This is a genomic window from Peribacillus sp. B65 (assembly GCF_058513295.1).
In genome coordinates this window covers 3,266,015-3,381,357 of the sequence record NZ_CP195840.1, presented here as the reverse complement: position 1 = coordinate 3,381,357, position 115,343 = coordinate 3,266,015, and the positions used below count along the sequence as shown (strand labels likewise).

General features: G+C 41.6%; 106 protein-coding genes, 1 riboswitch and 1 other annotated feature (2 of these 108 running past the window's edge). Of the genes, 80 read left to right on the top strand and 26 right to left on the bottom strand.

Annotation, left to right across the window (positions count from 1 at the left end; translation table 11 throughout):
- On the bottom strand, positions 1 to 627 hold the 5' portion of the coding sequence (locus tag ACSR9O_RS16550) for a TetR/AcrR family transcriptional regulator (RefSeq protein WP_230176606.1). It extends 273 nt beyond the left edge of the window; 627 of the gene's 900 nt are visible here — the first part of the coding sequence; the start codon lies at positions 625 to 627; its stop codon lies beyond the left edge, outside the window.
- Positions 628 to 881: 254 nt separating this feature from the next.
- Between ACSR9O_RS16550 and ACSR9O_RS16545 the strand changes: the two genes are divergently transcribed.
- Positions 882 to 2,330, top strand: a complete 1,449-nt coding sequence (locus tag ACSR9O_RS16545) for a DHA2 family efflux MFS transporter permease subunit (RefSeq protein ID WP_230176839.1) — start codon at positions 882 to 884, stop codon at positions 2,328 to 2,330.
- A gap of 432 nt (positions 2,331 to 2,762) precedes the next feature.
- On the opposite strand, the gene ACSR9O_RS16540 is transcribed toward ACSR9O_RS16545, so the two are convergent.
- Entirely contained in the window at positions 2,763 to 4,766 is a 2,004-nt protein-coding gene (locus tag ACSR9O_RS16540; RefSeq protein WP_491724730.1) for a YhgE/Pip family protein, read from the bottom strand.
- A gap of 120 nt (positions 4,767 to 4,886) precedes the next feature.
- Between ACSR9O_RS16540 and ACSR9O_RS16535 the strand changes: the two genes are divergently transcribed.
- The gene (locus ACSR9O_RS16535; protein WP_260358475.1) at positions 4,887 to 5,789 is read left to right on the top strand and encodes a LysR family transcriptional regulator; all 903 of its coding nucleotides are present in this window, start codon (positions 4,887 to 4,889) and stop codon (positions 5,787 to 5,789) included.
- 156 nt (positions 5,790 to 5,945) lie between these two features.
- On the top strand, positions 5,946 to 6,647 hold the full coding sequence (locus ACSR9O_RS16530) for an alpha/beta fold hydrolase (RefSeq protein ID WP_101223164.1): 702 nt from the start codon (positions 5,946 to 5,948) through the stop codon (positions 6,645 to 6,647).
- Between the two features lie 43 nt (positions 6,648 to 6,690).
- On the opposite strand, the gene ACSR9O_RS16525 is transcribed toward ACSR9O_RS16530, so the two are convergent.
- Positions 6,691 to 7,299, bottom strand: coding sequence for a TetR/AcrR family transcriptional regulator (locus ACSR9O_RS16525; RefSeq protein ID WP_491724729.1), 609 nt, complete (start codon positions 7,297 to 7,299; stop codon positions 6,691 to 6,693).
- A gap of 191 nt (positions 7,300 to 7,490) precedes the next feature.
- Here ACSR9O_RS16525 and ACSR9O_RS16520 point away from each other — a divergent pair, with 191 nt between their 5' ends.
- Entirely contained in the window at positions 7,491 to 8,249 is a 759-nt protein-coding gene (locus tag ACSR9O_RS16520; protein WP_101223162.1) for an SDR family oxidoreductase, read from the top strand.
- A 392-nt stretch (positions 8,250 to 8,641) separates the two neighbouring features.
- On the opposite strand, the gene ACSR9O_RS16515 is transcribed toward ACSR9O_RS16520, so the two are convergent.
- From ACSR9O_RS16515 to ACSR9O_RS16505, 3 genes are all read right to left on the bottom strand, one after another.
- Entirely contained in the window at positions 8,642 to 9,343 is a 702-nt protein-coding gene (locus tag ACSR9O_RS16515; RefSeq protein ID WP_101223161.1) for a FadR/GntR family transcriptional regulator, read from the bottom strand.
- Between the two features lie 161 nt (positions 9,344 to 9,504).
- A complete protein-coding gene (gene gudD / locus ACSR9O_RS16510; RefSeq protein WP_230176611.1) occupies positions 9,505 to 10,863 on the bottom strand; it encodes a glucarate dehydratase in 1,359 nt (452 codons plus the stop codon).
- Positions 10,864 to 10,894: 31 nt separating this feature from the next.
- The gene (locus ACSR9O_RS16505) at positions 10,895 to 12,256 is read right to left on the bottom strand and encodes an MFS transporter (protein ID WP_101223159.1); all 1,362 of its coding nucleotides are present in this window, start codon (positions 12,254 to 12,256) and stop codon (positions 10,895 to 10,897) included.
- A gap of 318 nt (positions 12,257 to 12,574) precedes the next feature.
- Between ACSR9O_RS16505 and kdgD the strand changes: the two genes are divergently transcribed.
- The 9 genes from kdgD to ACSR9O_RS16460 all read left to right on the top strand — a co-directional run bounded on the left by kdgD (position 12,575) and on the right by ACSR9O_RS16460 (position 23,633).
- Positions 12,575 to 13,507: a 5-dehydro-4-deoxyglucarate dehydratase gene (kdgD, locus tag ACSR9O_RS16500; protein ID WP_101223158.1), complete on the top strand. Its 933-nt coding sequence runs from the start codon at positions 12,575 to 12,577 to the stop codon at positions 13,505 to 13,507.
- 18 nt (positions 13,508 to 13,525) lie between these two features.
- The gene (gucD, locus tag ACSR9O_RS16495) at positions 13,526 to 14,989 is read left to right on the top strand and encodes an alpha-ketoglutaric semialdehyde dehydrogenase GucD (RefSeq protein WP_101223157.1); all 1,464 of its coding nucleotides are present in this window, start codon (positions 13,526 to 13,528) and stop codon (positions 14,987 to 14,989) included.
- Between the two features lie 68 nt (positions 14,990 to 15,057).
- Positions 15,058 to 16,593 (top strand): galactarate dehydratase, encoded by a 1,536-nt coding sequence (gene garD / locus ACSR9O_RS16490; RefSeq protein WP_491724728.1) that lies wholly within the window; start codon positions 15,058 to 15,060, stop codon positions 16,591 to 16,593.
- 152 nt (positions 16,594 to 16,745) lie between these two features.
- Positions 16,746 to 17,198, top strand: a complete 453-nt coding sequence (locus ACSR9O_RS16485; RefSeq protein ID WP_101223155.1) for a GNAT family N-acetyltransferase — start codon at positions 16,746 to 16,748, stop codon at positions 17,196 to 17,198.
- Positions 17,199 to 17,319: 121 nt separating this feature from the next.
- Positions 17,320 to 17,640 carry a hypothetical protein gene (locus ACSR9O_RS16480; RefSeq protein WP_101223154.1) on the top strand — a complete coding sequence of 107 codons (321 nt, stop codon included), beginning with the start codon at positions 17,320 to 17,322 and terminating at the stop codon, positions 17,638 to 17,640.
- A gap of 112 nt (positions 17,641 to 17,752) precedes the next feature.
- Positions 17,753 to 18,202, top strand: a complete 450-nt coding sequence (locus tag ACSR9O_RS16475) for an ASCH domain-containing protein (RefSeq protein WP_491724727.1) — start codon at positions 17,753 to 17,755, stop codon at positions 18,200 to 18,202.
- Between the two features lie 90 nt (positions 18,203 to 18,292).
- Positions 18,293 to 18,991 (top strand): polysaccharide deacetylase family protein, encoded by a 699-nt coding sequence (locus ACSR9O_RS16470; protein WP_434167683.1) that lies wholly within the window; start codon positions 18,293 to 18,295, stop codon positions 18,989 to 18,991.
- A 710-nt stretch (positions 18,992 to 19,701) separates the two neighbouring features.
- The gene (locus ACSR9O_RS16465; protein WP_434167682.1) at positions 19,702 to 22,737 is read left to right on the top strand and encodes an efflux RND transporter permease subunit; all 3,036 of its coding nucleotides are present in this window, start codon (positions 19,702 to 19,704) and stop codon (positions 22,735 to 22,737) included.
- Positions 22,738 to 22,979: 242 nt separating this feature from the next.
- Positions 22,980 to 23,633 carry a DsbA family oxidoreductase gene (locus ACSR9O_RS16460; protein WP_491724726.1) on the top strand — a complete coding sequence of 218 codons (654 nt, stop codon included), beginning with the start codon at positions 22,980 to 22,982 and terminating at the stop codon, positions 23,631 to 23,633.
- A gap of 175 nt (positions 23,634 to 23,808) precedes the next feature.
- On the opposite strand, the gene ACSR9O_RS16455 is transcribed toward ACSR9O_RS16460, so the two are convergent.
- Positions 23,809 to 24,444 (bottom strand): hypothetical protein, encoded by a 636-nt coding sequence (locus ACSR9O_RS16455; protein ID WP_491724725.1) that lies wholly within the window; start codon positions 24,442 to 24,444, stop codon positions 23,809 to 23,811.
- A 290-nt stretch (positions 24,445 to 24,734) separates the two neighbouring features.
- On the opposite strand from ACSR9O_RS16455, the gene ACSR9O_RS16450 reads away from it, so the two are divergent.
- The 4 genes from ACSR9O_RS16450 (at position 24,735) to ACSR9O_RS16435 (ending at position 26,301) form a co-directional block, all read left to right on the top strand.
- Positions 24,735 to 25,247 carry a flavodoxin domain-containing protein gene (locus tag ACSR9O_RS16450; RefSeq protein WP_491724724.1) on the top strand — a complete coding sequence of 171 codons (513 nt, stop codon included), beginning with the start codon at positions 24,735 to 24,737 and terminating at the stop codon, positions 25,245 to 25,247.
- Positions 25,248 to 25,259: 12 nt separating this feature from the next.
- Positions 25,260 to 25,427: a Fur-regulated basic protein FbpA gene (locus ACSR9O_RS16445; protein WP_084786080.1), complete on the top strand. Its 168-nt coding sequence runs from the start codon at positions 25,260 to 25,262 to the stop codon at positions 25,425 to 25,427.
- Entirely contained in the window at positions 25,420 to 25,569 is a 150-nt protein-coding gene (locus tag ACSR9O_RS16440; protein WP_098186234.1) for an FbpB family small basic protein, read from the top strand. The genes ACSR9O_RS16445 and ACSR9O_RS16440 overlap by 8 nt, the downstream gene beginning before the upstream one ends.
- A 441-nt stretch (positions 25,570 to 26,010) precedes the next feature.
- Entirely contained in the window at positions 26,011 to 26,301 is a 291-nt protein-coding gene (locus ACSR9O_RS16435) for a hypothetical protein (RefSeq protein WP_491724723.1), read from the top strand.
- 187 nt (positions 26,302 to 26,488) lie between these two features.
- Here the strand turns inward: ACSR9O_RS16435 and ACSR9O_RS16430 are convergent, their stop codons facing one another.
- A complete protein-coding gene (locus tag ACSR9O_RS16430) occupies positions 26,489 to 27,121 on the bottom strand; it encodes a DUF2238 domain-containing protein (protein WP_491724722.1) in 633 nt (210 codons plus the stop codon).
- 50 nt (positions 27,122 to 27,171) lie between these two features.
- On the bottom strand, positions 27,172 to 27,945 hold the full coding sequence (locus ACSR9O_RS16425; protein WP_491724721.1) for an alpha/beta fold hydrolase: 774 nt from the start codon (positions 27,943 to 27,945) through the stop codon (positions 27,172 to 27,174).
- A gap of 288 nt (positions 27,946 to 28,233) precedes the next feature.
- Between ACSR9O_RS16425 and ACSR9O_RS16420 the strand changes: the two genes are divergently transcribed.
- Together ACSR9O_RS16420 and ACSR9O_RS16415 are read left to right on the top strand one after the other, a co-directional pair.
- Positions 28,234 to 28,404: a hypothetical protein gene (locus ACSR9O_RS16420; protein WP_231688511.1), complete on the top strand. Its 171-nt coding sequence runs from the start codon at positions 28,234 to 28,236 to the stop codon at positions 28,402 to 28,404.
- Positions 28,405 to 29,154: 750 nt separating this feature from the next.
- Entirely contained in the window at positions 29,155 to 29,715 is a 561-nt protein-coding gene (locus tag ACSR9O_RS16415; protein ID WP_491724720.1) for a peptidoglycan-binding domain-containing protein, read from the top strand.
- 508 nt (positions 29,716 to 30,223) lie between these two features.
- Here ACSR9O_RS16415 and ACSR9O_RS16410 read toward each other — a convergent pair.
- Complete coding sequence (locus ACSR9O_RS16410) at positions 30,224 to 30,670, bottom strand: hypothetical protein (protein ID WP_491724719.1); 447 nt, start codon at positions 30,668 to 30,670, stop codon at positions 30,224 to 30,226.
- A 220-nt stretch (positions 30,671 to 30,890) separates the two neighbouring features.
- Between ACSR9O_RS16410 and ACSR9O_RS16405 the strand changes: the two genes are divergently transcribed.
- Both ACSR9O_RS16405 and ACSR9O_RS16400 read left to right on the top strand, forming a co-directional pair.
- Positions 30,891 to 32,318: a phospholipase D-like domain-containing protein gene (locus ACSR9O_RS16405; protein ID WP_491724718.1), complete on the top strand. Its 1,428-nt coding sequence runs from the start codon at positions 30,891 to 30,893 to the stop codon at positions 32,316 to 32,318.
- A gap of 136 nt (positions 32,319 to 32,454) precedes the next feature.
- Positions 32,455 to 33,306, top strand: a complete 852-nt coding sequence (locus ACSR9O_RS16400) for an MBL fold metallo-hydrolase (RefSeq protein ID WP_101223141.1) — start codon at positions 32,455 to 32,457, stop codon at positions 33,304 to 33,306.
- An 87-nt stretch (positions 33,307 to 33,393) separates the two neighbouring features.
- Here ACSR9O_RS16400 and ACSR9O_RS16395 read toward each other — a convergent pair whose 3' ends face one another.
- Positions 33,394 to 33,738 (bottom strand): hypothetical protein, encoded by a 345-nt coding sequence (locus tag ACSR9O_RS16395; RefSeq protein ID WP_101223140.1) that lies wholly within the window; start codon positions 33,736 to 33,738, stop codon positions 33,394 to 33,396.
- Between the two features lie 141 nt (positions 33,739 to 33,879).
- Complete coding sequence (locus ACSR9O_RS16390) at positions 33,880 to 34,521, bottom strand: hypothetical protein (protein WP_260358460.1); 642 nt, start codon at positions 34,519 to 34,521, stop codon at positions 33,880 to 33,882.
- 241 nt (positions 34,522 to 34,762) lie between these two features.
- On the opposite strand from ACSR9O_RS16390, the gene ACSR9O_RS16385 reads away from it, so the two are divergent.
- The gene (locus tag ACSR9O_RS16385; RefSeq protein ID WP_260358459.1) at positions 34,763 to 34,891 is read left to right on the top strand and encodes a hypothetical protein; all 129 of its coding nucleotides are present in this window, start codon (positions 34,763 to 34,765) and stop codon (positions 34,889 to 34,891) included.
- 136 nt (positions 34,892 to 35,027) lie between these two features.
- On the opposite strand, the gene ACSR9O_RS16380 is transcribed toward ACSR9O_RS16385, so the two are convergent.
- The 5 genes from ACSR9O_RS16380 to kynU form a co-directional block, all read right to left on the bottom strand.
- The gene (locus tag ACSR9O_RS16380; RefSeq protein WP_214770607.1) at positions 35,028 to 35,660 is read right to left on the bottom strand and encodes a LysE family translocator; all 633 of its coding nucleotides are present in this window, start codon (positions 35,658 to 35,660) and stop codon (positions 35,028 to 35,030) included.
- Between the two features lie 165 nt (positions 35,661 to 35,825).
- Entirely contained in the window at positions 35,826 to 36,452 is a 627-nt protein-coding gene (kynB, locus tag ACSR9O_RS16375) for an arylformamidase (RefSeq protein WP_260358458.1), read from the bottom strand.
- Positions 36,453 to 36,498: 46 nt separating this feature from the next.
- Positions 36,499 to 37,353, bottom strand: coding sequence for a tryptophan 2,3-dioxygenase (gene kynA, locus ACSR9O_RS16370; RefSeq protein WP_101223135.1), 855 nt, complete (start codon positions 37,351 to 37,353; stop codon positions 36,499 to 36,501).
- Between the two features lie 51 nt (positions 37,354 to 37,404).
- Positions 37,405 to 38,826 carry an amino acid permease gene (locus ACSR9O_RS16365; RefSeq protein ID WP_230176625.1) on the bottom strand — a complete coding sequence of 474 codons (1,422 nt, stop codon included), beginning with the start codon at positions 38,824 to 38,826 and terminating at the stop codon, positions 37,405 to 37,407.
- Between the two features lie 89 nt (positions 38,827 to 38,915).
- Positions 38,916 to 40,193, bottom strand: a complete 1,278-nt coding sequence (gene kynU / locus ACSR9O_RS16360; RefSeq protein ID WP_260358457.1) for a kynureninase — start codon at positions 40,191 to 40,193, stop codon at positions 38,916 to 38,918.
- A 173-nt stretch (positions 40,194 to 40,366) separates the two neighbouring features.
- Between kynU and ACSR9O_RS16355 the strand changes: the two genes are divergently transcribed.
- The 6 genes from ACSR9O_RS16355 to ACSR9O_RS16330 all read left to right on the top strand — a co-directional run bounded on the left by ACSR9O_RS16355 (position 40,367) and on the right by ACSR9O_RS16330 (position 45,035).
- Positions 40,367 to 40,981 carry a TetR/AcrR family transcriptional regulator gene (locus ACSR9O_RS16355; protein ID WP_491724717.1) on the top strand — a complete coding sequence of 205 codons (615 nt, stop codon included), beginning with the start codon at positions 40,367 to 40,369 and terminating at the stop codon, positions 40,979 to 40,981.
- 472 nt (positions 40,982 to 41,453) lie between these two features.
- A complete protein-coding gene (locus ACSR9O_RS16350) occupies positions 41,454 to 41,801 on the top strand; it encodes a lmo0954 family membrane protein (protein WP_101223131.1) in 348 nt (115 codons plus the stop codon).
- 19 nt (positions 41,802 to 41,820) lie between these two features.
- A complete protein-coding gene (locus ACSR9O_RS16345; RefSeq protein ID WP_260358456.1) occupies positions 41,821 to 42,456 on the top strand; it encodes a PspA/IM30 family protein in 636 nt (211 codons plus the stop codon).
- A 155-nt stretch (positions 42,457 to 42,611) separates the two neighbouring features.
- A complete protein-coding gene (gene liaF, locus ACSR9O_RS16340; RefSeq protein WP_491724716.1) occupies positions 42,612 to 43,358 on the top strand; it encodes a cell wall-active antibiotics response protein LiaF in 747 nt (248 codons plus the stop codon).
- Positions 43,355 to 44,401, top strand: a complete 1,047-nt coding sequence (locus ACSR9O_RS16335) for a sensor histidine kinase (RefSeq protein WP_230176628.1) — start codon at positions 43,355 to 43,357, stop codon at positions 44,399 to 44,401. Before liaF ends, ACSR9O_RS16335 begins: the two co-directional genes overlap by 4 nt.
- Positions 44,394 to 45,035 carry a response regulator transcription factor gene (locus ACSR9O_RS16330; RefSeq protein ID WP_053536075.1) on the top strand — a complete coding sequence of 214 codons (642 nt, stop codon included), beginning with the start codon at positions 44,394 to 44,396 and terminating at the stop codon, positions 45,033 to 45,035. The genes ACSR9O_RS16335 and ACSR9O_RS16330 overlap by 8 nt, the downstream gene beginning before the upstream one ends.
- Positions 45,036 to 45,521: 486 nt before the next feature.
- Here ACSR9O_RS16330 and ACSR9O_RS16325 read toward each other — a convergent pair whose 3' ends face one another.
- Both ACSR9O_RS16325 and ACSR9O_RS16320 read right to left on the bottom strand, forming a co-directional pair.
- A complete protein-coding gene (locus tag ACSR9O_RS16325) occupies positions 45,522 to 46,685 on the bottom strand; it encodes an MFS transporter (RefSeq protein WP_048679493.1) in 1,164 nt (387 codons plus the stop codon).
- A gap of 825 nt (positions 46,686 to 47,510) precedes the next feature.
- The gene (locus ACSR9O_RS16320) at positions 47,511 to 47,888 is read right to left on the bottom strand and encodes a hypothetical protein (protein WP_491724715.1); all 378 of its coding nucleotides are present in this window, start codon (positions 47,886 to 47,888) and stop codon (positions 47,511 to 47,513) included.
- Positions 47,889 to 48,230: 342 nt separating this feature from the next.
- Positions 48,231 to 48,467, top strand: a binding site (T-box leader).
- Positions 48,468 to 48,526: 59 nt separating this feature from the next.
- Here ACSR9O_RS16320 and ACSR9O_RS16315 point away from each other — a divergent pair.
- Both ACSR9O_RS16315 and ACSR9O_RS16310 read left to right on the top strand, forming a co-directional pair.
- Positions 48,527 to 49,876 (top strand): amino acid permease, encoded by a 1,350-nt coding sequence (locus ACSR9O_RS16315; protein ID WP_491724714.1) that lies wholly within the window; start codon positions 48,527 to 48,529, stop codon positions 49,874 to 49,876.
- A gap of 228 nt (positions 49,877 to 50,104) precedes the next feature.
- Positions 50,105 to 50,761 carry a phosphatase PAP2 family protein gene (locus tag ACSR9O_RS16310; protein WP_101223123.1) on the top strand — a complete coding sequence of 219 codons (657 nt, stop codon included), beginning with the start codon at positions 50,105 to 50,107 and terminating at the stop codon, positions 50,759 to 50,761.
- Positions 50,762 to 50,813: 52 nt separating this feature from the next.
- Here ACSR9O_RS16310 and ACSR9O_RS16305 read toward each other — a convergent pair whose 3' ends face one another.
- Entirely contained in the window at positions 50,814 to 52,202 is a 1,389-nt protein-coding gene (locus ACSR9O_RS16305) for an L-cystine transporter (protein ID WP_072273439.1), read from the bottom strand.
- Between the two features lie 296 nt (positions 52,203 to 52,498).
- Between ACSR9O_RS16305 and ACSR9O_RS16300 the strand changes: the two genes are divergently transcribed.
- The 9 genes from ACSR9O_RS16300 (at position 52,499) to ACSR9O_RS16260 (ending at position 61,175) form a co-directional block, all read left to right on the top strand.
- Positions 52,499 to 53,008 carry a GNAT family N-acetyltransferase gene (locus tag ACSR9O_RS16300; protein ID WP_491724713.1) on the top strand — a complete coding sequence of 170 codons (510 nt, stop codon included), beginning with the start codon at positions 52,499 to 52,501 and terminating at the stop codon, positions 53,006 to 53,008.
- Positions 53,009 to 53,116: 108 nt separating this feature from the next.
- Positions 53,117 to 53,305, top strand: a riboswitch (cobalamin riboswitch).
- 191 nt (positions 53,306 to 53,496) lie between these two features.
- On the top strand, positions 53,497 to 54,576 hold the full coding sequence (locus ACSR9O_RS16295; RefSeq protein ID WP_491725483.1) for a FecCD family ABC transporter permease: 1,080 nt from the start codon (positions 53,497 to 53,499) through the stop codon (positions 54,574 to 54,576).
- The gene (locus ACSR9O_RS16290; protein ID WP_260358451.1) at positions 54,573 to 55,340 is read left to right on the top strand and encodes a heme ABC transporter ATP-binding protein; all 768 of its coding nucleotides are present in this window, start codon (positions 54,573 to 54,575) and stop codon (positions 55,338 to 55,340) included. Before ACSR9O_RS16295 ends, ACSR9O_RS16290 begins: the two co-directional genes overlap by 4 nt.
- Before the next feature lie 27 nt (positions 55,341 to 55,367).
- Positions 55,368 to 56,357, top strand: a complete 990-nt coding sequence (locus tag ACSR9O_RS16285) for an ABC transporter substrate-binding protein (protein ID WP_491724712.1) — start codon at positions 55,368 to 55,370, stop codon at positions 56,355 to 56,357.
- 175 nt (positions 56,358 to 56,532) lie between these two features.
- On the top strand, positions 56,533 to 56,991 hold the full coding sequence (locus ACSR9O_RS16280) for a VOC family protein (RefSeq protein ID WP_260358449.1): 459 nt from the start codon (positions 56,533 to 56,535) through the stop codon (positions 56,989 to 56,991).
- Positions 56,992 to 57,175: 184 nt separating this feature from the next.
- Positions 57,176 to 58,780: an ATP-binding protein gene (locus tag ACSR9O_RS16275; RefSeq protein WP_491724711.1), complete on the top strand. Its 1,605-nt coding sequence runs from the start codon at positions 57,176 to 57,178 to the stop codon at positions 58,778 to 58,780.
- 2 nt (positions 58,781 to 58,782) lie between these two features.
- Positions 58,783 to 59,487: a response regulator gene (locus tag ACSR9O_RS16270; protein WP_101223120.1), complete on the top strand. Its 705-nt coding sequence runs from the start codon at positions 58,783 to 58,785 to the stop codon at positions 59,485 to 59,487.
- A gap of 173 nt (positions 59,488 to 59,660) precedes the next feature.
- Positions 59,661 to 60,971: a CitMHS family transporter gene (locus tag ACSR9O_RS16265; protein WP_230176638.1), complete on the top strand. Its 1,311-nt coding sequence runs from the start codon at positions 59,661 to 59,663 to the stop codon at positions 60,969 to 60,971.
- 57 nt (positions 60,972 to 61,028) lie between these two features.
- Positions 61,029 to 61,175 carry a hypothetical protein gene (locus tag ACSR9O_RS16260; RefSeq protein ID WP_202190584.1) on the top strand — a complete coding sequence of 49 codons (147 nt, stop codon included), beginning with the start codon at positions 61,029 to 61,031 and terminating at the stop codon, positions 61,173 to 61,175.
- Between the two features lie 174 nt (positions 61,176 to 61,349).
- Here the strand turns inward: ACSR9O_RS16260 and yyaC are convergent, their stop codons facing one another.
- Positions 61,350 to 61,922 carry a spore protease YyaC gene (gene yyaC, locus ACSR9O_RS16255; RefSeq protein ID WP_491724710.1) on the bottom strand — a complete coding sequence of 191 codons (573 nt, stop codon included), beginning with the start codon at positions 61,920 to 61,922 and terminating at the stop codon, positions 61,350 to 61,352.
- 264 nt (positions 61,923 to 62,186) lie between these two features.
- Here yyaC and ACSR9O_RS16250 point away from each other — a divergent pair, with 264 nt between their 5' ends.
- The 4 genes from ACSR9O_RS16250 (at position 62,187) to ACSR9O_RS16235 (ending at position 66,067) form a co-directional block, all read left to right on the top strand.
- Complete coding sequence (locus tag ACSR9O_RS16250) at positions 62,187 to 63,035, top strand: pentapeptide repeat-containing protein (RefSeq protein WP_491724709.1); 849 nt, start codon at positions 62,187 to 62,189, stop codon at positions 63,033 to 63,035.
- Between the two features lie 590 nt (positions 63,036 to 63,625).
- On the top strand, positions 63,626 to 64,363 hold the full coding sequence (locus ACSR9O_RS16245; protein WP_230176642.1) for a MerR family transcriptional regulator: 738 nt from the start codon (positions 63,626 to 63,628) through the stop codon (positions 64,361 to 64,363).
- Between the two features lie 223 nt (positions 64,364 to 64,586).
- Positions 64,587 to 65,369 carry a putative protein N(5)-glutamine methyltransferase gene (locus ACSR9O_RS16240; protein WP_434169714.1) on the top strand — a complete coding sequence of 261 codons (783 nt, stop codon included), beginning with the start codon at positions 64,587 to 64,589 and terminating at the stop codon, positions 65,367 to 65,369.
- Between the two features lie 119 nt (positions 65,370 to 65,488).
- Positions 65,489 to 66,067 (top strand): UPF0715 family protein, encoded by a 579-nt coding sequence (locus ACSR9O_RS16235; protein ID WP_491724708.1) that lies wholly within the window; start codon positions 65,489 to 65,491, stop codon positions 66,065 to 66,067.
- Positions 66,068 to 66,133: 66 nt separating this feature from the next.
- Here ACSR9O_RS16235 and ACSR9O_RS16230 read toward each other — a convergent pair whose 3' ends face one another.
- On the bottom strand, positions 66,134 to 66,814 hold the full coding sequence (locus tag ACSR9O_RS16230; RefSeq protein ID WP_491724707.1) for a copper homeostasis protein CutC: 681 nt from the start codon (positions 66,812 to 66,814) through the stop codon (positions 66,134 to 66,136).
- 242 nt (positions 66,815 to 67,056) lie between these two features.
- Between ACSR9O_RS16230 and ACSR9O_RS16225 the strand changes: the two genes are divergently transcribed.
- From ACSR9O_RS16225 to ACSR9O_RS16215, 3 genes are all read left to right on the top strand, one after another.
- Positions 67,057 to 67,323, top strand: a complete 267-nt coding sequence (locus tag ACSR9O_RS16225; protein WP_230176643.1) for a transporter suffix domain-containing protein — start codon at positions 67,057 to 67,059, stop codon at positions 67,321 to 67,323.
- Positions 67,324 to 67,895: 572 nt separating this feature from the next.
- Positions 67,896 to 68,357 carry a YjfA family protein gene (locus tag ACSR9O_RS16220; protein WP_241589143.1) on the top strand — a complete coding sequence of 154 codons (462 nt, stop codon included), beginning with the start codon at positions 67,896 to 67,898 and terminating at the stop codon, positions 68,355 to 68,357.
- An 84-nt stretch (positions 68,358 to 68,441) separates the two neighbouring features.
- A complete protein-coding gene (locus ACSR9O_RS16215) occupies positions 68,442 to 68,885 on the top strand; it encodes a DUF2690 domain-containing protein (protein WP_202190598.1) in 444 nt (147 codons plus the stop codon).
- Positions 68,886 to 68,945: 60 nt separating this feature from the next.
- Here the strand turns inward: ACSR9O_RS16215 and ACSR9O_RS16210 are convergent, their stop codons facing one another.
- Positions 68,946 to 69,470 carry a methylated-DNA--[protein]-cysteine S-methyltransferase gene (locus ACSR9O_RS16210; protein WP_101223110.1) on the bottom strand — a complete coding sequence of 175 codons (525 nt, stop codon included), beginning with the start codon at positions 69,468 to 69,470 and terminating at the stop codon, positions 68,946 to 68,948.
- The gene (locus tag ACSR9O_RS16205) at positions 69,460 to 70,062 is read right to left on the bottom strand and encodes a bifunctional transcriptional activator/DNA repair enzyme AdaA (RefSeq protein WP_491725482.1); all 603 of its coding nucleotides are present in this window, start codon (positions 70,060 to 70,062) and stop codon (positions 69,460 to 69,462) included. Before ACSR9O_RS16205 ends, ACSR9O_RS16210 begins: the two co-directional genes overlap by 11 nt.
- A 169-nt stretch (positions 70,063 to 70,231) precedes the next feature.
- Here ACSR9O_RS16205 and ACSR9O_RS16200 point away from each other — a divergent pair, with 169 nt between their 5' ends.
- Positions 70,232 to 71,158, top strand: a complete 927-nt coding sequence (locus ACSR9O_RS16200) for a DNA-3-methyladenine glycosylase family protein (RefSeq protein WP_491724706.1) — start codon at positions 70,232 to 70,234, stop codon at positions 71,156 to 71,158.
- A 368-nt stretch (positions 71,159 to 71,526) separates the two neighbouring features.
- On the top strand, positions 71,527 to 71,910 hold the full coding sequence (locus ACSR9O_RS16195; RefSeq protein WP_491724705.1) for a collagen-like protein: 384 nt from the start codon (positions 71,527 to 71,529) through the stop codon (positions 71,908 to 71,910).
- 35 nt (positions 71,911 to 71,945) lie between these two features.
- Here ACSR9O_RS16195 and ACSR9O_RS16190 read toward each other — a convergent pair whose 3' ends face one another.
- A complete protein-coding gene (locus ACSR9O_RS16190; RefSeq protein ID WP_491724704.1) occupies positions 71,946 to 72,311 on the bottom strand; it encodes a hypothetical protein in 366 nt (121 codons plus the stop codon).
- A gap of 173 nt (positions 72,312 to 72,484) precedes the next feature.
- Here ACSR9O_RS16190 and ACSR9O_RS16185 point away from each other — a divergent pair, with 173 nt between their 5' ends.
- The 14 genes from ACSR9O_RS16185 to ACSR9O_RS16120 all read left to right on the top strand — a co-directional run bounded on the left by ACSR9O_RS16185 (position 72,485) and on the right by ACSR9O_RS16120 (position 89,506).
- Positions 72,485 to 74,089, top strand: coding sequence for an ATP-binding protein (locus ACSR9O_RS16185; RefSeq protein WP_260358440.1), 1,605 nt, complete (start codon positions 72,485 to 72,487; stop codon positions 74,087 to 74,089).
- Positions 74,083 to 74,772, top strand: coding sequence for a response regulator (locus ACSR9O_RS16180; protein WP_260358439.1), 690 nt, complete (start codon positions 74,083 to 74,085; stop codon positions 74,770 to 74,772). The genes ACSR9O_RS16185 and ACSR9O_RS16180 overlap by 7 nt, the downstream gene beginning before the upstream one ends.
- Positions 74,773 to 75,123: 351 nt before the next feature.
- Positions 75,124 to 76,416, top strand: coding sequence for a CitMHS family transporter (locus ACSR9O_RS16175; RefSeq protein ID WP_137018653.1), 1,293 nt, complete (start codon positions 75,124 to 75,126; stop codon positions 76,414 to 76,416).
- Positions 76,417 to 76,617: 201 nt separating this feature from the next.
- Positions 76,618 to 78,561 (top strand): PTS mannitol transporter subunit IICBA, encoded by a 1,944-nt coding sequence (locus ACSR9O_RS16170; RefSeq protein WP_491724703.1) that lies wholly within the window; start codon positions 76,618 to 76,620, stop codon positions 78,559 to 78,561.
- A gap of 87 nt (positions 78,562 to 78,648) precedes the next feature.
- The gene (locus tag ACSR9O_RS16165; protein WP_491724702.1) at positions 78,649 to 80,739 is read left to right on the top strand and encodes a BglG family transcription antiterminator; all 2,091 of its coding nucleotides are present in this window, start codon (positions 78,649 to 78,651) and stop codon (positions 80,737 to 80,739) included.
- Between the two features lie 5 nt (positions 80,740 to 80,744).
- Positions 80,745 to 81,887 (top strand): mannitol-1-phosphate 5-dehydrogenase, encoded by a 1,143-nt coding sequence (locus tag ACSR9O_RS16160; protein WP_491724701.1) that lies wholly within the window; start codon positions 80,745 to 80,747, stop codon positions 81,885 to 81,887.
- A 592-nt stretch (positions 81,888 to 82,479) separates the two neighbouring features.
- A complete protein-coding gene (nikA, locus tag ACSR9O_RS16155) occupies positions 82,480 to 83,955 on the top strand; it encodes a nickel ABC transporter substrate-binding protein (RefSeq protein ID WP_491725481.1) in 1,476 nt (491 codons plus the stop codon).
- A complete protein-coding gene (nikB, locus tag ACSR9O_RS16150; protein WP_491724700.1) occupies positions 83,956 to 84,909 on the top strand; it encodes a nickel ABC transporter permease in 954 nt (317 codons plus the stop codon).
- Positions 84,900 to 85,739 (top strand): nickel transporter permease, encoded by an 840-nt coding sequence (gene nikC / locus ACSR9O_RS16145; protein ID WP_491724699.1) that lies wholly within the window; start codon positions 84,900 to 84,902, stop codon positions 85,737 to 85,739. The genes nikB and nikC overlap by 10 nt, the downstream gene beginning before the upstream one ends.
- On the top strand, positions 85,736 to 86,533 hold the full coding sequence (locus ACSR9O_RS16140; protein ID WP_101223098.1) for an ABC transporter ATP-binding protein: 798 nt from the start codon (positions 85,736 to 85,738) through the stop codon (positions 86,531 to 86,533). Before nikC ends, ACSR9O_RS16140 begins: the two co-directional genes overlap by 4 nt.
- Positions 86,530 to 87,300, top strand: coding sequence for an ABC transporter ATP-binding protein (locus ACSR9O_RS16135; RefSeq protein WP_491724698.1), 771 nt, complete (start codon positions 86,530 to 86,532; stop codon positions 87,298 to 87,300). Before ACSR9O_RS16140 ends, ACSR9O_RS16135 begins: the two co-directional genes overlap by 4 nt.
- A 228-nt stretch (positions 87,301 to 87,528) precedes the next feature.
- On the top strand, positions 87,529 to 87,933 hold the full coding sequence (locus ACSR9O_RS16130; protein WP_260358432.1) for a DoxX family protein: 405 nt from the start codon (positions 87,529 to 87,531) through the stop codon (positions 87,931 to 87,933).
- Between the two features lie 4 nt (positions 87,934 to 87,937).
- Positions 87,938 to 88,786 carry a VOC family protein gene (locus tag ACSR9O_RS16125; RefSeq protein ID WP_101223095.1) on the top strand — a complete coding sequence of 283 codons (849 nt, stop codon included), beginning with the start codon at positions 87,938 to 87,940 and terminating at the stop codon, positions 88,784 to 88,786.
- 33 nt (positions 88,787 to 88,819) lie between these two features.
- The gene (locus ACSR9O_RS16120) at positions 88,820 to 89,506 is read left to right on the top strand and encodes an FMN-dependent NADH-azoreductase (RefSeq protein ID WP_427571622.1); all 687 of its coding nucleotides are present in this window, start codon (positions 88,820 to 88,822) and stop codon (positions 89,504 to 89,506) included.
- Positions 89,507 to 90,210: 704 nt separating this feature from the next.
- Here the strand turns inward: ACSR9O_RS16120 and ACSR9O_RS16115 are convergent.
- A complete protein-coding gene (locus ACSR9O_RS16115; protein WP_491724697.1) occupies positions 90,211 to 91,623 on the bottom strand; it encodes a sigma-54 interaction domain-containing protein in 1,413 nt (470 codons plus the stop codon).
- Between the two features lie 384 nt (positions 91,624 to 92,007).
- Between ACSR9O_RS16115 and pruA the strand changes: the two genes are divergently transcribed.
- From pruA to ACSR9O_RS16025, 18 genes are all read left to right on the top strand, one after another.
- On the top strand, positions 92,008 to 93,555 hold the full coding sequence (gene pruA / locus ACSR9O_RS16110) for an L-glutamate gamma-semialdehyde dehydrogenase (RefSeq protein WP_101223092.1): 1,548 nt from the start codon (positions 92,008 to 92,010) through the stop codon (positions 93,553 to 93,555).
- An 18-nt stretch (positions 93,556 to 93,573) separates the two neighbouring features.
- Positions 93,574 to 94,767: an ornithine--oxo-acid transaminase gene (locus tag ACSR9O_RS16105; protein ID WP_034309472.1), complete on the top strand. Its 1,194-nt coding sequence runs from the start codon at positions 93,574 to 93,576 to the stop codon at positions 94,765 to 94,767.
- Between the two features lie 22 nt (positions 94,768 to 94,789).
- On the top strand, positions 94,790 to 96,055 hold the full coding sequence (locus ACSR9O_RS16100) for a Glu/Leu/Phe/Val family dehydrogenase (protein WP_101223091.1): 1,266 nt from the start codon (positions 94,790 to 94,792) through the stop codon (positions 96,053 to 96,055).
- A 35-nt stretch (positions 96,056 to 96,090) separates the two neighbouring features.
- A complete protein-coding gene (locus tag ACSR9O_RS16095; RefSeq protein ID WP_076364404.1) occupies positions 96,091 to 96,345 on the top strand; it encodes a biotin/lipoyl attachment domain-containing protein in 255 nt (84 codons plus the stop codon).
- Between the two features lie 262 nt (positions 96,346 to 96,607).
- Positions 96,608 to 97,972, top strand: coding sequence for a sigma-54 interaction domain-containing protein (locus tag ACSR9O_RS16090; protein WP_232782943.1), 1,365 nt, complete (start codon positions 96,608 to 96,610; stop codon positions 97,970 to 97,972).
- A gap of 241 nt (positions 97,973 to 98,213) precedes the next feature.
- Entirely contained in the window at positions 98,214 to 99,545 is a 1,332-nt protein-coding gene (gene brnQ, locus ACSR9O_RS16085; RefSeq protein WP_491724696.1) for a branched-chain amino acid transport system II carrier protein, read from the top strand.
- 95 nt (positions 99,546 to 99,640) lie between these two features.
- Positions 99,641 to 101,266: an amidohydrolase gene (locus ACSR9O_RS16080; RefSeq protein WP_232782923.1), complete on the top strand. Its 1,626-nt coding sequence runs from the start codon at positions 99,641 to 99,643 to the stop codon at positions 101,264 to 101,266.
- 252 nt (positions 101,267 to 101,518) lie between these two features.
- Positions 101,519 to 102,694: a M20 family metallopeptidase gene (locus ACSR9O_RS16075; protein ID WP_260358424.1), complete on the top strand. Its 1,176-nt coding sequence runs from the start codon at positions 101,519 to 101,521 to the stop codon at positions 102,692 to 102,694.
- Positions 102,695 to 103,156: 462 nt separating this feature from the next.
- Positions 103,157 to 103,828, top strand: coding sequence for a DUF975 family protein (locus ACSR9O_RS16070; protein WP_101223087.1), 672 nt, complete (start codon positions 103,157 to 103,159; stop codon positions 103,826 to 103,828).
- A 124-nt stretch (positions 103,829 to 103,952) separates the two neighbouring features.
- Positions 103,953 to 104,132 (top strand): DUF4083 domain-containing protein, encoded by a 180-nt coding sequence (locus tag ACSR9O_RS16065; RefSeq protein WP_230176665.1) that lies wholly within the window; start codon positions 103,953 to 103,955, stop codon positions 104,130 to 104,132.
- A gap of 643 nt (positions 104,133 to 104,775) precedes the next feature.
- Positions 104,776 to 106,011, top strand: a complete 1,236-nt coding sequence (locus tag ACSR9O_RS16060; protein WP_491725480.1) for a cytochrome P450 — start codon at positions 104,776 to 104,778, stop codon at positions 106,009 to 106,011.
- A 289-nt stretch (positions 106,012 to 106,300) separates the two neighbouring features.
- Complete coding sequence (locus ACSR9O_RS16055) at positions 106,301 to 106,951, top strand: phosphatase PAP2 family protein (RefSeq protein ID WP_101223085.1); 651 nt, start codon at positions 106,301 to 106,303, stop codon at positions 106,949 to 106,951.
- Between the two features lie 83 nt (positions 106,952 to 107,034).
- Complete coding sequence (locus ACSR9O_RS16050) at positions 107,035 to 107,646, top strand: DedA family protein (protein ID WP_101223084.1); 612 nt, start codon at positions 107,035 to 107,037, stop codon at positions 107,644 to 107,646.
- A 178-nt stretch (positions 107,647 to 107,824) separates the two neighbouring features.
- Entirely contained in the window at positions 107,825 to 109,462 is a 1,638-nt protein-coding gene (locus tag ACSR9O_RS16045) for a spore germination protein (protein ID WP_101223083.1), read from the top strand.
- Positions 109,452 to 110,678 (top strand): Ger(x)C family spore germination protein, encoded by a 1,227-nt coding sequence (locus ACSR9O_RS16040; RefSeq protein WP_101223082.1) that lies wholly within the window; start codon positions 109,452 to 109,454, stop codon positions 110,676 to 110,678. Before ACSR9O_RS16045 ends, ACSR9O_RS16040 begins: the two co-directional genes overlap by 11 nt.
- A 21-nt stretch (positions 110,679 to 110,699) precedes the next feature.
- Positions 110,700 to 111,818, top strand: a complete 1,119-nt coding sequence (locus ACSR9O_RS16035; RefSeq protein ID WP_491724695.1) for a GerAB/ArcD/ProY family transporter — start codon at positions 110,700 to 110,702, stop codon at positions 111,816 to 111,818.
- A 19-nt stretch (positions 111,819 to 111,837) separates the two neighbouring features.
- Entirely contained in the window at positions 111,838 to 112,068 is a 231-nt protein-coding gene (locus ACSR9O_RS16030; protein ID WP_101223080.1) for a YczF family membrane protein, read from the top strand.
- 168 nt (positions 112,069 to 112,236) lie between these two features.
- Positions 112,237 to 115,343 carry the 5' portion of a DEAD/DEAH box helicase gene (locus ACSR9O_RS16025; protein WP_491724694.1) on the top strand. 103 nt of this gene lie beyond the right edge of the window, so only the first 3,107 of its 3,210 coding nucleotides appear in the window; it begins with the start codon at positions 112,237 to 112,239; the stop codon falls past the right edge of the window.

Sequence of the window (115,343 nt, the reverse complement as noted above, 5' to 3'; positions counted from 1 at the left end):
GTTTGGAAACCATGTGTCCATTAGTTCCGGATCAATGATCTGTTCCCCGCTTTCAGCCACTTCATTGACTAAATGGACAATGCGGTTCATGCAATAGCGGATAATTTGTATGTCCGGTGTACCGGCGGGATTAGCACGATAACTAAAATGATTCATGTGGGTCATCATCGAATGAAAGATAATGACGCTATCTAAAAGATAGGGTTTTTTGCTTTCCCCGAAAATATCGATAAAACGGTTATACATCCAGCGTAAGCTCAACAATAGCGTTTTATTGATGAATTGTTTTAATTCTTCATCGTTGGAAACACGAACTTCTTCGATCAGGATAAGCAATTTGCTTTGCTTGTTCACCATTAATTGCAGTTCTAGCTGCCGGATGAAAATTTCAATATCGGCGGAATCTTGACCAATCAACAGTTTTTCCCGTTCATGGCGAATCTTTGTATAAAAGGAACGGAAAATGGCTATAAATAATTCACCCTTCGAAGGGAAATAATTATAAAATGTACCTTTTGATATACCGCTGCCGTCTAGAATGTCCTGGATGGACGTCGCTTGGTAGCCTTTGTCAATAAAAAGCTTATGAGCCGTATCGATGACATTCTGCCTTCGATTATTCATCATATCACCTAATTTTCATTATACTGCTTGTATAAATTTAATCGTACTCTATTTTTCATGACAGCACAAACCCTTATTTAAACCAGTAAATTTCTATTGCAAAAATTGAACTAGGGGTATATTATTGATTTTATGAGATTGGAATATACCGCTCGTCTAATTAAATGAACCAATAGTTTGAATGGAGGAATAGATAAAAAGTGAGTACTGCACAAATAAATGAGAAAAAGGGTTCGTATGGCATTTTGGCCATATTGATGGTCGGGGCGTTCATAGCGATACTGAATTCAACCCTTTTAAATATTGCACTGCCATCAATTCAAATAGACCTGGGAATAGAGACTTCCACAGTTCAATGGCTGACAACTGGCTACATGCTCGTGAACGGAATCATGATTCCGACAACTGCCTTCTTAATAAGGAAATATTCGGTACGTAATCTGTTCCTGACAGCCATGCTCCTATTCTCAATCGGGACAATCGTGGCAGGTGTAGCGCATGTATTCCCGCTATTATTGAGCGCACGTATGGTTCAGGCTGCCGGTTCGGCAATCATGATGCCATTATTAATGAACGTACTTTTAACTTCTTTCCCTGTTGAAAAACGGGGCTCGGCAATGGGACTATTCGGTTTGGTCATGATGTTTGCCCCTGCAATCGGGCCGACGCTTTCAGGCTGGATCATCGAACATTATGATTGGAGAATGCTATTCCATTTCATTACTCCGCTAGCTTTACTAGTGCTTATTTTCGGCTTCTTTAAACTTAAAGACCACAAGGAAAAAGTAGATATCTCAATTGATAAAATATCGGTCATTCTTTCAAGCTTAGGCTTCGGCGGTTTGCTTTACGGATTCAGTTCGGCAGGCAGCAAAGGTTGGGATAGCCTTGAGGTATACGGCACACTGATTGTCGGTGCCATCTCCCTGATCCTTTTCATAACACGCCAGCTTAAAATGGAAACACCAATGCTTGAGTTCAAGATCTTCAAGCACCCGATGTTCGCTTTATCCGCAACGATCTCAATCGTACTGAACATGGCGATGTTCTCGGGGATGATCTTAATTCCGATGTACACACAAACAGTACGTGGCATTTCACCATTCGATTCTGGATTACTGATGCTTCCAGGTGCGTTATTAATGGCCCTCATGTCACCGGTTACCGGTAAGCTTTTCGATAAGTTCGGTGCCCGCATCCTTGCTTCAATCGGTTTGCTTATCACCGTGGTAACTACGTATTTGCTAAGTAAATTATCAATGGAAACTACGTATACAGAAATTGTAATCCTGTTTTCCGTTCGTTCCTTCGGGATGTCAATGTCCATGATGCCGATCATGACAAATGGTTTGAACTCGCTGCCAGCCCGCATGAACCCGCACGGTACAGCCATGAATAACACACTGAACCAAATTTCCGGTGCGATCGGTACGGCATTGCTCGTTACGGTCATGTCTAACCGTGCAGCTTCTACTGCCGAAGATTTAATGACGAAAGCGATGAGCAAATTAACAAGCCAGCCCACCGCTGAGATGATGGGCCAAATGAAAGCCCAAATCGGGATGCAGGCAATGCTGGATGGAATTAACTTCTCCTTCTTTGTATCTACCTTCATTGCCGGTGTGGCGCTGATTCTGGCATTATTCATTAAGCGTGCATGGCCAGCTGAAGAAAAACCAGCTATGAAAAAAGATCAAACCGCTTAAATGAAACATTAAAAAGCCCTATGCCGCCTGAATCGTCAGGCAGCATAGGGCTTTTTTTAATAACATCAGCCATCTAGTTTGATTTACAGCGGAATTAATTCAGGCTACAGCGAATTATTCGATCTACGCTGGAGTAATTCGACCCCCGCTGGAGTAAATTCGACCTACCGCCGATTAAATTCGACCCACGTTGGAATAATTCGACCTATCACCTAATTAAATCGACCTACGCTGGAGTAAATTCGACCTACCGCCGATTAAATTCGACCCCCGCTGGAATAATTCGACCTATCACCGATTAAATTCGACCCACGTTGGAAATATTCGACCTATCACCTATTTAAATCGACCCATGAATCAAATATGTTTTACCCGGTGATTTCACTTTTATACAAAAAAGGCGCAGTGCATTTGCACTGCGCTTTTTTTACATCAAGATGTCACTTCCTCTGAAGTTACTTTTGCATGCTGGATATGACTGGCTATCCAGCCAATGATCGCGGCAGAAACGAGATAGGCAAGTAGGATCCACATCTGCACCTGCAAGTTTTCCCAGCCGCCTAAGGAGATGACCTCTTGAAGTTCCTTTAGTGAATGGGCCATAGGTAAAAATTGACCGATTTTCGTCAATAGCGACATGCCCAGTTCGCCTGGGAATGTTCCTCCGCATGTAGCCAATTGGAACACGAGAAGGGTCACGGCCGCGAATTTTCCGACCACTCCGAATACGGTCACCAGCATAAGAATGAACGTCATGAAGGTAAATGAAACGATGATGCTAGATAGAATGAATACAGGGACACTTGCTACATGTAAATGGAATCCAAGCAGGACCACTGCATCCACTAGAAGTGCCTGAATCAAGCCGATTACATATACCAGCATTAATTTATTCGTGAAATGAACGGTTCCGGTAACCCTAAGATTCTGCCTGCGGCCAAGCGGCAAGATATTGGAAGCCATGATGCCGCCTACATAAAAGGCCAAAGACAGAAAATAAGGGGCAATTCCGGTACCATAGTTAGGAACTTCGGATAAATTGGATTGGACCAATTGCACGGGTTCAGAGAACATTGAAGTGGTCGAATCGTCGTACTGAAGACTAGCCGTTTTATCGGCAGCTTCATTAAGCTTGGAGGATAACTTGCTTGAGCCCGTTTCCAGCGAAGCCAGTCCTTCTTGTAGTTCCGTCGATCCACTGGCTAGCTGGCTGCTTCCGCCAGCTAGCGAAACGATTCCGGCATTTAAAGTGGAGAAACCATTTGTCCAATTAGAGAAACCATTCGCGAATTCTAGTGATCCCTCGTTTAATTGCTTGGCACCTGAGGTAGCCTGTGCCATTTTATCACCAAAGGCATTCATCCCGGTTTGAATGGTCTCTTGTCCATCAGCCACTTTTTCAGCACCTTCTCCCAATTGCCTTTGACCGGCATTTAAAGTGGCGGCTGTTTTGGTTAACCCTTCTGATAGGGCAATGATTTGCTTGAAGTCTTGATCCTTTATTGCATCAGGATGACTTTTCATATAGGCATCCAATTGTTTCTTAAGAGTATTCGCTGTATCGGCAGCCTGTTCTTGCCCTTGCATCAATTTTTTATTTCCGGCTGACCAGTCCTCAACACCCTGACTTACTTCATTCATCCCACTTTCCAATGAGTGATGTCCATCCGATAGCTGCTTCATGCCGGAATACAAGTTCTGCGAACCTGATGTTAATCCTTTCGCACCATCAGCTAAGGCTTCTTGTCCACCCAAGAGCTTGGTGCTTCCTGTTTGCAGTTTCTGGGCGCCATCATTTAAATCCTGAATGCCATCATCCAATTTTTCACTGCCGCTTTTCGCTTCCGCCGTTCCTTGTTGAAGCTCTTCTGCTCCATCCCCGGCATTCGCCAAGCCTTTAGAAACCTTCTGGAATTTTGAAAGGATGCCTTCAGAATAGACTTTCGTAATGCTTGCGTTGATTTTTGCAGTCATCTTTTCAACAGCAGTTGAGCTGATTTGTGAGGCAACGAAGTTTTTACCTGGATTGACAGTATACAAAAGTTTAGCTCTTTCCGGTTTTTCATCCATTAAAGTCGTGACATTTTCCGAAAAATCGTCCGGAATCGTGACAACCATATAATAGGTACCTTCTTCAAGACCTGTATTAGCCTTTTTTGCCGTGACAAAGTGAAAGTCCAATTCTTTTTGCTTTTTTAATTCTTTAACGAAATCATCTCCAGCTTGGACTGGCTTATCATCCATTTCCGAACCATTATCGAGATTGACCACTGCTACAGGGAGCTGATCCAACTGTCCATAAGGATTCCAATATCCAGCCAAGAAGAAACCAGAGTAAATCAATGGAACGACCAAAAGGAAAATCAAGGCGATTCTCCCGTGTTTATGTTTCCACATTGCTTTAATATCTTGCAATACAAGTTGTAAACCTTTCATTATTGAGCCTGCCCTTTCTAAATAAGAGATTATTTCATGATAATGGCTTTTTTAGATACTGTATAATACATAATTGATTATGTAATAATAGATTTAAATCTATGCGAAAAGAGTGGGAAAATGGAAATATTACAGTTGCAGTACTTTCAAACCGTAGCACGACTGGAACATATGACGAAGGCTGCGGAACAACTTCAAATAGCTCAGCCATCCCTCAGTAAAACCATATCCCGGCTTGAAGAGGATTTGGGTGTCGCACTTTTCGATAGGGAACACCGGAAAATCAAGCTCAATGCAGCCGGCCGAATATTCTTGAACCGGGTCGAACGCGCTTTTGCGGAACTGAATGAAGGAAGGCGCGAAATAGTGGAATTAGCAGATCAAGACCAAAAGAACATCACTTTGGCCGTTACCATTCCCAGGGTCCTACCTGATTTATTGGGTGCATTTTTATCTCAGTACCCAGATGTCCGTTTTCAACAATTCCTAAAATCCATATCATCAATGAAGCAGCTTTTAATTGAAGGAGAAATCGATTATTGCATATCGTCCGTTCCGATCGAAGGACCAGACTTAAGGTGGGAACCGCTGATCACCGAAGAAATATACTTGATCGTGCCTCCCAATCACCGGCTGGCTGGCAGGGAAAGCATAACACTCAAAGAAGTGAAAGATGAACCATTCATCAGTATGAATACAGGCTTCGGGTTCCGCAGCCTAACCGACCAATTGTGCCTCGAAGCGGGATTCGTCCAGCACATTGCCTTCGAAGGAGATGAACCAGCTGTCATCTCGGACCTTGTCAGGAAAGGGTTGGGGATCGCCTTCGTATCCGAATTGACATGGCTTCATCAAACCGGATCATTATCCCATAAAATCCGAATAACAGAACCTGTTTGTCAAAGAACAATAGGGCTTGGCTGGTCAGAAAAACGCTACTTCACCGCAGTAGCCAAGCAATTTCGGTTATTTGTCATGGATTACTTCGCTGCCGTCAATTCCGCTAGGCTAAAGGATGAATAAATGTGGTAAAGGTCGAATAAATCGCCGGTTAGGGCGAATAAATGGGTGAAGGCATAAAAAGTATAATTTAATTATAGAGAACATAGTATTCTAGGAGGTTTTTATTAAATATATCGGGTTCAAAATGACGAATCCGATCCTAGGAGATGAATGGAGATGGAAATACGGGTTAATCAAATTGAGTTGAATGGACTCACGTTTCAATATCGGGAGAGCGGGGATGTTTCTGCACCGCCGCTTGTTGTTCTTCACGCGCTGGGGAAAAGTGCAGATTCATGGGATCAAGCGGCTGCAGCATTAGGAGAAAATTATCGTGTTTTAGCCTTAGATCAACGGGGCCACGGTGGGAGTGCGAGAACTAATACATACACTTTTGAATTGATGTGCGATGATTTGCTTCATTTTGCGGATGCGCTTAATTTGGGAAGGTTTTCGCTAATGGGGCATTCCATGGGGGGAACAGTTTCCTATCTGTTCTCGCAAACTTTTCCTTCGAGGATAGATAGGTTGATTGTCGAAGACACGCCTCCTCCTTTTTCGGATAAGCCAATGGAGGTTCCTTCCAAACCTGCTGTCCCACTGCCGTTTGATTGGCAGGTAGTGCCTTCGATTCTACAGCAGCTTAATGAACCCGATCCCAAATGGTGGGCGCGCCTTACCGATATTATGTTGCCGACGCTTGTTATAGGGGGCGGGTCGAGCCATATTCCACAAAACAAATTGCAGGAAGTTTCCGAGCTTATTCCGAATTGCGAATTGGTGACGATAGAGGATGCCGGACACTTTGTCCATGAAGATAATTTACCAGCTTTCTTGGCTGCCGTAACAAGGTTTCTTTCCAAAGGACAGGCGTTTTAATAGGGCTTAAGAGGGTTGCCGATACAGCCCTCTTATTCCTGCTTTAAAATGTATGGTTTATTTTAAAGACGGAATTTACCGATTTATTATTCAGGATTTCAAGCAACTGTTCAGCCATATAGCCAGCGCTATATTTAAAGCTAGTGTTGACCCATTCGATGATCATGCCTAATATCGCATACGCTTGGTAGCTGGAGGCAAGTTCTATATTGATCTTAGGGTTCGGCCGGTAATCTTCGAGGTCCTCCAATGGAAGTTTCTTTAACTCATTACAAATCCGTTCCAGTAATGTAGGCCATGCATTCGACTTTAGGATAAGGGTATAAATGTTTGCATAGTTAGCTACATGTTCAAATATTTTGATGACTGAAGCCGTTAGTTCATTGATGGTGAAAGTATCAACGTTCTTATAAGGTTCCCGGTAAGATATGATCAAATCGGCAATGACATCTTCCATGACCTCTTCAAGCAGTTCCTCTTTGTACTGATAGTGTTTATAAAATGTACCCCGATTAAGGTCGGCGAGTTCTACAATGTCAGTAATCGATATATCCCTGAAATCCTTATTTTGCATTAATGATATGAGGGATTCTTTCAAAGCCATTTTGGACTTCCTGATCCTTCTATCAATCCCAGTGTTATTATCAGTCATTTTCTTCACCCTTTGTTCGTTATTGTGCTTTTAATGAACATAATGACCACTATCTGTTCATTGTTCAACATCGAGGTCATCATTTGCTGATTGTATAAGCCTACTGAAACTAATTATACTATAAAGGAAGGTAGTTAATGAACATCTGTACAATAAGTATCACTTCACTAGAATGAATGGGGGAGTTCATAATGAAATTACAAGACAAAGTTGCAGTAGTGACAGGTGCAGCGTCAGGCATGGGAAAACAAATTGCTATAGATTATGCTAGAGAAGGTGCGAAAGTCGTCGTATCGGACTTAAATCTTGATGGTGCGAACGAGACGGTAGAAGAAATAAAAGCGAATGGCGGAATGGCCTTTGCCATTAAAACGAACGTGGCGGTGGAGGAAGATATTCAACATTTGATAGATACCACGGTCAGTACTTACGGTACGGTGGATATTTTGGTGAATAACGCGGGTATCATGGATGGCATGGAACCTGCTGGAGACATTGAAGATTCTAGATGGGATCGGATTTTTGCCATTAACACGACTAGCGTCATGCGTTCGACTAGAAAGGTGTTGCCGATCTTTTTAGAAAAACAAAAAGGGGTCATCATCAATATTGCTTCTGCTGGCGGTTTGTACGGTGCTCGAGCAGGTGCAGCATACACTGCCTCTAAGCACGCAGTCGTTGGGTTCACAAAAAACACGGGCTTTATGTATGCCAATAAAGGGATTCGCTGCAATGCAATAGCACCAGGCGGAGTTGAAACCAATATTGGTTCCAGCATGACGAATATCAATGAGTTTGGCTTCTCTCGCCAACAATTGGGTATGGCTATCAATCCACGCAATGGCAAACCTGAGGAAATCGCTAAAGTGGCATTATTCCTTGCTTCAGACGATTCCAGTTTTGTTAATGGTACTGTCATCACCGCAGATGCTGGTTGGAGTGCATATTAAGCCCGTAAATTAAAAAGAATGGTCAAGAACTTAGTGACTGATATATGCATTCCTGCTAGTTAGCAGGGATGCATTTTTTTGAGTGGAGCATAGGCAGGATCATTGTAGGGGGAATTTGGTTAGCCAGACAATTTGCTAGAGGAAGTTTTTACTTCATTCGGTAGTCCTGACATTGTCATTTCAATCGAAAGTGGATAAGTGGGGGCTGGATAGTTCGAACTACTATCCAGTTTTTCTCTCAAAAAGAATTATGCTATCAATTGGATTTAAAAGATAAGTTGAACTCTGAAATCTTGGAAGCAAAATAGGTTCCCAGAAAAAATCCACTTTCCCTATGAAATTGGATCACTGAGTGATCCATCAGTTTGCTGCGATACCTCTCAAACGATATATTAATTGGCGTGAGAATATTGAAGGACTTTCTGACGGACGTAATCAAGGTGTTTGTACATTTGGCTAAATGCTTCATGCGGATCATGTGCTGCAAGTGCCGCATAGATGGCTTTATGATACTTTACAGTCAGTTCCCGTTCTCTGAATTGAATCAGGCTATTAATTTTATTATGTGTAATCAATAAAGAATCGATCATGCCTTCAATAATGGGATTGTTTGCACTTAAAGCTATGATCTTGTGAAATTCTTTATCGGCCTCTCCATAATCGTTGTCTTCACTATTGGCAATCGTCTCAATCGTAACTTGCAGTTTCTCCAATTGTTCGTCTGTGATCTTCTCGGCAGCCATCGTTACTAATCCCAACTCCAAAGCCATTCGCGCTTCGATGATCGCTGGTAAATTATCTGTAGCCAGCGCCAGCATGACAGAGAATGGATGTGTACCGATTTTATCGTTAAAAAAGGTTCCTTCACGTGTTTTTCGAGTAATGACACCTAGTGTATCAAGTGCACTGAGCGCCTCACGTAAAACAGGCCTGCTTACTTCAAGTTCTTTCATAAGTTCCATTTCAGGAGGCAGTTTGTCGCCCGCTTTCATTTGTCCGCTGACGAGCAGATGCACAATTTGATCCACGACTTGTTGTGAAAGAGTGTTGCGATGTACCGATTGTACGCCTAATTTCTTTGACGATTCTTCCATTGTGTAACCCCTTTTCTGTTAAATCCTATATGTATTCATACTGTAAGACTAATTATATAATATAATACACTTATTTGCATGTGAGTATGAGAAGACCTACGTCCAAAAAAAGTAAAATGCGCCTCTCTAAAGAGAGAGACGCACGCAATGTAGGAAAAAAATCATCTCACAAGGCAAGGAGATTTTGGATTGAACTTCCATCCGGAAACCAGGTATTGCATCGCCATTGAATCATCACGGGCACCAAGTCCTTTTTGTTTATAAAGCTGGTGTGCCTTCTCGATTTGTTCCATATCCACTTCAATTCCAAGTCCAGGTTTGGAAGGGACATCGACCATACCGCCGACAATTTTAAAAGGTTCTTTCGTCAAACGCTGCCCATCCTGCCAAATCCAGTGGGTATCGATTGCTGTGATTTTTCCTGGTGCGGCTGCTGCAACGTGTGTAAACATGGCAAGTGAAATGTCAAAGTGATTATTCGAGTGTGATCCCCATGTCAATCCCCAGTCGTTGCACATTTGAGCGACACGGACGGAGCCCTGCATCGTCCAAAAATGCGGATCGGCAAGAGGGATGTCCACGGATTGAAGTTGAATGGAGTGCCCCATTTGCCTCCAGTCCGTTGCAATCATGTTCGTTGCGGTTGGAAGGCCCGTTGCACGCCTGAATTCCGTCATGATTTCCCGGGCGGAAAAACCATTTTCCGCTCCGCATGGATCTTCCGCATAAGCTAAAACATGATGCTGATCCCTGCAAAGTTTAATCGCATCCTCAAGCAGCCAGCCGCCATTTGGATCAAGCGTGATCCTGGCTTCAGGGAAGCGTTCCGCAAGTGCCGTCACCGCTTCGATTTCTTCCTCCCCGCGTAAAACCCCGCCTTTCAATTTAAAATCATTAAATCCATAGCGAGAATGGGCGGCTTCTGCCAAGCGGACAATCGATTCGGGTGTCAGCGCTTCCTCATGACGGAGGCGAAGCCAGTCATCTTCCGCTTCCGGTTCGCTTAAATAACCAAGATCTGTTTTATTGCGGTTACCTACATAAAATAAGTAGCCCAGCATTTCCACCTTATCACGCTGCTGTCCCTCACCGAGAAGGGCTGCGACAGGAACACCTAAATATTGGCCAACTAAATCAAGAAGTGCCGCTTCCAATGCTGTTACGGCATGAATGGCAATACGGAGATCGAACGTCTGAAGGCCGCGCCCTCCAGCATCGCGGTCCCCAAACTGCTTACGGATGGTATTCAGAATGTTGTTGTATGCCCCAATGGACTGGCCGACAACCAATTGTTTGGCATCTTCTAGAGTTTGGCGGATTTTTTCGCCCCCAGGAACTTCACCTACACCTGTATTACCCGCATTGTCTTTTAGAATGACAATGTTCCGGGTGAAATATGGAGCATGGGCACCACTTAAGTTCAGCAGCATGCCGTCATGGCCCGCAACTGGAATAACGCTCATTTCTGAAATTACCGGTGTGCCGACTTTTACATTATCCTTAAGCAATTGATTGTTCATAATTTTTCCCCCTACTAGAATATTTAGTTGACTATGATTTTAACTCTACACGTTTAATTTCACCAACCAGGAATAAGTAACTTAAAATAGCGACAAGAGCATTGGCACATACGAAGACTAGCGCCCCATTGAACGACCCTGTCGTGGCAATGATATATCCGATGATGATCGGTGTTGTAATGCCGGCAATGTTACCGAATGTGTTGAAAAGCCCGCCGCTGACACCGGACATTTCTTTTGGTGAGGTATCGGCCACAACCGCCCAGCCTAATGCCCCAAATCCTTTACCGAAAAACGCAAGGGCCATAACGAAAATGACAACCCATTCCGTATCTACATAGTTTGCTGCTACCAAGCTCATCGATAGAATCATCCCAACAACAATTGGCATTTTTCGGGCGACAGTCAATGAGAATCCCTTCCGTAACAAGAAATCCGAGAATGTACCTCCGAGAATACCGCCAAAAAATCCACAAATGGCGGGAAGGGAAGCGACGAATCCAACTTCAAGAATGGTCATGCCTCTTTCTTGTACAAGGTACACAGGAAACCATGTCAGGAAAAAGTACGTTAACGTCGTAATGCAATATTGTCCTAGATAAACACCTAACAGCATGCGGTTTGATAAAAGCTGCTTAATATGATTCCAGTTGACGCCTTTCTTTTCCTCCTTATTTGCACTGGTTTGATCCATATTGATCAAAGCGCCGCCAGCTTCGATATATTCAAGCTCAGCTTTGTTGATACGAGGATGTTCCTTCGGGCCATAAATCGTTTTCAGCCAGATGAAAGCAACGATGATTCCTAAAGCACCCATAAAGAAGAAGACATATTCCCAACCAAATTTATACGTAATGTAACCCATGATCGGTGCAAAGAGAACGGTTGCAAAATACTGGGCGGAATTGAAAGTGGCAGCCGCGGTTCCGCGTTCATGGCTTGGGAACCATGTAGCGACGATGCGGCTGTTGGCCGGGAAGGAAGGCGCTTCTGCCAATCCAACTAAAAAACGCAGGCCGAACAATACGATGACAGCTGTTCCGGCAGAACCGAAAAAACCTAGAAACCCTTGTAAAAGCGTAAAGGCAGACCATAACGTGATACTCCAAAAGTAAACCTTTTTTGAGCCAAAACGGTCTAAAAGCCATCCGCCTGGAATTTGTCCTGCTACATAAGACCAAGCGAAAGCGGAGAAAACGTAGCCCATCATGACTGAATCGAGACCAAGCTGACCAGACATGTCCGTACCCGCAATTGATAGCGTCGCACGATCCGCATAATTCAGAGCAGTGACCAAAAAGAGCATAAAGACAATGAACCATCGTGTGCGTGTTTTTTTCTGGGCACTTGGTAGTTTAGGAGATGGTTGAAAAACTTTTTCTTCAGCGTTCATATACTCACTTCCTTAATCGTATTTAATTATATTTTCATTTGATACCGCTTACAATGTTAACTGTTTCCTCCTTCGTGAAAATTCTTAATATTTAGTTTTGTCCAATGGTAAGACAAATAAAATTGTTTGTCAATGGCTTTTTTTCGTAAATCATTTTTCATTTTAGCTCCTTAATTATCGTGTTTTTTTGTATATAGTAGAAGTGAAATTATTGAGGTTTAAGGTAATGTTAGTTTTTTCAGAAAATAAAAAAATACGATTGACCAGAAGGTCTATTTGTCTTACAATAAAACAATAATACACAAGGGGGAATAAATAATGAATAAGACTCGCAAGGCACCTAAAGGAATACTCGGATTTCCCGTGGCACCATTCACAACGAGTAATAAGCTTGATGAACAAGCACTCGCCCAAAATATCCAATTTTTATTAGATGAGGGACTCGAGGCTATTTTCGTGGCATGTGCAGCAGCGGAATATCCTTCGTTAAGTAAAGAGGAATATGAAGCGATGGTAGAGGTAGCCGTATCCGTCACGGCTGGAAAAGTACCTGTATACACAGGGGTAGGCGGGAATATTCAAACTTCCCTCGAACTTGCCAGAATATCAGCGGATAGAGGGGCAGACGGTTATTTAATATTACCTCCATATCTCGTTACTGGAGAACAGGCAGGTCTGGCTGCTTATTTCAAAACCATCGCAGAAAGTACAGACTTAAATTCCATAGTATATCAGCGTGATAATGTTTCATTTTCACTTTCAACTTTGGAAGCGCTTGCTGAGGTCCCGCAGGTGGTCGGCGTCAAAGACGGCCTGGGCAATATGGAGTTGAATGGACTCCTTACACAAACCTTCGGAAAACGTTTCGGCTGGCTTAACGGAATGCCGCTTGCGGAAGTTACCATGTCGGCCTACGTTCCACTTGGCTTTGACTCATATTCATCGGCGATATCCAATTACATCCCGCATATCTCACGAAAATTCTATAATGGCATTTTGAGCGGAGATCAGGAAACGGTCAATGAAATTTACCAACAGGTCATCATGCCAATCAACAATATTCGCCGTCAGAGAAAGGGATATGCCGTTTCGCTCATTAAAGCAGGTATGGAGATTATGGGAATGCCGGTTGGGCAAACAGTCAGATTACCAATTCTTCCGGTGGAAAAAGAACATTATGCAGAAATGCAAACGATATTAGAGAATGCTTTAAATCGTTTTCCAAAAGAAACACCAATTCAATCAATCTAATAAGGGTGGGGATTATATATGATAACTACAGTTCAAACAAAAACGTATCTTAACTATATTAACGGTGAATGGGTTGCTTCTATTTCAAATGAAGTTGAAAAAAGTTTAAACCCGGCAGATAAACAGGCAATTGTCGGATATGTACAAAAATCTACCAAGGATGACTTGAACCTGGCTGTGGAAGCTGCGAAAAAGGCGAAAGAAAAATGGCGCAAACTAGCTGGTTCAGAGCGCGGGGAGTATCTATATAAAGCAGCGCAAATTCTTGAAAAGCGGATTGATGAAATCGCAGAATGTGCAACACGGGAAATGGGAAAGACCTTTGCTGAAACAAAAGGGGAAACGGCACGCGGCATTGCGATCCTGAAATACTATGCAGGAGAAGGAATGCGTAAAGTGGGGGATGTCATTCCATCCACCGATAGTTCAGCGCTTATGTTCACGACGCGAGTCCCGCTTGGCGTTGTGGGCGTCATAACACCTTGGAATTTCCCAATCGCCATCCCAATTTGGAAGATGGCTCCTGCTCTCGTATATGGGAATACGATTGTGGTCAAGCCAGCCACCGAGACGGCCATCACCTGTGCGAAGATCATGGAGTGTTTTGAAGAAGCCGGTTTACCGGCGGGTGTAATCAATATGGTCACAGGACCGGGCAGTGTCATCGGGCAGGGCATCGCTGATCACGAAGATGTAAACGGCATTACCTTTACCGGCTCAAACGGCGTTGGAAAAAGGATTGGACAAGCGGCGTTAGCACGCGGAGCGAAATACCAGCTTGAAATGGGCGGGAAAAACCCGGTCATCGTTGCAGCGGATGCGGATCTTAATCTGGCTGTAGAAGCCGTCATTACAGGTGCGTTCCGTTCAACGGGGCAAAAATGTACCGCGACAAGCCGTGTCATCGTTGCAGCTGAAGTTTATGAAGAGTTCAAGCAGCTGCTGGTGAAAGAAACGAAAGGCATTTCCATCGGGGATGGATTGGACAGCGGGACATGGATGGGACCATGTGCTAGCGAAAATCAATTGAATACGGTTCTTTCCTATATTAAAAAAGGAGTGGAAGAAGGCGCTGAACTTCTAATTGGCGGGAAGCGTGCTGAAGAAGGCCCTCAGGCAAATGGCTTTTATGTAGAGCCTACTATTTTTGATAACTGCACGTCAGATATGACGATTGTACAGGAAGAAATTTTTGGTCCGGTAATTGCTTTATTGAAAGCTGATTCAGTTGAAGAGGCCCTGCAACTTGCGAACAGCGTGGAATACGGCCTTAGTGCTTCGATTTTCACAGCGAATATCAAACATTTGCTTTCATTTGTTAACGATATGGAAGCGGGATTGATCAGGGTCAACGCTGAGAGCGCTGGCGTTGAATTGCAGGCGCCATTTGGCGGCATGAAAAACTCCAGCTCCCACTCCAGGGAACAAGGAGAAGCAGCAAAAGAGTTTTTTACATCCATTAAAACGGTGTTTGTAAAATAATAACCCTCTCGTGTATCGTGTATCTTTAGTGATGACTGTTTGCTTTTTTAGAATGAAGGAGTGGTAAAGTGGATACGAAAACGCAACTGACGGAGGTTCCGCTTTATATTAAGGTAAATAAGATTGATAATGTCGCCATCGTGGTTAATACGGGGGGCTTGGATCAAGGAACCGTTTTCTCTTGTGGGCTTGAATTGAAAGAAAGAGTACCACAAGGTCACAAAGTGGCTTTGATGGATATAGTCGAGAATGAAGCCATCATACGCTATGGGGAAGTTATCGGTTATGCGGCTGAATCCATCAGTAAGGGCAGTTGGATTGACGAGTCGTTGGTGATACTGCCGGCTTCTCCAGATTTAAAGGCATTACCGGTAGCAAATGATATACCGAAAACTTTACCCCCACTTGAAGGGTATACATTTCAAGGATTCCGCAATGAAGACGGCAGTGTTGGAACCAAGAATATATTAGGCATTACAACTAGCGTTCAATGTGTTGTGGGCGTTCTGGATTTTGTCGTGAACCGGATAAAAAAAGAGCTACTCCCGAAGTATCCCAATGTTGATGATGTTTTCGCCATAAATCACAACTATGGGTGCGGAGTCGCTATCAATGCACCGGAAGCGGTTATTCCCATTCGCACGATACAGAACCTTGCGAAACACCCAAATTTCGGCGGGGAAGCCTTGGTAGTTGGATTAGGGTGTGAAAAACTTTCTCCAATGAGAATAAATCCAAGCGGGGATGATTCAGATATCATTTCACTTCAGGATCAGCAGGGATTTGCGGGAATGGTCCAATCCATTATGGAAATGGCCGAGGAACGTTTAATCAAGTTGAACCGCAGGCAGCGGGAGACATTTCCGGTTTCCGAATTAGTCATCGGTACACAGTGCGGAGGAAGTGATGCCTTCTCTGGTGTGACAGCTAACCCTGCAGTAGGATATGCTACAGATCTGTTAGTTAGAGCAGGGGCAACCGTTCTATTCTCTGAAGTCACAGAAGTACGGGATGCGATTCATCTATTGACGCCTCGAGCGGTGAATGAAGAAGTAGGAAGAGCCTTAATAAAGGAAATGGATTGGTATGATAACTACCTTGCTTTAGGTGATGCTGATCGAAGTGCCAATCCGTCGCCTGGAAACAAAAAAGGCGGATTGGCCAATGTAGTGGAAAAATCATTAGGCTCCATTGCCAAATCCGGAGGCAGCCCCATTTCAGGCGTATTGGCTCCAGGTGAAAAAGCAACGGAAAAAGGGCTGATTTTTGCAGCTACACCAGCTAGTGACTTTGTTTGCGGAACACTGCAGCTCGCTTCCGGTATGCACCTTCAAGTTTTTTCAACTGGAAGAGGCACACCTTATAATCTCGCAATGGCTTCCGTCATCAAAGTATCTACACGAAATACATTGACAGAGCAATGGAAAGATCTGATCGATATAAATGCTGGAACTATCGCTACTGGTGAAGCAACGATTGAGGATGTTGGATGGGAAATATTTCACCTTATTTTGGAAGTGGCCAGCGGTAAAAAGAAAACCTGGGCAGAGCATTGGGGCCTGCATAATGATTTGGCATTGTTCAATCCTGCTCCAATTACTTAATAATGATTTACTGGACGGACTTCCTTTTAATAGAGGAAGTCCGTCCTTTTTCCTTCCAGAAAAGAGGAACGCTGGACTATTAGCAGAAGTTATTAATGAACGTTTGGTTTTCATCATGACGAGATACTGAAGTACATATCAGGAGGGATAGCATGGTCACATTCAGGAATGCGACGGCAAAAGATTTAAGTGAAATAGTACAGATGCTTGCGGATGATGTTTTGGGGAAGGAAAGGGAGCGCTATGAAAATCCCCTTCCTGAAAGCTATATAAAAGCATTTGAATCCATTGATGCAGATGGAAATAATGAATTGATCGTAGCATGTCTTGGTGAGGAAATCGTTGGGGTACAGCAAATCACGTTCACTCCTTACATTACCCATCAAGGCGGTTGGAGAGCTACGATCGAAGGGGTTCGGACGGCATCTACAGAACGAGGGAAAGGTATTGGAAGCAAGTTGATTCAATATGCGATTGACCGTGCAAGGAAGCGGGGCTGCCATATCATTCAGCTGACGACCGATAAAAAGCGGGAAGAAACGTTGCGTTTTTATGAACGTTTAGGATTTAAAGCCACTCATGAAGGCATGAAAATGAAGCTTTAAATTCACGGTCTTTTGTCCCCTTTTTTTGTGCACAACAACTTGTCTGGTATTATATGTTAAAATTATTCGTGAGATATTAATAGATGTATAGGATTTAAAAACTTATGAAAGGGTGAGCTCGATGGAAAACGAAGCATGTATTCAGAAGAGGTATGGTGTAATCAGTTTTACTTCATTCATCATTGGAATCGTTTGCTTTTTTACTGTTTTTATTACACCTATCAGAATCGCAAATTTCGGGAGCCTGACGGGTGATTATATCACATTTTTCCTTACGATTACCGGTATCGTCCTATCTGTCATGGGAATTTTGAAGAAAACGGAGAAAAAAGTGATTTCTATAGTTTCTTTGGTTTTTTCCTCATCTTTCTTTATATTTTGGGTTATCGTCATCACTTTGCTGTTAACTGGTGAAATAGAATGGCCACGTAGATCAAATTAGCGGTTGCAGTGATAGAGTTTAATGAGTTTTGCTTGAAGATAGTTTGGAGTTGAACCAATTGAACCTTTCGTGATGCTCAGGGGAGCTGAAAAATAGAATGGAGAATCATAGAATGAATGTCAAAGCGGAGTTATATTGGAATGAATTTTGGCAGGTGAAAGAAGAAGAAAAACCCCAGTCAGTCAGTGCGTGGCAATTCGGGGCCGATCCCGATCAATTGGCTCGATTAGTGATGGCTGGGATAAAAACGGCTACATGCTCTGGGTATATTTTTTATGAAGAAGAAAATGAACCATTACCATCCGTGGGTGATTACAGCATTATTTTAAGCGGTGAGGATGAGCCCTTAGCCATCATCCAAACAGTGAAAGTCGAAGTATTGCCCATGAATGAAGTGAGCGAAGAGTTTGCCATTGCAGAAGGGGAAGGCGATCGAACATATACATACTGGTGGGACGCACATGAAAAATTTTTTAAAGAAGAATTGGACAGAATCGGACACACCTTTCAAGTAGATATGCTGCTAGTGTGTGTGCGTTTTGAATTGATTCATGTAAAGTGAGTGTAGACGGCTAGCAATAAGTGCTTTCTTTCAGTGATTTGCTATAATAGGTCATTGGATTAAAAAACTTATAGAAAGATAGGTATTTGCATGAAAAAGAAACTGATATTCATTGGATTGGGAATCCTGGTTGTTTTCCTGCTATTGTTTGGTACGTATAAATTAATGAATTCAAGAACATATCAGTTATTCGGTGGATTAACGGATAATGTCGAGACGAATGAAAAAGTGGTCGCTTTGACTTTTGATGATGGCCCATCGAACAATGTAAATCAAATCCTTCCGTTATTGGATAAATACGATGTAAAGGCTACATTCTTCCTGATTGGTAACGAAATCGAAAAGTATCCAGAGGAAGCGGGTAAAATAGCGGAAGCAGGACATCAGATTGGCAATCACACGTATTCCCACAGGCGAATGGTTTTTAAATCGCCCTCTTATATCAAGGCGGAAATCGAGAAAACGGATACATTAATTCAAAACTCCGGATATAAGGGTGAAATTGATGTCCGGCCGCCAAACGGGAAAAAAATCTTAGGTTTGCCTTATTATTTAAATAAAAATGATAGAGAGACCATTACTTGGAATCTGGAACCAGATAGCTATTACACTTCAGCTTCTGACAAAGTGAAGTATGTGAAGGAAAATATAAAACCAGGTTCGATCATCCTGATGCATCCGATGTACGATGATACGGGTAAAGAACTTCAAGCGATTGAAGGGATCTTACAAGAGTTAACGAACGAAGGGTATAGGTTTGTAACGGTCAATGAACTTCAGGAAATGTAGTTTCATTTTTCGTCCAGACGATTTTCGAAGAATCGGGTTGCTGCGGCAGCTCTTTTTTATTTGATATACAGAATAGTACAAAACATGGGCTGCATATTGTTTCTTAATGGAAGGTTGTTGTTAGGGCATGCATTCGCATGAATTTTTCCTTAGTGGAAATAAAGCTATTAAAATGGGGCTGGTTACTTGTATCGGAATAAAAACACCGCTCTGATCATGATTTTATGTATCCTGTTATTCCTATTTCTTGTGGTGCTCATTTTTCGCCACATCACGGTATACTTCGTGTATAGCTCGGGCATCGGCCCGTTATTGCTTATCGGGGTAATGGTTTTTGCTATCGTTATGCTTTTTTTCAAAGGATATAAATAATCGAGTCTGTCTACTGGTTTTAAGGATTTGTACAATTTGAACGTTGCTTTCCTCTCCAGGCACTCGCTTTCCGCGGGCGGTCCGGGAGTCTCCTGGACGCGCTTTTCCCGCAGGAGTCTCGTTCCTTACGTTCCAATCAACTTGGTTTTTAAATTTAGATAGAACCCCTTTTGTCTACAAACTGAGGCTGCTGCGCAGCCTTTTTTTGTTTCTATGTATAGAGATACATAAAGAAATATAAAAATCAATAAAAAATTAACACTACGAAATTAGTAATATATGGTAAGATTTGAAATGGGAATATTTTCTTATAAATTATAATCAGGGGTGATATGTACGTGGAGTTTTTTACTAAGTGGGCGTTTAAGAACAAGGCTGCCGTTTCATTGGTAACCATATTTATTTTGTTGATAGGAGTTGTCAGTTATTTTAAACTGCCGATGGAATTTTTACCATCTGCCGATAATCCTCAAGTTACGATTATCACAATGGGTCAGGGCACTGATTCGAAAACGATGGAAGCACAAGTTACAGATCCAATTGAAAGAGCAGTTACGGGAGTTAAAGGAAAGAGTTCAATATACTCCACCACTGGAGATGGATTTTCAAAAGTAGATCTATTCTTTGAAGCCGGATCGGATATGAAACAAGCGAAACTTGATGTTCAAGAGGCTCTTGGCAGTGTAGCGCTGCCACAAAGCATGGCAAAGCCAACTGTTACACAGTTAAATACATCAATGATTCCCATCTCATTTGTAGCTGTTACTTTTAAGGATGGATTAACAGCTGAAAATATAGACTTTACCAAGAAAGAATTAGAGCCTCTGTATAAAGATATTAAAGGGGTTTCGGATGTACAGACATTTGGAATTTCGCAATCCGTTCTTTCAGTCAAAGTGGATAATGAAGAATTGGCTAAAAAGAAAGTCTCCATTCAAGATGTCATGAGCGTCCTTAACGGTCAGAATGCAGCTCTGGCCGTAGGCGAAAAAGTGATTGATGGGAAGGCAAGTAACATCAAGGTTATCGGTGATTTAACAAGTATTGAAAAATTAGAAGCACTAAAGGTCACTCCGAATGTCGCACTTGGAGAGATAGCAAAAGTTGAAGAAGCGAAGGATGGCAACCTCATCAGTCGTTTTAATGGAAAGGAAAGCATTGATTTAAGCATTATCAAGGACAGTCAATCAAATGCGGTCACAATCAGTAAAGAGGTTGAAAAAGTAGCAAAAGAAATTAATGAAAAGTATAGCGACCAGAAATCGACCATTTATTTATCTACAGCTGATATGGTGGAGACTTCCGTTCAGACGATGGTAAAAGAAGTTCTGCTAGGTGCGTTATTCGCTACGATTGTAATCATGGTCTTTTTACGGAATGTAAGATCTACATTCATTACAATCGTATCCATACCGCTATCTCTTGGATTTACGTTATTTTTGCTGTCATTGTCGGGAGTGACGCTGAATATTTTGACGCTGGGCGGTGTCGCTGTAGCGATCGGGCGCTTGGTGGACGATAGTATAGTTGTTATTGAAAATATTTTCCGGAAAATGCAGCAGGAGAAGATTTCAAAGGAATTGGTGATGGATGCAACGAAAGAGGTGGGAGTGGCGATAACAGCTTCAACCCTTACTACTGTAGCCGTTTTCTTGCCAGTTGCTTTATTGAATGGAGGGCTTCAAGAGTTTCTTCTTCCTTTCGCCCTGACGGTAACTTATTCTTTGCTGGCTTCTTTAATTGTGGCATTGACGGTTGTTCCGTTAATGAGCGCAGGATTGCTGAAAAGGACGGAGCTGCCAAAACATCGACCGGCCAAGCGTTTTACCAAACTGGTTACTTGGTCATTAAATCATAAATGGGTAGTCCTGATTATTGCGATGCTGTTGTTTGTCGGTTCCATTGGTACATATTTTGCCATGCCAAAAGGGGCGATTGATAATTCTTCAGCAGACTATGTCTCCGTGACATTAACTTATCCAAATGATCAGCCTTATGAGAAAGTAAAGGAAAAAGCGATTGAACTCGAAGAAACGATGCAGGATATGAGTGAAGTGGATAATATTTTCATGCAATTAGGAAACTCAGCCGAGACGGCCCAATATGGAGCAGTCACATCACCTACAGAAGCAACTTTCGGCATCCTCGTGAAGGATAAAGCAAATGTAGATTCAATCCTGGAGAAAATGGAAAAGGAACAAGAAAACTATCCTGATGCGAAGCTTACGGCCCAAGCCTCTTCATTTATGATGGGGGCATCAAAGACGAACATTACGATAGATGTGATCGGCAGTAATGTTGAAGATTTGGAACTGACGGCCAATAAGGTCAAAGAAAGTATTCAGGATATTAAAGGAATCGAAGAGGTTACAACAAACCAAGACGAAAAGAAAACGATTTATTCATTCAAGGTAGATCCGGCTAAAGGCAATACAGAACAAATCGGTCAACAATTAGGTATCATGCTTAATAAAACTCCTATTGGCAATATAACCTTGCAGGATAAGCAGACACCTGTCGTCCTTGAACCCATCTTGGATCCTAAAAAACCAGAGGATTTAAAAAGTATCCCGATCATGACAGACGGCGGTCTAGCTCCGGTGTCTAAGGTTGCATCTTTAAATAGTGAAGAGAGTGCAACAACGCAGTTCCATAAAGATGGAGAAACGTATCTTCAATTAACGGCAACGGTCGATCCGACTAAGCTTTCCGATATTGCAAGCAAAATAAATCTTGAGATATTTGGAGATAAAGAGAACAAAGGTCTTGATATTCCGAATGATGTGGAGATTTTAGTCGGCGGGGCCAGTGCTCAGCAGACAGATGATTTTTCCGATTTATTCCTTACGATGTTAATATCGATCGGCATCGTCTTTTTAATCATGGTTATAACATTTAAATCAATCAAAGCACCGATCGCCATTCTATTTTCCTTGCCATTCGCTGCCATTGGAGCGGTATTAGGATTGGTTATCAGTCGAATTCCAGTTGATATTACAGCACTGCTGGGTGCTCTCATGTTAATAGGAATTGTTGTGACAAACGCGATTGTGCTTCTGGATCGAGTCAAACAAAACGAAGAAAAAATGATCATCCGCGATGCGATCGTCGAAGCGACGGCTACAAGATTCCGTCCGATCATAATGACGGCTGTAGCAACAATTTGTGCCATGCTGCCGCTTTTATATAAAAAAGCGGAAACAGGAAGCTTGGTTTCACAAAGTTTAGCGATCGTTGTCATTGGCGGGCTAGCTGTGTCTACACTGCTCACACTTATCGTCATTCCATGTATATACGAATTACTATACTATAAAAAATCGAAAAAACAGAGAAGGAAAAAGAAAGAACCCGTTAACGAACAAATCGAGATGTAGGGAAGCTTAATAAAAAAGTTTGTAGAGAAAAGCAACATTTTCTTTACAAACTTTTTTTCTTTTAAAATAATGGTTGACTTTCCTTTAACCTGTAACTAAAATGATTACAGCGGATGGTAAAACAATTGCCGAAAGCTATCGACTACTGAATGCCATGTTCTTATATTAATATTTTTTTTGCTTTGTATTGTAACTATTACGGTTACAAGTTGAGCTGATAATGAAAAGTGAGGGAATATATTATGACAGTGAAAATTAAAGCGTATTCTGATTTTATTTGCCCATTTTGTTTTTTAGGTAAAGGTCCTTTGGACGAAATAGTGAAGGATAAGGATGTAGAAGTGGAATGGATGCCATTTGAATTGCGTCCGAGTCCACATGCCAAAATCGATCCATGGAAGGAACCCGATAAGTTGAATTCATGGGACTCTTACATTCTGCCTGCTGCGAAAAAGCTAGGGGTTGATATGCGCTTACCCCGTGTCTCCCCGCATCCATATACACATTTTGCATTCGAAGGCTGCCATTTTGCAAAGGAGCACGGAAAAGGGAACGAATTCCACAACAGAGTATTTACCGCGTTTTTTCAAGAGGAACAAAATATTGAAGATATTGAAGTATTGACAAAATTAGCGGGTGAAGTTGAGCTTCCTGTAGAAGACTTTAGAGAAGCGCTAGTGTCACGGAAGTATCGGGAAGTGCACCAACAAGCACTCAAACATGCCTATGAAGAAGCAGATATAAGGGCTGTCCCGACGTTTATTATTGGTGATGAAGTTATTCAAGGACTAGCCAGCAAGGAAAGGCTGGCGCAAGTCATTGAGAAGGTAGAAGCAAAAAATAAACGGAATGAATTTGATGGCTTGCAATGTGATGTTAAGGGGAATTGCCAATAACGTTTTTACTGTCAGGCAAATACGGATTTACTACTGTAATGTCATTTCACGCCCCTCCTTAAAATAGGCTTGATTAATTTTTAGAGTACTTAAATATTACAGAATAACCCCTTTTATCAAACAATAAAACCTTTCTTTTTACTGTTTAATATAAAAGGGGTATTTTTATGTAATTCTATAACTCTAGTTGAATTGTAGTAACAATATTAGAATCATCAACCCATAAATAAGCATTTTTACATTTATGTGTGAAATATCTAATGGCAAAAGTATCTTTTAAATAATCTTTTAAAGTCCAATTGTATAATGAGAGCGAGATTATTGGCCCCTTTGATGTGTTTTTTAAAAAATCTAACACCTTATCGAACTCCATATCTTCGTATTTCTCTATAAATTCAGGTATTATCTTGTATGATTTTTGTGGTTTCCATTCATATTGTGACTTGCTCATTGTCCCATATAGATTTTTTATTATTGGATTTAAATGATTCGACCTGATCAAGGAGAGAGATTCTTGATTCGGCTTACTTAAGATTATTTCTGATGGTAATTCGTTTTCTAATACAACCTTTGTGTTGTCAAAATGCATAATAATTTCTTCGATTACTTGATAATCAATTCTAGTATCGACAAATAACGAAGTAACACTATTTTTATCTTGACAGCCCAACAGTAAAAAGAATTGAGTTAATAGTGAATATTTTTTTTGGACATTGGAATTGGGGATAAATTCCCTGATCTTGAAATCTGAAAAACTGTCTGTATTGTCTTCGAACTGATTATTAGCTTCAAAAGATTTCAACCATTCCATTAGTAGCCCACCTAGTGTTTTTTTATTTAACCTCCAAATAACTATAACCATTTGCAATGGCTGAATAAGTTAAATTATTACATAGTGTATCATGGTTGTTTGTGAAAAAATAGGCTTTTTTACCTAAATATTTTGGTTTTCACTTGATTTTTAGGACATTTATATTATTTTTAAGATGAAGAAGGACTGTTTAATATAATTAACGGAGGTAAATAATTGACAATGAGAATCATTTTCATTTATAGTGAGATGTGTAATGAAATTAATTCTCAATTAGGAAGGTGATATAGATGAAGGTATTCATTGGTTATGTCAGTTTATCCGGTAATACCGAGAAAATGGCTATAAACATAAAGAACAGAATGAAGGCTGTCGGCTGTGAAGTATATATGGAAAGATTGGATACTGTTGAAGTTGATGCTTTAAAGGATTTTGATTTGGCCTTTATCGGTTTATATACATGGAATCTAGAAGAGTTACCGTATGAAGCAAACGAGTTTTATGAAGAAATTGATCAAGTGGACTTTACTGGAGTGAAAGTTGCATTCTTTGGTGCCGGCGACCTGACCCATTCGAAACCCTGCGCCGGGATAGATATCCTTTCCAATAAAATGAAGCAATTTGGATTTGATGTATATGATCAAGTGTTGAAAATACACCATGAAAGCAGTACATACGAACAATTAAGCAAATGCGAAGACTTTGCAGAGCATGCCCTTATATGGGGAAGCAATAGGAAGAAGTGGAGATTCTTCATGTGGGATCGGATGCTAGGCAGCCCCAAATACCTGTATTTTTGTTAAGGAGGGTCCTTGATGATTACCCAATTAAGTACAAAGGGAGAAGCAAAAAAAGAGGAACTTATACAAGAACTTCTGAAATTCGGGATTTTTAAAAAATATAATAAACAACTTTACGAGCTTCCGATAGTAGTTTTACAGAAGGAATTCAATCACTTGAGAGGTGAATTAAAAAATGTCTAGGAGAAGGAAATCATATACTGAACTTCTAAAAGAAAACCGCGAACTTCTGTTGCATGACAAAATTGAAGTGGAACGCATCTATACAAAGATCGATCAAAAAGCCATCAATGAAAAAAAGGGCGGTAAGCAAGTACAATCATGACTGGTTAAAATTTGAACGTTGATTGAAACTTGGCACTCGCTTTCCACGGGCGGTCCCGCACTCGGAGCTTTTTGCGCCTGTGGTTCTTTTATGAAACGCTCGCTAGATTGAGGAAATTTGCGACACCCCTGCCGAAAACTGGCTAGCCGAGACCCCGGAGTCGCTTGCGTCGAGGAGGCTTGGCAGACAGTCAGCGGAAAGGAGCGGATTTCTGAAATCAACTCGAGTATTTTTGAAACTTCAGGCAAACTGACTTTTCTTCAAGTTTGCCTGAAGTCTGAGCCGAAATCCATTTTTGATTTCGGTTTTTTCTTTTGGGTCTGTTATTGAATGCTGTTGGTTTCCATATTCAACAAACCGTGCAGTTAGTTGAAGAAGAAGGTATTTTCCGGTTGGTTGCCGAATAAAAATCCTTTAGGTAAAACTTAGGGGGAGTGCAAATTGAAAAATGTAATAAATGGAATCAATCATTGGATAGGTTTTATACCTGAAGAGTTCAACCGGAGGACAGAAAAAGAATTAAATCATCGACCAATGCCACACAAATGGTCCAAAAAAGAGATTTTAGGACATCTATGCGATTCTGCATTGAACAATATGAATAGGTTTATCAAGATTCAGTACGAAGAACAGCCATATGTTATACAACCATATAATCAAGACCAATGGGTATTGGTTCAGAATTATCAAGAGCGACCATTGGATGAGATCGTTAACCTTTTTGTTCTTTAAATAAGCAAATCATACATATAATAACGAATACACCAATTGATAGATTATCTAATCTTTGTGATATAGGAAATAATCAACTAAAATCATTGGAGTGGCTAATAAAAGATTATCTAGAACATATGGAACATCATATTAACAATCAAATCCTAATTAAAAAATAGTGATCTATAGGTCACTATTTTTTAATTCAATTTTTCACTTTTCGTAACAGCTTGTCATGAAGTTTAGACAAGGTGAACAATACAAGGATAGAGCCGATTAATGTTAACGCCATATCCCATTGCGCATCCCAAATATCACCCTGTGTTCCTAAAAATTCCTTTGAAGCTTTTCTGCCTTTTGAAATGATGGCAGCTATCCATTCGATGATTTCATATAGTGCTCCAATGGCAAGTGCAAAACTTAATGTGACAGCAAATAACCACGATCCTTTTGTTAGAGGGGTTTTACGTATTACTATTTCTCTAATCACAATCGCAAATAAACCTTTTAGGAAATGTCCAAACCGATCATATTGGTTCCGGTTTAGGTCGTAATGATCTTTTAACCAATTAAACAGGGGGACTTTTGAGTACGTATAATGGGCACCTATGAACATGGTGATTGAAAGAACGGCAATAACGAAATAGGATAATGTAGTAAGGCGGAATTTATTATATGTAACCATTACATAAATCAGAAACACAACGGCAGGAAGTACTTCCATTGTCCATATCAAGTATCCTTCAGGCTTAATAACTGACCAAATAAAAACTGCAGTGACTAGCAATAGTAATATTAAATGAATCAGTGTACTTTTATCTCTTCCCAATTTTTTCACTCCATAAATTCAGGATATATACTAGGTTGAAATTTGCAATCTCGGAAAAATCAAACAGTTTGTGAATGGATAAAATTCTTAATGCTTTCATTTAAATCATTAGCCGCTTTTGTAGGAATCTGATGCTTTGCATGATCAATGAATTTTAATTCCGTACATGGCAATTTTTCATGCAATAAATTAGCGTAATAATACAATGGTTTATCTTTTTTACCATAGATCAGTAAAATGGGCAGGTTGATTTTCTCTAGCTGATGGGTACAGTTATAATGCAAACTATAATGGTAATACTGCTCGATATTTCTGGCATCTCCTTTTAGGGCTTCATTAAACATTTTGTTGAACAACTTTTCGGTATTTGAATTGCTCCATGAAATGGAAAGCGCAAGTATTGGAACTGCGTCTTTCTTGGCAAGTGATATTCCTAAAGAAATCTTTTGCTTTAAATATTTATCCCTCACTTCAGACATTCCACCTATAACAATGCCTCCTAGAGCCCTATCGGCACAACTCAGCAAATATTCCAATACGATAGATCCTCCGGTCGAGTATCCGCATATGATTGCTTTTTTAATTTTCAAATGATCCAACAGATGTTTGATATCTTCTATGATCCGGGGATAAGTTACTGGCAGTCTTGAATACTGACTTCTACCGTGTCCCCTAATATCAAAGGTTATAACTTTGAATTCTTCGGATAATTCCTCCATTTGGTATTGGAAATTCACACTAGTCAGTACAGGAGGATGAATAAAAACAATAGGAACCCCTTTTCCCTTAACAGAATAATACAAGCTATTACCGTCCACATCTAACATGGGCATGAAAATTCACCTCAATAATCTTAAATCATTTTCAATCATTGAATGACTATACTATTTAGTAAACAATTTGAAGATAAGCGTTTGGATTTTAGCGACATGAAAATAAAAATCTTCATTTAAAGAGTGCTAATATCCCTCTTGAAAGAATTTTCCCTTTAAAACGTATTTTTATTACTAATTGTTTTGGTAACATACAATCTGAATTTTTGGTTTTTTTTTGAACAAGATATAAGAGTTCAGGAAATGAACAAAAATATATAAAATAAGGTGATGTAAATGAGAGCAAACATGGATAAAATTTTACCAGTAGTCGCTTCGGTCGGAGTGGGTATCGCCACTTATCAAATGTTGAGTGGAAATGGCGGGAAAATGAAAAATATGGTGCCGCTTGCCACAAATTTGATGGGAATGGGAACAGGGATGCAAGGGCAGAATCAACAACAGCCAGAAAATCAATAAAAAAGAAAATCATCTCCTATAGGGGATGATTTCAGACTGTAGACAAAACTTGATGAAAATCGAGTTTGTCTACAGTTTTTTTGCGGTTTGTACAATTTGAACGTTGATTTCCGCTCCAGGCACTCGCTTTCCGCGGGCGGTCATGGAGCCTCCTCGGCTTGCGCCTGCGGGGTCTCCCTAGACGCGCTTTTCCCGCAGGAGTCTCGCACCTTCCTCTCCAATCAACTATGTTATATCGTTTAGTTAGAAACTTTATCTGAGGAGTTGAGGTGTTGGTTTGGGAACACCATCATTTGATGAAAGATATGTTTTCCAACCCTTTTGTATACAAACTGAATGGGGTGATTTTCTTCAGACTGTAAACAAACTCGATATTAATTAAGATTGCCTAGTTTTTTTGAGGGAGTGTAAAATATGAACGTGATTTCCACTCCAGGCACTCGCTTTCCGCGGGTGGTCAGGGAGCCTCCTCGATGCTCTTGGCCCCTCGCGCTTTTCCCGCAATAGTCTCGCACACCCGCCCAATTAACTATGTTTTGAAGTTATAGGTAAACCCCCTTTTGTTTTTATTCAAGAAACGGGACTTCCGTCATATGCTGGCTTTTGAAAATGACACTATGAATCGTATTTACCATTTTTTATAATTAAAGTAATAAATCACCAATAAGATAACTCCATACGTTATAATGAATGGGCTCCAAGGGAAGTGTCAGAAACCTGCAGGAGTAATCATATGAATGGAGGTTATATGTGTTGAAGAAAAAATTATTGGTCATGATTCCAACAGTTGCCTTGATGTTGGCCCCTCTAGGAACGGGTACTTCAATTACCCACGCAGCATCAAAGGGCAGTGAAATCCAGAAAATCGAAACGAAGGCGGAAACACGCCCGACCCTCAGGAAAGGCTCACGTTCGAGTTATGTAAGAGACTTACAGCAAAGCCTTAAAGATGTTAAATATAATGTAGGTGTTGATGGGATTTTCGGTACCCAAACACAAAATGTGGTAAGGGAGTTTCAAGTGGATCATAACTTGAGTTCGGATGGTATCGTCGGACCGAAGACATGGGCTGCTTTAGATGAAAATAAGGTGGAAAGAAGACAGTTCACGGAGAAAGACGCGATCGCGTTAGGTAAGAAGAAGCTGGGTAACAACATCGTATTCAGCGGTGATGGCAGATTGCTGAAAGATGGCAAAGGAAAATCATATTACAATTATAAAGCAGCTAATAAAGATTGGATCGATCAAGGCGGCACAGGAACGATTGGGTGGTTTTACATTTATAAAGATGGCCGTGTAGTCGAACAATAAAGGGATATATATGCAAAAAATGTTCTCACTTTAAGTGGGATTTTTTTTATGGATATTAAAGTAGACTAAATACATCTATTTTTGGCTATAAATAACAAGTAAATATAGATATAATAGTAAATGGACAGCAATTTGGTATAGTGGGCAGCGGTCACTCCTTTTCAGAAAGGGGGTGTCGCTGGTGATTTCTATTATGGACGGATTGATGCTAATGATTTCATTCGCCTCTTTAATCGTCGCAGTAATCGCGGTTACATTAAAAAAGTAACCCCCTCCATACCATCCGGCCAGATGTATGTAGGAAAAGGGTTACTTTCATGATCGAGTAGCAACTGACTTACCACAGAAAGCCGCTGCTCTTTATGCAGTTTGCTGTTCATTAAGACGCTGGTTAAACCAGTGTCTTTTTTTATTTATTAGTTATCAATATTATATCCTCATTTTGCCTATACATTCAACTAAAAAACATGGGTGAGATATTGCTTAACGAAGTCTTTGGTAAAATCAATTAGATTTTCGTTAAATCCCTGCCGATATCCAGTTTGAATAATTTCATTCCTTTATAAGAAACAATTGAAGGAATCATACAAAGCAAGGCCATCGGTAAACAATAAAGAAGATAGAAATGCCCTCCGTTGTCCAGCAAGGGAATATAGGCTAAAGCAACAAAAAGTAAAGTGAAAAAAATGATCGTGAAAATCCCGAAAGATTGATGATAGAAGGCATGAATTTCCCTTCTTTTTTCATCTTGGTTCGGTAAGGTCTTTACTGCTTTGTGCGTTCGAAGGAATAGGTACAAGGAGAACATTAGAAATAAAGCGGAAAATGGTAAAGCAATCGCAAATAATGAAACGTCAAGAATGGAAAGATAAAAGCTGGATAAAAAGAAAACTTCAGATACCCCTAATGCAAAACAATAATTGAAGATACTTATTCTATCAGGTTGTTTAAGCATGAAATCCCTCCTTCTATATCATATTATGCAACTGCTTTCATGTTCACCACTTTGTCACATTTAAAAGGAAAATAAATGTTCCAAGTTCCACCCAGGATCAAGCAGATGGGTAAATGGCATCGCTCGATAGTAGTCAGATTTATCAAGCCTGCAGATTTTGAATAGAGTCTTTGCATATTACGAATAGTAATAAAATATCGCTTAAAGGGGGGAGTGCTCAATGTCTGTAAAAACGGCAATTAAAGGATTTTTGCTTGTTCTTCTATTATATGTCCTTTATGTAGTGGTGACGGCTGTTGTTCTTTTCCCCAAAGCAGAAAAAGAAGAAAACAGGCCGATTAGACAAGTAAGTGAATATATGGGAGAGAAGGAAGCCACCGTGGATCGTGTCCTGCTTTTCGAAGACGGTTATAAGTCGGGACTCGCCAGAATGCGAATGATCCAGGAAGCCCAGCATTCAATCGATATCGCCTACTATGCTTTTGGAAAAGGCAAATCAACAGAGCTTTTTCTTGGAGCCTTGATTGATGCGGCTGACCGAGGTGTCAAAGTCCGAATCCTTCTGGATGGAATATCTCATGGACTCAGAGGTCAATTAAGCAGTGCCCGTTATGCATTGGCTTCGCATGAAAACATTGAATTAAGATATTACGAAACCTTTAAGCCATTTAAGCCGTGGACCTGGCATAATCGCCTTCATGACAAGATTATCACTGTAGATGGAAAGTTAGGCATCATCGGCGGGAGAAATATTGCAGATAAGTACTTAGCAAGCAAGCCGCCGAGGAACTTTGTCTATGACAGGGATGTACTCATTTTCAATGCTAAAGAGGAGAAAGATAGTGTAATCGTTGAAATGAAGGACTATTTGAATCAATTATGGAATCATCCGTATACGAGCGATGTTTTTTCGGACCTCTCGAAAAGGCAAACGAAAAAAGGAGAACGTGAAAGAGATGCATTAGCGAAACAATATAGCAAAGCATTGCAAACTGAAGCTGATTTCGTTAATCCAGTCGTCGATTGGAACAAGGCTACAACACCTACAAAGAAAGTGTCCTTCATTCATAATCCAATCGAACGTTTCAACAAACACCCTATTGTGTGGAGATCCCTATTGGATATTGCTGCGAACGCCAATCAATCGGTATACATCCAAAGTCCCTATATTGTTCCTGCGGATGCCTTGAAGGATTATGTACCGAGGCAAATGGATCCAAAGGCTGATTGGACAATACTTACCAATTCGGTGGCATCAACACCGAATGTTATCGCCTTTTCCGGTTATTTGGCGCTTAGGGATAGCGTCGTTGAGACGGGGGCAAGGCTTTATGAATATTCAAAGCCTTATTCTTTGCATGGTAAATCGGTTGTCTATGATCGACGATTAAGTGCAGTGGGCTCCTATAATTTGGATTCCCGATCTGCCTTTTTGAATACAGAATCGATGGTGGTCATCGATAGTGAAAGATTTGCAACGCAGTTGATAGGTGCCATCGATTCGAAAATCACAAAAAGTACACTCATTGCGGACAATAAAAAATATATACAACCGCCTGAAGATCAGAAGAAGGAAGAGTCTTTTTTTAAAGCCACCTTTTTAAATGCCCTCTCGAAAATCACGGTATATTGGAATAGGTTCATTTGAATGATGACGAAAAAGACAGCAATCACGGAGATTGTTGTCTTTTTTGCCTTTAGCGGAGATTATGTAATGAATACATGTGTAATTTGCTATACTTGAGCAAGCTAATCACAACAACAATCGTAAGGAGAACAGAAACATGCAAACATTACAGCACCTATCGAAACGTATTGTCTACCTGCCGCCAGTTCAGGAAACGGATCGCCCGGTTCTTGCCGCCGTGACGGGAAACAAGAAAACGCTTATCATCGATGCCGGTAACTCAGTCAGGCATGCACAGCTCTTTAAGGACGAATTGCTTCGGAATGATATTAGCGGGAATTTCCTCGTTCTTACCCATTCACACTGGGACCATGTTTTCGGACTGGAGAATATCGGGATTCCAGTGATTTGTCAGGAAAAAACATACACCAACATTAAAGATATGCAGCAGCTTTCATGGGAAGATCGGGCCCTTGATCAACGGGTCGAAGAAGGGACGGAGATTACCTTTTGCGCCGATGCAATCAAATTGGAGCATGGGACGAATAGAGAGATTTCCTTTCCTCTGCCCGATATCATCTTTGAAAGAACGATGACGATCGATCTCGGCAATATAACCTGTGTCATTGAGCATGTAGGGGGCGATCATGCTAAAGATTCCTGCATCATCTATGTACGGGAGGAAAAAACATTATTTCTTGGAGACTGCCTTTATGCCAATCTTTATGCTGAAAAATGGAATTATACGCCTGAACAGGCTTCGCTGCTCATTAAGAAAATTGAAGCCTATGATGCCGAAACCTACATACTCTCCCATCATGATAAGCCTTGCACGAGACTGGAAATGGAGGCGGAGCTTAAGCTAATGAAAGAATGTGCCAGAGCGGTGGTCGAACACCGGGGAAACCGAGCTTTAATGGAGCAGGAACTGGCTAAAGAACTAAAGCGGGATCTAACTGAGGACGAACGTGAAACAATTGGATTTTTCGTGAATGGTTACTTTGAGTGATTGAAGACCATAGGGGTGGCTTGGGGTATGAGGTCGGTAATACTGGGCTCATACCCTTTAATTTGGCCTTAGTTCTCAAAGGCTCATTCAAGGTCCCCACACCAAATCGATAATAATAGTTAATAGTACTGAAACAATAAGAATTGATAGGAAACCTGATATGATTTTCCCTGCTTTTGCTCCTCTGTTATCGGGATAAATATGACCAATGATAAAGGAAGGGATGAAAAATATAGCCGAATAGAACATTGTATAATGAATACCTGAATCTCCATTTGACCATGCGCTTAGTCCGATATTATTTAAAATATCATCTCCTATGCAAGGTTTATCGCCAAATTGAAAGGTAAACAATATTCCGATTAAACATAGTGCAAAAGAAAGGGAACCTAATCCGATATCCTTTGTTTTCCTAACTTCAATAGTTTTCATTTCTATTCTCCCTGTATAAAAATAACAAAATATGTTTTTTATATTGTAACATTCATAGCCTTATTTCTGGTCCCGTTTAATATAACTTTTATATAGCTTGTACATGTATCACGAGGGAGGATTCATCATTTCTATCGGGCTTCAAATTCTGTAAACATAAGGTCTTTTATAGGCTTTTGCTCTTTGCTTGGAGGTAGTCATAGCCCTTAGTTGTCTTTGTGAGATTGGTGGTACGATTACTGTCCCTGAGGGATACATAATGTTGTTTTTATCATTTAAATGACGTGCATTGACTAACAAGGCATGTCCGAATTCATGAGCCAAGATATCCATATTTTTTTGTTGGAATGTATCATATGTCATGACGATATTACCCAGTGTTCCTTTATTATCCCAGCTGACGTTAGCAATAGCCTTTCCATCTTTAAGGTCTTGTGCATTAATGTAAAACACAGCAAGTCCAGTTTGACGGCCACGATTACCTTTTCTTAAGGCTCTAAAAACTTTCTCCCGTTGTCTCATCTGCAAAGGTACGGAGATCCTTGCTATAGTGGCATCAGCTTTCAAACCACACTTCCGTGCTCCTTCTTTAGTTCTTAAATCACAAATATTAGGCCGAAAATCAATTCCCCATATGTCACTGGCGTATTTAAATTGTGTTCTTATATCTTCTTCTCTTACTTCAGCAGCGTTACCTAAAATGAAAACACAAACATCGGTCGTATACCGAGTACTCTGACCATTGTTATTCTTACTGATTTTCTCATCTTTTTTCTTTGACACAGCGTTCATCCTTTTTTTTATAATTGCCACATGATAATAAATGCAGAAATTCCTCAAGATGTTTGGACAACCCTAAACAAAAAGTTGAATGACCAAAGAATTTAAAAAAATCCAATTTTCAGAAGCATGTAAGGCTCCCTTAGGGGAGTTCATAATATTTGTATCGTATATACTGTGTTCAAAAGCGTTATTTGTGGTAGTTTATGGTAAAGTGCAGAAAAACAATAATAGGGGGATGGAAATGAAACTTTTACTAAGATTATCTTTAGTAAGTATTTGTGCATTGTTTTTAATCCCTGCAAGCGAAGATTGGAAAACTGGTAAACTGTACATTCTGTTGTTCGGTGACGGGGGGAAAATAGTGAAGTGAACATATGATTCTCTTTTGAAAACATTATCGTTTCATTTATTGTGACACTAACTCAGCAAGTACCTTAATCCCTGTTTCTGCAAAAAACTGCACCTCTGATTGTTAGGTGTTTCTAACAATTAGGGTGCAGTTCAGATTAATTATGAGCTTTTTCCAGAGCTAGCTTTAACCCGAAACCAATCAAGACCGTCCCGGTTATACCCTCGAAAATCGCTTGGGTTCTAGGCTTTTTCATGAAAGCACTGATCTGGTTCAGCAGATAGATATAAAATACAAACCACAACGCAGTTAAAACGGTGTACGTCATGCCCATGATCAGGAACGGTAAAAACGTATCATTTCCCGGGTTCACGAACTGAGGCAGGAACGTTAAAAAGAAGACGGCCACTTTAGGGTTCAGCAGATTGGTAAGGAAGCCTTGCTTAAAGCAAGACTGGTTTTCGTACTTACTTTTGACTGATGTTTCCGCCGCTGCGGCCACTTGTTTATTCCTTAATCCCCATAGGGTCTTGAAGCCTAGATATACTAAGTAAACGGCACCGACATATTTGAAGATGGAAAATAGTAAAGCGGATTTCACAATGATTGCCGAAAGTCCGAACACGGCAGCTGATGTATGAATAAGCAGGGCACAGCACGTGCCGAACATCGTTTTAAAACCTCCCGACGTCCCCACGGTAACGGTGTTCCTTGTGGCTATTGCTGTATCTGGACCGGGTAAGATGATGAGAAGGATGCACATGATGATGAACAAATAAAAGTTTTCCATATTCGGACCTCCACTCTTAGTGATGAATTCTGAAAATTATAACATAAATGCACTTGGTTTAGGGAGATAAATTTGATAGTTAATGGTTACCTCAATAGAAAGGGAGGCAATAAAAAAACAAGCCAAATCATTTTTTGATCTGGCTCGTTTTTTTGAAAAATTTTGTTAGGGTAACTTTTTCAACACAGCACGTACCGGACTTCCATCTGCTTCAACTAAAGGAAGAGGAAGGGCTGCCAGCTCATAATTACCCGGTCCTATATCGTCTAATACAAGTCCTTCCAAAATGTGAATTCCATGACCGGCAAGTTCATGGTGGGCAGACAGTTCTTTACTATCCAGTGGATCTACTGATGGTAAATCAAGACCAATAAGACGGACGCCCATTTCTGAAAGATATGCCGCTAATTCTGGCTGGATAGGAGGAATCGTTTGTGGAAACACACTTCTATCCTGCCATGCATCCGTCCGTATTAACAGACGGGTAACGCCAGTTAGATCTATACTGGATAATTCATCGACTCCGATGCTTGTCTTGTTTGGTAAATGGATAACTCGGGCAATTCCCATATATAAGTCGAGATCCAAATCAATCACTCTTTTTCCATCGTCATCAAAATGAAAAGGTGCATCAATATGGGTACCGGTATGGATACTCATATTGATTTGACCAACATTGACAGATCCACTTTCTTCTTTACTCCAATTTACTTTATAAGAGAAAGGTGTATCTCCAGGCCAAACTGCAACGTTATCATCCAGACGTTGTGAAATATCAATCCATGTCCCCATGCATTTACCTCCATCTTCGCTGGCTGTTTCTTTGCTGCTTATTTCATCATAGCTTCGTTCTTAAACTCCATAGTTCTGGGAAAAAGTGTTGATCAAGTGCTCTTTTTAAATACGTTACACCTGATGATCCGCCAGTACCTTGCTTATTACCAATAATCCTTTCCACTGTGGTCATATGATTAAAACGCCATAATTGCTGTTGGTGGCCAATGTCCACTAACTTTTCGCCCAGCTCATATAAGTCCCAATATTGCTCAACATCGCGATAAACAGTCAGCCATGCCTCTTCTACACTGGCATTTGGTTCATATCTTTGTGACCAATCCCTGCTGATGGCTCCTTGATCAATAGGTAATCCACGGGCTACAAGAGCATTAATCGCCGCGTCATAAATACTTGGCTCATGAAGGGCCTGCTGCATTTGCTCGTATAACTCTGTTTGGTGCTGATAGACTGATAGCGTATGGACATTTTTGTTTCCTAATGCAAATTCAATCAAACGATTCTGATAAGATTGGAATCCGGAAGATTGTCCCAGTTTATCCCTGAACTCCATGTATTCAGCCGGCGTTAAAGTTGAAAGGACATTCCATGACTGAATCAATTGCTGCTGGATCCTTGAAACGCGAGACAGCATTTTAAACGAAGGTTCCAGCTTGTTTTGGCGGATGGACTCAGTCGCTGCTGTCAACTCATGTAAAATGAGCTTCATCCATAGCTCACTCGCTTGGTGGATAATGATAAATAGCATTTCATCATGATGATCGGAACATCTATGTTGACTGGTTAAAATCTTATCAAGGTGGAGATAATCTCCGTAAGACATCGATTTTTGAAAGTCGGTTTGAATTTCTTTCTCTAGACCCGTTATTGTTTTTTCATTGTTATCCACATTTTTCATTCCGCAATCTCCTCACTTTTCCATATGCAAAAAACTATTTATTTCGTCATTCTATTCTATCTTCTTTTCCAGAGATTCTTCCATTACATTATGGTTAATATTTCTTCTTTTTGAAATAAAATAAGCAACAGCTAAAAATAGTAACCAAGGAATCCCGAATTGAAGCATGATTTTGAAATCCGTAAACCATGACGTAATCATCAAACTAAATAGAAGAACGGCTCCTAGTATCGTTAAATAGGGAAAACCAATCATCCTTACCGGTAACTTGCGTCCGCCTGTTTTATCCCATGTAACCCTGAAAAACAAATGGGAAATGAAGATCATGAGCCATGTGAACATAGCACCGAACATGGAAATCCCCATCATGAAGGCATAGGATGAACCAGGAAGTAACGCATGAACGCCTGCAGCGATGAAAATTCCCGTTGAAGAGACTGCAAGTGCTTTTGTAGGAACACCCCTTTTGTTTAACTTTCCTAAAAAGCTAGGTGCATTTTTCCCACGTGCCAATGAAAACATCATCCGTGTTGAAGCATAAAGCTGAGCGTTCATGGCAGATATGGCAGCCGTTAAAATAATGAAGTTCATGATCCCGGATGCACCTGGAATGTTCAATATTTCCATCACTTTTACGAATGGACTTACCTCGATCCCAGCCGTTTTCCAAGGAACGATCATCAGCATGATGCCGATTGTCAGCACATAGAAAGTGGATAAACGGAACACGGTAGCTTTTAATGCTTTTGGGACAGCTGCATCTGGATCTTTTGCTTCCCCTGATGTAACCGCTATCAATTCAGTTCCAAGAAAGCTGAATAAAGAAATAAATACGGCTATCCACATCCCCTTCAAACCAAATGGGAAAAAACCGCCTTCATTCACGAAGTTTTCCGGTCCTATATGTGGCTGTTCGGATGAACCGAATAGTACATAGGCTCCAAGAAGGATAAAACCAACAATGGCACTTATTTTAATAAAGGAGAACCAATACTCAAATGTCGCGAATGTATTCACGCTGGTAGCATTTACATAAATCAGGACCCCTGCAAACAGCAAAATCCATACGATTCCCGGAACGCTCGGAAACCAATAATTCATATATACGCTGACTGCACTTACTTCAACCCCAACAGCCAAAACATTGCCAATCCAATAAGAATAGCGGACAAGATAGCCTGCCATAGGAGTCATGTACTTTTCCGCAATGGCTCCAAAAGATCCGGAAGTAGGATGGGCAACCGTCATTTCGGCTAAACAGCCCATCAACAGTAAAACAATGAACGCCCCAAGAGCATAACTGAGCAATACACTTGGCCCTGCCGCTTGAATCGCAAGCCCGCTGCCAAGGAATAGCCCTGTCCCGATGGCACAGCCCATCGCGATCATGGAAAGCTGATTTGTTTTCAGCTCACGTTTTAATCCTTTTTCTGGCTCATCTTTAAAGTTCAATTGAGTATTTTTGTTCTCCATAGTTCATCCCCTTTTTATCAAAAAAGATTTTAGCATGCCGTAATTAACTAACCATTTGAGGGATGAGCCCCATTTGGCGGAATTCCATGTTATGCGACCACTTCACGCTCATTCTTGAATTTTTCATATTGTTTTTCTGACATGATTTTCTTGAGTATTTGTACAACTTCCCAAACTTCTGCGTAGGAAGTATATAGTGCAACCGGAGCGAGACGAATGATGTTAGGTGCCCGGAAATCTGGAATGACACCGTTCTCTTTCAATGCCTTGCATATCCGTGCAGCTTCTTTATGCTCGAGGCTTACATGACCTCCGCGGCGTATGTCTTCTCTAGGAGTTCCAATGAAAAATCCCATGTCTTCCAATTCGAATTCGACTAAATCCATTAAATATTGATTGATTTTCAGGGATTTTTCGCGAATATTCTCAATTCCCGCTTCTATAAAAATGTCCAAAGACCCAATCAAAGGCGCACAACTTAACACATGCGGCGTGCCAATTTGATACGCTCCTGCTGATTCAGCTGGTGTTAAGGTATGTTCCATATCGAATTGTTTATCTTTTTTGGAGCCGAACCATCCAGCCAATCCAGGCATCGTTCCAAAATGTTTTCGATTTACATATAAACCGCCAACACCGCCAGGACCGCCATTTAAATGTTTATAATTGCACCAATACGCAAAATCCACATCCCATTCGCTGAATGAATGCGGGATGGCACCGATGGAATGGCATCCGTCAAATCCGATTACAATTCCTCTTTTATGAGCCTCATCAGTCAATCGTTTCATATCCAATATTTGACCGCTGCGATACAGGACCGTTGGTAAGATGATTAAAGCGATGTCATCGGTCATTGCTTGGATAATGTCATCTTCTTCAAGAAATCTGCCATCGCGGCTTTTGACGCGGATGAGATCGGTTTCCGGATCATATCCATGTGTACGCAGCTGACTTTGAAGAGCATAAATATCAGTCGGAAAGGTTAATTCATCTGCCAAAATTTTTGTGCGCATTCCTTCAGGCTTATAAAAAGTAGCTACAAGCTGATGCAGATTCACGGTTGTGGAGCCGGTTACAATAACTTCCTCGGGAGAAGCTCCGACCAATTGGGACATCTTCGCGCCCAATTTCTCAGCCATGAAAAACCATGGGTGATTCCCTTGCGTCCATCCATCGATCCCATGCTCTTTCCAATCTTCCAAAGACTCCAGAAGAGTGCGTTCAGCCCTTTTCGAAAGAAGCCCCAATGAGTTTCCATCCATATAGATGGAATTCGGCTTTAAATAAAACTCTTCTCGAAAACCTTTAAGCGTATCATTCTCATCCATTTGTTTAGCGTGATCCAATGTATATTCAGAAACCATAATCATCCTCCTATATTAGTATTTTAATAATTCTAGGAGAATCGTACCAAAGAATATGACATGGTGTCAATAAGTTAATTCAGAAAATTATAAACATTGAAATCGAACTTTCCAACAAATGTTTTTTATTTTATGGAAATCCTTTATGCTAGAAGATAGGGGGAGGAATAAGCATGGAGAATGGCAAAGTAGGGGATAAACGGCATTTACGCTCGATCATGACACGACAAAAGTTATTGGAAGCTGCAAAGGAAATATTTCTTGAAGAAGGTTATCAAGCTGCGCTTATTTCCCAAATGATCAAAAGGGCAAACATCGGATACGGAACGGCCTATGTTCATTTTAAAGGGAAAGAGGATCTGTTAATTGTATTAATGGAGAATGTAATGGAGCAATTCTATGAAATTGCCGAGACCTCTTTCTTTCCAAAATCAAAAGACGAAGCAAAACATATCATAAACATACAAGCTAATTCATTTTTGAAAATGGCAGAAGCTGAACGCAACATGATGCAAGTTTTCGAACAGGCCATTGGGATATCAACCATTATTTCAGATAAATGGAAAGCGATTCGCATGAAGTTCATTCAGCGAATTTCAAAGGACGTCGCCTATGCCCAGCAAAATGGTCTGGCAAGGGCTGAACTAAACCATGAGCTTGTGGCAAGAGGGTGGTTTTTCACAAATGAAATGTATCTGTGGGAAATTGTCCGAAACGAACACCAAAGCACTGTCGAAGAAATTGCTCAAACCATCACCTCAGTTTACGTCGAAGGCTTGTATTTGTAATGATAATGCAGCTCACCAATCTTCCGGTTTTATCGGAAGATTTTTTTTATTTCAAAACTCACGAGTAAACCCGCAGAATTCACGAGTAAACCGTTCAAATTCACGAGTAAATGCAAATTCACGAGTAAATTGCTCAAACTCACGAGTAAATAGTGCAAATTCACGAGTAAAGTGCCCAAACTCACGAGTAAAGTCGCAGAATTCACGAGTAAAGCGCAAATTCACGAGGATATAGCTCAAACTCGGAGTATATCACGCAAACTCTGGTATATATCGATCAAACTTTCGAATATATCACTCAAACTTACAAGTAAGTGCAAATTCACGAGGAAACCAAACCGCCAAAACACTCTCATTAGCATCGGACTTACAGCGTCTACGCCTTAAGTCCTACTAGAAAATATAGCTAAGGCTCATTATACGAACTTGTAAAAGTAGATAAGATATAAACATAGAAAGGAGGACGAAAACAATGAAGAAATTTGGTTTATTTATTGTAGGGCTGATCGCACTTTTCCTGTTACTGGCGAACGTTGGTCCACTGATCAGCCTGGCGATTTGCTTGGCGATCCTATACTTTGGGTTCAAGCAGTTCATGAAGTCCGAATCGACAGGGGCGAAGATTGCGTGGGGATCAGTCTCCATTATCGTGCTGATCGTTTCTATTTCCCATATCCCGGCAATATTGGGACTGGTGGCAGCTTATGTTCTTTACCTGGTTTATAAAAAATGGAATGAAAATGATGAAAGTGAATCATCGAAAGAAAATGACCCGTTCTCAAATTTTGAAAGAGAGTGGAAAGAGTTGAATAAGAACTAATAGAAGGGACGGAATTGAAATGGGTAATTTATTTTCAAGAATGAAACAAACGATTTCAGCGGATTTTCATGACTTGTTGGATAAGAAGGAGCAAAAAAATCCGATTGGAATGTTAAATCAATATTTGCGCCAATGTGAGCAGGAGACAGAAAAGGTCGGTAAGCTGCTTGAACGTCAATATCTTTTGAAAGAAGAGTTTACGCGTGAATATAATCAAGCGCAAAATCTAGCTGAAAAACGTAAGCATCAGGCTGAGATTGCTAAGCAGTCAGGAGAAACCGATCTAATGGAATTTGCTGTCAAGGAAAGCCTGCACTATGAAGATCGGGCGCTAAGTTTGAAAGAGGCGCATAAAAGTGCAGAGGTTCAGTTAGCTGAACTGGAGCGGAAATATGAAGAAATGAAGCATAAGCTGAAGGATATGCATCTAAAGCGGTTGGAACTGATGGGCAGGGAAAATATTGCCCGGGCAAACAACCGGATCAATCGGGTATTGGACGGAGGCAATTCCGAAACCAAACCGGTAGCGATGTTTGAAGAAATGGAGCATTATATCGATCGCATCGAGCACCAGGTCCATACAGATTATAATCGGCATACGATCGATGCCAGGATTGTCCAGCTTGAAAAAGAATTGGAACAGAAAGAAGCGTAAAGGTTTGTAAGGCATCTCTGTAATCCCCTGGCCTTTTGGAATGGAGGTCGGGGAAAACAGGCTGTCAGAACGTGATAATTTCATGGTATTCTTAAAAGGCACGGGTTCCTGTGCCTTTTAAGAATATCATGATCATATACAGGGGAGGCGAACCGATGTTGAACAAGTTGAAGACGGACTATATGGGATGGATACTTCTCATCGGAGTCGTCCTGCTTTTTTTAGAGATTTCATTTACGGGTGGAGGTCTCCTTTTTTCCATCGCTTTTTCAATAGGATGTATCTATTTAGGCAGGAAATTCACAAAACGGACAATCGGGAAAATTCTATTTTTTATAGGGCTGATTTCCCTTATCATCACCGTCTTGAATATGTTCGTTTTTAGATTTTTCCTAATGGCAATCCTCATTTATCTTTTGCTTTTATATTATCAGTCCAAAAAGAATCCTGATTGGGTCAGTCCGATTTTAACCAATGATGATTCGGATGAAGAGAAGATCAATAAGGAACAATTGCTGAAAACCGATTACCTTTTTAAAAATAAGTTGTTCGGTCATCAACAAACGGCCGAGCATGTATATGAATGGAATTCCGTGAATGTTCAGGGCGGTGTCGGTGATACGGTTATCGATTTAAGCAAAACGATTTTACCGAAAGGCGACGCTGTCATTTCCATCAGGAATATCATTGGCAATATCACTGTGCTTGTACCGTACGGCATCGAAATCAGGGTCCATCATTCTGTCATTGCTGGCAGAGCGCGGATTTTTGAAAATAAGCTTGAATCCAGGGTCTTTAATCAAATTTATTCCTACCAAACGGAAGGGTTCAATGAAACGGATCACAAGGTTCATATCATCACTTCAATCTTAGTTGGGGATTTAGAGGTGAAGCGGATATGAGCATACTGACACGGCAGATATTGACTGCCCTTGGTGTTGCTTTTGTTCTTTCCCTTGCCTTGCCGGCGGCGGTTTTCTTCATTTTTCCTTTATCCGACTGGAGCTTATTATGGGAGAAAATGGTCATGGGGTTACCCTTCGTCATATTCCTGCCAAGCCTGGTCATGACGGTAGGGCTGATTTATGGAGTTGTTTCGGGAATGTTTTGGAAGAGGCAGCTCGAAAGGGTGGATGAAGGGCTGCATTTACTTGAACAGGGCCGTCTGCCATCGCAACAGGAGGGGTATCCGGTCCAAGAAATCGCTAAAATGGCGGAACGGATGCAACTGATCCATAAGCAAATCAATGAGCAGACAAAATTATCGCAAAAAATGGCGAATGAAAAGGCCATTGATCAGGAGAAACAAATCCAGGAAATCGTTTCCCAGGAACGAAACCGTTTGGCGCGGGAGCTGCATGATTCGGTGAGTCAGCAATTGTTTGCAGCTTCAATGTTCATGTCGGCCATCACTGAATCACAATCCGATATGGAAAAAACGGAAATGAAACAATTCAAGGTAGTGGAAGAAATGATCCATCAATCCCAGCTTGAGATGAGGGCGCTATTGCTTCATTTGAGACCTGTTGCATTAAAGGGAAAATCTTTACATGAAGGAATGAAGGAGCTTCTTTTGGAATTGGCCCAAAAAGTGACGATGGATATAAATTGGAAGATGGAGCCTGTCACTTTGGATAAGGGGATTGAGGACCATCTGTTTCGGATTTTACAAGAATCGATTTCCAATACACTGAGACATGCAAAAGCCAATTCGCTTGAAGTGCTATTGATCGTTCGTGATGGAATGGTCATTTTACGAATAACGGATGACGGCATCGGTTTTAACGTCGAGGAGTCGAAAACGGGATCATATGGTCTGCAAAACATGCATGAACGGGCTGTTGAATTAGGCGGAACGATGCAACTTGTAAGCGTTCCGAATAAAGGAACGAAACTTGAAGTGAAAATCCCATTATTAAATGCTGGAGGTGATCATGATGATTAAAGTATTATTTGTCGATGACCATGAAATGGTAAGGATAGGGGTATCGGCTTATTTATCCGCACAATCTGATATCGAAGTGATCGGGGAAGCGGACAATGGCTTGAAAGCTGTCGAACTGGCAATGGAATTGCGTCCGGATATCATTTTGATGGATTTGGTGATGCCGGAAATGGACGGCATAGAAGCGACGAAACGAATTATCGAAAAATGGCCTGAAGCAAAGATCATCATTGTGACAAGCTTCCTGGATGATGAAAAAGTGTACCCGGCATTGGAAGCCGGAGCGACGAGCTATATGTTGAAAACATCAAAGGCCAGCGAGATTGCGAGAGCCGTCCGTTCCACTTTCCAAGGTCAAAGCGTACTTGAACCTGAAGTGACGGGAAAAATGATGGAAAAGCTGCGTCGCCCTAAAATCACCCAGCTTCATGATCAATTGACAAACCGTGAAATGGAAATTTTATTGCTGATGACTCAAGGGAAAACGAATCAGGAAATTGCCGATGAACTATACATAGCCCTGAAAACAGCCAAAGTGCATGTCAGCAATATATTAAGCAAGCTTGCGGTACAGGACCGCACGCAAGCAGTGATTTACGCATTTAAACATTCGCTCGTTCAAGAAGAAGAGTAAAGAGCGTCTATTTACCAATAGAGGAAAGTTTGTTATATTTAGGGAAATATCCCATCCTGTAAAGTTCATTCAAGGTTGCTGATTGCAGCCTTTTTTACGGATTACAGGAAAAAAGTAGGTGAAATGATGTTAAGAGTGATTTTAGAATTATTTCGTATAATCACTATTATTTTCGTTATTGGAATGATAATGGGGCTCATCATTAATTCAATCTATGCGATTTTTGGAATAACCGTAGAGAATACCACGGGCGGATGGATTGTTGGTATGGCAATTTTTCCATTACTTTATGTACTCTATAAAAACCGGCTTCAATTTTCAGGTTTCTATAAAAATGGTAAACAAGTAAAACTCTCAAACAGAACAACTACTATACTGCTTTGCTTCTCTGTGTTAATGTTGACGGTTGCCCCTTTATTTCGCTAACGGAATGTAAAAAGAGCATGTTTTAATCAAAACATGCTCTTTTTTATACCGTTTTTTAGATTATACAGCTTCCTCTGCGGTATCGAGCCTCGTTCCGTATATCCGATAAAGAACCAAAGCGAATACCATTCCTATAAAGGAGATGGAGGAGATGAACAGGTAAAGGGTCTTCCCTCCATATGCTCCATATATGGCTCCGCCTATATAAGAAGCAATGATTCCCGAAACCCCGAAGAATAGCAGCGCCAGTACGGTCTGGCCTGTGGCACGCCATTCCACCGGAACAATCCGGTAAAGATATTGGATGGCCGCCGAGTAGAAAATCGGGAAAGTTAATAGCTGCATGACTTGCAAATAAGCCAATAGCTGTGGATCGGTAATCCACGCTGAGACGAAATAACGGATAAAGAAAAACGCTGCTGCAAACGAAATGATGATGATTTCCTTACCTTTGCGCAGCCACCAAAAGCTTAGGGCGAATACAACGATTTCACTTCCCGCCGCCAAGAACCAGGTCAAGCCTACAAGCTTGGCACTTCCTCCAAGTTCCCGGATATATACTCCAAGGAAGGTATCGTTCATCCTTGCTGGAACAGCACAGATAAAGACCAATAACAGAAAGAGAAGCGTCTCTTTATTGCTGAAAAAATGCTTAAGGCTGCTTAAGGTGACAGGTTTCCCTGAAACGGGAGCATCAGGCATCATCCAGCTGACAATGAAGCTGATCAAACCTATTCCTGCAAAAAGGAACGCAAGGCTGTTCGCTCCGAAATATGACATAACATAGCCGGTGATCAGCGATATGACCGCATAACCCAATGCACCATATGTCCGGATGGAGCCGTAGCTAATCCCGGATTTCTCTGCCATCGTAAAATTGAGGCTTTCCGTCAGGGGATCGATCGGCATCAAAAAGAAATAAAGCAGCATGGCAAACAGGATAAGCTGAAGATAACTGCTTGAATCATAGAGGAAATAACCGATTACGCTCGAGAAAAAGATGAGTAACAACAGGACTTTTCGTATAGTCCTTGTTTTGTCGCTGATCATTCCCCATAAAGGCTGGGTAATGAGGGTGACAAAACCTCCTGTACCGATGATGAATCCGATTTGGGCTGGACGCAAACCTTGATCAGCCAGATAGACTGGCAGAAACGGAATGAAAATGGCAAGCAGTCCAAAATATAAAAAGTTAAAACTCTTTAATAATCGTATTGCTTTCATAAAAAATATGATACCTCACGTGTTCTATAGAGTGGATTGATTTCAGACCATGTTATTGTAACATTGATGACAGAATTTGAAAAAATAGTTTAAATTTTATGGATGAAAATAGAATGATAGAGTTGGTTTCGAGGTTAAATTTCACTTTTTAAAAATGGATGTAAATGATAGAATTAACACTTATTGTTAATTGGGGAGGGTGGTAATTCATGGACCAGGACACAAAAGTAATTCAAGAGTTGCAGGAATAGAAGCAAAAAGTCGGTCATCTGGAAGACTTATTAACGCAGCAAAAGAATAAAAAGGAAAAAGCAGGACCATTTCGAATCTTCCTGGACGCGGTAGGCTCACTGCTATTTGGATTAATTGTTGTAGGACCGGTTATTGTGATTGTCGTTGGGGTTCTGATGGTGGCTGCATCATGGTTAGGGATGGAGTTTTTTTAGGAGAGTCTAGGCTTTTATGAATAGATTAATTGATTAGGTAAACAACAGGAGCTGTGATCGGTTTTTTCAGTGGGAATTATTGACGAAGGCTAGGGAAAAGACCTTTAAAATCCGTCCATTCGGATATATCGGTTCCATTTTGTTAGTTAGGATATTAGAGGGTATTTATCCTATAATTATATAAAAATGAATTTGTTAAAATTGACCCAGAGAAATTTGAACTAATTAAAAAGGTATCATTAGTAAGTTGTTATTCTTGAAGCCTTTTCGTCATTGCTTATACGTTGGCTACTCATTTCGGTGATCTAGTTCAGATGTTAGCAGCACTTGTAAACAAAGGGAATTAATTTGGTCTAGAGGGGCGAATACGCCCTCTTCTTTATTTGCTTTGCTTTAAAGTAAAGCTTTCTTCATTACCATCCCAATTAATTGTTATATGTATAGGCATACTTTCATTAGTTACTGAACAGCCGCTACATGCAGTTTGAATTTCAACTGTTGGTTCGTTGTAGTTTGTCGTTTTCTGCTTAGTTTCACCATCATTAATTGAAATCTCCAAAGTCTTGAAAAATACATCGCTGGCTACATCTTTATATTTAAAAGTATAGGTTCCATTTTCCGAATCTTCAGTAGCGGTTGCAACATACTCTCCTTTCCAATGATCGCTCTCCCCAGAAAGATTCATGTATTTATCACCGTTACTACACCCAACCAAAACAGATAATAAAAAAATTATAATAATTAAGGTTTTTTTCATTATGTCCTCCAAACAGATAGTGAGTTATTCGTTAGATTTATTTCCTATATAAATACTATAACATTGAATATATGGAAAAATATAGAGGAAACCGAGTGCGGGAAGAAGGTAACCTCATGATACATTTCTAACAGATAAGCTGCCGTAGCAACCAGTCTTATCGGTTGCGTTTGCCAAGAAACGGAAATAGAACCACTCATCCTCACAAGATCGTAATAGCTGGCTCACGTTGATTTCCCCTAATTTATTTCTTTGAAAATATTATCCTAAGAAAGTTATTGACAAATTTACCTTGAGTCCGTATAGTATGGGATATTATTAAAAATATTCAGATATAATTTTTGAAACGCAATGATCAGGAGTAGTAAAAGCTCATTATTCGGTAAAGAGAGCTGCGGGTTGGTGCAACGCAGTCCAATGATACTTTGAACTTGCCTGGGAGTGGTAAAGCGAAAGATAGGAATGATTCCATTCTTTTGTTTTAACGATTGACCTTCGTTACAAGGTTTTTAAAGCAGGGTTCTTTAAAGAGCCAATAAGAGTGGTACCGCGGTAAGCTTAAGGCATATCGTCTCTTTCTTCATTTGATTATGAAGGAAGAGACGATATGCTTTTTTTGATTTTGGGGAGGTAAGGATATGGAAACGGACAAACGGAATTTACAGAGGACAATGACTTCAAGGCATATAACGATGATGGCATTAGGAGGTGCCATCGGGGCAGGTTTATTTAAAGGAAGCAGTTCAGCCATTGATATGGCAGGTCCTTCCGTAATCATTGCGTACTTGATAGGAGGCATCATCCTATTATTCATCATGCAAGGTTTAGCTGAAATGGCGGTCCGCAATAGCGGTGCACGAACATTCAGGGATTTGGTCCAATCGATTTTAGGAAAGTACCCTGCCTATTTCCTGGATTGGATTTATTGGAAAATGTGGGTATTGAATATCGCGGCCGAATCAGTGGTTGCGGCAATTTTCATTCAATATTGGCTGCCTGGATATCCAATCTGGATATTGGCATTAGCTGTTTCGATTTTAGTTACTGCGGTTAACTTACTGTCGGTAAAGGTTTTTGCTGAAACGGAGTACTGGCTTGCTTTAATTAAGATTACCGTCATCATTGTGTTCATCATGGCTGGATTATTGTTGCTGCTCGTTACTTTTGGTGATCATACAGCCGTCGGTTTTTCTAACTTGACCGAGCATGGAGGTTTCTTTCCGAATGGATCGACAGGTTTGATCACGGCGATGCTGGTGGTAATCTATTCATATGGCGGTACGGAAATCATTGGGGTCACATTAGCTGAAACGAAAAATCCTGAAAAAGTGGTTCCAAAGGCCGTTCGCAGTACATTGGTCAGGATCATTTCTTTCTATATCATTCCTTTTTTCATCATCGTTAGCTTAATTCCTTGGAACGAAGTAAACGGGGTGAAGGAAAGTCCGTTTGTGATGGTCTTTCAAATGATCGGGATTCCAGGTGCCGACCATATCATGAATGCCGTTGTTCTATTAGCGATCATATCATCGATGAACTCCGGGTTGTATGGTTCATCCCGCGTTCTGTATACACAAGCCGTGGATGGTCGCGTTCCGAAAATCTTTTCCCGCTTATCCAAGAAGAAAGTACCTGTTCCCGCAATATTAATATGTACTTCCGCTTTATATGGCGGTGTATTGATTTCCTTATTTGCTGGAAGCAAGACCTTCGATTTCCTAATGGGTTCGCTTGGATATACCGTATTATTCATCTGGTTGATCATTGCTTTCGCCCATTTGAAATCACGTAAACAACAGTCCGGAAAAACAAGTGCCTATTCGGTAAAATGGTTCCCGTATACGACTTGGGCTGCGATCATCGCTTTAATAACGATCCTGATCGGAATCATTTTCACGACATCCATAGTCGTTACGATCATTACACTTTGCATCTACATCTTCATTTCCTTAACGTATGTATGGAAAAAACGCCATAACAAAATCTAGAGATAGCGGAGTGATCACTTTTGCCTTCCCGCATATAAGTTTCCGTTTCAAGCCGTGGTATATGCCATGGCTTTCGTTATGTATTCATGGTCTGATGAAAAGTAAGAGATATCCATTTTACTAGTTCATGGGAATCATTAACTTTAGCAATTAAAGAGTTAATCTAGTGAAAAATGTTGTATAATAATCTTTGGAAAAAAACCAATATATTGAAAGTCGGAGCGAGCTATGAAAAACAATTCCTTACTATCCTTTCACCCGTTATATTATTTAATACTTTTGGTGATTACTAGTTCCATCTATTCAATCATCAACCAATCTTCAGGTCATGCTGTCGATGTTACGACTATAATAGATGGGGAGATTCCCTTTATTAAAGAATTTGTCGTTCCTTATTTACTTTGGTATCCGTATATTTATGGATTGCTGATTTACTACTGTTTTGTTGACCGAAAGCACTATTTCGTAGGATTAGGCAGTTTGATATCGGGGAAACTTTTCTGTTTTCTTGTATATTGCCTTTGGCAAACGACAGTTCCGCGTCCGGAAGTGGTGGGTAACGATATCTTTGCCCATTTAATGCGATTCGTCTATAGTCATGATCAACCTGTCAACTGTCTTCCCAGCATACATGTACTGACTACATTCATCATGATGATCGTTGCCCATAAGCGGAAAGAACAGCACAAATGGGAGTATGCCAGTGTCACTGCATTCGGAACACTGATCATCCTCTCGACGCTATTTACGAAACAGCATGCTGTATTGGATGTACTCGCAGGAATACTCCTTGCATGCGGGGTATATGCAGCTGTCCAGTATATGTTCCAAGCACTATCGGCTATTCAGGCCAATCATTACACAGCGAGGCAAATTAAAAAGTGACCATATGTAAAAAAGCATCGAACCTCCAATGGAAGTCCGATGCTTTTTTATTTTACATTTCAGCTTCGATTTTCAAAGATGATTCTTCACTGAACTGTTCCTTATCCAGGTCGCCCGTTATTTTACTAGTCAGAATACCGGAAGTCATGCTTCCGCTGACATTCACAGCCGTTCTTCCCATATCGATCAATGGCTCGACGGAAATCAGCAGACCGGCCAAGGCGATTGGCAAGTTCATTGCAGATAATACTAGGATGGCAGCGAATGTTGCTCCTCCGCCTACACCTGCAACCCCGAATGAGCTAATGGCCACGATGGCAATCAACATGGCTATAAAGGAAGGATCTAGCGGGTTGATCCCAACCGTTGGAGCGATCATGACCGCTAACATGGCCGGATAGATTCCGGCACAGCCGTTTTGACCGATCGACAAGCCGAAGGATCCGGCAAAGTTGGCAATACCTTCGGACACCCCTAGTTGTTTCTGTGTCTGGATGTTCAATGGCAGAGCTCCTGCACTTGTTCTTGAAGTGAAGGCAAATGATAATACCGGGAAAGCTTTTCTCAAATATACGATTGGATTCAATCCTGCAAGCATCAGCAATAACAGATGGATGAGGAACATGACAATCAGGGCGACATAAGAGGCACCGACGAATTTCCCCAATTTCAGGATTGCATCCAAATCGCTCGTAGCTACAGTCTTCGTCATGATCGCCAAGATCCCGTAAGGTGTTAAACGCAGGATCAATGTTACAACGCGCATGATGATGCTGTGCAATGTATCTACTATTTTAGCAAAAAATTCAGCATGTTCAGGCTGTTTCCTTTTGACCCCTAAATAGGCAATCCCAAGAAATGCAGCAAAAATTACAACGGAAATGGTTGATGTCGGACGTGCACCCGTTAAATCAAGGAACGGATTGGACGGAATCAACTCAAGGATTTGCTGAGGCATCGTTTTATCCTGAATCGTACCGTATGTTTCCGATATTTGATCCCCGCGGCTTAACTCCGCTTCCCCTTGCTCAATTTGAACGGCTTCCAAATTGAATACAGTTGCCGAGGTGATCCCGACAGCTGCTGCAATCGCAGTCGTTCCAAGCAGGATTCCGATGATCAGGACACTGATCTTTCCAATATTGCTAGTCAGTTTCAATCTTGTGAATGCGGATAAGATCGAAATGAAGACAAGCGGCATGACGATCATTTGCAGGAACTTGACATAGCCTGAACCTACGATGTTAAACCAATCGACCGATTTAACGATCGCTTCTGACTGAGGTTCATAGAAATACTGCAAAAGAAGTCCGAATACAATCCCTAAACCAAGTCCAGTAAAGACCCTTTTTGTAAAGGAAATATGCTTCTTATTCATGTAAAATAATACGCCTAAAAGAACGAGCATTATGGCAAGATTTAAAAACACATAACCAATCATATATATTCCTCCTAATTCCGATTAACCAAATGAGAATAATAAATATCTGATGCCTATGATACATCATCCGTTGATTTTTTACCAGAAGAAAATAATTTATTTTTGACTTTTCAAGTAATTCATGTATTTATCTTTATTCAGGAACTGAATTAGAGGGAACAATATGGTGCCTGGAACAAGTTGGGAATAAATCCTTCCATTATATATATATTATCAGGAAGGATAAGCACTTGGTTTTCTTGAATGATATAACAGGCCGCGTATGCTTAGCGTTTTTTTGAAAGGATGAAGAATAAGTGGATATATACATTAACAGGCTTAATGAACAGGCTGCACAAGAGTTATTTGCATTTGAATGCAATAATAGAAGGTTTTTCGAGCAAACGGTCCCAGGCCGGGGAGATGATTATTATAGCTTTGGATCGTTTGGAATCAGGCATAAGGAATTATTAAAAGAACAAGAAGATGCTATCTCTTCTTTTTATTTGATTAAGGATGGTTCAGGCATAATCGTCGGCAGGATTAATCTATTGGATATCGACCCCGTTAATGGTACGGCTCATGTCGGTTATAGAATCGGTGAAGCGTTTACGCAAAAAGGGTTTGCGAATGAAGCTCTAAAGCTTTTGGTTAATCTGGCGCCGGAATTGAATGTGACTCAAATACATGCCAAAACTACAAGCGACAATATCGCTTCCCAAAAGGTTTTAGTGAAAAACGGTTTTGAACGGATTTCGATTGATGAGGAGTTTAGTGTGGATACGGGTCAAAAGCTAACATTCTACCATTATAGAAAGAACCTTTAAATCCATTTTCTTCTATATAATAGACCGCATCCCATTTTTTTAATTGTGAAAAGATTGGGAGTATACTATACTAACGTTGTATTTAATTGTTTGGAAAATTTTGCGAAGTTCATATATTTGCCGCTGGGTGCCTTTGTGTGAACAAAGGGTAACAGGGAATCGGGTGCAAATCCCGAGTGGTCGCGCCACTGTAACCAAGGAGTTTTCTTTCAGGATGTCACTTGACCGTCAGTCAGGGAAGACGAAAGGAAATGTTGATATGGAAGCCAGGAGACCTACCTAGTGAGCATCACCAATTTTTCCTTCGCTGAGAGGAGAGGTGTTCGAGAGTAAGAAAAGGCGGACTTAGGTCCTTCCGTATTTTTGGGCCTATACTCGTAACTCCATTCTTTGTTAAAAGGATTGGGGTTTTTTTGTGTTTTTTTTGAAGGAGGATTTCATCATTGGAAGAGTCATTGATTAGAAGCTCATTGAAAGAGAGAGGGGATGTGCTTGAAGAACCTCATTTTGAGAGAAATGCCAAGCGCAGGTTTCGTTTTCTGCTGTTTTTCTTGCTGTGCATCCTTTTATTATCAGTTACATTCGCTGTTACCCTTGGGCCAGTTAAGATGTCAGCAATAACGGTTTGGAAGATCGCCTTAGGGCATCTGCCTTTTATCGGTGGTTTTCTGGAGGTGAATTGGAGTATCGCACAAGAGCGGATCATTTGGGATATCCGCCTGCCCCGTGTATTGCTCGGTGCGGTGGTAGGTGCGGGATTATCCGTAGTGGGTGTCGTCATCCAGGCCTTGGTGCGCAATTCACTCGCAGATCCGTATATTCTGGGCATTTCATCTGGTTCCTCTGTTGCTGCAACCCTTGTCATTCTTTTTGGGGCGCTTCCTATATTCGGTCAATATGCGTTATCATTCGGTGCCTTCCTGGGGGCCATGGCTGCGATGCTTTCCGTGTATTTATTGGCTCAAGTGGGAGGGAGAATTCAAACGACAAGGCTGTTATTGGCGGGTGTAGCCATTTCGATGATCATGTCTGCCGTCACTAATTTCATTGTCACTCTTGCACCAAAAGATTCCGGCATCCGTGAAGCGATGTTTTGGATGATGGGCAGCTTAGCGGGGGCAAAATGGGACTACATACCGATTCCAGCGGTTGTGGTGCTTGTGGTTTCCTTGTTCCTTATCGTACAATCCCGCTCCCTCAATATCTTATTGATGGGCGAAGAAGTAGCCGCGACGCTCGGAGTCAATATGGAAGCCTTCCGTAAAGTTCTGATCATCATTACATCCCTTGTTACGGGAACAGTTGTGGCTGTAAGCGGTTCGATTGGGTTCATCGGTCTGGTCGTACCGCATTTAGCCCGGCTATTGGTCGGGACAGACCATAAACGTGTTCTTTCATGCAGCATATTGATTGGCATGATCCTCGTCATTTGGTCAGATGTTTGTGCCCGGCTGGTCCTGGCACCTCAAGAACTTCCGATTGGGGTTGTCACCGCACTTTGCGGAGGACCATTCTTCATTTGGCTTTTGCGGCGAAGTTCATATTCATTTGGAGGTGGGGGCAAGTGAGATTAGTTATTGAAGAAGTATCCTATTCAATTCTGGACACTCCTATCATTGAGGATATATCACTGCAAATAAAAACTGGGCAGTTCGTTGGGCTGATCGGTCCGAATGGGAGTGGGAAATCCACTTTATTAAAAAATGCTTCTCGGATCTTGAAGCCTCATACGGGAGCTGTTCACCTGGACGGCCGTGACCTTTACCGGCTTTCACAGAAACAAACAGCCAGGGAAATGGCGGTTGTCAGTCAGGAAACATCCCTGACCTTCGACTTTAGTGTACAAGAGATGGTTTGGATGGGACGGCATCCTCATAAGCGGTTATTTCAGGGAGATACGGAGAAAGATAGAGGAATCGTCAATCAAGCATTAGCTCGCGTTGAAATGAGTGGATTTGAAGACAGGAGTTTCATGAGCTTGTCGGGTGGTGAGAAACAACGTGTCCTCATAGCCCGTGCCCTTGCCCAGGAAGCGAATATCATCATCCTGGATGAACCAACGAATCATTTAGACATCAGGCATCAGCTCCAATTGCTGGACCTTGTAAAAAAGCTGGACGTTACCGTCTTGACGGCTCTGCATGATATAAACTTGGCAGCCATGTATTGTGATCATATATATGTCATCCAAAATGGCAAAGTGATCACATCCGGAACACCAGAAGCTGTATTGACGACAAAAATGATAAGGAAGGTGTTCGGGGTGGAAACGGAAATCGGCATACACCCCATCACGCAAAAGACGCATATCACCTTTTTAGCACATATATAAAAAAAAAATGGATATGAGGGAAAGTATATGACTGTTTACCGAAAGATTTTGTTAAGCATCATTTTTTTGGCAATGATGATATTGGGCGCTTGCAATAACTCCGAGGAAGCTTCAAAGGACGGAGGCAAACAGAGCGAAAAAGGTGGAAAAGAAAAAGTGGTCATCACTAATCTGGATCATGAATTCACCTATGCAGAGGCACCAAAACGTGCGGTTTCGCTAAACCAGCATGCGACGGAAATCATGCTTGCATTGGGGTTGCAGGATTCAATGGCAGGTACGGCTTATTTGGATGACGAAATTTTGCCAAAGTATAAAGATGCCTATGAAACAGTGCCTGTGCTTTCCAAGGAATACCCATCAAAAGAAGTTTTCTTTGAAGCTGAGCCGGATTTTGCATATGCAGGCTGGAAAAGCGCCTTTACGGAACAAACGTTAGGAACCGTCCAAGAGCTAAAAGAAGCCGGAATCAATACATATATCCAAGAGTCTTCCAATATGTCAACACCGACAATAGAAGATGTGTATAAAGATATTGAGAATATTGGACGCATCTTTCATGTAGAAGAAAAAGCAGCGGAAGTCATCAAAGAGATGCAACGGGAAATAAAAGAAACTACAGCAAAAATCGAAAGTGCAGGCAAGCCCAAAAACGTTTTCGTATATGACAGCGGTGAAGAAGTACCGAGAACGGCAGCGAAAAATAATTACATGACAGGAATCATTTCCATGGCTGGCGGCCAGAACATTTTTGGTGATACGGAAGGGGGGTGGCCTGAGGTCAGTTGGGAAGAAGTCGTCGATCGGAATCCGGATGTCATTGCCATCATTGATTACGGAGATATCCCCATAAAGCATAAAGAAGCATTCTTATTAAATAAAAGTGAACTGGCGGATGTACCGGCCATTCGAAATAAAGCAATCATCGTGCTTCCTCTTTCAGCGGGCGCGGAAGGGATTCGTGCACCACTAGCCTTACGGACAGTAGCGGAAGGACTCTATCCCGAGAAGTTTTGAACCGACCAAGCGGATGCTGAACAAATGACCCGAATAATTGACACGAATGAGACGTGTCCTTGTTCGGGTTTTACTATATCCAATTAGAAGGATAATAGGATCGGTTTCTTGAATTATTTTGTTTGGCAGATCATAATTCGTAAAAATGAAAGTTATAGGAGAAGGAGAATCTAATATGATAGAAGGTTTATATGAAGCCCATTTACCAGTCAAGAACCTGGAGATCTCTATGGATTTTTATAAGAAAATAGGCTTGAAACTAGCTTGGAGGGATGAAGATACTGCCTTCTTTTGGATCGAGGAAAACAAAAGCTGGGTCGGCTTATGGGAAGGGAAGGAATATCAAACTCCATACCACCCTTCACTAAGGCATATCGCCTTTCGGGTAACTTATGATAATATGAAAAATGCATTAACTTGGCTCAAATCCTTGCAAATTGAAGTCGTCCCTTTTGGAAAAAGGACAACCATTGAACCTTTTGTGCGTCCGAACCAAGGAAATGCTTCCGTCTATTTCAATGATCCCGATGGAAATAGTCTGGAACTTATGTGTTCGATAAAAGTCCCTGATTCATATAAGCATATTACCGAAAAACTATCACTTGAAGAATGGGAAGAACTATTAACCAGGTGAACTTTGTAAAGGGAAAATTTCCCTCCTAGTCACAACCATAATATAACTAAACTGTTTTGTTACTTAGGATTTTGCAAATTTTATTCAAGTCCATTTGATTAGAAACAAATCATTGTTTTGTTTGGAAGTTGAGAAATATACTATACGAGTATGAGCAATCAATACGGAAAGGCTTGGCATGTGGATGTTTAAAATTAGAGTGAACCTATTAACTCAAATGACATTACTTATCATATTCGTTGTTTTTATCAGTACCTTACTTGTGAGCATCCTATTCTCTACACTGCTGGAAGACATCGTCGAAAACCATATGGGTAAGCAAGCAATGACGGTGGCCAAATTAGCGGCTCAAAATCCAACGATCATCCAGGGATTTAACGATGAACAGCCCTCAGAGGTGATTCAACCCGTATCAGAAATGATTCGTCAAACAACAGGTGCAGATTATGTAACCATTGCAGACCATAAAGGACTTCGATACTCTCATCCTAATCCAGAATATATTGGGAAGCCTACGGCTACTAGTAATGATGCAGTACTAAATGAACACAAATCTATTATTTATCAAGGAAATGGGATATCGGGGCCAGCGATTAAAGCTAAGGCTCCTATCTGGAATGATAAAGGGGAAGTTATCGGTGTTTCATCTGTAGGATTTTTGGTAGAGAATGTGCAAGATCAAATATCCAATTATAAAATGAAGATTATTCATTTGTCACTTATCCCGATCAGTGTAGGAATCTTATGGGCAATATTTATAGCGCGACGCTTAAAAAAGCTTATTTTAGGTCTGGAGCCTGAGGAAATTTCTTTTCTTTTTCAGGAAAGGGAAGCGACACTTGATGCCATCCGATATGCTACCGTTACGATTAACATTGAAAAACAGGTTACTTCCATGAATAAAAGAGCACGTGAATTGTTTCATGATCATCAGCTTATGGTGGGAAAGAGAGTTGTAAATGGGCATTTAGAAAAACTCATCAAAATGGTAATCAGCACAAAAGAGGGGCAGTTCAATCGTAAGTTACTTTTAGGCCAACAGCTATACATTTTGGATTTATCCCCAATCCTAAATCATAATGACGTCAGGGGTATCGTTTTAACAATAAGAACAGTATCAGAAATTGAACAATTAACTAATGAATTTTCAGAAATCAAGGCCTTTTCAGAAAATATGCGGGCACAAAATCATGAGTTTTTAAATAAATTAAATACCATTTATGGATTACTTAGTTTAAAACAGTATGATAGGGCAATGAACATCATCTCTTCTGAAGTGAGGGAGAGGCAAGATATCATTTCGTTTCTTATGTCATCGGTTAAAGACCCTTTAATCGCCGCCTGTTTACTTGGAAAGATAAACCGTTCAAAAGAATTGCAGGTTATTTTAGAAATAGAACAGGAAAGCAATTTAAACAGTACATTAAAACCTGAGGATTCCCATCACTTGGTTTCCGTTATTGGTAATGTCATCGATAATGCGATGGAGGCAGCGCGGCAAAAGAACAAAAGTGAGGGAAAGGTCAAAGTTTCGTTTACGGATTTAGGAAACGAAATCATATTTGATATCGAGGATAACGGTCCAGGTATCCCTCATGCAATGGAAGATATTATTTTTACAGATGGTTATACGACTAAAAATGGGGAAAATCATGGGATCGGCTTGGCCATTGTAAAAAACTCCATTGGTCTTTTAAGCGGTGAAATTTATATTGATCGCAGTTATTTGGGGGGAGCAAGATTTACAATCGTCTTCCCGAAGGATATAAAAGCAGAAAAGGAGGCGTGAGAATGTCCAAAGGACCGATTACAGTCGTCATTGTTGAAGATGATGAGAATGCAGTGAATATATATAAACAATTTACGAATCAACTAGATCAATTCACTGTCATAGCTACAGCTAGCACAGGCAAGCAAGCGCTGAATATACTGCATGCCGCACAACCGGACTTAATTTTATTGGATATCTTTTTACCTGATATGAATGGAATTGACCTTCTTCGGGAAATTAGGAGGGAATACCGGGGGATTGATGTAATCCTGATCACCGCCGCGAATGATACCGAAACAGTCAGTGAAGCGATTAGGGGAGGGGCTTTTGGTTACCTTATAAAACCGATCATTATCGATAAGCTTCTTGCAACGCTCAACCAATACGACCTGACGAGACGGCAGCTGCATAATGGCAATTTAGTAAATCAAGATAAAGTGGATACTCTTTTTCGGACCATAAGTAATTCAAATACAGCAAATGATGTCCAAATAAGTTCTCTTCCCAAGGGAATTGACAAACATACCTTGAAAATGGTCAGAAGCAAGATTCAAAACGTCAATGGCAGTTTAAACGCTGATGAACTAGGTCAACTCGTTGGAATTAGTTATTCAACCATGCGAAGATACCTGGAGTATTTAGTTTCTTGTAATGAAATGGAAGTTGAGGTTTTATATGGTGGTATAGGAAGGCCTGAAAGAAAATATAAAATAAAACACATGTAAATCCCAGTTGATGAAATTCGTTTTCATCAATGGGATTTTTTCTTTTTTAGGCGTGAAAAAAATGAAAAAAACTCTTTTTACTTTCTTTATATGTGAATAAGGCATAATGGATGATAGTCTCTAAAGAAAGCGCTGTCAAAACGAGATGGTGATAAACAGAAGGGGGCTTGAAGATGTTATCCATTTTAGGATTTTCCATGATTGCAGTATTCATGTATTTAATTATGTCGAAGCGACTATCGGCACTAGTGGCCATTATGCTCGTTCCAATCATATTTGGAGTGATTGGAGGATTTTTTACAGAGCTGGGTCCCATGATGCAGGATGGTGTTGAAGGTATAGCTTCAACAGCCATAATGATATTGTTTGCGATTTTATATTTTGGAATAATGATAGATTCCGGTTTATTTGATCCTCTTATTTCTAAAATATTGAAAATAGTAAAAGGAGATCCATTAAAAATAGTTTTAGGAACCGCTATTCTCTCAATGACCGTCGCATTAGATGGGGACGGGACAACTACTTACATCATTACTGTCTCAGCACTTTTACCCCTTTATAAGCGTCTGGGCATGAACAAAATAATATTAGCCACTGTAGCCATGTTATCTATGGGTGTAATGAATATGACACCGTGGGGCGGAGCTTCCGCTATGGCGATGGCCTCGTTGAACCTTGACGCATCGGAATTGTTCTTGCCGATGATTCCTGTCATGGGGTTTGGCCTAATTTGGGTTCTTGTCGTGGCTTTTATATTGGGAAAAGGGGAACGAAAGAGATTGGGCGTAGTGGAGATCCAGCATAATCACACTAATGAAATGAATTCGGAGGCCAATTCCGAGTTAGCGGCAACTACGGTCTCCCGTGATTATCGCAGACCGAAATTGGTCTGGTTCAACTTCATTTTAACGATTGTGCTCATGGCATCATTAATCATTGATTTTATGTCTTTGACCATTTTATTCATGATTGCTTTCGCCATTGCGTTATTGGTCAATTATCCTGATTTGAAAGATCAGCAGGATCGAATCGCCGTTCATTCGAAAAATGCATTAGCCGTCGTTTCAATTGTCATTGCAGCCGGGATTTTTACCGGCATCATGTCTGGAACGAAAATGATCGATGCAATGGCCATTACGTTGGTCTCATTAATCCCGGAATCTTTCGGACCATTTTTACCGGTTATTGTTGCGTATGCCAGTGCCCCTTTTACTTTCTTTATGTCAAATAATGCATTCTATTTTGGCGTACTTCCTATTATCGCACAAGCCGCTGATGCTTATGGAATTAGCGCCGCAGAAATAGGGCGTGCTTCATTAATAGGGCAGCCGATACACGTATTGAGTCCTTTGGTGGCCGCAGCACATTTGCTAATAGGTTTAGTTGGCACTGACTTCGGGGATCTACAGCGGTTTGCCGTGAAATGGGCATTAGGGACTGTCACTGTTATGACAATAGCCGCGATAATCTTGGGAGTCATTTAGTAAAAGGAATGGTTACTCTATCTTGCAGAAGGATATTTTAAAATTGGAGGATTTTCAATGTGGATCATCACACTCTATAAAAGCAGAGGTATTGTAATGTATGAATTTGAAACAGAACAAGCAGCAAGGGAAGTTTTCTGTAATATTCGGGGCAATAAGGTTCTATCAGAAGTTATTTACTTTAATGACCCAGGTTTAGCATAATGATAGCAATGAATAGTAGAGTGTTTAATAAAAAAAGGTTATTGCAAAAGAAAAGTGGAACTTTACAAAATATGATGTATGTTTAAAACGCAAATCATGGGAGTGTCCTTCAAGGTTATGCATTTCATTGTTTACCCCGAAAAGCTAAGGCTTTATTGGGGTTTTTCTGTTGCCCTAGACGCTTTTAACAATGATTCTTGTGGTAATCTTCGCCAGATTCATTACAGTATGCAGTCTCGTATCATTTAAAGATTGTCGGGGCAAAAGGGGATCTAAATAATTTACGACGGCTTTTAGGTGATAATCACCCAATTCAGGTAAGGATTTATTCATCGCTTCACCAGGGGTAAAAGGACCTTTTGTCAGAAATATAGAACCGATTTGATGATAACCACCCAAACAAGCATCGATACCAAAAATAAAGGGATTTACAAATTGCTTTTTTATTTCTTTCAAAACACTTTTCAAATTATGGGCGTGAACAGGATCTGCGAGTGTTCCGAAGACATGATAAGGGACTTGATTTTCTCTAAGCATCGTCCCTACTAAAGGCCCGAATGAATCTCCTGTGGAACGATCAGATCCAATACATAAAAAGATGATCTCTTTGGACATTGGCCGAAGAATTCTTGCGATTTGAAAAGACATTTCGTCTATTTCTCCTTCTGCATTTGTATCCAACGTATAGCTGCAACGCTGCATTTCTATTTTTGTCTCCCTTTTTTTCCTGCCATCAAAAGGATACATGCCTACACCCCCTAGAGTACCGTGATCTTGAATAAATTATAACATGATTAATTATTCTTCAAAATATTATGGAAATCACTTGCTTCCCTCTAATGATCAATTTCAACCGCCGTATCAAGTGGAATATCATTTCTTGTTTATTTGTATTTTGTTAATATATAGATAAATTGGTTTTTTTGATAAAATGAAAACAAAAAAATATACTGTATGAAACTTTTGATTATAGAAAGGCAGAGCCAGTGTTTTATAGAAGGAAGTGTAAGAATGTTTAATCAATTAACGAATAACGATAGTATCCTTAATCAATTACGTGCAGACTGTGAGAATTGTTTTGGTTTGTGCTGTGTGGCTTTGCCTTATGCAAAATCTGCTGATTTTGCATTTGATAAAGAGGGAGGTACACCATGTTCAAACCTGCAATCAGATTATCGTTGCGGCATCCATGAAAATCTCAGAGCTAAAGGGTATAAAGGCTGCACGGTATATGAATGTTTCGGTGCCGGTCAAAAGGTATCTCAACTCACCTATGATGGAAACGATTGGAGGAACAACCCAGAGTCAGCAAAGGAAATGTTCGATGTATTTCCTATTATGCAACAACTTCATGAAATGCTTTGCTACTTAAATGAAGCACTGAATTTAGAAGATGCGCAACCTCTTCACCGAGAATTGCAGGCCGCTTTTGAAGACACGGAATATCTCACTCAACAAAGTCCAAAGTCTATCATGGACCTGAATGTGCCAGCTCATAGAGAAATCGTTAATGATTTACTTCTGCGCACAAGTGAACTGGTACGTGCAAAGGTTTCATTTAAGAAAAATAAAAAAAAGCCGAACAAAATAGGTAGGGGAAGTGACCTGATCGGTGCAAAGTTGAGAGGTGCTGACCTTAGGGGAGCGAACTTAAGAGGAGCTTTGCTTATTGCATCTGACCTCAGGGAAGCCGACATGAGAGTGACGGACCTGATCGGTGCAGACTTTAGGGACGCTGATTTAAGAGGTGCCGATCTCACCGGAAGCTTCTTTATCACACAAGCACAGATTAACTCGGCTAAAGGCGACACAAAGACAAAATTACCACCTTCAATAAGCATTCCCAATCATTGGAGGTAGAAGTTTAGCTAAGATTGGAGCGAGATTTCTTGCAGAGCAAACGCTTAACGAATAATGAGATTGTTTAATTCACGAGTAAAAAGCGGAAACTTACGAGTAAAAGCACTAAATTCACGAGTAAAAGGCGGAAACTTACGAGTAAAAGTGCCAAACTCACGAGTAAAAGCGTCAAATTCACGAGTAAAAGTGCCAAACTCACGAGTAAAAGCGTCAAATTCACGAGTAAAGCACGAAACTCACGAGTAAAAGCGTCAAATCCACGAGTGAATGCGTCAAATTCACGAGTAAAAGCGCGAAATTCACGAGTAAATCACCATATTCATGAGTAAAAGCACGAAACTCACGAGTAAAAGCGCCAGATTCACGAGTAATGGGAAATTTACTACATAGTGTATGAACATCAATAGCGGACAAGTAAATTAGATGTGCTTTAATCCGAAGCTTTTACAAAGAGTGAACCCTGCTAACATGCGATTCTTCATTAGGAAGGATCGTCTTTTAAATTTGGGCGGAAAATTTTCATTTTTCCATTTGACTCTGACGTTGCGTAATACCTTACTGTTAATGATATCGGAAGGAGGTAAAGAGCAGTGGCAATGAAAGTGAAGGAGTTAGCCGATTTGGTTGGCATTAGTGTGCGGACGCTGCATTATTATGATGAAATCGGGTTATTATCGCCAGAGGAAATAACCGATGCAGGTTATCGCCTTTATTCGAATGATAATCTTGAAATGTTGCAGCAAATCCTGTTTTTCAGGGAACTTGGCATGCCATTAAAGGAAATAAAACAAATGATTAGCAGCTCTTCGTTTGATAAACAAGATGCGTTAAAGCAACATCAAAAAATGTTGCTGGAGAAACGCAGTCAGCTCGATAAATTAATTAAGACGGTCGAAAAATCGATTAAACATATGAAAGGGGAAATTCAAATGACGAATAAAGAAAAATTTGAAGGGTTTGACTTCAGTCAGAATCCATATGAAGAAGAAGCTCGCAAGCTTTGGGGGGATAAAGCTGTCGATGAGTCGAAGGCTAAAGTGGCGGGCATGTCCAAAGATGCACAGAAAGTTGTATCAGCAATCTATTTAAAACTTGCGTCAATCCGAAATGGCTCGCCAAAGTCGGAGGAGGCACAAGAGGCAATTAAAGAATGGTATGATTGTTTGAACAATAACTTCGGCACATACTCGCTGGATGCTTTCAAAGGATTAGGTCAAATGTACGTGGACGATCAACGCTTCACCAAAAATATCGACCAATATGGTGAAGGGTTGGCAAAATTCATGTGTGATGCGATGGGGCACTTTGCTGACGCTAACAAAAATTAAAACTCAAGTTTGAGAGATTTCATGATGGAAGGTTGCTGCGGCAACCTTTTTATTTTGGTGCTAAGGGGACGGTCAGTTTAAGAAGTTGTATACTGTGATTATGGGAATATTTAGAATTTAAGAGAACAGGGGGAAACTTATGGAATTTAGGAATGATTCCTTTAACCTCGGGAAAATCAATGATGTTGATGGAAGTAAAGTTGCTGTTTTTAATGGAGATACCATTTATACAAGTATCGTCACTAAACTTAGGGCCGCAGGTTGTGTTTTCGCGGAGGAAGAGGCCCGTTTGCTTATCAACGCGGCAGGGACAACGGCCGAACTGGCTGGGATGGTGGATAGACGGATAGCGGGTTTGCCCCTTGAACACGTCATCGGTTGGGCGGAATTCTGCGGTATCCGGATAGAGGTTCATCTCGGAGTTTTCGTACCCCGCCGACGGACCGAGTTTTTGGTCCGCCAAGTGACAGCACTCGCTATGCCAGGAGCAGTCGTAGTGGACTTGTGCTGCGGCACGGGCGCGGTTGGCTCCGCTGTTGGCGATGTTCTCGAAGGTATCGAGTTGTACGCAGTCGACATTGACCCAGCCGCGGTGCGGTGCGCGCGTCGTAACGTCACTTCAATCAATGGTCAGGTTTACGAAGGGGACCTCTATGAACCGCTTCCAGCAAATTTACGGGGACGTGTTGACGTCCTGGTCGCAAACGCACCATACGTCCCCACTGAGGGAATCGGTCTATTACCCCATGAAGCGCGCATGCATGAGGCGAGGGTGGCATTAGACGGAGGGGCGGACGGGCTTGATGTCCAGCGAAGGGTGGCGGCCTCGGCAACAGTTTGGTTGGCACCGGGTTCCCATTTGTTAGTCGAGACGAGTGAGCGGCAAGCGATGCAGACCGTTGAAATCTTTGCTGGATACGGGATGATGCCACAGATGGTAAAGTGTGAAGAACTGGACGCCACTGTCGTAATTGGAACCAGGCCCGCACTCAAAAGAAATGTTTGAGGGCACTTGTTAAGTTAAGACTAGGGAAAAAAACGTGACCTTCAAAAATCAAATTTTTGCAACAAAATGAGGCAATCGAGCAATAAAAAAATCCAAGTCATCTTGAGGTGCTGGTTAAAATGGAACTTTGGAAAATGAGTCAAAAGGTATCGGAGCTAAGCGATGTGATTCCTTATTATTTTTTTAGTCTAGTCTTTTCCTGTCTGTCGATTTCCACGATGTTGGTTATATTTAGCTTCGGTACCTGGGGGGTACTTGGCATTATCGTGTTTTCTTTTTATGTTGTTATCCCTTATTTATTATTTGCTGTTCCGGTACAGGTCCTTTTCAATAAACATCCTAAAAAATTCAGTTTAATTTATTTTAGTTTTTATATTTTTTTCTCTTTGCTGGCTGTATTCATTTATAGTGCGGTGCTTAATTTTGACTTCAGTATGGATGTTTTAACTACAAGAAATTACTATGCAATAAGCCTTTCTGCGGCACTGTTTTTTGGTTTTGGGACTCGGTCTTTTTACAAAAAAAGAGCCCTGTATCTTGAAATGGGAACTTCAGATTGTAGACAAATTCAAACGTTGCCTCCAGGCACTCGCTTTCCGTGGGCGGTCCGGGAGCTTCCTCGGCGCCTTTGCGCCTGCGGTCTCCCCTGGAGGCGCTTTCCCACAGGAGTCTCGCACCTTCCGTTTCATCAACATTGATTTAAAATTTTGATAGAGCCCCTTTTGACAAAGAGAAGGGACCAGTTAAATGATCCCTTTTCGACATTATTTCTTTAGCAAGATTACGATTTCTTTTGCTTTTTCTAATGTAACTCCTTCAATGATACTTTTATTTTTTCGAACAGCCGTACCGAAATGATAGTGACCGGTATGCAGTTCGGAATGGATAGAAAGGATATTATCCTTATTTAAGCCGCTTCCAACCAGTATGGCTATGTCGCCGCTGACTCTTTTCATTTGTTGAATCGTTTTCATGCGGCTGGGGAGATCCCCATTACCTCCTGAGGTCAATATCGTTGTGATTTCTGGATATTGTGCTAGCATTTCAGCTGAAATGACCGGGTCGTTTGTTTCATCGATGGCTCGGTGGAATGTAATCTCCAAACCTTCACATACCGTCAATAATTCTTCGAGATATGGTCGATTGATTTCATTATTTTCATTTAATGCACCCAATACAACCCCGTTGGCTCCCAGTGATCGAATGATTTCGATATCTTTTTTCATTATTTCCAAATCATTTTTCGTATAACTAAACGACTGGCTATGAGGCCTTACCATCACGTTGACTGGTATCTTTACTGAATTGACGACAGCTTCTATCAGGGCGTGGCTGGGAGTTAATCCCCCCTCGGCTAAAGAACTGACAAGCTCGATTCGGTCTGCGCCCGATTTTTCGATAATAATGGCATCCTCTATCGTTGTGGCAATGAATTCAATGTACATTGGATTTTCCTTTCCTTCATGCAAGTGTTATAAGATTATTAAATCCATTAAGAATAGTAAAGTCAATTCATTAATAGATAGTTTTCCCTAGCTTTCCTCAAATGGAATATCTTTATTTCGCTATTTATGAAACGAAATGAACTTTCAAACGTATAAAAAAAGAATATATTCAATGGTATATTTGAAAGTGAAATGTTCGGCAGTGTAATTAAATGAAAATCATCATGACGGAGGTTATTTAATTGGATAAAGAAAGTAAGGAAATAAAGAAATCGAGGTTTTACAAAGTAGGGATGGGGTTCCTGATCATTTCCCTTCTCACTTGGATCATTCCTGTCGTAGCTCCTTTTACCCCATTTTCGACTGCGGTTAAAGCGGGGGTCATAACAGGTGCAATCGTCTTTGCGGAGGTCATGTTTTGGGCAGGAGCACTTTTGGTCGGGAAAGAAGTGGCTGCTAAATATAAAGGTTATTTAAACCCGAAAAATTGGAGAAAAGAAAAAGGATGAAGCTGTTTTTTAAAAAGGGCCGGGAGTGAAGCCCAATGGAAACTGAGTTGTTGAAAGTTTTCGATTCCAATCGCATTCAAACCGGCGTGAGGAAGTACATAGATTGGGATATTGGCCTGCTGGTTCGCAAGTAGGGAAACGGGATTGGATTACTATTATGAAAGCACCATTAGATTGATCAGAGAAAACCTCGTTAATTGAAAATAAAGCCCCGACAAACGATTCGAGTTTTGTTGGGGTTTTTCTTTTTTCTTGAAAAAAACATTAAGTACATCGACCTGTATCCTTACCAATCAACGGCAGCCTATTGGCTCGTTTTGTCTCAGCTCGATACGCATATGTCCTTAGTTGTTACCTTATTTGTCCTGAATTGCTCATAGGGATAATGACTTTGTCTCTGTGCTGATTCAGTTGATAAAGCGAGACATACAAGACTGTAATAGTGATGGCAGGCTGCAACTTTAAGGCGGGGATGTTGTTTTTCATGAACTAGGGAATTTATCACTTGTAAGAATATTACAAAATTGTAAGATGAACAGTGTATAAATTTTGTTAAGGGGATGAGTGAAATAATGAAAAAAATGGTTTTATGCATTTCATTTTTTGTAGCTTCTTTAGTACTTTTTGGCTCCCTTGATTCTTTTGCAAGCAAAGCTTCAGCAGAAACACACACCTATGATGGAAAAAGTCCTTACTATAATAGTTGTGCGAATAGCGCTGTCACTAAGAAGTCAGTGAAAATTTATGCCAATGGCGGTTCTGCCAATTTGGAGTTGAAATTCAGCACTGTCTGTAAAACCGCATGGGCGAAGATCACTCTAAGCCGACCAGCTAAAACAGACGGGGAAGCAACGGCATTGGTTGTCCGAAATACTGATAATAAACAATTTAGCTGTGCATCTCCTGGAGGAAATGGTGAAATAAATAAAGGTCAAACGTCATGCTATACACCAATGGTATATGATTTAGATCCGCGAAAAGCAAAAGCGGTCGCTTTTTGGCCATATACAGCAGGTGAAACCGATTGGTATTAATGAAAAAGGAAAAACCTTCATCTATATTTTTGCAAAGAAAGGATGAATGTATTGAATAAAAAGCTTAAAATGATAGGTTTATCCATGGTGATGACACTGTCGATGTTTCTTGTCGACTTTGGTTTTGGAAAAAATCAAGCACTGGCCGAAACACACACCTATGATGGAAAAAGTCCTTACTATAATAGTTGTGCAAGTTCGGCGGTAACGAAGGATAAAAAATGGATCGATTCCAATTCGTACGTAGAATTGAAATTCAGCACTGTCTGCAAAACCGCATGGGCAAAAGTGACCGTAACACGGCCCGCTGTATACAACCATGAAGCGGATGCCAGGATCGTCCGAAGTACTGATGGTAAGGCCTATACATGCGCCAGTTCTGGGGGCAATGGAGTTGTGAATATCGGGCAGACCTCGTGCTATACACCAATGGTATATGATTATGATCCGCGAAAGGCACAGGCCCAAGGGATACATGCGATACCTAATAGTGATGCATATAAAAAAGCGGTGACCATTTGGTACTGAAAAACAAAGGCAAAAAAAGCATCCTTATGGTCGGATGCTTTTTTTGCGGTCAGATTGTACTCACGCTTTCATTTCTGCTTCCAATTGAAGTAGATATTTTTTCATCTCCGTGCCTCCCCGGTAACCGGTAATGGCCCCGTTTTTTCCGATAACCCGGTGACAGGGCACTGTGATTAGAATAGGATTGGCACCAATGGCGGTACCAACCGCCCGAACAGCTGCAGGTCTTTGGATGATTTGGGCAATATCGGAATAGGAACAGGTTTTTCCATAGGGTATTTGATTCAGCGCTGCCCAAATTTCTTGTTGAAAGGGCGTGCCTTTTACATCTGCGGGAAGAGAGAAAGTCTTCCTGGTTCCTTCGAAATATTCTTGTAGTTCTTTTAGATAGGGATTTAATGCTTTCTCATTTTCAACAAGGCTCGCCATTGGAAAGCGTTTTTGTAGCCAAGACTTCAGTTCTTCATACGTTTGATCCGGAGAGCCTACATAGCAAAGCCCTTTTTCCGTCTTGGCCACATATAATTGCCACTTATCATAATGCAATATGGCCCAGTCAATGGTTTGTTCTTTATCATTCTTCATTTTCTTCACGCTCCAAAGCTTTGAGATAAGCATTCCGATATCCTGAAGGGGTATTCCCCATTTTTCTTTTGAACAGCGTCAAGAAATAGGGTGTACTAGAGAACCCCACAGCCAAGCCTATTTCGGTTATCCGCTGTTCGGAGTTTTCCAGCAGCCTCGTTGCTTTTTCGAGGCGAAGCCGTTGAATGTATTCAGTGGGCGATATCCCCTTCACGCGCTTGAATGAACGTTGTAAATGATAGGGGCTGCCGTGAGAAATATCCGCCAATTTGTTCAAAGTGAGGGGTTCGCTGTAATGGGTGTCGATCCATTCGGTTATTTGTTCAACCCATTCTTCCGTCGGCAAATTCATTCCTTCCGGTTTACATCGTTTACAAGGCCGGAAATCTTCTTCCAAAGCCATCATGGCATTTTTGAAAATCTTCACGTTTTCCTTATTCGGCACCCTGGATTTACAGGAGGGCCTGCAAAAGATGCCTGTCGTAATTACTCCGTATAAAAAATGATCATCATATGCGGCATCACAATCTATAATAGCTTTCCAATATTCATTCGGGAAAAGATTCACTGCATTCACCTCTTCATTTAGTATACAAGAAAGGGTTGATATACAACCATTTTGATAATATAAAAGCAAGATAACGTAATTGTTCGAGTTAGAAAAGAACACTATTGGTCTGTTAAAATAAGGGAGTTGCATGAAGGAAGAAGCGAGATAACGTACTCACCTTTCATTAGAATAAAGCTAAAGGAGGAGCGGAATGAAAGAGAAATTATCAAATGATGAAGTCAAGACTGAATTGAGAATTCGTGCACCAAAGGAGTTCAGTTTTTCGGAAAATCTTAAATACTTATCACGATCCTCCAATGAATGTCTGTTCGATATTGTTGATCAAAAAATTTATCGAGCACTTGTTGCCGAAAACGAGACTCTTTTAATAGAAATCAGTACGATGAATGAAATGGAGCTGACCGTTCGGTTTCCAGGGCGAACTGCACCGATGGATAATCAGGTAAAGGATGCTGTTTCCCAATACGTTCGTCACTGGTTCGATCTTGAGACAAATCTGCTTCCTTTTTATGAATTGGCCCAAAATGACCCTATATTGCAAAAGCCGGCAAGCCAATTCTTCGGTTTGAGAAATATGGGCATCCCCGATTTATTTGAAGCGATTGCCTGGGGAATACTTGGTCAGCAAATTAACTTGACCTATGCCTATACCTTGAAGCGGAGGCTTGTGGAGGGATTTGGTGATTTTGTTGAATTCGAAGGAAAGCAATATTGGCTGTTTCCGACGCCAGATGTGATTGCGAAATTGACGGTCGAAGATTTTGCCAATATGAGGATGACGGTGAAGAAGTGTGAATATTTAATAGGTGTTGCTCAACTGATTGCAGAAGGGGAACTTACTAAAGAAAAGCTGTTGAATGCAAAGAATGTAAAAGAGGCTGAAAAAATGCTGACCAATATACGGGGAATCGGCCCGTGGACAGCGAACTATGTCTTAATGCGCTGTTTACGTTTTCCAGCAGCCTTTCCCATCGATGATGTCGGGCTGCATAATTCCATGAAACTGGTCATGCAAACGGAAGCAAAACCAACGAAAACGGAAATCCTGAAACTTTCGGAAGCGTGGGCCGATTGGGAATCCTACGCGACCTTCTATTTATGGAGATTGCTATATTGAATACCGCTTCGGAGATAAACCTGCAAGTAACGTCGATAAACTCCATTTTCGGAGATAAAACAATAAATTTCGCCGATATATTTCCATATTCGGAGATAAAACTGTAGAATTCGTCGATATATCTCTAATTTCGGAGATAAAACTGTAGATTACGTCGATATATCCCTGTTTTCGGAGATAAAACTATAGAATTCGTCGATATATTCTTATATTCGGAGATAAAACTGTAAGTATCGTCGATATAACTCCAATTTCGGAGATAAAACTATAGAATATCGTCGATATATCTCCATTTTCTAAGTTAAAGCATTTCCGTTGAGTCCATATATCATAGCTTATTACATTCAATCTTATAGAGGTGAATAACCATGTATATGTACCCAATGTACAATTATGAAGATCAAGCTTTTCTTGAACGGCAGTTTCCCGGTCTATCCGGCTTTCCGGGCATCCCTGGTATGCCTCAATTTCCAGGTCAACCAGGACCGCCGCCGGGTTCGCAAGCACCAACAGCTCCCCCGCCAGCGTTTATCCCCCACCAGCAATCGGCTTCAACATTTGCCGTAGATCCAGGTGCCATTTCGTTTTGTCTGTTCAGGAATACTTTTATATGGCTAAACAATGGTGCGAGTTTCTGGTATTATCCCATTTTTGTCGGTCCGCGTTCTGTTGCCGGTTTCAGGTGGAATGGCAGGTTCTGGACGTTTTTTGGTATCGATACAAGACAAATCAATTCTTTTAGCTGTTTTTGAAAAAATGCTCAAAGGAGATGCTTCCTTTGAGCATTTTATGTTTCAGGTTGTTTTGCCTTCTTCCAATACGAAAAGGTAGGGTAGCAAGACAGAAGCAGTGCTATCCAAAGATATACATCAGTAAGAGAAATGCCTATAGCTGATTGTCCACCTAAAGCGGTCAACACTCCCACTACGGAAAGGAGATACAAGGTGTAAAACACCTGCTCCTTGATTCTCGCACCATTATTGGCGTGACCATCTTTCTTAAAAAGGACACTGAGAAATAATCCTATCATAACCCCAAGAAGTACCTCGGGTGACACGATATCAGAAAGAAAAAAGACTGGAAAAAAATCGTAAATCAGCAAAAGGGTTATGATGATCATATAAATCATTTGAAAAGGATTCAAGAAATTCATTTCACCCTCCCCTTTTTGTTAAATTATACCTTGTTTTGTTACTTAAATCCTTTCATTTTTGAATGTGGCGAAATAAACGGCCAACAATGTTCAATATTTAATAGAAATGGTAAAATCATTATGCTCCTATAAAATTTAGTGAATGAAAATGAAAATAGAGGATGCTGTTGAAAATGAGGAAAGTATCGCTGGAAACCAAGATTCTCGGGTTAGTCTTATCGTTGAGCCTTTTTTTGATTATCTTATTGACTACTTCTTTTTCCTATATGGAAGGAAGGCAAATAGCGAAGGATAAAGGTCAATTGGCGTTGGAGCTTTCAAAGACGGTTAGCTTCATGCCTACAGTTACAGATGCCTTTGAAACTGACGATCCCGCTGGCATAATCCAGCCGATTGTCGAAAAGATCCGCAGGGAAACAGGGGCTGAGTTCATCGTTGTAGGGAATGCAGAGGGAATTCGCTATTCCCATCCGCTGGCTTCTGAAATTGGGAAGCGGATGGAAGGCGGGGATAATAGCAGGGCCATTCGGGAAGGCGAATATTATGTCTCCGAGGCGGCAGGATCACTCGGACTTTCCATTCGGGGGAAGTCACCGGTATTCAATGAGGCTGGAAAAATAATTGGAATCGTCTCCGTCGGTTTTTTAGTGGACGATGTCCGCGCCCAAATTTTCAAGGATTTGTCCAAAGAGATGATTGTATCTTTAGTGGCCATCATGATATCGATCATTGGCAGTTATATGCTGGCAAGGAGCATACGTAAAGATACATTGGGGCTGGAACCATTTGAAATCGCCAATTTATATAAAGAAAAAAATGCAGTGCTGCATTCGGTGAAAGAAGGTATTCTGGCCATTGACCAAAATGGGTCGATTACCTCGATGAATCAGCCGGCGAAAAAATTGCTGGATATTAAAGAGTCAGTTCGCCATTTGAACGTGGATAACGTGGATGGCCTATTTCCTTCGAAATATTTATTCGAAGTGCTGAAGTCCGGTGAACCGCAAGTGGATAAGGAGATTTCATGGAAAGACAAATCCGTTATCGTTAATTGCACGCCAATCTTCGATAGTGAAGGGGTAAGCGGTGTTGTCGCTTCGTTCCGTGATCGAACGGAAATTGAGGAAATGGTCAACACATTATCTGAAGTGAAGATGCATTCAGAGGATTTGAGGGCACAAACCCATGAATTTACCAATAAACTATACGTCCTTTCAGGATTGATACAATTAGGAGAATACGATGAAGCGATAGAAATGATTCAAAGCGAAACATCCGAATTGCATTCCCTGAACCGTGTCGTGTTCGAACAGATAAAGGATACAAAAGTACAAGCCCTGTTACTTGGTAAGATAGGGAAAGCATCGGAGAAGAAGATCATCTTTGAAATAGACGCACAAAGTTACCTAGAGAAACTGCCGGATCATATAAAATTGTCACAACTAACATTGATTCTAGGCAACATTATCGATAATGCACTTGAAGCGGTTTCAAGCATGGAAGAGCCGCACGTGAAATTTTTCGCCACAGATATCGGAAATGATATGGTATTTGAAGTGAGTGATAACGGAAAAGGAATACCTGAGGATGCCATCGCCCATATTTTCGATCGGGGTTTCACTTCGAAAAACAGCGGAAGTCCGAGTGGTTATGGACTTTCGAATGCTGATCATGTCGTAAAAGAGCTGGGCGGCATCATCGAAGTTCAAAGCGAGGATGGAAACACCATATTCACCGTGTATCTTCCTAAAGAACAGAGAGGAGGGAAAGGATGCTGAAGATAAGAGCAGTCATCGCAGAAGATGATTTTCGTGTAGCGGATATCCATGAAAAATTCTTAAAAAACTTTGATGAAATAGAAGTGGTCGGAAAAGCTGTCAATGCCAAAAAAGCGCTTCGTATCTTGGAACAAAAAAGTCCGGATCTGCTTTTGCTTGATGTTTATATGCCAGATCAGCTTGGTACAGACCTTCTTCCGGACATACGTGAAAAATTCCCGAATGTGGATATTATCATGATTACCGCGGCAACGGATAAAGAACAACTTGAAAAGGCCCTTCACTATGGTGTAGAGAATTATTTAATTAAACCAGTGGAAATGAAGCGCTTCAACCAAGTTATCGAAGAGTATCTGAAGAAAGTCCATCTGATGAAATCCAAACAAGAAATAGATCAGGATTTTGTTGATCTCATTTTGAAAAAGGGATCTTCCGTTTCGGAAACGAATGATGGGCCGTCCTTACCGAAAGGGGTCGACGAAATTACTTTGGCGAAAGTGATCGAGGTACTCGAAGCAAGCGATATCGGTTTGTCGGCTGAGCAAGTGAGCGGTCAGATCGGTGCTTCCAGGACAACCGCGAGACGCTATCTGGAATACTTGATATCCGTTAAGAAATGTAAAGCGGAAGTCGTATACGGGGTAGTGGGAAGACCTGAACGAAGATATTATAAAATTCAATAGAATTAAATGTGGAACACCTTCACGATTGGAGGTGTTTTTTTATGCATGCTGTACAACGGTTAAAATGGTTTGAAAGATTTCAAAAAAAGCAATGTGAGTTAGTTTAGAAACCCTCTGCAATGCATAAAGATTTAGTCACTGTTTGCTTAATAATCGTATCTTTTCCTTAAAGAACCCGCCATTCAACCTGGGGAATGGAGTCTGGTTCACTCTGGAAAATCGCCTCCGTGAACACAATGAACACAATTAATTTAATAGTTTTAAAACACAATAAATTGAAAACGCTTACAGATAAAGTGATTTCATATACAATTTAGAAAATTAGAAAATTAGAAATTAAGGAGTGATCATATGCTCGCTTTATTAGGATACTTGATGATATTAGTGTTTATGATTTTAATTATGACAGGGCGACTTTCAGCCATGATAGCTTTGATTGCAGTACCAAGTGCCTTTGCACTTATTGGCGGGTTTGGCGGTAAAATGGGTGAGATGGCGTTGGAAGGAATCAAAGACGTCGCGCCAACGGGAATCATGATTTTATTTGCGATCCTTTTCTTTGGAATTTTGATTGATGCTGGGGTTTTTGACCCGATCATCAATACAATTCTTAAGGTTGTAAAAGGCGATCCGGTGAAAATTGCCATCGGCACGGCAGTCCTGGCCTTGCTGATTTCCTTGGATGGAGATGGTACGACTACATATATGATAACGATTTCAGCCATGCTTCCGCTATATAAACGGATTGGAATGAGACCGCTAGTATTGGCCGGTATTGCTGTTTCGTCATCTGGAGTCATGAACCTTCTTCCTTGGGGAGGCCCTACAGCACGGGTAATGACCGCTTTAAAACTTGAAATGTCCGATGTTTTCACCCCTGTCATTCCTGCAATGATTGGCGGAGTCCTATTCGTCCTTTTCATGGCATATTGCCTGGGTAAAAAAGAAAGAAAGAGAATTGGAATCATTGAAGTCGATTATCGGGCTGTGGCACAGCACGCGGCTGCAACGGAAGATGCTTATCTTAAGCGTCCTAAATTGATAATATTCAATTACGCATTGACTCTTACACTGCTGGTTGCGTTGATTATGGAACTTATGCCTTCAGCGGTTCTGTTCATGGTAGGTTTCGCAATTGCCATTACGGTTAATTATCCGAAACTCAGTGATCAGAAAGAGCGTGTGGCAAACTATGCGGACAATGCTTTATCTGTAATTTCGATGATTTTTGCAGCAGGTGTCTTCACTGGAATCCTTGCCGGTACGGAAATGGTCGATGCCATGGCAAACTCTTTGATTCAGCATATTCCAGATCAAATGGGCGCACATTTTGCTGTCATCACAGCCATCATCTCAGCACCTTTTACGTTCTTCATGTCTAATGACGCATTTTATTATGGTGTGCTCCCATTACTTGCTAAAGCGGGAGCTGCTTATGGAATCGACCCTGCCCTGATCGGCAGAGCTTCACTATTAGGTTTGCCCGTCCATCTATTAAGCCCGCTTGTTCCATCCACCTATCTATTGGTTGGAATGGTAGGGGAGGATTTCGGTGCATTGCAGCGAACTTTCCTTAAATGGGCATGCGGTTCGACGCTTGTCATGATAGTGGTATGTGTCCTATTGGGAATCATCCCACTATAAGATTCTAAAGAGTCCCGTTCGTCAAGTTGCGAACGGGGCTCTTTTCTGTCTGCATCAAGCGCTGAATAAATCTGGAAAAGTGAGATACATTATGTTTGTCTTCTCCTTCGCGACAAAGTTAGCTTTTTCTTTTATTGAATGCGGAAGGTACGTACCTTAAGATTAGAGGAAACTATATTAATATGAAGGGAAGGGAGCAAAATGGCTCACTTTAATATAAAAGTTGCAGTTCAAAAGTTCGGTAACTTTCTAAGTTCAATGGTCATGCCGAATATATCAGCTTTCATAGCATGGGGGCTAATCACTGCCCTATTCATTCCATCTGGTTTCCTGCCAAATGAAAGCCTTGCCAAAATGGTTACACCGATGGTTACGTTTTTACTGCCGCTTTTAATTGGGTATACGGGTGGTAAGCTAATCCATGACCACCGAGGCGGCGTAGTCGGTGCCATTGCGACAATGGGCGTCATCGTCGGATCTGACATCCCGATGTTCCTTGGAGCCATGATAATGGGACCGTTCGGTGGTTATGTCATCAAGAAATTCGATCAATTGATTGAAGGGAAAATAAAAGCCGGATTTGAAATGCTTGTTAATAATTTCTCAGCAGGAATTATTGGCGGCCTATTGTCCATTCTATCCTTCTTGGCCATCGGTCCTGCTGTAGACGTATTTACAGGCTGGCTTGTAGCAGGAGTAGATTGGCTTGTCGGTACAGGTTTACTGCCGTTGACTAGTATCCTGATCGAGCCTGCCAAGGTATTGTTCTTGAACAATGCCATCAATCATGGTGTACTATCACCAATCGGTGTAGAGCAAGTTAAACAAACAGGGGCTTCAATCCTGTTCCTTCTGGAATCGAATCCTGGACCAGGTATCGGCGTACTGCTTGCTTATTGCTTTTTTGGAAAGGGAACGGCGAAGAAATCGGCGCCAGGAGCTGCCATCATTCATTTCTTCGGCGGGATACATGAAATTTATTTCCCTTATATCCTAATGAAGCCGATGTTATTCTTAGCAGTCATTCTTGGAGGCATGAGTGGAGTCTTCACTTTGGTCCTTTTAGGCGGAGGATTGTTCGCTCCAGCATCTCCAGGAAGCATTCTTGCCATTACAGCGGTAACTCCGCATAATGCGGGAGCATATATTGCTAACTTTGCAGGCGTGATCGTAGCGGCCATCGTTTCATTCATCGTCGGTGCATTCATCCTGAAAACAGGAAAGCAATCTGAAGAGAATATTGAAGATGCCGCGAAAAAAATGCAAGAAATGAAAGGCAAGAAAAGCTCTGTTGCCGATGTATTCGCTTCAGATCCGGGTACGATGCCAGCAAACGTCAACAAAATAATATTTGCCTGCGATGCTGGGATGGGATCAAGTGCGATGGGGGCTTCGCTGCTTCGCAAGAAGGTGAAGGAAGCCGGATTGAATATCACTGTTACAAATACGGCGATCTCAAACATTCCTGCAGATGCACAAATCGTCATTACACAGGAAGAGCTAACTCCAAGGGCACAGAATAAAGTCCCTAATGCATATCATGTATCCGTCGATAATTTCCTATCGAGCCCTGAATACGATTCATTACTTGCACGGCTTCAGGATGACGGTACCGATGAGCTGCATGAAATCGTCGAAGATGCTGAAGAGAAGGTTCCCGGTGTTCGTGAACATTCAATCGAGCCTGGCATCAACGAGGATGAGCAGGATGATAATGAATTGCTTCGTGAAGAAAACATCTTCCTTAATCAACAATTCGCCAATAAGGAAGAAGCGATCCGCTTTGCGGGAAGAGCTTTGGTTAATGCAGGTTACGTTAAGGAAAGCTATATTGAAGCAATGATTGCCCGTGATGAATTGACTTCAACCTATATGGGGAATGATGTAGCCATTCCGCACGGAACCGAGGAAGCTAAGAAAGATGTCCTTAAATCTGGATTTACCGTTTTACAAATTCCTGATGGTGTCGACTTTGACGGCCAAAAGGCACGATTGATATTCGGCATTGCCGGCAAGGACGGGACACATCTTGAAATTCTATCTGGCATTGCAGTTACCTGCTCTGAGATGGAGAATATTGAAAAGATGGTTAAAGCCACATCAGCCAGGGAAATGATGGATATTATAAATGTCGAAAATAATTAAATACTCTTAAAACAAGAATAGAAAAGCGTTTTACGCTTTTCTATTCAGTATTTTCTCGTGTTACTCCACCTGAAATGAGTTGGTAGCATGTATATTACTTCAAGGGAAAAATCAATCATAGAATTGATCATAAAAACTTCAGGAAAACATACAGCCTTATCCATTGCGACACAATTGAATGTTAGTGTCCGGACGGTTCAACGCGATCTGAAGTCCATAGAAAAAATCCTGCAATCATTTGAGTTGAATTTAACACGCAATACACATGAGGGCCTGTCCATCGACGGGAAGAATGAACAAGTCTTTCGGCTTGTACAGCACCTGATGGGCAATCATCCGATCGATCAAACGCCACAAGAAAGAAAGCTGCATCTCCTTTTAGCTTTACTGCAGGAAGAATCATATAAAACTCAAGTTCTTGCGGGGGATCTCGGTATAAGCATAACGACTCTTACAACCTATTTGGACGAACTGACTGAATGGTTAAAGAATTTTAATATCGTGATTACCAGAAAAAGGGGAGTCGGAATAGAGCTTGCCGGCACCGAAGAAAATAAACGGAAAGCACAGGCAGCATATTTCTTGCACTTCTTTAATGAAGAGCTGATTGAAAGTTTATTTTTGCTGCAAGAAGGAAAATTTCCAGAAGCGAAAATCCTCGACTATTTCGATCCCGAATATCTTCTGGCTATCGATGGGGTGCTGAACTCAACTTTTAACCGTGTCCATTCCCGTTTGGCGGATAGCGGGTATATAGGGTTAATAGTACATATTTATGTAACCCTGCAAAGGAATGAAAGCCAATTTTTTTTGGAGAAGGACTTCAAGAAAATAAGCGAACTTTCCGATGAGAATAATCTCATGAATAAAATAGGCAAGGAACTCAGCACAAAGCTGGAAGTCTCTTTTACCATCGATGATATAAGCTACCTGGCAGCCATCCTTAAAGGGTCCAAGCTTCATGCGGCAGATGCCGTTCCATATGACAGTGTGTTGCTTGGCCAGTTGATAAGAAACCTGATAAAAGATGTTTCGGCACAACTGCAAATCGATTTGACCAAGGATTTCCCATTGTATCAGGGGCTCCTTGCCCATATGGAACCATCGCTTTTCCGGATCAAACAGGAAATGGGATTGTACAACCCCTTAACCGAAGATATTAAGCGAAAGTATCCGGTTCTCTTTTTGGCAGTGAAGACCAGTCTGGAAAAGGGATTCACAGAAATAAAAGAATTTCCTGAAAATGAAATAGCCTTCATCGTCCTTCATTTCGGATCTGCATTAGTGCTCCGGGAGGAAGAAATATCAATAAGGGCTCTCATCGTTTGCCCGACAGGTATCGGTACATCGAAGATGCTTGCAAGCCGGATCAAAAAAGAAATAATCGAAATCGAGTCTGTAGAAATCAAGACGATCAAAGACATCCAGCAGCAAGGCAGCCTGAAAAACTACGATGTAATCATTTCTACCGTCCGGCTTCCGTATATCGATAGTGATTATATCCTTGTATCCCCTCTTTTGAGTGAAGAGAATATATTGAACATCAGGAATTATTTAAGGAAGAATATCGAAAACTTCACGAAGAATAAGCGTTATGGCAGTCATTCAGCCCATAAGGATACCGTGACAAAAAAAGAGGATGGCGAATTGAAAGAAGTGCTGCAGGAATTGAAGGATGCCCAGCAGAGCATCGAGTCGATCATGGATAATTTCCGGTTTTATCGGCTGCCGCATCTGAAAGGACATCCAGAAATCATTGAAGAAATGGTGAGGATGGCTGAAACGGAAGAACTGCTGCTGGGTGCGGATGGTGTGGTCAGATCCTTGAAGGAACGGGAAAAAAAGGGCGGTTTAGGCATTCCGGGCACTGGAATGGGCCTTTTCCATACGAGACATAAGAATGTAAAAGAACTGATATTCCAGGTGGCCCACCTGGAGGAATATCGTCTGGTCAAAGGTATGGACGGAAATGACGTCCGTATGAAAAATTTACTGCTGATGCTGGCACCTGAAGAATTAAGTGTGAAGCAGCAGGAAATCGTCAGCTTAATAAGTTCAAGCTTAATTGAAAGCAATGAATCCATCATGATTTTTTCATCTTCGGACGAAGAAATGATTAGAGGAAGGCTGGAAGCCATATTTTTGGATTATTTATATACTAACTTGATAAAGGGATGATTGTAATGAAACAAGCAGTACATTTCGGTGCAGGAAACATTGGAAGAGGATTTATCGGAGCACTTTTTTCACAATCTGGATATCATGTGACATTTGTAGATATAGCTGATCAAATCATCGATCAGTTAAATGATAAAAAGCAATATCAAGTCAAACTGGCCACTGATCAACAAGAATCCGTCACAGTGAAAAATGTATCGGGTTTAAACAGTTTAAAGCAGGAAGAGGAAGTCATTAAAGCAATTTCCGGAGCAACCTACCTCACCACTGCTATCGGTCCCAATATTTTGCCTCATATCGCTCCGTTAATTGCAAAAGGATTAGCATCAAGAGTGAAGGAAACCGATGAAAAGCTATATGTGATCGCTTGTGAAAACCAAATATCGGCAACAGACCTTTTAGAAGGCTACATTCTGGAAAACTTGGATCAAGCTACAAAAGAAAAACTAGCCGATAAAGTCTACTTCTTTAACTCAGCAGTCGATCGCATCGTTCCTATCCAAAATAACGAAGGATCACTCGATGTTTTGGTGGAACCTTACTATGAATGGGTCGTTGAAACGAAGGAAAGCATTCCTGCCGTTGAAGGGATGACCATTGTAAAAGAACTCGCCCCATTCATTGAGAGAAAACTGTTTACCGTTAATACAGGACATGCCGTCATTGCTTACCTCGGTTATCTCAAAAATGAAAAATCAACGATTGACCAGTCGTTGGAAGACGAAGGCATTGTGGAGCAAGTCAAGAAAACCCTAGGGGAAACGGGCGCCTATTTAATAAAGCAATACGGTTTGGATGCAGGTGAGCATCAGCAGTATATCGAAAAAATCATTAATCGTTTTAAAAACTCCTACCTGAATGACTCGGTGAATAGAGTCGGACGTTCACCGCTGCGTAAACTCGGGCCAAACGACCGTCTCGTGCGCCCTGCCGTAGAAGCAAAGAAAGCCGGCCTTTCCTATACTAATCTGGCGAAAGCGATAGCGGCCGCTTTACACTTTGATTTTAACGAAGATGAAGAAGCCCTTAAACTGCAAACGATGATCAAAGAACACGGTGTAGCGTCAGCACTTAAGGAAGTTAGCGGATTGGATGAAAATAGCGAAATAACTAAAGAAGTTATCAACCACTACAACAACTTGAAGTAAAAGCCGAGAACTCCTGAAAATTTTTTTCAGGAGTTTTTTCTTAATCAAAAAGAAGGAACTTTCTCCGATAATCTTTAAAACTCAAAAAAACCTTGTAAACAGTAATCATTACGTTTTATAATGAAAGGCAGTCAAGATAAGAGGTTCTTTTTATAGTGTAAATCGTAATCATTTTGATTTGTTTGGCGAAAGGGGCTTTATATGTTGAAAATATGGGGAAATACTTGAAAAAGTCGGATTAGTGCAATAAATCGAGAGTTTGGTGCATTTACCTTAAAATTTTGGTGCTATTGCACGAGATTTAGAGCAAAAACTCGTGAATTGGAGCAAAAACTCGTGAATTTGGAGCAAATACTCGTGAGTTTAGCACATTTACTCGTGAATGGATGTTTACTCTCGAGGAGGATTACATTTTTTGATTTCTGATAAGCATTCGGCGATGTGTTACGTCGTTTGTCATGATGGTAAAGCTACAATCTAAATCGTAATCAATACGATTTTGTGTCAGCCAAAATAGTTGAGGTAATGGAGGAAATATATCGTGTTCAGAAAATGTAAATTGATTTTTATTGTATGTTTTTCAGTCTTACTTATGGCTGCTTGTTCCACCGAGTCTGCGAATGAAGTGGGAGGGGAGAAGGAAGTGAACTTGCTTTTTAATTTTGCGACTAGCTCGCTTGATCCGAATGTCGATACTAGTTATGTGTCACTAAGGGCTGGGATCACTGAGACATTGGTGCATCTCAATGATGAGGATCTGACCATCGAACCTTGGCTGGCGAAAAGCTGGGATAGCAAGGACGGTCAATTATGGAATTTCGAGTTAAGGGAGGGTGTGACTTTTCAGAATGGAAAGCCGATGGATGGCAAAGCGGTGAAGGCTTCGTTGGAGAGGGCGGTGAAAGATAGTCCGGCGATCAAGAATGCCTTGCGCATTGAGTCGATTGAAGCGGACGGAAATGCGCTGACGATTAAGACGGAGGTTCCTTTTCCTGAGTTTCCTTCTGAATTGGTTCATCCAAATACATCGATTATTGACGTGAAGGAAAGTGACTATATAAACAAGCCGATAGGAACAGGGCCATTTGCCGTTTCGAAATTCATACCAGGTACGGCTGTTGATTTAATACGTTATGAGTCTTACTGGGATGGGGCCGCAAAGCTTGAGAGCGCCAGGTTTTCGTTTAATGAAGATGCCAATGCACGGTCTCTTGCCCTTGAATCGGGAGGCGCCGATATTGTTTTCCGTCCGGAAGTGGAAAGCCTGGAAAATTTAAAGGCGATAGATGGTGTGAAGGTTGAATCGACATCCACTTTCCGCGTCCATCAAATGACGATGAATTTGGAACGTAAAGCATTGCAGGACATACACGTCCGAAAGGCGATAGATGCCTTGATCGACCGTTCATCCATTGCGGATACGATTTTACATGGTCATGCAGAAGTGGCAACTGGGCCATTTCCATCAACATTCTCTTTTGCTCCGGACTATCCGAAAAAAGAGAATGGAATGGAAGCGGCTAAGGAGTTTCTTGATCAGGCGGGATATAAGAAAGTGGATGGTGTCATGCAAAAAGACGGCAAACCGTTAACGTTTACACTTCTTACATACAGTTCACGTGCCGACCTGCCGTTAATTGCCCAAGTTTTTCAATCGGATGCCGGCCAGTTGGGGATTGATGTGAAAATCAAGCAAATAGAAATCCCTGAAGAGTATATGGCTGCCAATCGCGATTGGGATTTAACGACCTACAGCAATTTAACGGCTCCGCGCGGGGATGCCGGTTATTATTTAAATGCTACTTACCATCCAAAGGGAGCCTTGAACTTAAGTGGGGCCGATGATGATCGCCTGACGTCCCTGATTGATGAGCTGAACGTAACGGTCGGACAGGAGAAGCGCTCGGATTTAGCTGAGGAGATTGCGATGTATGTGGATGAACAGGTGTATAATTCATTCATTTTACATCCGAATACACTTGTTGCTTATGATGCCGATAAAGTTGAAAACTGGATCACTTCGAGAAGCGAATACTACATGCTGACGAATGAACTGGATGTGAAGTGAATGTTGCGCATCTTAGTCCGGCGATTCATTGAGGTCGTGATTTTTGTCCTTGTAATTACATTCATCTCTTTCCTTTTTGTTCGGCTTGCTCCAGGGGACCCGGTTCTCTCGATACTTCAAGTGGATGATGTGTCGATCACAAACGAGCAAGTCAATGAGCTTCGTGAAGAATTGGGGTTCAATGATCCGCTGTTAGTGCAGTATGGCGATTGGTTTATGGACTTTATCCAATTGGATTTCGGGCATTCCTATCTGACGAATCAGCCTGTGATGGAGATGATCATGAGCGGACTGCCTGCAACACTTGAGCTGACGATTGGCGCATTGCTTGTCATGCTTGGTATAGCCATTCCATTAGGTTCGCTTGCTGCCTTGTACAGGGGAAGCTGGATTGATCAGATAAGCCGTGCCGTTTCTTTGTTGGGCGCAGCCATTCCTAGCTTTTGGCTGGGGCTGCTCTTGATAGATTTATTTGCGGTACGATGGGGGGCCCTTCCAACAATGGGCAGGGACGGATTTCGTTCTTTGATTCTGCCGTCAGTCACGCTGGGACTGGCCATCACAAGTGTGTACGTACGTTTGCTGCGTTCGAGTTTAATAGATTCCCTCAGTCATGATTTCATCAGGGCTGCCAGATCTAGGGGGATATCGGAAATACGGATATTCTTTGCCCATGCATTTCGTTATAGCTTGCCCCCGGTCATCACCGTATTCGGTGTCAGCCTTGGCAGCCTGATCGGCGGTGTAGTGGTAATCGAAGTGATTTTTGCCTATCCAGGCATAGGTAAGATGGTCGTGGACTCGATTCGGTCACGGGATTATCCAGTCATCCAAGGGTACCTGTTGGTCATGGCCATCACTGTATTCATGGTTAATAGTGCCGTGGATTTATCTTATCGGTATTTAAACCCGGAGCTAAGACTGAAGGAAAGGAAGCATGGAAAATGGAGTTAGTTATCAAAAAAAAATCCAAAAGGCGTTGGAGAATGACAGTCCTTTTTACGGTGATGGCTACAGTCCTTGCCGTTACGGCTTACACCTTTCTTATTCTGGAACATGATCCGGCACTGGTAAATCTGGGAGAAAGGTTACGGCCGGCAAGCATGGAACATCCGTTAGGGACAGATCATCTAGGGCGTGATGTGTTGACACGTCTTCTGCTTGGCGCACAGCTGACGGTTGGCTACGGTCTCTTATCTTTGTTTGCCGCGGTTATCATCGGCGTCCCGTTCGGGGTGATTGCCGGTTTTAAAGGAGGTCTGATCGATCGGATTTTCATGCGAATTGCAGACGCGTTTCTCGCATTTCCTGATACAATCGTTGCGATTGTGCTTAGTGGTTTATTAGGACCAGGAATCGAAAATCTCCTGTTGGCGATCGTTCTAGTGAAATGGGTGAATTATGCCCGGCTTGTACGAAGTGCGGTGATCACCGAACGTCAGAAGGACTATGTCACAGTTGCTAAAATCAATGGATTAAGTTCATTTGGAATCATGCGGAAGCATCTATTTCCGCACCTTATCGGGAACGTGCTGGTCCTTTCTAGCCTTGATTTAGGAAAAATCATTTTGCTCATATCTTCCTTATCATATATTGGGCTCGGGGCGCAGCCGCCGGCACCAGAGTGGGGAGCCATGCTGAATGATGCCCGTCCATACTTTCAATCCAATATGTTGCTGATGATTTACCCAGGGCTAGCCATCGTATTTGTCGTCCTTCTATCCAACATGCTCGGTGATTATTTGCGCGATGCATTCGATGTGAAAAAGGAGGTGGAATCATGAGCATTTTATCCGTGAGGCATCTAAATATCATGGGGAAGCAAAATCATATCGTCAAGGATATTTCATTGGATGTGCAGAAAGGTGAATGGTTCGCACTTGTCGGACAAAGCGGGAGCGGCAAAAGCATGACTGCCATGGCAATATGTCAGCTGCTTGCACCCAATCTCCAAGCGAAGGGAGAAATATGGTACGGGGAAAAGAATTTATTAACGCTATCTTCCTCAGAAATCAGGAAGATTCGCGGAAAGCGCCTGGCTTATATTTTTCAAGATTACCAGGGTTCATTTACACCGTTCCTTACCATCGGTAAACATTTCGACGAATATCAGCGAACACATTTGAACCTTTCCAAAAAGGAGAGGCGCAAGCAAGCGGTCAAGGCGCTCATTTCGGTGGGCCTGAATGAAGATATCTACAGCAGATACCCTTTTCAATTAAGCGGCGGGCAGCTTCAACGTGTATCCATTTCAATAGCCCTGCTGCTTGAGCCGGATATATTGATAGCGGATGAACCGACCACAGCCTTGGACAGTGTATCTTCATTTAAGGTCTTACAGCTGTTATCAAGGCTCCAAAAAGAAACCGGATGTGCGATCTTGTTCATTACCCATGATTTACGTCATGTCAGGAAGTATGCGGATCGCATTGCGGTCATGAAAGACGGGGCCATCATTGAGACCGGTGATAAAAATCAGGTATTGAATCATCCGCGGCACACTTATACGAATGAACTGATTCAATCATCACCATCATTGAGCAGAATTCCATTTAAGCTTGAAGGAGTGTCAGGATGAGTTTATTAGACGTACGCAATGTCCATAAAAGCTATGATAACGGAGTGGAAATACTAAGGAACGTGAATTTCAGCATCGAAAGGAAGGAATGCCTTGGATTAGTGGGAGAGAGCGGGAGCGGAAAAAGCACATTGGCAAGACTTATCCTTCAGGTTGAATCTTTTGACCAGGGCAGCATCCTATTTGAAGGAACGGCGCTGCAAAACAAAAGCGAACGCAGTTTAAAACCGTATCGTAAGAACATCCAGGCTGTTTTGCAGAATCCTGCATCGGCTTTGAATCCAAAACTAAGGATTAAAGATTCACTAATGGATCCATATCTTCAATTTGGCAGTCAGGTAAATCTGAAACATTTTACTTATACAAGTGAAGCGAACTTTATCGAACAGCTCCTGGAAACTGTGGAGCTTCCAAGGAGTTTTGCTGAACGTTACCCGCATGAGCTAAGCGGCGGACAAAAGCAGCGGGTGACCATTGCACGCGCAATCAGCATTGAACCGGCCCTCATTATATTGGATGAACCGGCTTCAAGCCTGGACGTTCTGTCTCAAGCGGCGGTGCTGAAATTGTTAGGCGGGCTGCGGGAGACTTTGGACATTTCTTACCTTTTTATTTCCCATGATCTATCGGCTGTACAGGAGATGAGCCAACGGATCATGGTGATGAAAGGGGGGGGTATTGTGGATTCTTTTGAAAAAGAACAGCTTTTTTGCAGCGATCGCCATTCATACACAAAAGAACTGATTTCGATTAAGTTTGATACTTAAGGAGGAAGTAAGGTGGCATGTGAGGAAGTCGGGAGAACGATTGCGGATTCTTTCATCATCAATTCAACCATTTATTACACATTTAAATAGTGACACCATATAACGAGTTGCTTTCGGCAATTCGTTTTTTTAGGTAAAAAAATGAATTCCAATAAACTTACTTGACATTATAAGCTTATGAAAATATAATTACTTACATAAAGTAACTGACAAAAGGAGAATTCATACATGAATAAAAATGATGCAGGTCAAGTTTTTTTAAGGGTGATTTTAGGTCTTACTTTTTTCATTCACGGCGTTTCAAAGTTTCAAGGGGGCATAGGAAATACGGCGGGATTTTTCGATAGCCTTGGCATTCCTGGCTTCATGGCATACATCGTTGCAGGAATCGAATTGATTGGAGGACTTGCGGTTATACTGGGTTTGGGAACACGAATCGTATCCGTCCTATTTGCGGTCATTATGGCGGGGGCGATTTTCACGGCTAAATTACCTGCTGGTTTTCTTGGAAACGGGCAAGCGGCGGGTTACGAACTGGACTTGGCACTGCTTGCCATGTCTGTCTATCTAGCGTGTGCAAACCGCACGGTTCTTTCTTTGGATCATGTGATTTTCAATAAAAAAGGGAAGTGACAATATGGATAAAAATTTTCATCAAAAACCAATTACCTTTGTTGGCGAGGTCAGTATAAATGTATTGGATTTAAATAATGCCATTCTGTTTTATCAAGAAATCATCGGTCTTCAAGTATTGAATAAAACCGACCGGCAAGCTGTTTTGACGACAGACGGTAAAACCCCGTTGCTGACACTTGAGCAGCCTGCAGATGTGATTCCGAAAGAAGGGCGGACGACGGGCTTGTATCACTTTGCCCTTTTACTGCCAAGCCGTGCTGACTTATCGATATTTTTACGCCATTTACTTCAAACGAAATATCCATTTGGAGCGGCTGATCATGAAGTGAGTGAAGCGCTGTACATTACCGATCCGGATGGCAATGGGATTGAAGTATACTCTGATCGGCCATCAACTGATTGGAGATGGGCCGGAGGGGAAGTCGCAATGGGCACGGATCCGCTGGATGGGAATGACCTTCTGAAAGAAAGCGATGGCGAGTGGAGCAAACTGCCTGCAGGTACCTTAATGGGGCATATACATTTGCATGTAGCGGATTTACGTAAAACGGAGGAGTTTTACATGCAAGGTCTTGGGTTTAGCGTCGTGAATCGATATGGAGGAGCGCTCTTTACTTCAACCGGTGGATATCATCATCACATAGGGTTGAACACTTGGAATGGCGTTGGCGCCCCTGCTCCTAAGGAAAATAGTGTAGGGCTAAACTGGTATACTCTCGTTTTTGCAGACGAAGAAGCGAGAAAAAAAGTAACCGAACAACTGAAAGGAATCGGGGCTGTCGTCACGGAAAAAGAAGGGTTTTTCGCTGTAACAGATCCATCAGGCAATGAGATTCATTTAATCGTCTAAATATTATAAATCAGAAAGCAATGGTGAGAGGATATGGGATTCTTAAGTAGATTATTTAGAAATAAAGAAACCGCGGCAGGGGAGAATGGAAAAATGACAAAAGTATTATTCGTAAAAGTGAACGATCGTCCTGCAGAACAGGCAATCAGCTCGAAAATGTATGACACCTTCTTAAAAGCATATAAAGAGACACACCGTACAGATGAAGTGACAGAACTGGATTTATTTAAAGAAGAACTTCCTTACTATGGAAATACGGCAATTACCGGTTTGTATAAACGTAACCAAGGTCTTGAACTGACAGCCGAAGAGGAAAAGGCGGCCGATCTGGTTGACCAATATTTAAATCAATTCCTGGCCATGGATAAAGTGGTATTCGCTTTCCCTCTTTGGAATGCAACGGTTCCTGCGCCGCTTATCACATATCTTTCCTATTTGGCACAAGCAGGTAAAATGTTCAATTATACGGCAGAAGGTCCTGTCGGGTATGCTGGTGATAAAAAAGTCATGCTATTGAATGCCCGCGGTTCTGATTATGCATTAGAAGGAATGGCTTCTGCTGAAATGGCCGTGAATTTAGTGAAAAATATCATTGGCCTATGGGGAATTAACAATCCGGATGTCGTGGTCATTGAAGGACATAATCAGTATCCGGATCGGACACAAAAAATCATCGCGGATGGTTTGGAAAACGTTGTAAAAGCGGCTGAAGCATTCTGATTGCGAAGTAAAATGAATAGAAGCAAAAAAAGGCCCTCATTATCAATGAGGGCCTTCAGACTGTAGACAAATTCGCAGAAAGTGAGTTTGCCTTGATCTACACGGCATTATTCGGCCGTTGGTGCATTAATTCGACCTACATGGCATTTAATTCGACCGTTGGTGCATTAATTCGACCTACACGGGATTTAATTCGACCGTTGATGCATTAATTCGACCTACATGGGATTTAATTCGCCCGTTGATGCATTAATTCGACCTACATGGGATTTAATTCGCCCGTTGATGCATTAATTCGACCTACATGGGATTTAATTCGACCGTTGGTGCATTAATTCGACCTACATGGCATTTAATTCGACCGTTGGTGCATTAATTCGACCTACACGGGATTTAATTCGACCGTTGAAGCATTAATTCGACCTACACGGGATTTAATTCGACCGTTGGTGCATTAATTCGACCTACACGGGATTTAATTCGACCGTTTGAAGCATTAATTCGACCTACATGTAACTTAATTCAACCGTTCACGAATTTTTTTAACCTTCACCTCACTATTAGGAATTTGGGCATTTATTTTAGGGTATACGCATGAAACCCGCTCGCTTTCCGCCTATTTTAGGGTATACGCATGAAACCCGCTCGCTTTCCGCCGATAAACTAAAGGGCCCACCATATATATAATGGGGGCCTTCTTTGTGTTATTTGACCTGATACTTTTTCAAGCGGTATTGAAGACTTTGGCGGCTAATATTCAGGGCCTTGGCTGCTTTGGAGATATTCATCCCATGTTCTTTTAAAATCTTCTCCAAGTATTGCTTTTCAGTATGGGCGATATAATCATCAAGAGATAAGGTCGACTCCTGTAAATCTCCATTTTCATGATTTTCTTTTTTATCGGGACGAATGTCTTCCAAATGGGCTTTTTTCCTAAATAGAGCCGGAAGGTGGGTGATGGCAATCTTTGTATCGCTAGGTTCCATTAAATTCATGGCCCCCTCAATGATATGTTCAAGTTCCCTTACGTTCCCGGGCCAGTCGTAATCATAAAAAAGCGAGTAGACATCTTCGCTGATTCCTTCTATATTCAATTCGAACAGCGCATTGAATTTCTCGATGAAGGATTGCGCCAGCAGAGGAATATCCTCTTTCCGTTCACGAAGAGGCGGGATGAATAACGAAACGACACTTAATCGGTAGTATAAATCCTTTCGTAAATGATCATTTGCAATGGCATCTATCGGATCTTCATTTATCGTTGCAATGACCCTAACGTCAATTTTTTTATCCTTTGTATCCCCAACACGGCGAATCGTCCTTTCTTGAAGGGCTCGTAATAATTTCGCTTGCATGTTCGGATTTAATGAGTTGATTTCATCGAGCAGGATGGTACCGCCCTGTGCCTGTTCGAATAATCCAGGCCTTTCAATCGATCCGGTGAAGGCGCCTTTCTTTGTTCCGAAGAGTATTCCTTCAATTAGACTATCTGGCAGGGCAGCACAGTTTTGGCTGATGAAAGGATGTGTCGAACGGCTGCTGCCATTATGGATGCTTTGGGCGAAGAGCTCTTTTCCTGTGCCCGTTTCTCCGACGACGAGGATGGAGGATGCCGTTCTGGTCGAGCGCTTGCTCTTTTCTATGACTTCCAGGAAATTTTCACTCGTTCCGATGATGCTGTCAAACGTATATTTGGTATCGCCCTTATTTAAGATATTATCTTTAATGATTCTTTCCAGATTCGTTATATCCTTTGCCACTTCAATTGCTCCGATGATATTTTGCTTTTGATCCAAAATCGGAAACGTATTATTGATTGTTGTAATTTCCTGACCAAGATTATTGAAGTAGGTCTGCTTCGAGTTCTCGGTTGTCTTACCCGAATGAAGTGCCCTTATTAATGTACTCTCCGTTTCTTCCTTGAATTTAAAGATTTCGTGAATCTTCTTCCCTAACACTTCTTCTGAATCCATTCCTTCTATTTCTGCCATTTTCTTGTTATATACAATGGTCCGCCCTTTTATATCGATTATATGTATCCCTGTATCGATTACATCCACAAGCGAATAGAGGATGGATTGGAAACCATCTATTTTAATGATTTGATCTAAATTCATGAATGCCTCCCGTTTTTCTTCTTTTCTTAGAGCTATTGTAGAGGAATTGAAGTAAAGGCGCAAATAAAATTTGCACAGCAAGATAATTTTGCATCGAAGTGCAAAAATATTTTGCGGAAAAAGTGTAAAAACACTGTTTTTTATGGTTTTTATAGTTGGCATGAATCTTGCATTAATAAAAAGTGTAAGGTTTAAGCGACATAAATAGGTATTAGAGCAAAAAAAGATGGCATACTATGACAATTTTGCCCCAAAAGTGCTGAATTTCATTGCATATCTAATGAAATATCATTATTTTTTCAAAAAAATGAAAAGTTGGCACGGAACTTGCTTGTTAAGTAAGGGTGAAGAAAAAAACATAAAATTTTAGGGAGATGAGCTATAATGGTCCAAACATATAAACACGAACCATTTACTAATTTTAAAATCGAAGAAAACAATAAAGCTTTTCAAGCGGCATTGAATGATGTAGCTAATGATTTAGGGAAGAAATATCCGCTGATCATTAATGGTGAAAAAGTGTTTACTGATGAAGTCATTACCTCTGTAAACCCAGCAAATAAAGAAGAAGTTATTGGAACCGTATCCAAAGCCAATAAGGATCTTGCTGAGCAAGCGATGCAAGCGGCAGATAAGACATTCCAAACTTGGAGAAAAACGAAAGCGGAAGTGCGTGCAAATATTTTATTCAGGGCTGCAGCCATCGTACGGAGAAGAAAACACTATTTCTCGGCCCTATTGGTGAAAGAAGCAGGAAAGCCTTGGAATGAAGCGGATGCAGATACAGCGGAAGCGATCGACTTCATGGAATATTATGCGCGTCAAATGCTGAAGCTTAAAGACGGCATGCCAGTGGAAAGCCGTCCGATTGAACACAATGCTTTCAATTATATTCCGCTTGGTGTCGGTGTCATCATCTCACCTTGGAACTTCCCGTTTGCGATCATGGCAGGCATGACGACGGCAGCTCTTGTTTCAGGAAATACGGTCTTATTGAAACCGGCCAGTACAACACCGGTCATTGCAGCTAAATTCATCGAAGTGCTGGAAGAAGCGGGCATGCCTGCAGGAGTTGTGAACTTCATTCCAGGAAGCGGTGCTGAAGTTGGAGATTATTTGGTAGATCATCCTCGTACACGTTTCATCAGCTTTACTGGATCTCGTGATGTTGGAATCCGTATTTATGAGCGTGCGGCAAAAGTTCATGAAGGCCAAATTTGGTTAAAACGTGTCATCGCTGAAATGGGCGGTAAAGATACGATCGTTGTTGATAAAGAGGCTGATCTGGAATTGGCGGCACAATCAATCGTCGCTTCTGCATTCGGATTCTCCGGTCAAAAATGTTCTGCTTGTTCACGTGCCGTAATAGTGGAAGATGTATATGACCAAGTCTTGAATCGTGCCATTGAATTAACGAAAGAAAAAACAGTCGGGGAACCAACAGATCTAAACAACTTCATGGGTCCGGTTATCGATCAAGCAGCTTACGACAAAGTTATGAGCTACGTTGAAATCGGTAAAGAAGAAGGGAAAATTGTTACAGGGGGAGAAGGAGACAATTCAAAAGGTTTCTTCATCCAGCCAACTATCATTGCCGATGTGGATGAGAACGCACGTGTCATGAAAGAAGAGATTTTCGGACCAGTGGTTGCATTCTGTAAGGCAAAAGATTTCAATCATGCAATCGAGATTGCCAATAACACGGATTATGGATTAACGGGTGCGGTCATCTCGAACAACATTGAACATATCGAACAAGCGCGTGAGGATTTCCACGTAGGTAACTTGTACTTCAATCGCGGCTGTACTGGTGCAATTGTAGGATACCAGCCATTTGGCGGATTCAATATGTCAGGTACAGATTCAAAAGCGGGCGGTCCTGATTATTTAGTTCTTCATCTTCAAGGAAAAACAACATCTGAAACGCTATAAATCTTAGGGGGAATCAACATGACAACTTTAACGGAAAAATTAATCGAGCAAACAGAACAATATGGTGCAAACAATTATAATCCACTTCCAATCGTCATTTCGAAGGCAGAAGGAGTTTGGGTGGAAGATCCTGAAGGCAACAAATATATGGATATGCTTAGTGCCTATTCAGCAGTGAACCAAGGCCACAGGCATCCGAAAATCATCGACGAATTAAAAAAACAAGCTGATCGCGTAACATTAACGTCCCGTGCATTCCATAGTGATAAATTAGGACCATGGTATGAAATGGTTTCGCGCATTACGCAAAAAGACATGGCACTGCCTATGAATACAGGTGCTGAAGCTGTTGAAACTGCAATCAAAGCTGTTAGACGCTGGGGTTATGATGTTAAGGGAATCGCAGAAAACCAAGCTGAAATCATTGCATGTATCGGGAATTTCCATGGCCGGACGATGGCAGCAGTGTCCTTGTCATCCGATGATGAATATAGAAGGGGCTTTGGACCGATGCTGCCAGGAATCAAGCTTATCCCTTACGGCGACCTTGATGCATTGAAAGAAGCGATTACACCGCAAACGGCTGGATTTTTAATCGAACCGATTCAAGGTGAAGCGGGAATCATCATACCGCCACAAGGATTCTTAAAAGAAGCTTACGACTTATGTAAAGAAAATAATGTCCTATTCGTTTCTGATGAAATTCAGTCAGGACTTGGACGTTCAGGAAAAATGTTCGCCTCTGACTGGGATGGAGTAGTTCCGGATATGTACATTTTAGGTAAAGCGCTGGGCGGCGGGGTTTTCCCAATCTCTTGCGTAGCTGCAAACCGTGAAATCCTTGGCGTATTCAATCCTGGTTCCCATGGTTCTACATTCGGCGGCAATCCATTGGCATGTGCGGTTTCCATCGCTTCATTGGAAGTCCTTGAAGAAGAGAAGCTTGCTGAACGTTCATTGGAGCTTGGACAATACTTTATGGATAGTTTAAAAGAAATCAAGAATCCAATGATTAAAGATATCCGCGGCAGAGGCTTATTCATCGGAGTCGAATTAACGGAAGCAGCAAGACCTTATTGTGAGCAGCTTAAAGAAGAAAAATTGCTATGTAAAGAAACACATGATACAGTTATCCGTTTTGCTCCGCCATTAGTGATTACAAAAGAAGACTTGGATTGGGCAATCGAACGCATTAAAAAAGTTTTATCCTAATATACCTATGAGGTGAATTCAATTGAGTACAACAGTCAAAGAAGAAAAAGAAACTGCCAGTTTGCTTGATTCAACACAGGTCGTAATCAAGGAGGCGCTGGATAAGCTTGGCTATTCTGAAGAAGTGTTCGAGCTTTTGAAGGAACCTCTTCGGATGCTGACCGTCCGGATTCCAATCAAGATGGATGACAATTCGACGAAGATTTTCACTGGATACCGTGCACAGCACAACGATGCTGTAGGTCCGACGAAAGGCGGAATCCGTTTTCATCCTGAAGTCGATGAGGAAGAAGTCAAGGCACTTTCAATGTGGATGAGTTTGAAATGCGGAATCGTGAATCTGCCATATGGCGGAGGAAAAGGCGGCATCATCTGTGATCCGCGCCAAATGTCCATCGGTGAATTGGAAAGGCTTAGCCGTGGATACGTTCGGGCAATCAGCCAAATAGTGGGGCCGACTAAAGATATTCCGGCCCCGGATGTTTATACGAATTCACAAATCATGGCATGGATGATGGACGAATACAGTAGAATAAGAGAACACGATTCGCCTGGTTTCATTACAGGCAAGCCACTGGTACTGGGCGGTTCACACGGTAGGGAAAAGGCGACGGCACAAGGTGTCACCATCTGTATCGAGGAAGCGGCAAAGCGTAAGGGCATAGAATTGAAAGGTGCACGCATCATCGTCCAAGGGTTTGGGAACGCAGGAAGCTTTTTGGCCAAATTCATGCATGATGCTGGTGCGAAAGTGATTGGCATATCGGACGCATATGGTGCCATCTATAAACCTGAGGGTCTGGATATCGATTACTTACTTGATAAAAGGGATAGCTTTGGAACGGTAACGACACTATTCGATAATACAATCACCAACCAGGAGCTTCTGGAACAAGATTGTGATATTTTAGTGCCTGCTGCCATTTCCAATCAAATCACCAAAGAAAATGCACATCTTATCAAAGCCCAAATTGTTGTGGAAGCAGCTAATGGACCTACCACTTTGGAGGCAACCAAGATCTTGACGGAACGCAATGTGCTTCTCGTACCTGATGTATTGGCAAGCTCAGGCGGTGTGACAGTTTCTTACTTTGAATGGGTTCAAAATAATCAAGGTTATTATTGGGAAGATGCAGAAGTCCAAACCAAATTAAAAGAGTTATTGGTCAATTCATTTAATCAAGTATATGAAATGTCCGAGACAAGAAAAGTGGATATGAGGCTGGCAGCGTATATGGTGGGTGTCAGAAAAATGGCAGAAGCCTCGATATTCCGTGGCTGGGTATAAGCTAGCCAAATAATGGAGAGTGGAGGAGTGATTCCGTGTTAAAACCGATTCATACCATCGAGTGTGCTCAGGATGGGACCGTCGAACAAGTTTACGTTCAAAAGAATTCCTATGTTTATGAATGGGAGAGGCTCTTTTTAGTGAAAACGGAGGATGGGAAATTGATTGATGTTTCAATAGGTGCCAGTGGTCACATTACTGAAATTAATGTTTCGGCAGGGGATCCTATAAATAGAAAGCTTCCTTTAGCTTTGCTCCAAGACGATTTTGTTATAACTGGCTCTGATTGATTATAGGAAAGAGGGTGTTCCAAAGGCGGAAGTGATTTCTGCTTTGGGATGCTCTTTTTTTTGTTGTGATCATTTATATGGTGATGACAAAGCCAGGAAAAAGTTTGAAAAGAAAAAACGCCCTGTTTCATGGTAAAATATCAGAATGATTGGACAATGCACCAAGCAGTTACAAACCAGGAAGCTACAAGGTGAATGACCGATCTGCGGGGATTGTCATGGTTTGAATATGTAAAGTTGAGAGGAGGCTGGAAGGGTGAATATGAATGTGGATATATTCAGGAGATTATCCGATTTTGATAATGTTTTGGTCGTAGATGATAAAGGGATTATCATTTTTTATGATATGGCAGATTTAAATGTCCTTATAGAGCTTGGGATAAGGCCGGAAGAATTCATGGGGAAGAGTGTCACTTCCTTTTATAAAAATATCACGAACGAAAATAGTACGCTGATGAATGTGTTAAGGACGGGAAAACCGTTATGTAATATAAAACAAGAGATGATCACCAAAACGGGAGAGGTCATCGAAACGATCAATTCCACATTTCCGATAGCCGAAAACGGTAAAATAATTGGAGCCGTAGAATTCTCTAAGCGTTTCTTTTCCAAGGATGCCATCCAATATTTGGACAAATATTCGAACCATAAAATCTTCAGGAGAAATAATACCGTTTATACGGTCGATGATATTATTACGGTTAACCCTAAAATGGAAAGCATTAAAGATAAACTTGGAAGAATTGCGCTAACGACCTCAAATGTTTTGATCGTTGGGGAAACGGGCACAGGGAAAGAACTTATCGCTCAGGCGATCCATAATTTAAGCGATCGATTTGGAAAGCCCTTCATTTCACTTAACTGCAGTGCGGTCCCTGCTAGTTTATGGGAAAGCACTTTGTTTGGTACGAATAAGGGGAGCTTCACCGGATCGGAAGACATGCCGGGTCTATTCGAACAGGCGGAAGGCGGAACTTTATTTCTGGATGAAATCAATTCCCTGGATATGAATCTTCAGGTGAAGCTTCTGAAGGCGATTGAAGAGAAAACGATCAGGAGACTGGGCGGGAAGAAAAATATCCGCTTGGACATCAGGGTGATTTCAGCAACGAATGAGGTACCGGATATTTTACTGGCGGAGAAACGGTTGCGGGAAGATTTATTCTATAGAATTGGTGTCGTACAGATTGACTTGCCAAACTTGATGGATAGAAAAGAGGATATAGAAGTCCTTGTTGATCATTATCTGAATTTTTACAACAATACGATGAATATATATATCGACGGTCTTCAGGATGAAGTGCTGGAGTGTTTCAAAAGATATCCATGGCCAGGGAATATCAGGGAATTGAAAAATGCGGTCGAGACGGCATATAATCATGTCCAGTCCAGTAGAATCACCCTTGATGATATTCCTGGAAGAATAAGAGATTATACCGAAGCTCCAATGGCTAATAACAACAGTCTTAATGTGGATTCCTTAAAAGATGCGGTTCAGCAATATGAAAAAGAGATCATTGTGCGTCAGTTGAAAAATACGAATGGGAAAATGGCGGAATCAGCCAGACAGCTTGGTATCTCCAAACAATTATTGAAATATAAAATGGAAAAACATAAATTGCGGTAAAAATTTTTTTACCCTAGAGGTAAAAATTTCACCACTTTTTATTGGATTTGGCTAATCAAAGGGTCACGATTCTAGACGCTAAATAGAATCGTGACCCTTTTTTGCCTTGTGTGCAGGGGAATATACCAGTGATGTTAAAAATAATTAGAATATTGTTAAGATTGGCACGGCATTTGCTTATATAAGTGATAGGCGTATTAAAAGCTGGTTTCATTGAGTGATAAAAAATAGAGGTGAATGGATGAATACAAACAAGATAGTACGTGACAGCCTTATTTTTGGTTTTGCTTTATTTGCCGTATTTTTTGGGGCTGGCAACCTGATTTTTCCTCCGTCGATCGGACTTGCATCAGGGTCGGATTGGCTTCCGGCTCTAGCGGGCTTCATTCTTACGGGAATTGTACTCCCTATAATGGGAGTTGTGGCGGTCCTGAATTCAAAAGGGAAATTTGAAGAACTGACAAGGCCGATCAGCACTTGGTTTTATAAGGTATTCAATCTGGTCGTAATGATCGGGATTGCGATGCTCGTCACTGTACCCAGGACGGCCGCTACGACCCATGAAATGGGGGTCCATACATTATTCCCGAATGTCCCTTCTTTCGTGACGATGGTCGTTTTCTTTGGATTGAATTTTTATTTTGCCAGCGATCGATCCAATCTCATTGATAAAGTCGGACAAGTACTAACGCCTGCTCTGTTCGCCATTCTTCTTTTTATCGTCATCAAAGGCACTATCGATCCACTGGGGGCGCCTGTAAATACGGAAATTCAAAATCCGTTTGGCCACTCGTTTTTTAGTGCTTATCAGACGGGTGATGTGTTCACGGGCCTTCTTTGTGCATCGGTTTTCATTGGCTCGATTGCAGCAAAAGGATATGCGGAACCTTCCAAAATGAAGCAAGTGGTCATGAATGGAACCATAGTGGCTGGTTTGGGATTGCTTATCATATACGGAGGGCTTCTATATATCGGTGCTACAGGAAGCGGGTTATTCCCTTATGACATGGACAGTGCGCAGCTGGTGACGGGCCTGGTTTATAAACTGCTTGGGGATTACGGCACCATTGCATTGGCTATAGCGGTTTCCTTAGCATGCCTTACCACCTCAATTGGAATAACAGCTTCGATAGCAGATTTCCTTAGCGGGCTGACAAAACAAAAAGTGAGTTACCGCAATTGGGTAATCGTCGTTTGTGCCATTGGAGTGTTGATGGGGCTACTGGGTGTCGAAAAGATCATCGACTACTCCGTACCGTTATTCATGGGAATTTACCCTGTTTCGATAGTGATTGTCTTACTTGGCGTTTTCCGCAGGTACATACCAAACGCGGGAGCCTATAAGGGGTCGGTCCTGGCCACTTTCATCATCAGTTTATGCGAAACATTGGAAAGCATAGGTATCCATATAGGATTCATGAATGATTTCATTTCCATCATCCCATTCAGTTCATATGGTTTTGCATGGCTGATTCCAGCCGTACTGGGATTCGTTGTGGGAGCGCTCATTCATGGAAAACAGGCTCAGGAAATTTCTTCAAGCCCCATGACTGGTGAAAACCATTCATCTTAATTGTTGGGAAACGGCATAAGGTTTAAATATGGAAGGATGAAGGGAAGTTTCCACGTTCATCATGTTGGATTTTACTTATTAAGGAGAGGGAAAGTATGATTGAAAATAAACGAAATATGAATTTTATTTATATAAATGGGAAAATATTTACATCGAATCCAAAACAACCTTATGCGACTGCCATGGTTGTTCGTAATGGGCGCATCGAGTGGGTAGGAGAACAGTCAGAGACAGACGGAATGAATGGGGAACGGATTGATCTTCAAGGGCGGCGGGTGCTTCCCGGATTAATAGATTCACATCTTCATCCGCTATTTTTAGCGAAGGCAGCCAAGCAAATTCCATGTATGCCACCTGTCGTTGAATCGATTGAGGATTTGATCAAGGCCGTTCGTGAACAGTGTGAATCCCAAAAATCAGGGGATTGGATTGAAAGCTGGGGATATGATGAAGGGAAATTGACGGAAGGACGGTCCCCTTCACGCTACGATCTGGATAGGGCGACGACGGAGATCCCTGTAGTCATAACCCGGACCTGCGGCCATATAATTGTCGTCAACAGCAAGGCATTGGAATTGGCGGGAATTACAAAGGACACGCCAAATCCAGCAGGGGGAGAGATTGACAGGGATTCAGAAGGGGAGCCGACCGGAATATTACGGGAAAATGCAAAAGAACTGGTCAATAAAGTGATGCCGGTTCAAACATTCGAAGAAGAAACAGATACTCTCGCCGAATTGAGTCCTAAATTATTAGCACATGGGATTACTGCAATCACTGAACTCCTGGCAAGGACCAAGCCGATCGATTACTTGGATTTGTATAGGTCTGCGAGCGAAAAGGGTTTAAAGCAACGTACTGTTTTATACTATATTTGGGAAGATATGAAGAATGATATGATCCTGGATAAGGGTAAAACAAACAGAGAAAACCAGAATCATATCGGTGGGGTTAAGTTATTCTCGGATGGCAGCGTGTCGGGGCAAACCGCGTGGGTCGACCCTCCATTTTTAGGAGAAGAAAAGAACCAGGGCATTCAGATGACCTCAGAGGCGGAGTTGTTAAGTGCAGCTGAGGCAGCCAGGGAAAACAATATACAATTGGTCATACATGCAATGGGGGAGCAAGCGATCGATATGATCGTGAATACCTTTTACGGAAAAACGGGATGGATAGTGGATGGTCCATCAATAAGAATCGAACATGCAGCCATGCCTACAAAGCAAGCACTTCAGCGAGCAGCAGAAACGGGTATCGCTTTTGTTCCTCAACCAATCTTCTTATATGCCGAAATCGAAAGCTATCTTAATAATCTAGGTGCAGAACGCACAAGGCAAACGTACCCCATCCAATCCATGTTAAAGGCAGGCATAAAGCTGGCATTCTCTTCCGATGCACCAGCAACAGCATGGGTTGATCCGGTCAATCCGTTCGTCGGAATCAAGGCAGCCGTCACGCGAATTGCCTATGATGGTACGGACACCGGTCAGGATCAGCGTGTGGATGTACCTACCGCTATTACACTCTACACGCGGGCAGCTCAGGAGATAACGAGAATCCCGGATGTCGGGCAGCTCACTCCCGGCTATCATGCAGACTTCATTGTGCTTGACCAGGATATTTTGGCGATAAGACCGGAGGAAATCGATAGGATTACAGTGGAAGAAACCTATATGGGCGGTTCTTTGGTTTATCAAAAAGAAAAGACGATAAATAAATAGAAGAAATAGGGACGAAAAGGGAGCGGATTTCCTTTTCGTCCCTTTCGTTTCTTAGAACGGTGTTCAATGGTAGTAAAAATTTTTTTACGATAGAGGGTGAAAAAATTTACACTTCCATGGTGTATAAGGGGAAAAGGGGTTGCTGTAATCCTATTTTTCAAGAGCGGGAAGGGTAATCCGGAAATTGGCACATAACTTGCTGATTACTAGATAGAGAGATTCTTATAGTTCATATTTGAGGAGGAAATGGTCATGCATAGTTTGAAATTATATCCGGAAATAAAAAGTGTAAGGGAAGATGTAATTGCTTGGCGGCGTCATCTTCACCAGCATCCGGAATTATCTTATCAAGAAGAGAAGACATCGCAATTCGTATACGAAACCCTGTTGTCATTTGGAAACCTGGAAGTTACACGTCCGACAAAATATAGTGTGATGGCCCACTTGATTGGCTCCCAACCTGGGAAAACATTGGGCATCCGTGCAGATATGGATGCGTTGCCGATTGAGGAAGAGAATTCTTTCGATTTTAAATCTCGAACACCAGGTGTCATGCATGCTTGCGGTCATGATGGACATACGGCGATGCTTCTTGGTACGGCGAAAATCCTTTCCGGAATGAAAGATAGCCTGAAAGGTGAAGTCCGCTTCTTTTTTCAGCATGCCGAAGAGTATTTTCCTGGGGGAGCGCAGGAAATGGTCGATGCAGGCGTTATGGAAGGTGTGGATATCGTGATTGGTGCCCACCTCATGTCCACCTTTGAAGTCGGGAAAGTTGGCATCGTATATGGACCGATGATGGCTGCGCCGGATGGTTTCTTTCTGACCGTTAATGGTAAGGGGGGGCATGGTTCTGCACCTCATGAAACAATTGACAGCATCGCGATCGGAGCCCAGGTCGTTACGAATCTTCAATATATCGTTTCCCGCAATACAGATCCGCTCGATAACTTGGTTCTCTCAATTGGAAAGTTCGTTGGAGGGGAAGCGGCCAATGTCATTGCAAACTCCGTAGAGATTAGCGGGACGGTTCGTAGTTTTGATTTGAAATTCCGTGAATCCATGCCAATTCTTATGGAAAGGGTCATCAAAGGCATTACGGAAGCACATGGTGCCTCGTATGAATTTAACTATTTAACTGGATATCGACCAGTCATAAATGACAATGAAGTCACCAAACTCATGGAAGAAACAGTCCGTGAAGTTTATGGAGAAAAGGCTGTCGACCATCAAAAACCGACGATGGGAGCTGAGGACTTTTCGGCTTTCCAACAAAAGGCACCTAGCAATTATTTCTTGATAGGAGCTGGGAATAAGGAAAAGGGAATAACCTATCCCCACCATCATCCGCGTTTTACTTTTGACGAAGATGCCATGGAATACGGTGTTAATATTTTTATCCATGCTGTTCGTAAGATTTTAGGATAGAATCCAAGGAGCAAATCACTGGAGAACATTAGAAATCCTTGCCGGGAAGGAAAAAAGAACTAGAAAGTACATTATCCAAGATCTATGAAAGCACCTTCGCTGACCGTACACTTAATTGGGTATGGTTACGCGAAGGTTTTTTCAAATGGAAGGAATTAAATGGTTTATGGCACTGAATGATTGATGGCATATTGTCATATTCGCTTTCATAAACTGTTACAAGCCAATAGCCAAGGCGAGAAAGGAGTTGATCATGGTTGCTCGAAACCGATTCAACAGCTTTTCTTTATCTGTGTGTGCTTTCTAGGAAATTAAGCCCACAGCTAGAAATATTATGTTAAAATACAACATGGGATTTAAACATCAAAAAAATAGTGGTTTTTCTTAATTCGACCAGATTTTACAATTAAATGGTGAATATTCAGAATTCCGCTGTTTAAAAAAGGGGAGTTAAATAGGAGTATGAGAATCTCAGAATTAAAAAGGAACGCCCTTCAGTCGTTGGGAGGTAAATGGGGAGTAACTGTATCGCTGATGTTGCTTCTGTTCTTGATCAACATCATTTTACCTTTAATTGTCGAAGTGATAGGAAGCGGTGGGTTTTCACAATGGCTCATGCAGGAAGAAACACCGATATGGTCTGATATCTTCAGTCTCGTCTTTTCCATTGCCTTAATCCCGCTTACCATTTCAACCACTTGGTTCTACCTGAATTTGGTTAGGGAAGGAAACCCTGATATTCCAGAAGTATTTGCTATCTATAAAGAAGGAAAAACCTCTTTCAAGCTTATTGGGGCATCCATCTTACAAGGTATTTTCATTTTTTTATGGTCATTATTATTAATCATTCCGGGTATCATCAAAGGCATCGCCTATTCGCAGGTGTTTTTCTTATTGAAGGATCATCCTGAATACACGGTGCTTGAAAGCATTACAGAAAGCAGAAAAAGGATGAAGGGCTTGAAATGGAAGTATTTCCTTATGCACCTAAGCTTCATCGGATGGGGCATCCTTAGCATGTTCACGCTGGGAATTGGTTTACTATGGTTGATTCCTTATGCAGGAACAACAATGGCTGCATTTTATAATGAATTAATTGTGCCACAAGATGACGATCAACAATTAGAGGTATAAAAGATCAACCGATAGCAACTGGCTATCGGTTTTTTTATTCTCGATTCCCCTTAAAAAGGTTAAATTGTTCATTTTGCCTGGTGTATAATAGAATATTGAGAATGCCATTTAGGGGGATTACATAGTGAGTGGGTATAATATTGCGGATATGGTATACCAATTGTTTTGTCTTGTATTTCTAATCCTGATCATCGTGGGAACCGTATCTCTTTTCCGTTCAATCAAGCACCGTAAAACAAGACTGGATATCATGGAAAAGAAGATGGATGATTTGCATGAACTGATTAAAAGGGGCAAAAATTGACGGCTACAGTGCAGCCGTTCAGACTGTAGACAAACTCGAAGAAAAGCGAGTCTGCCTGCAGTTTTTTCTTTTAAAAATTTCCAGCTTGATTTCAGAAATCCGCTACCTTTCCGCCGATTGCCTGCCAAAGCCTCCTCACCGCAACCGGCTGTGGGGTCTCGGCCATCCCAGTTATTCGGCAGGAGTGTCACAAATTCACTTAAATCCAGTGAGGGATTAACTAACCTGACGGCTGCATTGTGCAGCCGTTTTTCCATGCAGTGGATTCATTCTCCGGTATTATAAAAATAATTTATACTGAAATAACTTAGTGAAAGGACTTTCACCGAATTTGAAAATGAGGATTGGATTTTAAGCTTCAATTGAGAGACATAAAAAAATAGAAAAAGAAAGGGAAATGTAAAAAATAAGCAGTTTCACATAGGGGTGTTGGGATTGTGGGGCAAATTTCATGTAAGGCTGCTGGTATGGAAGATGTATGGTTTGTTGCGGGATTTTACCCTATAATGGAATAGATGTGTATTTAAGGATTCGGTGAAAAAGTCTATCAGGAATGCTCGACCCTTTAACAAATCGACTGAGATGGTAAGCTGAACATTCGATCCTTTTGTTAGGTAACTTTTAAGAAGTGGGAGGAGTCGGTATCATGAAAGAAGTTATTGCAGTAAAAGAAATTACTAGGTTTAAAACACGGACGGAGGAATTTAGTCCGTACGCTTGGTGTAAACGGATGTTAGAAAATGACCCGGTGAGTTATCACGAAGGAACGGATACGTGGAATGTTTTTAAATATGAAGATGTGAAGCGGGTTCTCAGTGATTATAAACATTTTTCAAGTGTGCGTAAACGAACTACCATATCGGTTGGAACGGATAGTGAGGAAGGTTCCGTGCCTGATAAAATCAAAATCACTGAGGCGGATCCACCTGAGCATAGAAAACGCCGTTCACTGCTGGCCGCAGCATTTACACCTAGAAGTCTTCAAAACTGGGAACCTCGCATTCAAGAAATTACGGATGAGTTGATTGGACAAATGGATGAGGAAACGGAAATCGATATTGTGCAATCATTGGCGAGTCCGCTTCCGATCATTGTCATGTCGGATTTGATGGGCGTTCCGTCGAAAGATCGTTTATTGTTTAAGAAATGGGTGGATACCTTATTTCTTCCTTTTGATAGAGAAAAACAAGAAGAAGTAGATAAATTGAAGCAAGTGGCCGCAAAAGAATACTATCAGTATTTGTATCCGATAGTTGTGCAAAAACGATTGAACCCGGTGGATGATATCATCTCAGATCTATTGAAGTCAGAAGTGGATGGGGAAATGTTTACGGATGATGAGGTTGTCCGGACGACCATGCTGATTTTAGGGGCAGGGGTCGAGACAACTAGTCATTTACTGGCCAATAGCTTTTATTCCCTGCTATATGATGACAAGGAAGTTTATCAAGAGTTACATGAAAACCTGGATTTAGTTCCGCAGGCGGTCGAAGAAATGCTTCGTTTCCGATTCAATCTTATTAAATTGGATCGCACCGTAAAGGAAGATAACGATCTATTGGGAGTGGAATTGAAAGAAGGGGATAACGTGGTTGTTTGGATGAGTGCAGCTAATTTGGACGAAGAGATGTTTGAAGACCCCTTCACCCTTAATATCCACCGTCCTAATAATAAGAAGCATCTCACCTTCGGAAATGGCCCTCATTTCTGCCTGGGAGCGCCGCTAGCCAGGCTGGAAGCGAAGATTGCGCTTACTGCATTCCTGAAGAAATTCAAGCATATTGAAGCGGTGCCATCGTTCCAGTTAGAAGAGAATCTTACCGATTCAGCGACCGGGCAAACTTTGACATCACTACCGCTTAAGGCAAGCCACATTTAAAAAACGAAAAACCTTGTGCCCTAACCTGCATAAGGTTTTTTTCTTTTGCATGTTGAATGGCACCCGTTAAATCGAATTGATGTTCCTGTAGTCGTCAGGAAATCTTATAGTAACCTGAAGTTGAGGTGACAATGACGAATGGAGTAGTATGATAAAGTAGTAAATTTTGTGCCCAGGCAAATTCCTGAATTCGGTTGGCGGGCGATTACACTCACCATGCAATGAAGAAGATATGATAAAATGGAAATTTCCATATGAATCGGTTTTAAATAAGTGAAAGGATGTTATTATGAAATTAAAGCAGCAATTAACCATTGCCTTTTTAATAAGTGTACTTTCTTTAATCGGGTTCAGTTTCATGGCATTTACCATAAGTGCAAATGAATACCTGAAATTTGATGAAGATGTGATTTCCTTGGTGCAGGGATGGGAGTCTCCACTTCTCACGGACATCATGAAGTTCTTTACCTACATAGGTTCAACCTTTTCCCTGATTATCCTTTCCTTGATCATTTTGTTTTTCTTATATAGGGTATTGAAGCATCGTTTGGAATTGGTCTTATTCACTGCAGTCATGGTTGGTTCACCTCTTCTCAATTTGATGGTTAAGCTATTGTTTCAACGCGCCCGGCCCGATTTACATCGACTCATCGAAATTGGGGGGTACAGTTTCCCAAGTGGACATGCCATGAATGCATTTTCTTTATACGGTATTCTTACATTTTTGCTATGGCGTCACATTACGGCTAGGTGGGCAAGGATTCTATTGATTCTGATCAGCATGATCATGATTCTCTCGATAGGTATTAGCCGTATATACCTGGGGGTCCATTATCCTAGTGATATCATTGCCGGATATTTGGCGGGTGGTTGTTGGATCGCAATTGCCATTTGGTTTTTTCAAAGGTATCAAGACCGCCGGAAGAACAAAGGTCGTTAATAAAGGGAGCAAGATTATTGCAAGATAAGCAGCCGGCGGGTAACAAGTCAGCTGTTGATTCAAGAAAGTTAGGAGCGTATTAAATGGAAAACTGGATTACGGAATTCATGAACGATTTTGGGTATATAGGAATCTTTCTATTAATAGCATTGGAAAATATTTTCCCGCCGATCCCGTCAGAGGTCATTCTTACATTTGGCGGCTACATGACAACAAAAGCGGATATGACGATTATCGGCGTCGTGATTGCTGCGACTATAGGGTCAGTGGCAGGGGCAGTCGTCCTTTATGGAATTGGTTTACTTCTTGATGTTAAGGTCATTGAAAGGTTCGTGGAAAGATGGGGCCATATTCTTCGGTTAACTGTATCGGACGTCCATAAGGCGAATTCATGGTTTGACAAGTACGGGGCATGGACCGTGTTTTTCTGCAGGCTGGTTCCGTTGATCAGAAGCTTGATCTCAATTCCTGCAGGCATGTCCCATATGAGCTTTTGGCTTTTTCTGCTTTACACAACATCCGGAACATTAATTTGGAACATCATCTTAGTCAATATCGGGGCAGCTGTTGGGTCTTCGTGGGAAGATATAGTAGGATATATGGACATTTATTCAAACATCGTTTATGCGATATTGGCTTTGTTATTGATTACTTTCGTTGTTTTGATTTTGAGAAGGAATAAAGGCAAAGTATAATTTCAGTTTAGTTGATTGGGCCGTTACAATCGGCACTTCATTACATAACGGAAAATAACCGCCAAAGGCTGTCATTGCGACAGCCTTTTTCTTATGGAAGGAAGTAGGCTGAACTCAGAATAAAGGGGGAATGCTTTGGGCAAAATGAGTGAAACGAAAAAGGAATGAGGTTCGGAATATGGCTTCTTTTTTCAAACAAAAGAGACAAGTAAAGCAACGTGAAAAGAAGAAGGAAGATGAAAATCAATCCAAAAGCAAAACGCCAATTTATATTGAAAGTTCCCTTTCTGCCAATCTGGAAATCGTGAAGAAAAAGACGGGGAAAAGTCCTGACATCATTATCCGAACGTTGAAAATCGGTCAAAATCCAGAGATAAAAACAACTATTTTGTATGTGCAGGGTCTGATTGATAATCCTAGCGTAACGGACTTTTTAATTGAATCAATCATGAAAAATCCTCACCTATCAAAAAACATACTTCCACTGGAAGCATTGGAAATTATCTCTGAGGACGTGGTTTCCCTCGGTGGCGTGGAAAGGGTCACGGACTGGGAAAAACTATTTTTGACTTTATTATCAGGGGACAGCATCATTTTTGTTGATGGAGTAAACATCGCCCTGGTTGCCAGTACAAGAGGAGGAGAGAAGCGCTCGATTCAGGAACCGAGCACGCATTTGACTGTCCGGGGATCTAGGGAAGGGTTTACGGAATCGAATGGAACGAACATCGCCATGTTACGCCGCATCATCAATACCCCGGATTTATGGATAGAGTCGATGAAAATAGGCACTGTGACAAAAACGGACGTTTCCATCATGTATATAAATGGAATTGTCAAGGAAGGGATTGTCGAGGAGGTCAAGAAGCGCTTAAATCGTATTAACATCGATAGCATTCTTGAATCAGGATATATTGAACAATTGATAGAAGACCAGGTCATGACCCCATTCCCAACCCTTAACCATACAGAAAGACCGGATATGGTTGCGGGAAATCTTCTGGAAGGAAGAGTGGCGATATTCGTTAATGGAACGCCTTTCGTCTTGGTGGCCCCGGCAATATTCGTACAGTTTTTTCAATCTGTCGAAGACTACTATAATCGCTTTGACATTGCTTCTGCCACCCGTTTTTTACGGATCATCGTTTTCATCATCTCGATAGTCGGGCCGGCTGTCTATGTTGCAGCCACGACTTTTCATCAGGAAATGATTCCAACGAAGTTGCTGGTCATTGTAGCGGCCCAAAGGGAAACGGTTCCTTTGCCTGCCGTCGTTGAAGCGCTTCTTATGGAAATGACCTTTGAAATATTACGGGAAGCAAGTCTTCGGATGCCAAAGGCTGTAGGTTCGACGATGTCCATTGTCGGGGCACTGGTCATTGGGCAGGCGGCCGTCCAGGCTGGTATCGTATCGCCGGCAATGGTCATCATCGTCTCGATCACGGCGATTGCCAGTTTTGCAACCCCTTCTTATGCCATAGCAATATCTGCCCGCATTGTCCGGTTCGGATTCATCATTTGTGCCGGCACATTAGGTTTTTATGGGATGATTTTAGCCTTTATCGTTCTCATCGTCCATTTATGCAGCCTGCGTTCACTTGGAGTTCCTTATATGACACCGCTCGCCCCTCTGAATCCTGAAGGGCTGGGCGACACATTCTTCAGAAGACCTATGTGGGCATTCAAGGAAAGGCCTAAATTTTTAACCAACGAAAATAATCTGATAAGGGAAGGCGACAATCAAAGACCACTGCCTCCTGAATCGCGTGGAATGAAAACTTCTGACGAGAAAAAAGGTGAAGGCAATGAATCGTAAAAGATTAGTTCCGCTCTTGATGATGTTGATCGCCACCACATTCACTACTGGCTGCTGGGATAAAACAGAGTTAAACGAAATGGCCATCGTCTCTGCGGTTGGACTCGATAGAAATAAAGAAGGAAAGTTAGTGGGAACGTTCCAAATCATTAATCCAAGCAATGTAGCGGGAGCTCTTCAGGGCGGAGGCGGAACGAATCCACCGATATCCATTTATAGGGCTGCTGGAAATAATATACTTGAACTAGATAATATCGCTTCAACTAAAATCTCCCGAGATATGTATTTTGCCCATGCCAACCTGGTTGTCATCGGTGAGGAACTAGCAAAAGAAGAGGGCCTCAACGATATTTTCGACGCATTTGAGCGCTCCCCGGAATTCAGGGCAACTACGAGGATCGTGATTGCCCGGGGTGTGAAAGCAAGGGATATTGTCGAAACGTTAACCGCAATCGATAAGGTATCTGCTGAGAAAGTCATTAGGACGATTGAAACCACTGAAAAAACCCAGGGGAAAAATATTAGCATCAATCTCCAAGAAGTGATCAAGAATCTGCTTAGTACCGGAAAAGAACCGATAATAAGCGGTTTTACCGTGAAAGGAAACACAGGTAAAGAGGATAAAATGGAGAATACCATGTCCTCGGATATTGAGGCAAACCCTAATGCAGCAGGGATAGGTGTTTTTAAAGATGGGAAATTGATTGACTGGCTGGATGGCGCTAAGGCAATAGGATCAATGTGGGTATTGGATAGGATTGAAAATACCCATTTAAACCTTGATTGGGAGGGGGAAAAAGACGCAATCACCTATTCAGTTATTCGCCAAAAAACCAACGTCGGGGCAAAATTGGTAAACGGCAAACCGAAAATATCGATAAAGGTCCATGCAGAGGGAGATATCCGGGAGGTGAATGTTCCTTTGAATCTAACCGATATGCATGTTCTGATAGATATTGAAAAGAAGTTAGCGAAAGAATTGAAGAAGGAGATGGAAGATGCGATCGTTCGGGCACAAAAAAATAAATCCGATATTTTTGGCTTTGGGGAGCTCATGCACGAATCCCATCCGAAAGAATGGAAGAAGTTGGAGAAAAATTGGGACGATGATTCTTTTCCTAAACTGGAAGTTGATGTGCAGGTAGAAACTTTCATTCGCCGTACCGGATTACGTAATAAACCGTATCTTTCGAATTTAAAAAAGGATGATCAATAAAGGAAAGGAAGTGGCATCCTTATGGAAAAGGCAAATATCAGCGGTTACCAGCTGTTCGTCCTTATTTTCCTGTTTGAAATGGGCAGTGCACTTTTGGTTGGGCTTGCAGGTGAAGCCAAGCAGGCTGCCTGGCTGGTCATCCTTATCGCGATGATAGGCGGATTTTTATTATTTTTCATTTATTATGGCCTTTTTCAATACTACCCTGATCAGTTGTTAACGGAATTTGTACGAAATATATTGGGGAATTTTCTAGGCAGGATCGTAGCTTTTCTATACATCCTTTATTTCATCTATCTTGCTGCAAGGGTGCTGAGGGATTTCGGAGATACGCTGCTTACTTTTGCCTATCCTCGTATTCCGTTATTTGTTGCGAACGCTGTATTCATTTTAGTCGTAGTGTATACGGTCCGTAAAGGGATAGAAGTATTGACGAGGACGGGGGAACTATTCTTTGTCTTGGAGAATTTACTTTTAATGACCTTCATGCTTCTGATTATTGCTTCAGGCATGATCCATTTAAACAACTTAAAACCCATTTTTGAAATCAGCGGGACAGAGATGATGAAAATGGGTTTCACTAAAACCGTATTCTTTCCATTTGGCGAGATCATAGTGTTTTTAATGATTTTCCCTTATTTAAATGAACCTCAGCGACTGAAAAAAATTGGGATATGGAGCTTGGCGACAAGCGGTATTTTTCTCGCGATAATAATGGCTGTGAATGTTGCTGTACTTGGGGTGGACCTTACAACACGTTCGCAATACCCTCTTCTTACCCTTATTCAGTCCATAGAGGTCGCGGGCTTTCTCGAACGTCTCGATGTGTACTTTTTGTTTTTGTTGATGATTGGCGGGTTCATCAAGATAAGTGTATTTACTTATGTGGCGGTAACGGGTACGGCGAATATTTTCAATGTTAAACAGCCCTCCAGACTTGCATACCCTGTTGGCTTTGTCATTTTACTGATTTCCATAATAATAGCAAGCAGCTATACGGAACATATGCATGAAGGGCTAGATGCCGTACCAAATTACATCCATCTGCCATTTCAGGTGATCATTCCGTTGCTTCTCTTGATCATTGCCTTTTTTAAGAATCGAAAAAAAAGGAAGACAAGCACCAAAAAAAGTTCCTGAAAGGCGGAGTTGATCAAAAATGAAATTCTTCGGTATTACGCTTTTGCTTCTAATCCCTTTAGTGGTCATATCTTTAGGTATGGATATTCTATTGGGATTTGATTTGGATAATTCAATCAAGCATGCCTTTAACCCATTTTTGGTGAAGGACCCCGCTGAACTTATCCTTTTTTTCATTCTTTTTGCATTCCTTGTGTTCAGCTTCTTTTATCGAAAAAAAAAGAAAGGCAACGCCAAAGGACAACAATGATGGTGCAAATTCGCCTTGCTGAAATAGAGATGAACTCCGAATTTGGGAGTTTGTCTTTTTGCTTTTTTCCACCTTGCAAACGCATTTCATAGTATGATGATTAAATGAGATATTTTCAGCGGAATGTAAAATCATTCAACAACAAAACCCCGGGAGGAGGACGGCAACTTGGATATCAAATTGAATCAAAAAATCATAAAAGACATGTGCGGGGCCGTCTCCTTCAAAAGAGGGGAAGCTTTTCAGCGTGCCAATAAAGTGAAATTTGAAAGCTACCGTCAAGATGGTTGTGAAGCAACGGTTAAAGGCAAGGAAGACTTCCATGTCACGATTGAAGCGGATGCTGTCGGCGGATTTCAGACGAAATGCAGCTGTCCTACGCTAGCTTCCTTCCATCGGGATTGTCAGCATATTGCAGCCGTCCTGCTGTCGGTTTACGACCATCAGCAAGGTGGAACGATCCCTGAGGGCCTGCATTCAACCGTTTCTAATGCTTCAGCCAATAAGCAGTTGTCAGAGGGCTTGCTGACCCTTTTCGATAATCAGCCTGTCCGCAAAAGCGGCCATCAGCGCCACTTTGAAAATAGAAAGGTGCTTGAAGCAGAGTTTACGTGCAAACCAGTATGGATGGGCACGGACCAATATATGTTAGGACTGGAAATGAAAATCGGTGCTTACAATGTGTCGAATATTCGGGATTTCCTGAAGAAAGTTAAAGACGGAAAATCTGCCGAAGTGTCCCATTCATTTATATATGACCCGATATTGCATTGTTTTCAGAATGAAAATGATTCCGTGCTTCAGGAACTCATTACGGTGATATCGGATGAAAAAGTCTATGTTGACGCCCTGATGGATAAATCTGAATATACATTGGATAATCATTTATTACTTTTGTCTCCATCTTCTTTTCGAAGGCTTGTACCCATCCTTGAAGTAGCGCCAATGGTGAAGCTTGCCTATGGTAGCCTTACATTCAATGGCTTTCGTTTATCGAATGGACCGCTTCCTTTACAGTTTGAATTTACCGAAAGCGAGGTCAAAGGATATCAACTGAATATTAAAAGGCTGCACGAAATGATCGTCATGAATGAATACACATTGGTTCTATTTGAAGGGAAATTGGTTCAGCTTGAAGATGGGGATTTCCAACGCCTTTCAGAGTTGAAGCAAATGATGGAGGATTCGGGGATGGATCAAATTCCAATCCATCATGACCAGCTGGAACTATTCCTGGACAAAGTGGTACCAGGTTTGAAAAAACTCGGTGAAGTTCATATAGCAAGAACCATCACCGAATTGTTTTTGAAGACACCGCTGGTTGCAAAGCTATACTTGGATCGAGTAAAAAACAGGCTGCTTGCGGGGCTGGAATTTCACTATGAAAATATCGTGATCAACCCTTTGGAAAAGCAGGAGTCAAAGGTTATAAGGGATGTTGAGAAGGAGTCGGAGATACTGAAGCTGATGGAGGATAGCCAGTTTGCCAAGACGGACGGCGGCTATTTCTTGCATAATGAAGAGTTGGAGTATGAGTTTTTGTACCACATCGTTCCGAAACTCCAAAAGCTGGTACAAATCTATGCCACGACGGCAGTAAGAAACCGGATTTCCCGTGGAAATGCTGCACCGCGCATAAGGGTTAATATTAAAAAAGAACGTACTAATTGGCTCGAATTCAAATTTGAAATGGAAGATATCCCGGATAAACAAATTCGTGAGGTCTTAGCAGCGCTTGAAGAAAAGAGGAAGTACTATCGTTTAAGGAATGGATCGCTGCTTTCCCTTGAAACAAGGGAATACGAGGAAATCAATCGTTTTCTGAATGCACTTCCTGTACAGGATGAAGACCTGGAGAGCACGCTGAACATGCCAATCGTAAAAGGGCTTCAGCTCCTTGATTCCGTGAATGACAGCCAAACATTCACAATGGAGGAGTCATTCCGTCAGTTTTTGGATAACATCGGGAATCCGGGCTCCTTGGAGTTCACGGTGCCAAATAGTCTAGTCCCTATCTTGCGCGAGTATCAAAAAAACGGCTATAAATGGATGAAAATACTTGCCCAATACAGTTTTGGCGGAATTCTTGCTGATGATATGGGACTGGGAAAAACACTGCAAAGCATCGCTTTCATTTTATCCGAGCTGCCTGACATCCGTGAGAATAGGGTTCCGGCGCTTATTGTCTGCCCATCATCATTGACCTACAATTGGCTGAGCGAATTCACTAAATTCGCTCCTGATATACAAGCCGTCGTCATTGATGGCGACAAGACGGAAAGGACGAAGCTGCTTAAGGAAGCGAAGGATGTGGATGTAGTGATCACCTCTTATCCATTGCTCCGGAAAGACATCGCATCGTTTGAAAAGCCGGACTTCCATACGGTGTTTTTCGATGAGGCACAGGCCTTTAAGAACCCAGTGACACAAACGGCACGAGCGGCCAAGAAGATAAATGCTGCACATCGCTTCGCGTTGACTGGTACGCCTATCGAGAATTCACTAGAAGAGCTCTGGTCCCTTTTCCACGTCGTATTCCCTGAACTATTCATGGGGTTAAAGGAGTATAGCAATCTCTCAAGGAAGCAGATTTCCCGCAGGATCCGCCCATTTTTGCTGCGGAGAATGAAAGAGGACGTGCTAGGTGAACTTCCGGAAAAAATCGAGTCGCTGGAATCGATGGAACTGCTTCCTGATCAGAAGAAACTGTACGGCGCCTATCTGGCGAAGCTGCGGCATGATACGCTGAAACACCTGGATAAGGACACCCTCCGGAAAAATCGGATCAGGATCCTCGCTGGCTTGACCCGGCTTAGGCAAATATGCTGTCACCCCGCCTTGTTTGTGGACGGATATAAAGGCAGTTCAGCTAAATATGAGCAACTGATGCAAATTGTCGAAGAATCGAAGCATTCTGGAAGACGGGTGCTGATTTTCTCGCAATTTACAAAGATGCTTCAAATTATCGGCAGGGATTTGGCCATGAAGGGACAACCTTTTTTCTACCTGGATGGACAAACCCCATCAAAGGAACGTGTGGAAATCTGCAATCGATTTAATGAAGGAGAGCGGGATATATTCCTCATTTCATTGAAAGCGGGAGGTACGGGTCTCAACCTGACAGGTGCCGATACAGTCATTCTATATGACCTTTGGTGGAATCCGGCAGTTGAAGAACAAGCCGCGGACCGTGCCCATCGAATGGGACAGAAGAATGCTGTTCAAGTCATCAAACTTATTGCCCGTGGCACAATCGAAGAAAAAATGAATGAACT

Coding starts and splice junctions, on each gene's coding strand:
- gudD (WP_230176611.1), bottom strand. CDS start 10,863: ATGAACAATCAATTGCTTAAGGATAATGTAAAAGTCGGCACACCGGTA.
- ACSR9O_RS16285 (WP_491724712.1), top strand. CDS start 55,368: ATGACTGTTTACCGAAAGATTTTGTTAAGCATCATTTTTTTGGCAATG.
- ACSR9O_RS16385 (WP_260358459.1), top strand. CDS start 34,763: ATGAAACTTTTACTAAGATTATCTTTAGTAAGTATTTGTGCATTGTTT.
- ACSR9O_RS16420 (WP_231688511.1), top strand. CDS start 28,234: ATGGATAAAATTTTACCAGTAGTCGCTTCGGTCGGAGTGGGTATCGCC.
- liaF (WP_491724716.1), top strand. CDS start 42,612: ATGTTGAACAAGTTGAAGACGGACTATATGGGATGGATACTTCTCATC.
- ACSR9O_RS16545 (WP_230176839.1), top strand. CDS start 882: ATGGTCGGGGCGTTCATAGCGATACTGAATTCAACCCTTTTAAATATT.
- ACSR9O_RS16535 (WP_260358475.1), top strand. CDS start 4,887: ATGGAAATATTACAGTTGCAGTACTTTCAAACCGTAGCACGACTGGAA.
- ACSR9O_RS16040 (WP_101223082.1), top strand. CDS start 109,452: ATGAATCGTAAAAGATTAGTTCCGCTCTTGATGATGTTGATCGCCACC.
- ACSR9O_RS16180 (WP_260358439.1), top strand. CDS start 74,083: ATGCTGAAGATAAGAGCAGTCATCGCAGAAGATGATTTTCGTGTAGCG.
- ACSR9O_RS16220 (WP_241589143.1), top strand. CDS start 67,896: ATGAAAAAAATGGTTTTATGCATTTCATTTTTTGTAGCTTCTTTAGTA.
- ACSR9O_RS16055 (WP_101223085.1), top strand. CDS start 106,301: ATGAAATTAAAGCAGCAATTAACCATTGCCTTTTTAATAAGTGTACTT.
- ACSR9O_RS16165 (WP_491724702.1), top strand. CDS start 78,649: ATGTATATTACTTCAAGGGAAAAATCAATCATAGAATTGATCATAAAA.
- ACSR9O_RS16505 (WP_101223159.1), bottom strand. CDS start 12,256: ATGAACGCTGAAGAAAAAGTTTTTCAACCATCTCCTAAACTACCAAGT.
- ACSR9O_RS16070 (WP_101223087.1), top strand. CDS start 103,157: ATGAGAATCTCAGAATTAAAAAGGAACGCCCTTCAGTCGTTGGGAGGT.
- ACSR9O_RS16315 (WP_491724714.1), top strand. CDS start 48,527: ATGGAAACGGACAAACGGAATTTACAGAGGACAATGACTTCAAGGCAT.
- ACSR9O_RS16460 (WP_491724726.1), top strand. CDS start 22,980: ATGACAGTGAAAATTAAAGCGTATTCTGATTTTATTTGCCCATTTTGT.
- ACSR9O_RS16050 (WP_101223084.1), top strand. CDS start 107,035: ATGGAAAACTGGATTACGGAATTCATGAACGATTTTGGGTATATAGGA.
- ACSR9O_RS16365 (WP_230176625.1), bottom strand. CDS start 38,826: ATGGAGAACAAAAATACTCAATTGAACTTTAAAGATGAGCCAGAAAAA.
- kynA (WP_101223135.1), bottom strand. CDS start 37,353: ATGAAAAATGTGGATAACAATGAAAAAACAATAACGGGTCTAGAGAAA.
- ACSR9O_RS16280 (WP_260358449.1), top strand. CDS start 56,533: ATGATAGAAGGTTTATATGAAGCCCATTTACCAGTCAAGAACCTGGAG.
- ACSR9O_RS16075 (WP_260358424.1), top strand. CDS start 101,519: ATGCATAGTTTGAAATTATATCCGGAAATAAAAAGTGTAAGGGAAGAT.
- ACSR9O_RS16210 (WP_101223110.1), bottom strand. CDS start 69,470: ATGAAGAATGATAAAGAACAAACCATTGACTGGGCCATATTGCATTAT.
- ACSR9O_RS16190 (WP_491724704.1), bottom strand. CDS start 72,311: ATGAATTTCTTGAATCCTTTTCAAATGATTTATATGATCATCATAACC.
- ACSR9O_RS16045 (WP_101223083.1), top strand. CDS start 107,825: ATGGCTTCTTTTTTCAAACAAAAGAGACAAGTAAAGCAACGTGAAAAG.
- ACSR9O_RS16160 (WP_491724701.1), top strand. CDS start 80,745: ATGAAACAAGCAGTACATTTCGGTGCAGGAAACATTGGAAGAGGATTT.
- ACSR9O_RS16515 (WP_101223161.1), bottom strand. CDS start 9,343: ATGGAAGAATCGTCAAAGAAATTAGGCGTACAATCGGTACATCGCAAC.
- ACSR9O_RS16350 (WP_101223131.1), top strand. CDS start 41,454: ATGAAGAAATTTGGTTTATTTATTGTAGGGCTGATCGCACTTTTCCTG.
- ACSR9O_RS16115 (WP_491724697.1), bottom strand. CDS start 91,623: ATGAATTTAGATCAAATCATTAAAATAGATGGTTTCCAATCCATCCTC.
- ACSR9O_RS16120 (WP_427571622.1), top strand. CDS start 88,820: ATGGGATTCTTAAGTAGATTATTTAGAAATAAAGAAACCGCGGCAGGG.
- ACSR9O_RS16540 (WP_491724730.1), bottom strand. CDS start 4,766: ATGAAAGGTTTACAACTTGTATTGCAAGATATTAAAGCAATGTGGAAA.
- ACSR9O_RS16480 (WP_101223154.1), top strand. CDS start 17,320: ATGGAAAACGAAGCATGTATTCAGAAGAGGTATGGTGTAATCAGTTTT.
- ACSR9O_RS16235 (WP_491724708.1), top strand. CDS start 65,489: ATGGAACTTTGGAAAATGAGTCAAAAGGTATCGGAGCTAAGCGATGTG.
- ACSR9O_RS16345 (WP_260358456.1), top strand. CDS start 41,821: ATGGGTAATTTATTTTCAAGAATGAAACAAACGATTTCAGCGGATTTT.
- ACSR9O_RS16405 (WP_491724718.1), top strand. CDS start 30,891: ATGTCTGTAAAAACGGCAATTAAAGGATTTTTGCTTGTTCTTCTATTA.
- ACSR9O_RS16260 (WP_202190584.1), top strand. CDS start 61,029: ATGTGGATCATCACACTCTATAAAAGCAGAGGTATTGTAATGTATGAA.
- ACSR9O_RS16250 (WP_491724709.1), top strand. CDS start 62,187: ATGTTTAATCAATTAACGAATAACGATAGTATCCTTAATCAATTACGT.
- ACSR9O_RS16425 (WP_491724721.1), bottom strand. CDS start 27,945: ATGCCCATGTTAGATGTGGACGGTAATAGCTTGTATTATTCTGTTAAG.
- ACSR9O_RS16395 (WP_101223140.1), bottom strand. CDS start 33,738: ATGAAAACTATTGAAGTTAGGAAAACAAAGGATATCGGATTAGGTTCC.
- ACSR9O_RS16470 (WP_434167683.1), top strand. CDS start 18,293: ATGAAAAAGAAACTGATATTCATTGGATTGGGAATCCTGGTTGTTTTC.
- ACSR9O_RS16325 (WP_048679493.1), bottom strand. CDS start 46,685: ATGAAAGCAATACGATTATTAAAGAGTTTTAACTTTTTATATTTTGGA.
- ACSR9O_RS16400 (WP_101223141.1), top strand. CDS start 32,455: ATGCAAACATTACAGCACCTATCGAAACGTATTGTCTACCTGCCGCCA.
- ACSR9O_RS16330 (WP_053536075.1), top strand. CDS start 44,394: ATGATTAAAGTATTATTTGTCGATGACCATGAAATGGTAAGGATAGGG.
- ACSR9O_RS16270 (WP_101223120.1), top strand. CDS start 58,783: ATGTCCAAAGGACCGATTACAGTCGTCATTGTTGAAGATGATGAGAAT.
- ACSR9O_RS16185 (WP_260358440.1), top strand. CDS start 72,485: ATGAGGAAAGTATCGCTGGAAACCAAGATTCTCGGGTTAGTCTTATCG.
- ACSR9O_RS16140 (WP_101223098.1), top strand. CDS start 85,736: ATGAGCATTTTATCCGTGAGGCATCTAAATATCATGGGGAAGCAAAAT.
- ACSR9O_RS16380 (WP_214770607.1), bottom strand. CDS start 35,660: ATGGAAAACTTTTATTTGTTCATCATCATGTGCATCCTTCTCATCATC.
- nikC (WP_491724699.1), top strand. CDS start 84,900: ATGGAGTTAGTTATCAAAAAAAAATCCAAAAGGCGTTGGAGAATGACA.
- gucD (WP_101223157.1), top strand. CDS start 13,526: ATGATAACTACAGTTCAAACAAAAACGTATCTTAACTATATTAACGGT.
- ACSR9O_RS16440 (WP_098186234.1), top strand. CDS start 25,420: ATGTCTAGGAGAAGGAAATCATATACTGAACTTCTAAAAGAAAACCGC.
- kdgD (WP_101223158.1), top strand. CDS start 12,575: ATGAATAAGACTCGCAAGGCACCTAAAGGAATACTCGGATTTCCCGTG.
- ACSR9O_RS16200 (WP_491724706.1), top strand. CDS start 70,232: ATGAAAGAGAAATTATCAAATGATGAAGTCAAGACTGAATTGAGAATT.
- ACSR9O_RS16475 (WP_491724727.1), top strand. CDS start 17,753: ATGAATGTCAAAGCGGAGTTATATTGGAATGAATTTTGGCAGGTGAAA.
- ACSR9O_RS16455 (WP_491724725.1), bottom strand. CDS start 24,444: ATGGAATGGTTGAAATCTTTTGAAGCTAATAATCAGTTCGAAGACAAT.
- ACSR9O_RS16170 (WP_491724703.1), top strand. CDS start 76,618: ATGGCTCACTTTAATATAAAAGTTGCAGTTCAAAAGTTCGGTAACTTT.
- ACSR9O_RS16030 (WP_101223080.1), top strand. CDS start 111,838: ATGAAATTCTTCGGTATTACGCTTTTGCTTCTAATCCCTTTAGTGGTC.
- ACSR9O_RS16520 (WP_101223162.1), top strand. CDS start 7,491: ATGAAATTACAAGACAAAGTTGCAGTAGTGACAGGTGCAGCGTCAGGC.
- ACSR9O_RS16450 (WP_491724724.1), top strand. CDS start 24,735: ATGAAGGTATTCATTGGTTATGTCAGTTTATCCGGTAATACCGAGAAA.
- ACSR9O_RS16355 (WP_491724717.1), top strand. CDS start 40,367: ATGGAGAATGGCAAAGTAGGGGATAAACGGCATTTACGCTCGATCATG.
- ACSR9O_RS16125 (WP_101223095.1), top strand. CDS start 87,938: ATGGATAAAAATTTTCATCAAAAACCAATTACCTTTGTTGGCGAGGTC.
- ACSR9O_RS16215 (WP_202190598.1), top strand. CDS start 68,442: ATGGTGATGACACTGTCGATGTTTCTTGTCGACTTTGGTTTTGGAAAA.
- ACSR9O_RS16275 (WP_491724711.1), top strand. CDS start 57,176: ATGTTTAAAATTAGAGTGAACCTATTAACTCAAATGACATTACTTATC.
- ACSR9O_RS16135 (WP_491724698.1), top strand. CDS start 86,530: ATGAGTTTATTAGACGTACGCAATGTCCATAAAAGCTATGATAACGGA.
- ACSR9O_RS16485 (WP_101223155.1), top strand. CDS start 16,746: ATGGTCACATTCAGGAATGCGACGGCAAAAGATTTAAGTGAAATAGTA.
- ACSR9O_RS16175 (WP_137018653.1), top strand. CDS start 75,124: ATGCTCGCTTTATTAGGATACTTGATGATATTAGTGTTTATGATTTTA.
- ACSR9O_RS16265 (WP_230176638.1), top strand. CDS start 59,661: ATGTTATCCATTTTAGGATTTTCCATGATTGCAGTATTCATGTATTTA.
- ACSR9O_RS16130 (WP_260358432.1), top strand. CDS start 87,529: ATGAATAAAAATGATGCAGGTCAAGTTTTTTTAAGGGTGATTTTAGGT.
- ACSR9O_RS16305 (WP_072273439.1), bottom strand. CDS start 52,202: ATGATTGGTTATGTGTTTTTAAATCTTGCCATAATGCTCGTTCTTTTA.
- kynB (WP_260358458.1), bottom strand. CDS start 36,452: ATGGGGACATGGATTGATATTTCACAACGTCTGGATGATAACGTTGCA.
- ACSR9O_RS16320 (WP_491724715.1), bottom strand. CDS start 47,888: ATGAAAAAAACCTTAATTATTATAATTTTTTTATTATCTGTTTTGGTT.
- pruA (WP_101223092.1), top strand. CDS start 92,008: ATGGTCCAAACATATAAACACGAACCATTTACTAATTTTAAAATCGAA.
- ACSR9O_RS16035 (WP_491724695.1), top strand. CDS start 110,700: ATGGAAAAGGCAAATATCAGCGGTTACCAGCTGTTCGTCCTTATTTTC.
- ACSR9O_RS16410 (WP_491724719.1), bottom strand. CDS start 30,670: ATGCTTAAACAACCTGATAGAATAAGTATCTTCAATTATTGTTTTGCA.
- ACSR9O_RS16105 (WP_034309472.1), top strand. CDS start 93,574: ATGACAACTTTAACGGAAAAATTAATCGAGCAAACAGAACAATATGGT.
- nikA (WP_491725481.1), top strand. CDS start 82,480: ATGGCTGCTTGTTCCACCGAGTCTGCGAATGAAGTGGGAGGGGAGAAG.
- kynU (WP_260358457.1), bottom strand. CDS start 40,193: ATGGTTTCTGAATATACATTGGATCACGCTAAACAAATGGATGAGAAT.
- ACSR9O_RS16090 (WP_232782943.1), top strand. CDS start 96,608: ATGAATGTGGATATATTCAGGAGATTATCCGATTTTGATAATGTTTTG.
- ACSR9O_RS16310 (WP_101223123.1), top strand. CDS start 50,105: ATGAAAAACAATTCCTTACTATCCTTTCACCCGTTATATTATTTAATA.
- brnQ (WP_491724696.1), top strand. CDS start 98,214: ATGAATACAAACAAGATAGTACGTGACAGCCTTATTTTTGGTTTTGCT.
- ACSR9O_RS16525 (WP_491724729.1), bottom strand. CDS start 7,299: ATGACTGATAATAACACTGGGATTGATAGAAGGATCAGGAAGTCCAAA.
- ACSR9O_RS16080 (WP_232782923.1), top strand. CDS start 99,641: ATGATTGAAAATAAACGAAATATGAATTTTATTTATATAAATGGGAAA.
- ACSR9O_RS16195 (WP_491724705.1), top strand. CDS start 71,527: ATGTATATGTACCCAATGTACAATTATGAAGATCAAGCTTTTCTTGAA.
- yyaC (WP_491724710.1), bottom strand. CDS start 61,922: ATGTATCCTTTTGATGGCAGGAAAAAAAGGGAGACAAAAATAGAAATG.
- ACSR9O_RS16230 (WP_491724707.1), bottom strand. CDS start 66,814: ATGTACATTGAATTCATTGCCACAACGATAGAGGATGCCATTATTATC.
- ACSR9O_RS16445 (WP_084786080.1), top strand. CDS start 25,260: ATGATTACCCAATTAAGTACAAAGGGAGAAGCAAAAAAAGAGGAACTT.
- nikB (WP_491724700.1), top strand. CDS start 83,956: ATGTTGCGCATCTTAGTCCGGCGATTCATTGAGGTCGTGATTTTTGTC.
- ACSR9O_RS16335 (WP_230176628.1), top strand. CDS start 43,355: ATGAGCATACTGACACGGCAGATATTGACTGCCCTTGGTGTTGCTTTT.
- ACSR9O_RS16530 (WP_101223164.1), top strand. CDS start 5,946: ATGGAAATACGGGTTAATCAAATTGAGTTGAATGGACTCACGTTTCAA.